This window comes from Bacteroidetes bacterium endosymbiont of Geopemphigus sp. (assembly GCF_002904345.1).
Lineage (GTDB): Bacteria > Bacteroidota > Bacteroidia > Flavobacteriales > Blattabacteriaceae > GSPS2-BC2016.
On sequence record NZ_PEIH01000005.1, the window covers coordinates 251439 to 366781 of the forward strand.

Consider the following 115343-nt stretch of genomic DNA (forward strand, 5'->3'; position numbering starts at 1 on the left):
GCTCATTTAATCTGGGCATTGCTCCCACGAGCAGTTCATCTGCTACCTTTATTTATTGAAAAATTTCTCAAAAAAATACCCTAAGACTACGCTCAAAATAAAGGAAACCTCTACAGAATATATGATTGGGGAACTATAGGAAAGGAAACCCTGGACTTTTATATCACTCCTGCTTATACTTAAATAGATGTCTTTATGAACCCGCGCTTCATGGGGCTTTTATCCCTCGACAACATCCACTTTTAAACAGAAATTCATCACATCAACTAATATATTAAATATAGCGGAAACCTTGAAACTTTGTTAGAACCCTCTAAGAGGGAGGGGCTTTGGAATTATCTTATTACCTCTACTACACACGAAGAATTTGTCTGAAGATGATAAAAAATTCTCAAAGCCTTTTAAAAAAGCTATGAATTACATTTTAAAATTTTCTTTTATGAAATAGCTGTATGTTTTTATTGGAGGCGGATTGGGAAGTATGCTACACTATTATTTGTCTTTAAAATACGAATTCAATCACAACCGTTTTCCATTAGCAACCTTTTTTATAAATATTTCCGGAGTTATGGTCGGAGGAATTTTTCAAACTAATAGGAAGATAAAAGAATCATTTTAGTGCTTTGCTATGCAGCTTCAAGTATACTGCTTGAAGTACTTGCGGTAAGCATGAGGTTGAAAATAGCAAGCAAACTACTTAGAGTAAGTATTCTCAACTATTCTTAACAGAGAAAATCGAGTTTTTGCTATAAATAATCAAGCCTCCCCTTGAGAAGGCCCGAAATTTAATGGAAGAGAGGAATCTACTTCATAAATCTTCCCATAAGATTTCTCGTAATCGCGAAGACTTTTTATAAGCAATTGTGAAAAACGCTTAGACTCGCGTGGAGAAAGTATCATTCTTGAGCGCACGCGAGGCTTGGGCACACCAGGCATTAAACTAACAAAATCGATGACAAATTCCATAGAAGAATGATTAACTATAGTCATATTTGCATATAAACCATCACTGATATTCTCAGGCAATTCTATACCTACATTTTCCTCTTCAGGTGCAATGGCTCTATCCATTCTTTAAGTGTTTTTACCCATAAATTGAAGAAAATCTTTTTTAGAGCCAACTATGAAATTTTCGTATTCTCTAAGACCAGTACCTGCTGGAATCTTATGACCTATGATAACATTTTCTTTTAGTCCAAGTAAATAGTCAGATTTTCCACTTACAGCAGCTTCATTTAAGACTTTAGTGGTTTCCTGAAAGGAAGCGGCAGATATGAATGATTTTGTCTGTAAAGCAGCACGAGTAATTCCTTGAAGTATTGGCTTAGCTGTAGCTGGAATGGCTTCACGAGTACGCATTGGCTTTTTGCCCTTGTTCTTGATAATATCACTTTCATTACGCCATTCGGTTAGATTGATTATCTGTCCGGCTTTGAATTGTTCGGAATCACCAGGATCTTCGATTACTTTCATGCCAAAAATTCTGTCGTTCTCTTCGATAAAATCGCTCTTGTGCTCTATACTATCTTCGAGGAAACGAGTATCTCCTGCATCTATTATCTGTACTTTGCGCATCATCTGACGCACGATAATTTCAAAATGTTTATCATTGATCTTCACTCCTTGCAGACGATAAACCTCTTGAATTTCATTAACCAGATATTCCTGAACTGCGTTTGGTCCTTTAATATTGAGAATATCTTCCGGCGTTGTGGGGCCTTCAGAAAGAGCTGTACCTGCTTTTACATAGTCATTCTCTTGCACTAAAATCTGATTAGATAATTTAGCAAGATATTTCCTGAGGTCACCGGTCTTGGATTCGATAATGATCTCACGATTACCTCTTTTAATCTTTCCAAAGCTTACTACGCCATCTATTTCCGATACGATGCCTGGATTAGATGGATTACGCGCTTCACATAATTCAGTAACACGCGGCAAACCTCCAGTAATATCGGTAGTTTTCCCAGATTTTCTCGGAATCTTTACCAAAATTTTTCCTGTACTAATTTTTTCTCCATCCTCCACAATTAGGTGAGCCCCTACAGGTAAATTATATATTTTTAAGTCTTCTCCCTTAACATTGACTATTTTCAAAGAAGGAATTAATTTTTTATCTCTGGATTCGAAAATTACCTTTTCCTGAAAGCCCGCTTGCTCATCGATCTCTATCTGATAAGTAATCCCTTGTTCAATATGTTCATAAGCTATTGTACCAGAAGATTCAGCGATAATTACAGCATTATAAGGATCCCAGCGACAGATTTCCATACCCCGCTGAACAGCGGTTCCCTGGCGGGAAAATAAGGTAGCTCCATAAGGGATATTACTAACCATAAGGACAGAGCCATCTTTTCCTAAAAGCTTCATCTCTGTAGAGCGTGATACGACCAGCTCTACATTCTGACCATTTTCATCCTGAGCCTTTACAGTTCTGAGATCCTCAAATTCTATGATACCATCAAAACGGGCGCGTATTTGAGAAGATTCCGAAATATTTCCAGCTGTACCTCCCACGTGAAATGTACGAAGGGTAAGCTGCGTACCTGGCTCTCCAATAGATTGTGCAGCTATGACACCTACTGCTTCCCCTTTTTGAACAAGCCCTCCTGTAGAGAGATTTCGTCCATAACATCTGGCGCAAATGCCTCTTTTGGCCTCACAGGTAAGAGGAGATCGTACCTCTATCATCTCAATACCTACTTGCTCTATCAGGGTTGCACGTTCTTCATCTATTATTTCATTAAAGGCAATAATGACTTCATCGCTCTCGGGATGATATATATCATAAAGAGATATACGTCCCAAAATACGATCATATAAAGGTTCTACTATTTCTTCATTTTTCTTCAAAGCAGTGACTTCAAGACCTCTAAGCGTGCCACAATCTTCTTCTCTTACGATGACATCCTGAGCTACATCCACTAAACGACGCGTCAAATAACCTGCATCGGCTGTTTTTAGAGCAGTATCGGCCAATCCTTTACGAGCACCGTGTGTGGATATGAAGTATTCCAAAATGGAAAGACCTTCACGGAAATTGGAAATAATAGGATTTTCAATAATTTCTCCACTTCCAACGCTGGCACGTTGCGGCTTAGCCATCAACCCACGCATACCTGAGAGCTGTCGGATTTGTTCTTTCGAGCCTCGGGCGCCTGAGTCAAGCATCATGTAAACCGAATTTAAACCTTGCTGATCCTCTTGCATTTGCTTCATCACTTTTTCAGTAAGCATTGCATTGGTATTGGTCCATATATCGATCACCTGATTATAGCGTTCATTATTAGTAATCAACCCCATATTATAATTACCCTTAACCGTATCTATTTGTCCAATAGCGCTTTGTACCATAGTTTGCTTATCTTCAGGTATGATAATATCACCTAAACTGAAAGAAAGACCTCCCTTAAAAGCGTTGTAAAATCCAAGCTCTTTGATGTCATCGAGGAATTTTACGGTAGTGGGAGTGTTGGTAATTATTAAAATTCTTCCGATGATATCGCGCAAAGATTTTTTAGTAAGTAACTCATTAATATAGCCTGCTTCTTTAGGTACTACTTGATTAAAAAGAACCCTACCCACAGTGGTATCTATAATCTTATGTAGGATCTGATCTTCTTCATGTACACGGACCTTTACTTTGATACGCGCATTTATCTCAGCTATACCCTCATTATAAGCAATTTGCACCTCTTCAGGTGAATAAAATATCAGACCCTCACCTTTGATTTTACGCTCAAAGGTTGATTCTACAGCTTTAGTCATATAATAAAGCCCGAGTACCATATCTTGTGAGGGCACAGTAATAGGCGAGCCATTGGCAGGATTCAAAATATTTTGTGAAGCAAGCATCAATAACTGAGCTTCAAGCACCGCTTCTGGCCCCAGCGGAAGGTGTACAGCCATCTGATCTCCATCAAAATCGGCGTTAAAAGCTGTACATACCAATGGATGCAACTGTATAGCCTTTCCCTCAATAAGTTTAGGCTGGAAAGCCTGAATCCCCAATCGGTGCAAGGTAGGTGCACGGTTCAATAATACCGGATGACCTTTAAGGACGTTTTCAAGAATGTCCCAAACTACAGACTCTCGACTATCTATAATTTTTTTGGCAGATTTTACTGTTTTAACAATACCACGTTCTATAAGCTTTCGAATAATAAAAGGCTTATATAATTCCGCTGCCATATCTTTAGGAAGTCCACACTCGTGTAGCTTTAATTGAGGTCCTACTACGATGACCGAGCGAGCTGAATAGTCCACGCGTTTTCCCAAAAGATTTTGACGGAAACGCCCTTGTTTTCCCTTCAGCGAATCAGACAAGGATTTTAAGGGGCGGTTACCGTCTGATTTTATAGCTGATGCTTTTTTGGTATTGTCATATAAAGAATCTACCGCTTCTTGTAGCATACGTTTCTCATTGCGCAAGATTACCTCAGGGGCCTTGATTTGTAAAAGACGTTTTAAACGATTGTTACGTATAATAATACGCCTGTACAAATCATTAAGATCGGAAGTAGCAAAACGACCTCCATCGAGAGGAACTAATGGGCGCAACTCAGGAGGAATTACAGGAAGTGCATGAATAATCATCCACTCTCTTCGGTTCTGGATCTTCTTATCCGATTCCCGGAAAGCTTCCACCACTTGTAAACGCTTAAGCGCTTCCATACGACGTTGCTTGGAAGTTTCATTATTGGCCTGATGACGAAGGCTAAAGGAGAGCTCATCGAGATCAATGCGTTTTAATAGTTCTTCTATACATTCGGCGCCCATTTTAGCAATAAACTTAGCAGGATCAGTATCATCAAGGTACTGATTTTCTTGCGGAAGCGTTTCAAGTATATTCAGATATTCTTCCTCGGTCAGAAATTCGAGCTTTTCAATAGGAGTGCCATCCGAATGCTTAGCATTACCTGCTTGTATGACCACATATCGCTCGTAATAGATAATCATATCAAGTTTTTTGGAAGGCATACCCAGGAGGTAGCCAATTTTATTAGGCAAGGAACGGAAGTACCAAATATGGGCTATAGGAACTACTAAGCTGATATGACCAATACGTTCACGACGTACTTTTTTTTCAGTAACTTCCACACCGCATCGATCGCAGACAATACCTTTATAGCGAATACGCTTGTATTTACCACAAGCACACTCATAATCCTTTACTGGGCCAAATATGCGTTCACAAAAGAGTCCGTCTCGTTCAGGCTTATGTGTGCGATAATTAATCGTTTCAGGTTTTAGTACTTCCCCATAAGATTCTTGAAGGATAGATTCTGGAGATGCCAGACTTATGGTAATCTTGTTAAATCTGCTGTTTTTTTTATTTGTTTTGATAGCCATTTTATGGATAATCGAAAATTTGTATTAAATATTTCCAAAGGAACAATGCGTTTAATCTTCAAACTTTATTTGCAATCCCAGCCCTTTAAGCTCATGAAGCAAGACATTAAAAGACTCGGGAATACCCGGCTCTGGCATGGTATCTCCTTTAACGATAGCTTCATAAGTTTTGGCACGGCCCACCACATCGTCGGATTTTACTGTAAGAATTTCTCTTAAAATGTTCGAAGCACCAAACGATTCTAAAGCCCATACTTCCATCTCTCCAAAACGCTGACCTCCGAATTGGGCTTTTCCTCCCAAAGGTTGTTGAGTAATCAGGGAATAAGGACCTATGGAACGAGCGTGCATCTTATCATCTACCATATGTCCTAGCTTAAGCATATAAATCATACCTACGGTTGTTGGCTGATCAAAGCGCTCTCCGGTGCCTCCGTCATACAGGTAAGTGCTTCCAAATCGGGGTAAACCTGCTTTGTCGGTATACTCAGTGATTTGTTCCACCGACGCGCCATCGAAAATAGGGGTAGCGAATTTAACACCGAGCTTGTGCCCAGCCCAGCCCAGTACGGTTTCATAAATCTGACCTATGTTCATCCTCGAGGGAACTCCTAATGGGTTAAGCACGATATCCACGGGTGTGCCATCTTCTAAAAAAGGCATATCTTCATCACGAACGATACGCGCTACGATACCTTTATTACCATGTCGTCCAGCCATCTTATCGCCGACTTTCAACTTACGTTTTTTAGCAATATATACTTTAGCAAGTTTTACTATACCTACAGGCAATTCATCTCCTATTGTAACAGTGAATTTCTTACGCTTAAGCTCTCCTTGTAAATCTCTTACTTTGATTTTATAGTTGTGCAATAGCGTTGAAACCAGCTGATTCGTATGCTCATCTGAAGTCCATCCTGAAGAAGAAATATTCATATAGTCCAAAATGCTGTTAATAAGCTTTTGGGTAAACTTACTCCCCTTAGGGATCACTTCTTCTTTTAAATCATTTGTAACCCCATGTGAAGTTTTGGACTGTAAAAGCATATGAAGTTTCTCGCAGAGAAGATCATGAAGTTCAGAAAAACGATTTTGAAATTCAGCCTCAAAGCACTCAATATCAATCTTATCTTGTGCACGTGTCTTTTTATCTTTGATACTTCGCGAAAATAACTTTCTATCAATAACTACTCCTGAAAGTGAAGGCTCAGCCTTTAATGAGGCATCTTTTACATTTCCAGCTTTTTCTCCGAATATAGCCCTTAGAAGTTTTTCCTCAGGTGTAGGATCGGACTCTCCCTTAGGAGTGATCTTACCGATAAGGATATCTCCGGGCTTCACCTCGGCTCCAATACGGATAATTCCGTTTTCATCGAGATCTTTTGTTGCCTCTTCACTGAGGTTGGGGATATCGCTGGTAAGCTCTTCCATTCCCAATTTAGTGTCTCGCACCTCAAGAGAATATTCATCAATATGTAGGGAAGTAAAAAGATCTTCACGTACCACACGTTCGGAAAGAACAAACGCATCCTCAAAGTTATAACCCTTCCAGGGCATAAATGCTACCAAAAGGTTTCTCCCGAGTGCCAGTTCCCCTTTTTCAGTAGCGTAGCCCTCACAAAGCACTTGTCCTTTAGTTACGCTCATGCCTTTTTTTACAATTGGCTTAAGCGTGATAGAAGTATTTTGATTGGTCTTACGAAATTTAATCAAATCATAGATTTTAAGCTCAGGCTCAAAACTGATCAGCGCTTCCTCTTGAGTTCTTTCATAGCGCATACCTATACGATCAGCTTCTACAAATTCCACGACACCCTCTGCTTCCGAATTAATAAGTATACGTGAATCAATGGCGAGTTTTTTCTCAAGTCCGGTCCCCACAATAGGAGCTTCGGGACGAAGTAACGGGACAGCTTGACGCATCATGTTCGAGCCCATCAAAGCGCGGTTGGCATCATCATGTTCAAGAAAAGGAATAAGAGAAGCGGAAATCGAAGCGATTTGATTAGGTGCCACATCAATATAATCCAACTGAGCAGGCTCAGCCACTGGAAAATCGCCATCTCTTCGTGAGATGACCCTGTCGGTGATGAAATATCCACTATCATCAACTTGCGCGTTGGCTTGCGCAATGGTTTTTTCTTCTTCCTCCTCAGCAGTTAGATAAACGGAAGAAGAAAAATCAATCTTCCCTTCTTTTACTGATCTATAAGGTGTTTCAATAAACCCCATTCCGTTAACCTTAGCAAAGACGCAAAGGGAAGAAATCAAACCTATATTGGGACCCTCAGGGGTTTCTATCGGACAAAGTCTTCCATAATGTGTGTAGTGCACATCACGTACCTCAAAACCAGCGCGTTCCCTGGAAAGTCCTCCAGGACCAAGCGCAGAAAGCCTTCGCTTATGTGTAACCTCAGAAAGCGGATTGGTTTGGTCCATAAATTGAGAAAGCTGACTAGTCCCGAAGAAGGAGTTAATTACCGAGGAAAGGGTTTTAGCGTTGATCAAATCAACAGGCGTAAAGACTTCGTTATCCCGAACGTTCATGCGTTCACGAATAGTACGTGCCATACGCGCCAGACCCACGCTGAATTGAGCCGATAACTGTTCACCCACTGTTCTTACGCGACGGTTGGAAAGATTATCGATATCATCAACTTCTATCTTAGAATTAACCAATTCGATAAGGTGTCTTACGATAGATGTAATATCCTCTTTGGTAAGCACTTGAACATCTACAGAAATATTTATACCCAAACGCTTGTTCAGACGATATCTTCCTACCTGGCCAAGGCTATAGCGCGTTTCAGAAAAAAAGAGCTTTTCAATCACTCCACGAGCGGTTTCCTCATCAGGCGGTTCAGCGCTGCGAAGCTGCCTGTAAATATGCTCGAGAGCTTCTTTGCCAGAGTTGGTAGGGTCTTTCTGAAGCGTATTTTGAATAATAGCATAATCAGCCGCGGTATTACCGCTTTTATGCAAAAGGATACTTTCTATGCCTGCTTCCACAATTTGATCGATATGCTCTTTTTCAAGAAGGATATCACGATCCAGAATTACTTCATTTCGCTGAATGGAAACGACCTCGCCGGTATCCTCATCCACAAAGTCTTCTATCCATTTTTTTAATACACGAGCGGCAATTTTAGAGCCAATGAGCTTTTTAGTATTAGATTTATTGACTTTCACTTCCTCAGCTAAATCGAATATTCCAAGAATATCTTTATCTTGTTCATATCCGATGGCACGGAAGAGCGTGGTAACTGGAAATTTCTTCTTCCGATCCACATAGGCGTACATCACATTGTTGATATCAGTAGCAAACTCAATCCAGGATCCTTTAAAAGGAATAACCCTGGCTGAGTACAAACGAGTGCCGTTAGCATGAAGCGATTGACCAAAAAATACGCCTGGGGAACGATGCAGTTGCGAAACCACCACACGTTCAGCGCCATTGATTACAAAAGAACCTGCCGGGGTCATATAAGGAATAGCTCCCAGATAGACATCCTGTACCACTGTCTCAAAGTCTTCATGCTCAGGATCTGTGCAGTAAAGACGCATTCTGGCTTTTAGGGGTACACTGAAGGTAAGACCTCTTTCAATACATTCCTCGATAGAATACCTCGGAGAGTCTACAAAATAATCCAAAAACTCCAGCACGAACTGATTCCGAGTATCAGAAATGGGAAAGTTTTCCATGAAGGTCTTAAAGAGCCCTTCGTTTTTGCGATTCTCAGATTTGGTCTCGAGCTGGAAAAATTCCTGGAAAGATTTGATTTGAATATCAAGAAAATCTGGGTATTCCACTTGCCTTTTTACTGAAGCAAAGCTTATTCTTTCTGAAGTTTGTTCTATAGCAGCCAACGTTGGTTTGATTTTTTAATAACAATTTAGATAGGTACAAAACAGGACAGGCCCTTCAAAACTGAAGGACCAAACCTTTATTAACTTAGATATGTATTTCTCTCAAAGCCTTATATTTCTCAATTCTACCTCAGCTCCAGCTTCTTCTAATTGCTTTTTAAGTGACTCTGCTTCGTCTTTACTTATCCCTTCCTTAAGACTTTTAGGTGCTCCATCGACCAATTCTTTGGATTCTTTAAGACCCAGACCAGTGAGTTCCTTAACGAGTTTTACAACAGCTAATTTGGTAGATCCCGCTGATCTAAGCACCACATCAAAAGAAATTTTTTCTTCAACCTGTTCGGCACCTTCGGCATCCGAAGCAGCAATGGTAACAGCTGCCGCAGCCGGCTCAATGCCATACTCTTCTTTAAGGATTTTTGCCAAATCATTCACCTCTTTCACCTTGAGATTCACTAAAGTTTCTGCTAATTGTTTTATATCTGACATTTCTAAATTATTTTTTGATTGATAGTTTTACAAATGATATTTACTTTTTTGATAAGCTTTGAAGAAGACCTGAAATTTTATATCCTCCAGATTGCAAGGCAGATACGATATTTTTCAAAGGAAACTGAAGTAAACTAATAACATCGCCGATAAGTTCTTCTTTTGATTTAATATTTACCAATATATCGAGCTGATGGCTTCCTATATAAAAAGATTTTTCAACATAAGCCGCCTTAAAAAAAGGCTTTTCGCTGTTATTTTTTTTTCTAAAACCCTTGATAATTTTCGCAGGAACGTTATTCACCTCGGCAGTGATTACAGAGATGTTCCCCTTGAGTGAATCAAAAAGCGGAAACCATTTCTCTCCTTGCTTTTCCATAGCTTTACAAAGTAGGGTGTTTTTCACCACCTGAATGCGTGCCTGAGAATTATGACAATACCTCCTGAACTCAGAGGTTTGTCGTGCGTTCATTCCAGAGGTATCGGCTAAGTAAATGTTGTTATTTGAAGACAATACAGAAGCGAGTGCTTCTATCGATTGTGATTTTTGTTCCTTTGTCATAGAGCTTTTTCTCTTTGATTATACGCTTTTGATATCTACTTGAACTCCAGGGCTCATAGTGCCCGAAAGAGAGATGCTTTTCATGTAGGTTCCTTTAGCGGCAGAGGGCTTTAGGCGATTGAGTGTTTGAATTAACTCAAGAGAATTGTCCGCGAGTTTCTCTGGCGCAAAAGAAGCTTTACCAACCGAAGCATGCACAATGCCGTAGCGGTCCACCTTAAAGTCTATTTTTCCGGATTTTACTTCTTGAACCGCTTTGCCGATTTCCATGGTAACCGTACCGCTTTTAGGATTAGGCATCAAACCTCTAGGGCCCAAAATTTTCCCCAGACGTCCAAGTTTAGACATCATCATAGGAGTGGTAATAATGACATCCACATCTGTCCAGCCCTCACTTATCTTAGCGAGATATTCATCCGATCCGATATAATCAGCATCTGCCTCCTTAGCTTCGGCTTCTTTATCAGGGCCTACAAGGGCTAAAACACGGATATCTTTGCCCGTACCATGAGGTAATTTAACCACACCACGAACCATTTGATTGGCTTTACGAGGATCTACCCCAAGACGAACAGCAATATCGATCGAGACGTCAAAATGACTATGAGCAGAAATTTCTTTCACAAGTTTTGATGCCCGATCTAGTGTATACGACTTAGTACGATCATATTTTTGAAAAATTTCTTTTTGTTTTTTACTAGACTTTGCCATACATAAAATTTTTAAGAGTGAAGAGGCGATTCACCCAAAATCTCTATCCCCATGGATCGGGCCGTACCAGCTACCATAGACATAGCAGAGATCAAGGTAAAACAATTTAAATCAGGCATTTTATTTTCTGCAATGCTTTTAATCTGGTCCCAGTTAATCTTCGCCACTTTAGTACGATTAGGTTCTTTTGATCCTTTTTTTAATGAGGTCGCTTCCATTAGTTGTACGGACACCGCAGGATTTTTGACAACAAAATCAAAAGACTTATCGTCATACACACTCACTAGTACGGGTAATAATTGCCCGGTCTTATCTTGTGTACACGCATTAAATTGTTTACAAAAATCCATAATGTTGATGCCAGCCGCTCCGCAAGCAGGCCCTACAGGAGGTGAAGGATTAGCTCCGCCTCCTTTTATTTGGAGCCTCAATATTTTCTTGATTTTTTTTGCCATCGAATCAGTTTAAAATTATAAAATGTCTGTGGAATCAGCTATGCGATTCTCTCTATTTGAACAAAATTCAGATCCAAAGGAGTTTTTCTTCCAAAGATTAAAACCGTTAGAGAGATTTTTCTTTTTTCTTCATTAATTTTCTCTACCGTACCGTCAAAGCCGCTAAATGGTCCATCGGTAACTTTTACTTTCTCGCCTACAGTAAAAGGAATGCTTAAACCAGCATCGGTTTCGGAGAGCTCATCGACCTTCCCGAGCATCTTGCTAATTTCTGATTTCCTCATAGGTACAGGCCGACCGCCTTTTTGTTCTCTCAAAAAATTGATCACACCAGGAATATTCTTTACTACATGGATAATTTCACCTTCTAAAAAGGCCTCCAACATTACATAACCTGGATAGTATACTTTCTCTCTATGTATTTTCTTCCCGTTACGTATTTGTATCACTTTTTCTAGAGGAACGAGAATCTGACCTATATTCTGCTCAAAACCCAAATGTCGAATTTCTTTTTCTATATAAGCTTTGACTTTATTCTCATTACCACTGACAGTTTTAATGACATACCATTTCTTTTCCAATACGTTCATCGTTTATTTAAAAATAGAAGAATCAAAAGCGAATGGAAAAAATTTTTTGAAGAAACCATATAAAAATCTCATCTATGCCATATAAAATAACAGCCAGTATAAGAGTAGATAGAGCGACTACCATAGTAGAGGACTGTAAATCACTCCATTTTGGCCAGGTGATATTTCGAGCAAATTCATTATACAACCCTGATAAAAAATTAGTTTTATCCATTAATACCTAGCTTTTTGCACGGGCGGTAAGACTCGAACTCACGACCCTCGGTTTTGGAGACCGATGCTCTACCAACTGAGCTACGCCCGTTTTTTTTCATTATTAAAACATACTTTTTTTATGGAACAGGCCCTTGATTTGCATATATTTTTTCACGAAAAAAACCTAAACTTAATCCAGGATTTCTGTAACCTGTCCAGCTCCGACAGTTCTCCCTCCCTCACGGATAGCAAAACGCAATCCTTTATCCATAGCTACAGGCTGGATTAAATCCACCGTCACTGAGATATTATCACCAGGCATCACCATCTCTACCCCATCGGCAAGATAAATCTCCCCGGTAACATCTGTAGTTCGGAGATAGAATTGAGGACGATATTTGTTGTGAAAAGGCGTATGACGTCCACCCTCTTCTTTAGAGAGAATATATACCTCGGCTTTAAATTTTTTATGCGGCTTCACAAAACCAGGCTTACCAATAACCATTCCGCGACGGATATCTGTTTTCTCAATACCACGTAATAGTAAACCAACATTATCGCCAGCTTGCCCCCTGTCGAGAATTTTCCTGAACATCTCCACACCAGTAACGGTAGAGGTAAGTTTCTTCTCGCCCATACCAACGATCTCCACAGCATCTCCTGAGTTAATAACACCGGTTTCAATACGGCCAGTAGCTACAGTACCACGACCTGTAATGGTAAATACATCCTCCACGGGCATCAAGAAAGGCTTATCTATAGCCCGGTCAGGCTCAGGGATATAATTATCTACAGCAGCCATCAATTCATTAACTTTTTCCACCGATTTAGTTTCTCCGTTAAGAGCCCCCAAAGCAGAACCCTGAATAATGGGTGTGTTATCGCCGTCAAAATCATATTTTGAAAGCAACTCGCGAAGCTCGAGCTCTACCAGCTCAAGAAGTTCCGGATCATCTACAGCATCTACCTTATTCATAAAAACCACAAGCTGTGGTACACCTACTTGTCTGGCTAAAAGTATATGCTCTCGAGTTTGTGGCATAGGACCGTCTGTGGCGGCTACCACAAGAATGGCGCCATCCATCTGAGCAGCGCCGGTTACCATATTTTTTACATAATCAGCGTGACCCGGACAGTCTACATGCGCATAGTGGCGATTGGTCGTCTGGTACTCTACATGAGAAGTGTTAATGGTAATACCACGCTCTTTTTCCTCAGGGGCATTGTCAATGGCGGAAAAGTCCTTTTTCTCGGCCAAACCCTGACCAGCCAGTACTGAAGTAATAGCGGCTGTTAAAGTAGTTTTACCATGGTCTACGTGGCCAATAGTACCGATATTCAAATGGGGCTTATCGCGTTTAAATGTCTCTTTTGCCATGATCGATAATTGATTTCTATTAAATTTAGTTACCCTTTAGTTACGCCTCTTTGAGCCAATGACGGGAATTGAACCCGTGACCTCTTCCTTACCAAGGAAGCGCTCTACCCCTGAGCTACATCGGCGAGACTCTATGCTTGTGAGAGCGGGAGACGGGGCTCGAACCCGCGACATTCAGCTTGGAAGGCTGATGCTCTACCAACTGAGCTACTCCCGCAAAACTAGATTCCTTTTTATTTTTTATACTTTAGAGTAAAAAACGTGGGGAGAGCAGGATTCGAACCTGCGAAGGTGATACCAACAGATTTACAGTCTGCCCTCGTTGGCCGCTTGAGTATCTCCCCATAATTTAAGCATAATGAGCCGGTGAAGGGATTCGAACCCCCGACCCCGAGATTACAAATCACGTGCTCTAAGCCAACTGAGCTACACCGGCACTATACATCAATTTCCGTAATAAAAAATATAGAGAATCCGAACTAGCGATAATGGTGTGCAAATGTATAAATATTTTGATAATTTTCAAAAAATTATGTAGAATCCATGCAAGGGATGGATTGCCTTATTTCTTACAAATGGCATCGATTATTTTGATCGCGAATAGAAGATTCGATTTTAAGGGCTACTTCTAAGGCTCGTTTTCCATCACTTAAGGAAACTTCAATAGGTTTTTTATTTTCAATGGCCTCGGCAAAAGCCTCCAATTCTGATAAAATAGCATTACTGTCTTGAATATAAGGAAATTCAAAGGATATTTGCTTTTCCTCTCCTTCAGAATTTTTAAGGACAATAGCCCTGGATTGCTCGGGCGCATTACTAATACGAATAATTTCAGCGGACTTTTTTAAGAAATCTATAGATATATAAGTATCTTTTTGAAAAAATCGAGATTTGCGCATATTCTTCATCGAAATACGACTAGTCGTTAAATTAGCCACACAATCGTTTTGAAAATTAATACGCACGCTAGCAATATCAGGTGTATTGCTGATCACCGCCACGCCACTTGCGCTGATATGAGAGATTTCAGAGGAAACCAGGCTTAAAATGATGTCAAGATCATGGATCATTAAATCCGAAATCACAGGCACATCCAGGCCCCTTGGGTTAAACTCCGCCAGACGATGCGATTCGATAAACATAGGCGCTGTAATAGCTTCCTTAACGGCAAGAAAAGCAGGGTTAAAACGCTCCACATGTCCTACTTGGGCCAGAATTCCTTTACTCTCAGAAAGACTCAAAAGCTCCTGAGCTTGCTCAAGAGCGCTAACCAGGGGTTTCTCGATGAAAAAATGCTTGCCATTGGAAAGGGCCTGCAGAGCGGAATTGTAATGAAATTCCGTTGGCGTGACAATATCTACCACATCCACCGCATCTATGAGCTCCTGGGGAGATTCATAAATTTTGCATTGAAACTCCTCAGCAAGTGGGGCCATTTCATCAGAGAGCGGATCATAAAACCCCATAAGTTCATATCGGGAAGAAGAGTGAAGAAGTTTCAGGTGAATTTTACCCAAATGACCTGCACCCAATACTCCTATTTTTAGCATTTGGAATGATTATATTCGCAGGGTCAAATATCCGAAAATATCTAAAAATCCCATCAGAGGTGCTTGATTCTTTTAAATACCTGGGAAAGAGAATGCAAATGGTTAAGTTTTTGCGTACCCAGGGCATTCATAATGAAAAAGTGCTCGGAGCTATATCACGAGTTCCTAGACATCTCTTTATAGATTCAGCACTGGAAAACCATGCCTATGTTTTAAAGGCAGTTCCTATCGCAGCTGAGCAAACTTTATCCAATCCCTACACAGTAGCGCTTCAGACACAGCTGATTTACCCGAAAGAAGAAGAAAAGATTCTGGAAATCGGCACGGGTTCAGGCTATCAAACCGCGGTCTTGCTGGAATTGGGCTCTAAAGTATATACTATAGAGCGACAAAAAGAGCTTTTTGACCGATCAAAACAATTGCTCAAAAAACTTTCTTATTACCCTAAATATCAGAGTTTTGGAGATGGCTTTAAAGGACTTCCCGCTTTTGCTCCTTTCGATAAGATCATCGTCACAGCAGCGGCCCCTTTCATACCCAGAGATTTGAAAGAGCAACTTAAAATAGGAGGCCTTATGATCATTCCTGTCGGAAAAAGGGATAAAGAGCAACAAATGAAAATGATCCTGCGAGAAGATGAAGAATGCTCAAAGGTAATTTCACTGGGAAAAGCAAATTTTGTACCTATGCTTGAAAAAAGACAATCATAATATTTATTTAAATGTTTAGTTTATTTATAAATTTGATTGTAAGAAATTTATTTACCTATAGTAACATATTTAATTTCTCTTACTGAAAATTTTTCTGTTAACATTTGAATGTTTTGATTAGAAACTTACTGGCATATTTTTTACCACGGCTTCCTTCTTAAATTCCCATAGCCAAGAAATGTCTTATGATTTAAATCCTGTATTACTTATGCGCCGAAGCATCATAGCTAGATCCGCAATGGAAAACTCAGTGAGAATATGGAAAAAAAACGCCTTAAAGAATTGTGCAGCCTGCGTTCTCCTCAAATATCGGGCAGCGCGTTAACTATCAATAAAATTTTGAAATTTCCATTTGCTGTCATCGGAAACGAAATCATCCGCATGGGCACAGGCCTAGGGCACTAAACATTAGCTTACACCCTAACTAGAGGAGGCCTAAATGGTATATAATGCCGCTTATCAAGAAAACGTGTTTCTTTCCGAGCTTCACCAAGAACTCTCTCGACACAATACCAGAGGCTTTGAAATTGATGTCGTGACTTCCGTCACAAAAGGTTATTACGGTATACTTTTATAACTCAAAAATAACTTGAGCTCTTAGATATCAATATCAAACGACTTAGAAAGTCATTAAGCGATACTCAGTTACAATATAGGTCTAGCTCAAAAAGTAGACGTAAGTCGGATGGCAGGTACTGCTCAACAACGCGCTTACAGAAAAAAAACAACACCCTGAGAACTGTCAAAACCCAAGAGCATCTTTTGGAATTTCAAAAGGGTATGCCTCTAAAAAATCCCTGAAAACCTCGGGTGTTTTCTTTTACAGAAGAAACATTTAAAGAGACGCTTTTATCTGCTCTCCGGCTGATGATTTTTATAAAGACCGGGTTACCCTATCTGTTTTAGCAGTTACAGAGCCCCTTTACAAGGGGAAAATTGACAGGCTATTTTTTATAGGTTATCATCCTAGTTCTTTAGTAGGAGTAAAAATTACTATCCCTGTTTTTTCAGGTTTTAAAAAAAACACATCAACTCTGGCAAGAAAAAATTCAGGAAGAAATCGCGAAAAATATTATGGATCATCTTCAAAATAGTATGCACTATGAGTTGAATCAAACACAACAAGCCTTTCAAAATGCCCTTGATAACCTAAAACGTAGAAAAACGACCGGAAACTGGTGCAGATTAATTACGAAAATTTAAAATACCAGTATAAAAACGGCATTCGCCCGAGCATAGAGGTGCTGAGCGCGCAAACATCTCTGAAAGAAGCAGAAACCGCCTATATCAACGCGCTTTATGAAATTTTAATCAAAAAGGTAAACCTTTTTTTTATTTTCTTAATCTTTTTACTGACCTCTTGTCAAAAAGGTCCCGAAAATACTGTCCACACTCCGTGGCAGTGGAGGTACTACCGTGGCTTACTCTCAATTGCCTTTAGAATACACTTTTCTCCCCTGTATAGTATCAGGAAAGCAAATCGATTTGCGTACCGATATCAACGGAGTTTTAGAGGGAATTCTTTTTAAAGAAGAAAGTTATGTCAGTAAAGGACAAGTCCTGTATGATATTGACAAAAACCGATATAAAGCTTCTTATGAACAGGTTATGGTTCAATGGTAAGTTTCAAAAGATCATCTTGAGCAATCCCAGATGGACGCATAACGCTATAAAAACCTCAGGTCAAATTATTTTAACTACCATGGCGAGCAAACATGAGATGTTAGCTGATTTTTATCCTGAGAGCTTATAAACGAATTCGTTTTAGAGGAATGACCGTAGCTACGGTTTTGGATACCTTCTTTGTACCTATGTTGTATGTCTGGATTGTCAAACTCAGCAAGAAAAAAAAGAGATCAATAAGAAAAATCGATAGTTTTGCCACTTATAGACCCTATTTATGATTGAACTTATAAAAGATTATATGAGTCAAAACGGATTTAACGTGTGCACAAGAGTGGCGGAAAAATTTGGAATTAGAGTAAGCAGAATACGTTTATTTTTTATTTACACTTTATTTGTAAGCTTTGGACTCAGCTTCTTTCTATATCTTTTACTCGCTTTATTTATAAAACTTAAAGATCAGTTTTTTATCAAAAGAAAATCGGTATTTGATTTGTGATGCAATCGATTTATCTTTTAAATCCTCCAACAACATTCGAATTACCCCGGAATGAGCATTTTCAAGTGAACTTCTTAATCAGCGCTTTGTTTTGTTCATACTTTAGCTTCTTAAAGTCATGGAGTATTTCTTCGAGAAGTAAAATTTATATTACCCCATCTTACACTTCTTCGTTAGTTAACATTATTAAAATAAGTGTAATAACAAATTATCTTGTATTATAACATAACGTGTAATTATATGCCTATTTTCTGTTCAAATGCTAACACAATATGGCGGACATCTATTTTCTTGCGCTTGGCAAACAAAACCTCTCTCCCATTTATTTTAAGATTTTTCAAACGCTATTGTCAATAGTAGTTCTTATAGTTAATCCCAGAGATAAGAAGAAGCAATGTGTAAGAAATCTAGCCCAAGCTACTCAGAAGGATTTGATCAACACTTCTATTGAAAAGCTTTCCTGATTTAGCGTTGACCTATCTTTTTCAATGAAGTATCAATTCTATTTCTTTCCCTAGTGTGTTCATTGTGTTTGTCAATGGGTTTTATATATACCACCGATACGTAAAGAAAACAGGAGGATGTATTTTGTCATTGCAAGCTTCCATATGAAACGAACTTCTCTGGTCCTTGGCCTTGGAGCTGCGCGCCCACAGTTATAAGAAGCTCTATAAACTCTTTCCTTTATAAAAATATTTACCGTTTGTTCTTTTCCGTTTGTTCTTTTCCGATGGAAGCTGCCCAGTGCAGAGGATTATGGCCATAGTTATTTTTAGCATTCACATCCGCATCCTTTTTGATAAGATGAAGCAGATTAAATCCATTTGATGCTTTAGCTTTGATACCTCCTTTAGCCTTAAGTATCAGATCTACTTGTTTTCTTAGGTGTAAAGACAAGCTCTCAGCGCTTATAAGGTTTGTTAAGAAAGGGACTTTTATTTAAACTTAAATAAGAGCCTATTTAATTGAATTTGCTTTGATACTTTTGAGTTTCCCAATGGATCTCTTGTTTGTTTTCCATCTTTTCACAAAGAGTGCGCTCATTCTCAAAAACTCGCCTCTCAAAGAGCTTATCTCTTCTATTTCCACGGGGCTCTAAGGCGATATAATCCGACAAAGCACGAACGTACTCTTTAAGCCGAGTATAGGTGCTGCTCATCTTCTGAAGCTCTTTCCCTTAAATATAATACATTAAATATCTCAAATAACCTATCGTACACTCTCGATCCGTAGCGGGATCCAAACTACTCAAGGGCCGCTTGCAGATCCCCTTGGCTTTTTTCTGAGTAGAGTTGCATCTGACATAATGGTTTTTTCTTATCACTTGGCGTATCTCTCCTCTAGGATGCCCTTAAAGAGGTTAGTCTTGCTGTAGTTGTCAGTCTCTCTTTCACTTTTAACATCGTCAAAGTGCCTGAAGTCCCCTGTCATGTTAGAGAAAAACTTCTTATCTTCAGGGGTTTGTATGGCCTTGTAGCACTCGACTACTTCATTCGCCGAGTAAAAAATCGAAGCTATGGGAAGGAGGAAGAAGTTGGCTAAAAACACGCATCACGGTGCTCTTTCCTATCCCGTACCCTCCCCCCCCCAACCACTATAAGCAGATTCTCCATAGCTTCTCGACCCTTTACGAAGGGCTTTTTATGAGCTAACTACAAAGCTCTTGATAAAGAGTTTATAAAGATCCTCAGCGGCTGAGGTTGTAATTTACCTTACGGACCGGGGACATTCATCTTATTTCTTGTACGTTGAGTTTCTTTCCATAGGATCAGAAGAGGCTCTTTGCGTCTTTACATATCCATTGAGCTCTTCTTGATTATAGGAGCTAAGATTCTTGTGGTTTTTAATCCGGTGAGCTTTAGCTGTAGTGATGATGAGCTTGCCTATCCTCTCAAGTCTTAGCGAAACGCTCCGAGCAAAACGCAATGCTCAACGATTTCTTTTTCTTCTTCCACTGAGCATAGAAACCGAGCGGGTCGCTCTGAAAAAACTTCAATTTTTTTTGAAAAAAAGGAGGAAAGGGGATTTTATTATTTAAGTTATAATTATTATTTATATTATTTAATATTTCCTCGCGAATGCCTCGTTGCGTGCTTCGCTCGCTGACTTAAATGAAGAATCTTATCACTCTATTTTTATCCCAGAGCCGTTCTCGCGCTAAATATCTTTCCAAGGCGATCAATTCACTGGATTGAAGAGAGATATACTTACCCTTGTATAGCTCAGCCTTCGCTTCAAATCCCGCTTTCTACCTGCTTTCTTCTTAGAAGCTCGGTATGGGTCCAGAACTCGCAAGTGGGGTGTAAATAGTCGATAAAGATCTCTTTTGATGTCCTTATCGATAGCTGACGAAAGGCTTCATAGGATGAGTTATTCGCCTCGTTGATGAACAATAAATCTCGTTGCCTCTCTGAGCTTTGTTGGGCTGTCGGCTGAGAAGAACTCAAAAGTCCACTTTTTAAGATAGTAAGTCTAGTTAGAGCTATAAACGAGGCTTCTTTGAATAAGTCCTCGGCCCCTTGCAGTATCTTAAGAAAAAAGTCCCTTAGGGTGCTTCTCTTTAAGTGCGGCAGGTTATCTGACACTATAAGCGCACTCTGACTTGAGAGTACCTTAAGATCCAGTAAAGATAAGACACGTTCCATGTCTTGTGTGTCGAGCTTCCGACCTGAATGACTTTAATAACATTTGTTAAGACGTATTATCTTCTCTGGTCGACTCGGATAAGATCATGTCTCTTTATGATTATCGCAAAGCAAGCCCTTTAAAAGAACTTTGCCTTCTTTATCGGTGTCGGTTTTTTTAAATAAAAGACGGCCATGAACGGTGATCAGAATCTTTAAAAAACTTTATTTCCCATGGTTATTATTGGCAATAATTGCATATCCTTCCGGTTATTTTAGAGAGTCAATTTACCGATGGATCGCTCAAAAGATTTTTTAGTAATTTCCATGATATCGGCCAGCATCACTCCATCAGAGCTTAATTTTTTTAAACGAACCTCTTGCACACTATTAGATTTTATCCCTTCCCAGGGGGCCTTTACCTTAATGTAATTTTCAGTATAGCCATATAGAAAACCCCCTTTATTTTCTTGTTCAAAAAGTACCTTGCGCATGCTTCCTATTTGATTTTCATAAAACTGACGTCGCTTTCTAACCGATAACCCGCGAAGCGCTTTATTACGCTTGTATCTGATGGCTTTCAGTACTTCTCCTTCCATGCGAATTGCTTCGGTATCTGCGCGATCGGAATAAGTAAATACATGCAAATAAGAAATTTCAAGCTCACTTAAAAAGTGAAAAGTTTCCATGAAATGTTCATCACTCTCACCGGGAAAACCTACGATAACATCTACTCCAATACAGGCCTGCGGCATAAAAGCCTTGATTTTATTCACTTTTTCAGCATACAACTCACGCATATAGCGACGACGCATTTTTCGAAGGATATCATTACTTCCCGATTGTAAGGGAATATGAAAATGGGGTACAAATCTTTTGCTAGAGGTCACAAATTCTATGATCTGATCGCTGAGCAGGTTGGGTTCTATAGAAGAAATGCGAAAGCGCTCGATTTCTTCTATGACATCCAAAGCTTTAATAAGTTCTAAAAAAGTATGCTCATGCTTTTTATTGCCAAATTCTCCTTTGCCATAATCTCCTACATTAATTCCGGTGAGAACGATTTCTTTAACTCCGGTACGGGCAATTTCACGAGCATTTTCGAGAACCTTTTCTAAGGTAGACGAACGCGAAACACCACGCGCCAGAGGTATAGTACAGTAACTACATTTATAATCACAGCCATCCTGAACCTTAAGAAAGGAACGCGTACGATCTCCTATTGAATACGAACCTACATAAAAATCAACTGCCTTTATCTCACAAGAGTGAACCTCTCCTACGGTCTTTTTAGAAAGATCCGAGAGATAATCGGTGATTTTGAATTTTTCAGCTGCGCCTAATACTAGATCCACACCCTCAGTAAGGGCAATCTCTTCAGGCTTGAGCTGGGCGTAACAGCCGGTAGCGATAATAAAAGCCTTCGGGTTATTTTTTAAAGCCGATCGTACAACGCGTCTGAACTCTTTATCAGCACTTTCTGTTACCGAGCAGGTATTAATCACATAAATATCTGCTTTTTCTTTAAAGTCGACACAAGAATAATGTTGATCTGAAAATTGCCTTGAGATCGTTGAGGTCTCAGAAAAATTAAGCTTACAGCCCAGCGTATAAAAAGCGACCCGACTTACAGAGGTAATGAATTGTTGCATAGGGCAAATTTAACGCATTTTCTATAAACCAATAAATGCGTAAAAGACGCCCTTATTAAGGGTGTCTTTACAAGCAAAATAACTTATATAATTAGTGATTAGCCAGATAATCAGCTACACCGCTATGGTCAGCTTTCATTCCCTTTTTTCCTTTTTGCCAGTTGGCCGGACATACTTCTCCGTGGGTTTCAAAATACTGCAAGGCATCCACCACACGAAGAGCTTCCTCTACGCTTCTACCCAAAGGTAAATCATTAATCAACTGATGGCGTACCACACCTCCTTTATCGATTAAAAATAAACCTCTGTAAGCTATAAGTTCCCCATGGGCCTCGAGCTGATCAGATTCGTTGTAAAACCACTCCCCGGCCAGCACACCGTAGTCATGAGAGATAGTCTTATTTGTATCGGCTATGAGAGGATAAGTAACACCTTTAATCCCTCCTTTATCTTTAGGAACCTGAAGCCATCCCCAGTGTGATTGTTCTGTATCGGTAGAGGCAGCGATGAGTTGTACATTTCTAGATTCAAAATCTTTTAGCCCTTCCTGAAAAGCATGTAATTCTGTAGGACAGACAAAAGTAAAATCTTTCGGATAGAAAAACAGCAGCACATATTTTTTGCCTTTAAATTGCTCCAGAGCAAAGTCGCGGACGACTTTATGACCTTCTATTACGGCACTTGCTTTAAAGTCAGGCGCTTTTCTTCCAACTAGTGAAACCATAGACATAGATATTGTATTGAAGTAAACGTTAACACTCTCGAAGTTAAGTTTTTTTTTGAAGAAATTAAAAACGCTAAGATTAACATTTATGAAAATATATACGATAAAGCTATGCCAAGAAAAAAAAGCAGCAATTTAGCTGAGTTTATTTTATGACCACTGGAGCTTTCAAACCAAATGACCGTGGCGATATGGATGAAAATACCTGCAACAAAAGCATTAACATAGGTTTCGTATCGGCTAAGCAACGGAAGCTCACCTATCCATATTCCCAAAGGAGCAGAAAGCGCAAAAATCCCCATCCAAAACAGGACTCTTTTTTTGCTTTCGAGGGCATCTGTCAGAAAAAAATACAGAATAGCTGCCACAGGAATTTTGTGAATCAGAATAGCGTAAAGTAAACCGTGGTGATCTTGATGAATAGCCATGGCTTCAAGCAATGAATGTGCGAAAAGCCCCAGAAATATGCCATAAGGAAAAGGACTTCTTCCTTTAGAATGGATATGACCATGCTCTATACCTTTGGTAATGGTTTCGAGCAATACTTGAACCAGGATACCGCTAAGGACAAAAAATCCTACGCCTCCCTGATCTTCTTTGCCGTATACCTCGGGAAAGAGATGATTAAAAACCGTACCGAGTAGATAAACGCTGCTAAAACTCAGTAAACCATCAGCACTAAAGCGACGAGCTTTGATCTGATACGCGAGTATCAGACCGATAATAATTGAGAGTAAGAGCAATAAAGAAACCATGAGATTTTATGAAATAAATTTTATTTCTAAATCGGTCCATGTTTTAGAGCCTCCCATTCTTTTTTTAAGAATCGCCCTGTAGCGCTTTTTGAATCTTCCATGAGTTGTCGAGGACTGCCTTTCGAAAGAATTTTTCCACCTTTTTCCCCGCCCTCAGGTCCTAAATCTATGATATGATCCGAAGTTTTGATCATATCTAAATTGTGTTCTATAATAAGTACCGTGTTGCCAAAATCTACTAGGCGATTGAGCAACTCTGATAAAATGCGTATATCATCAAAATGCAAACCCGTGGTAGGTTCATCAAGAATATAGAGGGTATTTCCGGTTTGTTTGCGGCTGAGCTCGCTGGCTATTTTTAGACGTTGGGCTTCGCCACCAGATAATGTAGTAGAGGTCTGCCCCAGGCCTATATAACCTAGATCTACGTCCTGCAAGGTTTTCAGCTTGGAGTAAACCCTATGAATGGATTTAAAGAAAACTGAAGCCTCATCTACGGTCATATTTAATACATCGCTGATAGATTTTCCCTTATAATGCACCTCCAGGGTTTCTTTATTAAAGCGTTTTCCTTGACATTTTTCACAATGTATATAAATATCGGGAATAAAATTCATCTCTATCGTACGCAAACCTGCTCCCATATAATGCTCACAACGACCACCTTGAACATTGAAGGAAAAACGTCGTGATTTATAACCTCTTATCTTTTCTTCGGAAAGTTGTGAAAACACTTTCCTGATATCCGAAAACATTCCTGTATAAGTTGCTGGATTGGAACGAGGGATACGTCCTATAAGTGATTGATCGATATCGATCACTTTATCTATATATTCAATACCCTCTAATCGTTCATAAGGTAAAGGATCCTGAATTGATCTATAAAAATGACGACGAAGCGCTTTAAAAAGCGTTTCATTAATCATAGAAGATTTGCTACTCCTTGAAACCCGTGTTACACAAATCATAAGTCCTAAAGGCAAGGATATATATCGACTTTTTTTAAATTATGCCCGCTAGCCCCTTTTAGAAGAACACAATGACCATTTCCTTTCCTGGGTTTAGTAGTAAAAACAAGATCCTTTTCTCTTCGAAGGTAATAAAATGTAAGTGTATCTGCTTGCAAAAGCTCATCGGGCGTACCACTAAAACAGACGTTCCCTCCTTTTTTTCCGGCCCCTGGTCCCATATCGATAACATAATGAGCTTCCTCTATCATCTCACGATCATGTTCTACCACAATAGTAGAATTACCTACAACCGTAGGTTCCTTCAGGGAGCGAATCAAACGCCGATTATCTTGCTGATGCAATCCTATGATGGGTTCATCCAAAATATAAAGAACATTTACCAGCTGAGAACCTATTTGTGTAGCTAAACGAACAGGTTGACCCTCGCCCGCCGGAGAGTGTTTTTGAGCTCCGATTGAGACTTAAATAGCCCAGACCTATATCGCACAAAAATCTGATGCGCGCTTGTATCTCTTTTACAATATCATGAGCAATGAGACATTTTCGATCGGATAGGTATTCAGGAAGTTGAGCTATCCAGCGTTTTAGTTCATCGATTTGTAGTTGGGTTAGATCTGCGATATTCTTTCCGGCTATTTTGAATAATAACGATTCTTCTTTCAGGCGAGCTCCTTTACATACAGGACAGGTTTTTTGTTCTACATAATTTTTAAAAGCTGCCGAGGTCACAGATGATTCCTCTTGACTGAGTCTCTCCACATAAGACACTACTCCCTCAAAACAAATGTGATAAGAGCGTTTTACACGGGCAAATTCTAACTCAAGGGAAAAATTTTCATCAAATCCATAGAGAATGGCTTGCAAAGCTTTTTCAAGAATATTTTTAATAGGAGCTTCTAAGCTAAAATTGAATTTTCCGGCAATACCTTCGAGTTGTTGAAAAACAAATTTTTTTGAATAAGGTCCTATAGGCACTAAACCTCCTTCTTGTAGCGATACTCCCTCATCGGGAATAATTTTTATTAAACTAGCTTGTTGTATTGCCACTAAACCTTTACAACGCGCGGGCAAGCGCCTTTAGGAGAATTGAACGAAAAATTATTAGGCTCAGGCAAAGGGTAAGAAATTCCTGTACTCGGACAACACATCAGTTGCTTGCTGAAATGACGGATCTCTTTATTTTCACCATGTTCGAGTACCATCAGCGCACCCTGTCCATGGTGCATTGCTGTGGAAATACTCTTTGTAAGGCGACTATTCTGCCGGCTGGAATTAGAGATTTCAAGTCGGTCGATGACGAGCTCCACATCATGAAGCTTGTGTCTATCGAGCTGCACGCCTTGGCTTAGCTCACTTATAATACCATCGATGCGTACTTTTAAAAAACCTTTTTTTCTGACATTTTCAAAAAGCTCGCGATAATGCCCTCTTCGGGCACTTACCAGTGGAGCCAGAAGGCTTATTTTACAAGACTTATAATCTTTTAGTGATAATTTTTGAATCTGTTCTTCAGTATATGCGACCATTTTTTCTCCCGTAGTGTAAGAATAGGCATCGGCTGTGCGCGCGTAAAGAAGTCTTAAAAAATCGTAAACTTCGGTAATAGTCCCTAAAGTGGAACGCGGATTTTTTGAAACGGTTTTTTTGCTCTATAGCTATCACAGGGGAAAGACCTTCAATTTTATCAACGTTTGGACGCTCAAGCCCTCCAAGAAATTTCCGGGCGTAAGCTAATAAGGTTTCTAAATAATGAGGCTGCCCATCAGCGTAAATCGTATCGAAAGTTAAAGAAGATTTGCTGCTTCCACTTAATCCTGTGATCACTACCAGTTGATTACGCGGAATGTAAAGCTCAATATTTTTTAGATTGTGCTCTCCTCTCGCTCCATAGATACAGATATACTCGCTCATCAAAAGCATAGATTACGTTCGCTGGTTGATCACAGCGTGATAAAAAAAAGCACGGAAACCTTGGCTAAGGTAAGACTTTTGCTAAAGTCATTCCGATTTCAGCTGGAGAAGCTACCACGTATAAACCGCAATCTTGCATGATTTTCATTTTGGCCTCAGCCGTGTCATCTTTTCCACCTACTATAGCGCCGGCATGTCCCATAGTGCGCCCTTTAGGCGCGGTTTTCCCGGCGATAAAACCAATCACAGGTTTTTTATTACCTGTTTCATAAATCCAACGTGCCGCCTGCGTTTCGAGCATTCCTCCTATTTCACCTATCATTATAATAGCTTCTGTTTCAGGATCTTTCATAAAAAGAGCAACTGCCTTCTGGGTGCTGGTACCGATAACGGGGTCTCCTCCTATGCCGATGGCCGTAGAGATGCCATAACCGGCTTTGACTACCTGATCAGCCGCCTCATAAGTAAGCGTTCCTGACTTGGATACGATACCTATCCGACCTTTTTTAAATATAAAACCTGGCATGATTCCTATTTTAGCTTCTTCTGGGGTAATAATTCCAGGACAATTAGGCCCAATAAGCCGAGAATTGCGATTTTTAAGATATTGCTTTACCCTAATCATATCGGCCAGAGGTATGCCTTCTGTGATACACACAATCAAAGCTATTTGCGCGTCAGCGGCTTCCATGATAGCATCAGCAGCAAAGGCAGGAGGGACGAAAATGATGCTCACATTAGCATCGGTAGCTTCTACAGCCTGAACAACCGTATCAAAAACAGGTCTCTCGAGATAATCTTGACCTCCTTTAGCTGGAGTGACTCCCCCTACAATCGGAGTACCATACTCAATCATCTGCCGGGCATGAAAAGTACCTTCCTTTCCAGTAATCCCCTGGATAAGGACACGTGAATTTTTGTCGACAAGTATACTCATAGTTCATTATTTTGATGCAATTTTTTAGCAGGAAATCCAAGAAAGCTATTTTTAGAAAGCTCTCTTAAAGTGGCCAATGATCTGTAAGCAACTTTAACCTCTTGTGCGGGGTAGCCAAAATAGGTTTTATTACCCTCAAGATTTTTACTCACGCCGGACTGAGCTAAAACTACCGCTCCTTTACCGATAAAAAGGCCACTGGAGATACCCACTTGTCCCCAAAGAATTACCTGATCTTCAAGTGTACAACAACCTGCTATTCCGGTATGGGATGCGATTAAGCAATTTTTTCCAATTCGTGTGTCATGTCCAATTTGTATCAAATTATCAAGTTTACTACCTTCATCTATAAGGGTTTCATCCGTTATACCACGATCTATGGTACAACATGAACCAATCTCCACTCTATCTTTAATGTGCAAAACTCCTCCTGAATGGAGTTTAATAAATGATCCCTCATGTTTTTGATAATAGAAAGCATCGCTTCCAAGGACAGTTCCAGACTGTATGATAACCTCATCACCGATCACCGTATGCGGATGAATCGTCACGTTCGGATGTATATGGCAATCTTGTCCAATGATTACATGATTTCCTAAAAAAACTCCAGGACCTATATAGGTATTCTTTCCAATAGTAGCTTTTTTCGAAACGTATTCAGTGGCTTTTTGGAAAGGAAAAAAATGACGGATAAGGCGATCAAAATCACGAAAAGGATTTTCTGAGAGAATCATTCCTTTTTCTGGGGGAAATTCTATTTCTTTATCAATAATTAAAGCACTTGCCTCAGATTGTAAAGCTTTATCATAATATTTAGGATGATCCACAAATAAAAGCTGTCCTTTTTTTATTCTGTGAATTTCATTAATACCGCTTATGCGTAGATTTTCAGGACCTTTCCAACTTCTGGCTTTTATAAGTTTTGCTAATTGTTGTAAGCTGTAATCTCGGGGAAAATTCATATTATTTCGCCCTTTCAATGTAGGAGCCATCTTCAGTATTTACTTTAATGCGCTCACCTGCGTTGATAAAAAGCGGCACTTGTATCACAGCTCCAGTTTCCAAAGTAGCTGGCTTAGTAGTGTTAGTAGCAGTGTCGCCCTTAATTCCAGGCTCGGTATAAGTCACCTCTAGGATGACGCTGGCTGGCATTCCAAGGTTCAAGGGAGTTTCATCTTCTTGCTGAAAGCTGATAGTCACTTCCAGGCCTTCTTTTAAGAATCGATCTCCGGAAAGGAATTCCTTAGGAAGTTGGACCTGATGATAATCTTGTGTGTTCATAAAATGAAAGCCGCTTTCATCCTTATAAAGATACTGATAATTATGCGATTCCACACGAACTTCCTCTATTTTATGCCCAGCGGAAAAAGTATTATCCAATACCCTTCCATTGGTTAAACTCTTGAGCTTAGTCCTTACAAAAGCCGGTCCTTTTCCTGGCTTTACATGAAGAAATTCTACAATTTTATAGACATCATTGTTAAAACGAATGCACAAGCCTTTTCTGATATCTGCAGTAGATGCCATAAATTTTTAAATGGAATTAGAATTCACCGGAAAGATCTTTTTTAGAATACCCCCTCATAATTCCTCTTTCGGAATTTTGAATAAAACGAAGAATCTCATCGTAGCCATAATTCCTAGGAAACTTCTTTTTTATGACTTTAAGCGCTTGGGATACATTGAGTTTTTTTTGATATAGAGTCCTATAGATATCTCGTATTTCCTGGATATTTTGCGTAGTAAACCCGCGTCGCTGTAAACCTATGGAGTTAATTCCTATATAGGATATGGGCATATGACCGGCTTTTACAAAAGGAGGAACATCTTTACGAACCAATGTCCCTCCAGCGATAAGTGAATGTACACCGATTTTAGTAAACTGATGTATTGCAGACATTCCTCCTATGATGGCCCATTCTCCTACTTCTATATGACCAGCCAAGGCTACGCCATTGACTAATATTACATTATCACCCAATACACAATCGTGGGCCACATGTGAGCTGGCCATGATAAGACAATTCTTTCCCACACGGGTGTAGCCAAGCGCATGCGTTCCCCTGTTAATGGTAACACACTCACGAACAACCGTTTCGTCTCCTATATAGGTAAATGTATGTTCTCCACGATATTTTAAATCCTGAGGAGGTGCAGAAATAACGGCGCCAGGATAAATTCTGACGTTCTTTCCAATACGTGCACCCTCCATTATAGTAACATTAGGCCCTATATGGCTTCCCTGATCTATTTGGACATCTTTGGCGATGACCGAGAAGGGCTCTATAACAACGTCAGGAGCAATTTTCGCTTGCGGATCAACCTGAATTAACGATAAGCTCATACTTAACTTCGTGAAACTTTAGTTCTTACCACTTGGGCTGTTACTTCGGCTTCTACAACTATTTTTTCATTCACATAGCCATGTCCTTGCATGCGCACAATACCCATTCTTATATTTTGTAGCAATTCCATTTTAAGGATCATAAGATCTCCCGGAATCACTTTTTGCTTAAAACGGACATTATCTATTTTCATAAAATAAGTAGAATAATTCTTGGGATCTTCCTTTTGGCTGAGCACGAAGATACCACCTGCTTGAGCCATGGCCTCTACCTGAAGCACTCCAGGAAAAACAGGCTCTTCAGGAAAATGACCGACGAAAAAGGGCTCGTTCATCGTGATATTTTTTATACCCACAACATATCTCTCCGTGAGATCTATAATTCTATCAATTAATAAAAATGGAGGTCTATGAGGTAAAAGCTTCATAATTTTATTAATATCATAGACAGTCTTGTTAAGATCAAATCGAGGGGTATTTTTCTTTTGGATATTTTTAAAGAGTTTTTTAGCAAATTGTGTGTTGATCTGATGGCCAGGTTTATAAGCGATAATCTTAGCTTTCAGATATTTTCCAATTAAAGCCAAATCGCCTACCACATCCAATAGCTTATGTCTCGCCGCTTCATTAGCAGAGTGCAATTGTACATTATTTAACGTACCGTTGGGAAGCACCTGTAAATCATTTCTTTGAAATATTTTTTGAAGTCCTTGAATCTGTTCTTCTTTCAGGTTTTTATCTACATATACAATAGCATTATTCAGATCTCCTCCTTTGATCAAACCAGATGTAATAAGGCTTTCCAGTTCATGAAAGAAACAAAAAGTACGCGCCGAGGCGATCTCCTTTTTAAAATTGCGAAGGTCTGTAAGAATAGCATTCTGACTACCTAATACCTCTGTATCAAAATCAACCATTACTGATAGATCATAGCCTTTTGAGGGAAGCGCCGTGATTTCACTTCCAGTTTTAGTGTCGGTATATGAAATAATATCGGAAAGTTCATAATATTCCCGTTCTGTTTGCTGATCCAGACTACCTGCTTGCTCAAGCACATTTATAAAAGGCAGGGCTGAGCCGTCCATAATAGGGAGCTCCTCACTATCCACTTCAATAATAACGTTGTCTAGATCAGCCCCTGTCAATGCCGCCAATACATGCTCGACAGTAAGTATTTTCACGCCATCTTTTTCAATAGCTGTGCTTCTATCGGTATGTTTAACTAAGTCTATATGAGCTGGGACCTGAGGACTTCCCGGAAGATCGATACGCACAAAGACAAAACCCGTGTTTTCCGGTGCAGGCTTGAAGCTAATATGAACTTCCTTAGCTGTATGAAGTCCGAATCCTGTGAGATAAACTTTTTTAAGCAGCGTTTTTTGTTTTTGAAGCATTTTTATTTAAGATTCAACTTTTTTTCAAGTATCGCTATACGATTAGCCAATTCAGCGAGCCTTCGAAAGTATATATAAGATTTTTTATACTCTGCAAGCGAGAACGCTGGAGACCCTTGAACCACAGCTCCTTTAGTTAGATTTTTCCCTATACCGCTCTGAGCGGCTATTTTTACTTCATCCGCAATTTCCAAATGTCCTGTAATACCGACCTGACCGCCGATCATCACATTTCTACCAATTTTCGCAGATCCTGCAATACCGCTTTGGGCTGCTATAGCTGTGTGCGGACCGATCTCTACATTGTGAGCAATCTGTATCTGATTGTCAAGTTTCACCCCTGAGCAAATGCGCGTATTTTTAAAAGTAGCGCGATCTATAGTACAACAAGCGCCGACTTCTACGTTATCTTCAATCACGACATTTCCCATATGAGGAATTTTATGATAGCCATCAGCTGCCGGAACAAAACCAAATCCATCCGAGCCTATTACACTTCCTGCATGAATTAAGCAGTTCTTTCCTATAAAAGTATCGCGATAAATCTTCACGCCAGGATAAATAAACGTACCTACACCGATGTGTACATTATCTCCTATAAAACATTGAGGATAAATCTTTACCTTCCTCTCCAAGGTAACTTGTTCCCCTATGTGTGAAAAAGCGCCTACATAGACCTCTTCACCCAGATTCGCTGTGGAAGAAATAAAACTGGGTTGCTCAATGCCCACTTTGGACTCTTTGTTATGTTTTTGATACCACTCAATTAAAGCTTTAAATGCATTGTAAGGTTCTTTTACTTTGATAAAGGTAGTAGCGGTTCCTTTATCAGGAATGAAATTTTTATCAGTCACGATGACAGATGCTTTAGAAGAATAAACACAAGAAGCATATTTAAGATTATATAAGAAAGCTATGCATCCTTTTTCAGCTTTTTCTATCTCAGCAATTTTATCTATTTCAACATGTGCATCTCCTATTACTTCTCCTTCTAAAAAGCTCGCAATCTGCTCAGCATTAAATTTCATGGCCCTAAAAATATTAATTTTATTTGGAAGAGGCCTTTTATCCCTTCAAATAGCAAAGGTAATACTTGCTCATCGGATTACAGATGTTTTTGTTTTTTAGAAATGATGACTTGTCCAAAATATCGCGAATATCTCCATTTTTCATCAAAAGTTTTATAGGATTTTTTTTAGGATGATAGACCAGATTTTCTATTTTTTCTTGATATACAAAATATTTACCCTGAGGAACTTGCAGAATTTTTTCAACTTGATATATCTTTTCTTCAACAAATATTTTTGAAAAAGATCTTTCTGAAATTTTTACTTTCAGGAGTTTTCGATTTATCAGCATTTGAGACATCAATGAAAGAGTGCGATCCGAGGCATATTGCCATTGTTTAATCGCCTGCCATACATCCGTATCATCTAACATCACAAAATATCTCAAATCATCTTCATCAAAACTTGTTATGCGAGTAGGTTGTTCTTTTTTTAAAAAATGCATCAAACATATCGATGCCTCGATTAAATCTCCTGAGATAATCCGCTCTTTAGCACGTCTGAAGATATGGATGAGCAATCTTTCAGCTCCTAAACTAGTTTTATGAAGATACACCTGCCAGTACATGAACATGCGTGAAATGAGAAAATTTTCTATTGAAGGCAGTCCATTGATCTCAAAAACTAATTCATTATCTGAAACATTTAGCATGCTGATAAGGCGATCAGCACTAACGGCTCCCTCAGCTACGCCTGTATAGAAACTATCACGCTGAAGATAGTCCATACGATCCATGTCCAACTGACTGGAAATCAGCTGACAAAGGAATTTTTTTGGATATCTTCCTTCGAACATTTCTTGCGCTAAATCCAGTGCACTGCTAAACGTCTTATTAAGATGGCGGATAAAAATTCTTGACAAATCTTCATGATGAGTACCCACGACAATAGATTTTTCCAGTACATGAGAAAAAGGCCCATGACCAATATCGTGAAGTAATATAGCTATATATACTCCTTGTTCTTCTTCATGGGTTATAGAGATTTTTTTCATGCGAAGCGTCTCTACAGCTCTTTGCATTAAATTAAGCGCACCTAAAGCATGGTGAAAGCGGGTATGTTGCGCGCCAGGATATACCAAATGCGCTAGACCAGTTTGTGATATATATCTCAGGCGCTGAAAATAAGGATGATCTATCAATTTCTGTACCATCAGGTTGCGGATAGAAATCAAACCATACATCGGGTCGTTAATTTTTTTCAATTTTTTTATACTTTTACTGATAAACGATTAATAATTGTTAAATTTACCATGAAAAAATTAAGTTGTCAGTAAATGCAAACAAAAATTCTATGGGTGGATGATGAGATCAACTTACTGAAACCTAATGTTTTATTTTTAAAAAAAAAAGGATATGAAGTTGATACGATCAACAATGGAATAGATGCTTTAAAAAAAATCCAGAAAGAAAGTTATGCAGCGATTCTTTTAGATGAAAATATGCCCGGAATAGATGGTCTTGAAACCCTTGAAAGAATACATCAGCTCAGTCCAATGCTTCCGGTAGTTATGATCACCAAAAGTGAAGAGGAAAATATTATGAACGAAGCTATAGGCAGTCAGATTACCGATTACCTGATTAAGCCTGTAAATCCGAATCAGATTGTCCTGAGCTTGAAAAAAATCTTAGAGTCCTCTAAAATTATATCCGAAAAAACTGTAAGTCACTATCAAAAAGAATTTAGGAATATCTCCATAGAAATCATGCAAGCGCACTGTATGGATGAATGGAAGAATATTTACAAAAAACTAATATACTGGGAGTTAAAATTAGAAGAAATTAAAGAACCTCAACTACAGGAGATTCTGTTTCAACAGAAAGGAGAGGCTAATCATTTGTTTTTCAAGTATATAAAGGAAAATTACGTTGATTTTCTGAAGGCTAACGAACATCAGGTGATGTCGCATAATGTTTTTCAAACATATGCCCGTTCTCATTTGAGCAAGAACCAACGAACGCTTTTAATCCTCATAGATAATTTGCGCTATGATCAATGGAAGGTCATTCAGCCACTTTTTAAAGAATATTACAACATACAACAAGAGTATCTTTATTGCAGTATTTTACCCTCCGCTACACAGTATGCACGGAATTCCTTTTTCGCCGGTATGATGCCTTTGGAGATAGAAAAACGTTTTCCAAAATATTGGCTTAACGACACTGAAGAAGGAAAAAAGAATGAATATGAAGATTTTTTTCTTCAAGAGCAGCTCAAAAGACTTGGTTTAGGAGATTTGAAAGCGGAATATTTCAAGTTGCTCTCTTCAGATCAGGAGAAAAAATTGCTCGATGATTTTTCACATTTATCAGATAATAACCTTACTACTATCGTATATAATTTTGTAGATATTTTATCACATGCTAAGACTGATAATCGACTAATTGCTGAAATCATACGTGATGATATCACTTATCGTGCACTTACGAAGAATTGGTTCGAGCATTGTTATCTTCTTCAGCTGATAAAAAAAGCTGCCGCTTCTGGAATGAATCTTTTGTTAACTACAGATCACGGAACGATTTTCGTTAACGATCCTTCAAAAGTCATCGGTGATAAAGAAACTAGTACGAATCTTCGCTATAAACTTGGAAAAAATCTCAATTACAACGATAAAGAAGTTCTAGTAGCTCAAAAACCTGAAGACTATCAATTACCTAAAGTAAATGTCAGTTCAAAGTATATCTTTGCAAAGGGAGACCTTTTTTTCGCCTATCCCAATAATTATAATCACTTTGTTAAGTATTATAAAAACACCTATCAGCATGGGGGCGTATCTTTAGAAGAGATGATTATTCCATTTATCATTATGAAACCATAATAAACATAAATGTCTCTCCTATTTAAAGCTCGTTCATTGGAAGATTTAGGACATATTTCGAAGAAGAAGCTATTATAAAGAACTTAGATCAGCCCATTGTAGCCTTTTATGGCGCCATGGGCGTAGGAAAAACCACTCTGATCAAGTACATATGTTTACATTTAGGTGTAGAGAAATCTCAAACGAATAATCCGAGTTTTTCGGTACTAAATGAGTATTTGGGCAAAAAGAGACGCATCTGTCATTTTTATTTTTACTGGATCAAAAATTTACAAGAAGTATATGATATGAACTATGAGGATTTTTTTACTCAAAAAACATTTGTTTAATAGCCTGAAAAGCTATTAAGTCTTTTACCTGAGCAACACCATAGTTTTCAACTGATTGAAAAGGAAAAGCAGCGTAGTACAAGTTTTATTTAAATGTCTGAATTTTATAGATCTTTTTTAGAAAGTAATAAAAATAATTAAAAAAATCCTACAAAACAAGCACAGGATTAGTCTAACATATTGATAACTGGTTGTGATCTTCTCAGTGTAAGAAAAAAAGAACAGGTTAAAAATACAGTTTACCCTTTCATTCTATTTATTTTTTAATCATGAGTTTTATAAGACGATTAAGATTTTTTCTTTTGGGATCAGGTATAGGAATACTGATCATCACAGGGCTTTTTGGCAGACGTATATTCTCTTGCGCTTATTTTCCCAATCAGAGAATTCTGAACAATCTTTCAAAGAAAAACATCATTATTGACAAGAGTTGCTATATTTCATTATCAGATGAATTGAAATCCTATGCTGATACCGCTTTTATCAAAGAAAAGCTCTTTACACAAGGGGACATTCATTTTGCAAAAAGCTTACCGAGAAAAAAACCTTTTCCAAGGTATCAAATTCATTATAATAATGAAAGTAATAAAAAGATTTATATCTTCGAGATTGAGAATCAACCCAAAAAAGCTATTGTAGAAAGCATACGAATACTACTGATAGACTGATTTTTAATTTAAAAATTAATCCATAAAATTTAAGATTTTTTAGTAGTTGTACTGTAATTTTCTATCAATGTTGTAAGTTCGCAACTTAGAGAGAAGATTCAGAAAAAATGAAAAGAACTTATCAACCTTCAGTGAGAAAAAAGAGAAACACTCATGGATTTATGGAACGAATGGAAAGCAAAGCCGGCTGTAGAGTATTGTCTAGACGCCGTGCAAAAGGTCGAAAGGAATTATCAGTAAGTCATGTAAGACATAAGCGTTAGAAACGCTAATATCTTATTCTAAGAGTAATAAGAAAGCTATTTCTTTAGATGAGGTTTCTGTATATCAAATCACAGTTGCCTATACTACATGGAATCAACTTTAGCCTTGATACTGATTTAAGAAACCTTATAAATGCGCATATTCCTTTACTTAGAAGGAAGTTAGGGATTGTTTTACAAGATTTTAACTTCTTCAAACCGAAATATAAGCGATAATTTACGATTCGTGCTCAGAGTAATTTTCTATAAGGATATAAAAAATAGATTTACCTATCAAGGTATAAGAACATTTATGAACTCACCCGAAGAGACTTCTTTAGAAAATACTTTAAACTCATCATATTAAATATCAGTCAACATGCCCATTATGCCGTTCTCGTTGGCACTCAAAATTATACTTTAATAAAAATTTTCCTGCACACACCCTAAAATGTGAAGATGGAAAATTCACATTTTAATTTATTAACTACCCTTTTTGTTCCCCTGGTAAAGTTCATATTTCATGAGCTGACAAGGAATTTTCCCGTTGAATAAAGAGATTTTACGTGAAGGTTGAGAGCTTAATATGCTTAAGATCTGTCTTCTCAGGACAAAAAATCTATGCTTTTGTACCCAAGGTAATTTTTCTTCAAAACATCTCCTATGGCTTTATAAAAAACCGGTAAATCTGCAGGTAATCTTTTATTATAAGGCCGGTTAAACACTATAAATTTCATATAATCAGTTTTGTTTTCTTTAGAAAGGAATCCACTACCTCTAGGTGAACAGTCTTTTTCAAATTCAGCAATTCCAAACTTTTAGCAGTTATTTTTAAAGCGTTGGTGTCTATATATCATATTGATATACAATAAATTACTTCCTTTATCTTTGATCTTTCTTGCCAAACGATTTTTTGAAATAAAACTTCATCGTAGTCCGGCTATTGCACAGCAATAGTCTTATCCAAAGGGATATAATTCAACCAATTTAACTGGTAAATTTTATGGTAAAGATCTTCAGAGTAATAAACACAAAAATCTCCTAGGGGTTTAAGCAAGCAAAGGATTGTTCGAAGAGAATAATTCACCTTATACAAAAAGTGCTTTATCTCCATAAAAATATGCGCAACGTCTTCCCAACTAGATATTCTGTACCCCTATGGATTTCAATTCATCAGCTAATAAACGCTCAAGGCCGTGAAAGGTTTTAGCCAAAAGGTGAAAATGCGCGTTAGGAATATGAAATACCATAAATTCTATAAATTGTAAAATCGATTCAGGATTGCCCTTGCCTTCTCTCAATACAATATTTCATTTTCATTGAAATCAATTATAATAGAAACCTTGTTACTACCATAACCTCCATCTATGACTATATCTACTAAACGATCGTATTTTTCAGCGATTAATTCCGGATCTACGTTATATTCCACCAAATCATCTTTATCATAAATCGAAGTGGAAGCTATGGGATGGCCAAGTTTAGCGACGATCTCTCGCGGAATACAATGATCAGGAATACGAATGCCTACAGTTTTTCTATTTCTAAAAGCATGCGGCAAATGATAAGCTGCCGGTAATACAAAAAGTAAAAGGCCCTGGCGTAGAACGCTTAAGCAGCTTAAATATAGTATTTGGAATAGGCTTGACATAAGAGGAAAGATGACTTAAATCATTACATATAAAAGAGAACTGCGCTTTATCAAGTCTTACATTCTTGATTCTTGCCAAGCGTTCCATAGCTTTTTTATTTGTAATATCGCAACCCAAACCATAAACTGTATCGGTAGGATAAATGATAAGACCTCCATTTTTAAGTACTTCAACAATACAATCTAAAAGATCCTCACGTGGATTCTCAGGATAAAGTTTGATAAGTTGTGACATAAAAGATGAAATATATATAATTTGATATGCAAAATCAAGATATCATCTTATCAAATAAGCTTAAAATCTGTTTTTTCTCCAAGTTCAGGGTAAGTTTCTCCATTTTTTCCCAGATAGCGTCCTTTCCGATCAGAAATTTCCTCACGAGCAAAAAAATGACTCAGATCACCGATTTCTACAATACGTTCTTCAAAACATAGCTTATCGACAGAGCTATTATAAATCTCCTGCATCCTACTACCGATATCGGCCTGAATCACCAAGCCATTTTTTTTTAGTTGAACGTTTCTATAAATTTTATCCAGTAGTTTATTGTCATTTCCGGGAATGGAAAAATAATCACTATAAAAGGAAGTAAAATCGTCAAATTGAGTAAGGGAATATAGACCTGATAAAATCGCCAGTGCATTGTATTTACGCGCCTTTTGTTTCTCTCTATCCTGATAATGATAACCTGCCTCAAAGAGCACACAAGGATAACCCATCTGCTGGAGGCGATCTCCACTGGCAGTTGGATAAAATTCATCACTATAACGACCTATCATTCCCGGCAAGATACTTTTAACAAAATGAACTATACGAGCGATAAACCCCATGGTATTCTTTCGACCTTGAGTAAGAGTACGATGAAAATCTTCAGAAGGCGCTAAAAAAGAAATCACTGCCGGTTTGGGAGTAGATCCTACATGGAAAAGGCTCCGCTGGTCATGTAAATTGAACAATACTTCTGGAGTACAAGTAGAGATTTCCTGGAAAAGAACTCTTGTTTCCGGACACTGCAATGCTATGGCATCCCGATTTAAATCAATATTCATTGCATTTCTCCGTTTAAACCTCTCGGCGCCGTCAGGATTAAGCATAGGAATGAAAGAGATTTCCAGTTTGTTTTTAATAAGCGATGATAAAAAACTCTCCTGGGATAAAAAACGCCATATATCAAACATAGCTAATGAACCGGTAGATTCATCACCATGCATCTGAGACCATATCAGAATTTTTTTTTGACCTCTCCCGAGCTTAAGCTTGAATATTTCTCGTCCTTCTACTGAATGTCCTATAGAGGTGACTGTAGAAATCTTTTGACAAAAATCTAAGTGATCCATTAAATGATCATATTGAAAGATTCGAGAATGGAAAGTAACCTCTTTAAAGGAAGGGTAATTGTTATCCAACAGATGAATGTCAAAGCTCATAAGGATTTTTTACAAAGGTATAAATATAGAGTCATAAGCTTAATTTATATATGTTAACACATATACGTAAGGTTTGTATAAAATTTTACATTTTAATTATTAATTATAATAAAAATTTGATTTTGAGATACTTATGTTTTAAAAAGTAAACTTTTACTTCATGTTTACTTTAACTGAATTTGATTTATTTTTTTATTTTAAATTTGTATTGTACAATACAATTTTTACTAATTAATTACATTTGTATATGGTTTCTCGGATAGAAAAAATAATGAATGAGCAAGGAATGACGCCTTCCCTTTTTGCTGATAGAATTGATATAAGCCGATCAAGTCTCTCACATATCTTCTCAGGAAGAAACAAACCCAGTCTGGAGATCGTTTTAAAAATCTGTCGGGCTTTGCCCTTCGTTGACCTTTATTGGCTCTTATTAGGAATAAAAAAAGACGAAAAAGTAAAAAGTAAAATTTTAAATGAAGGAAGATATATTGAAAAGAAAAAGGAATTAAAAAAAAAATCGGAGCAAGAGAGTATAATAGTCTTCTTTAAAGACGGAACTTTTAAAAACTACGATCCCATAGAGGATAAAAAAATTTAAAATATAGTGGTATATAAATGATACAAATCTTTGCAAAAAGTTTGATGCTCCACTTCTCAGGCCATATCACCTGATGATTATATTGCTCAGTTTTTTTTGCAAAGCGAGCAAGTGCTCTTCATTTTTAATCCTCGATAACAGGCAACCCGGTAATGCCAGAGCAAGCTCATAATTTCATCCACCTTATCGGGTGTGTCATAGGAGTGCGCCATGATTAACGCAGCAGGTAATTTTCCTGAGCATAGGTCTTTTTGAGAGCTTTTTCCAAAACCTTCGGACACATATTCCAGCTTCGCTCTTCGCTATTGTATACACTATAAGGCAAACCAAAGCGATAAAAGAAGAGCTTGAGCAAAATACAGTATCGCCGGCTTGGACATATCCAGAGCTTTTAAGGCCAGGTGCAAAGCCGCCGTTCCGAAAGATAGGGTTACGCAATAAGAAGCACCGGTAATCTCTTTAAGTTTTTCCTCCAGGTGATCCCCACATAAGGACCGAAAGGAACGATCCATCGCGAGCTTAGCATATCATTGACATTGGAGTTGATACCAGGGGGTGAGAGGTATATTTTTTTATCGGCCTTTGCCAAAAAGAACGGTTTTTATGGTAAAAAAAAAGATTTTTATGTCGAGAAACAAGCTCTGATATTTAATATAATATAAATCGTAGCGATGTTTCCACTCGGCATCTTCCAAAGAAGATCCATAGGGATATTTCACTTGCGCCCAGCCGCTGATTCCTGGTTTTACTGCGTGTCTGAACTCATAGTAAGGAATATTATTTTTAAGGGATTTTATAAATATCTTTCTCTCGGGACGCGGACCTATAAGAGACATCTCTCCTTTGAGTACATTCCAGAGTTGCGGAAGCTCATCTATGCGCGTTTTTCGAAGAATAGATCCTATTTTAGTAACCCGATCATCACTTTTTTTCGCCCATATGGCTCCATGTTTTTCCGCATCCGCTCGCATCGATCTGAACTTAAAGAGCTTAAATTCTTTATTAAAAAGCCCCACACGTTTTTGTGAATAGAGAACCGGACCTTTCGAGTCCAGACATATAAAAAACGCCACTACTAAGATAAGCGGACTCAAAACCATTAATAGGCAAAGAGAGAACGAAACATCTATTGCTCTTTTTGAAAGAAAGTTTCTCCTTTTATTAAGCACTGAAAATTGCCTGGTGCGCAAAAAATAAGCGTTGTTTACCAATGGTAAATCGGTATATCCTTTTTTTTTATCCAGATAATCCGCCAAAGGATATACTTTATGGCCTTTTTCTACCTTTTTCAAGAGAAATTTTGCGTGTTCGTCATCTAAAAAAGGCGCGTTATGATAAAGAATTCGTATTCCTTTTGAAGGTTTGGGCTTTAATGAAGAAAGATTAATGAAATATCTTATATCTTTGCGTTGCTTCACCAGATTGCCAATAATTCTTTTGTCCTTTTGGGGACAAAATATGTAAATGATTTCCTTCATTTTCGTTTAAAAATATAACAAAAAAATTTCCTATATTTTTTTAAGCCATTTATGGCCCAGTGAACGGTATAATAAAATGATTCACAAAAAGAAAGCTTCAAATACCTTCGGTAAAGAAGGTACTGAAATTTAGCCATTTCAAGTTTATTCCTCGATAAGGAACCTTTTCGGATTCTGTAAACGAATAAAGGTTCTGGAATTCCATAAGCGTATTCTATATCTTCAAGTATGGAAAGCCAAAGCGCGTGATCTTCTCTTTTTGGAACGTCCGGCTGGTAGTATTTTCCTATACGGCCAATACGGATCAATACAGATGGGATAGAAATGGGATTATGATACAACATATCCTTAAAACTCAATTTCTCAGGAACGATATAATCGCTCAATAAGGGAGCTAAGTTTTCATCGGCTCTCTTATAGGAGGAATAAACGAAATCATAATCACCATGTAATAAAAAATCTATGGTCTTTTCCAGCCTGTTTTTCATCCAAAGATCATCGCTATCCATAAAGGCCAGCAGATCTCCCTTGGACTTTTCTATTCCTATATTGCGCGCCGCGGTAGTTCCGAGATTTTTATCCAACGCGATGAGTTCAATTCTCTCATGCACTTTCTCATACGATCGAATAATTTCAACAGAGTTATCCGTAGAGGCGTCATCCACTATGATCAAATGCCAATAAACATAAGATTGATTTAAAACAGATGCGATAGCCTGTCCTATAAATTTTTGACAATTGTAATTAGGCATGACTATGGTCACTAAATCACTCAAAATTTTGTATTATGACAGCATAAATAAAACACCTCTTCATTAGCAAGACTTAATTGCATAGTTCTCTGCCTTAAGAGAGAGCTTCTTCGAAATAGCAAAGTTTTTATATTATTCTCTGATAAGCAATAAAATAGCAGTCCTTCAAGACTAATTTGATTGATAGATAGCCATTTTATTTTTTCACTCCATGTTAAAAAGTAAAATCTCTATAATCATAATTATCGATCTGTAAATATGTTTTTGTAAACAAGCATACTTTTATTCGAGGCGTTATAAATAAAGAAAACAACTGAATGAGCAAAAAATAAAAATATACTCAATAGTGAGATAAATAGGCTTTTCTTTTGTTTAACCAATACAAAAAATTGTAAAGGAATAAGAAGGCAATCATATATTTTAAAATATGAACTGAGTCTGTTGGCAAAAATCTCATTGCTTTTAAGCAGATAAAACAAAAAGATACCAAATAAAAACAAATTGGAAACTGCTCTGTAATATTTCACATTAACAGATTTGTAATTTTTAAGATCTGTAAATAAAACAAATAAACTTATTGTTAATCGAATGATCTCAGAGGCGGCAAAAATAATTGGCTTGCCATAAACTTTATTATGAAGATAAGATCTCACTTTTTGTTCTATATAATCATTAAATAAAAACATATTCAAATTTTCTAAGAAATATTTTCCAAAGGAGGACACATTAGATAGAATAAAGACTATTAAAAAAATAAATACAAAAAAATATTTACTTAGACCTATAAGGTCTATAGTGACGATAAAATAAGCGATGAAAAAAATGGCGGCGGAAGCATGAAACCAAAAAGCAAAAAAAGTAAGTAGAAAAAATTTAACAAATCTTCTCTCTATAGTATAGGGTAAGGAAAGAATCGTAAATCAGAAAGCAACAGATTGACGAATCTGAGCGAATTCTCCGATAAAATAAGGAGACTGATAATATAAAATCAAAGATACAAAAGGAAATACGCTATATCGAAAGAATATTTTTGCTTTTAAAATGACTCCAAAATAAGCCATAATAAGAAATACTATATCAAATCCATATTTAAAGTCTCTAAAAAAAATAATTTAATATAAAAAAAACCTTTTAATACTAAAATTTGCGAAATAGCCTCTTGCATTTTGTTTTATGGAATAAAAATATTTATGTAAGGATAATAATCTGAGTCCGTTTCATATCTTATGCCGGCTATTACAAATAAGGCAACGCTCAGGGAATAAAAAATGATTTTATATTTTTTTAGCAAAAATCTCAAAGAGACTCGATAAAACAAGCAACAAAAACAGTGTAAGAAATAAAGAATTAACCATATCTGTTTTGTATCATCTTAAACTATTAAAAACATCATAATAAAAGGGAAAAATATTATTTATAGAATATTTTTTCTCTGTTCTTTCTCTCAGATCTTTATACCGTTCTTTTTCTTTCAAAATTTTTAAAATCCTCTGGGAAAATTTTTTATGATCTTCAATAGCTGCATATTCTCCGTTAATACCAGATTCGATGATCTCATCAATACCTCCTTTACAATGGTTAGCAAAAATAGGGGTGCCGCAAGCGTTGGCCTCTAAAAGTACATTTGGAAATCCTTCGTATCGAGAAGAGAGCACAAATAAATCGGCATGTTTCATATAAATAAAAGGATTTTTCTTTAATCCCAAAAAGGAAACGTTATCCAAAGCGAGTTTTCTTTTCAGTTCGAGCAACTTTTTTTTTTCTGGTCCCTCTCCTATAATGAAAAGATGAACAGCTAAACTTTTCAGAAAAGAAAAAACTTTCAATAAATTATCAAAACCTTTGCGATTATTTAAGGACCCTACGGCTAGTATATTCTTTTTATCTTTAAAATATTCTCCAGGTTTTTCAATACTTGAGAGTTTCTTTGTAATTAAATCCATATCGATCGGATTATTGATTTTTACGATTTTTTCCGGTCGAATTCTCATATTTTCAATCAAATCCGCTTTCATATCCTCAGACTGAGCGATGATTTTATGAAAATTATTATAAAAACGATAGAAAAATAAAATTTCCCTTCTCACCACATGCTCGCTTACAATATTGGTCTCACGCGCGATAAATCTGGTTTTCTTAAAAAACGGCAAAAAAGGCGCTATAAAAGCATTGAGCTCTCCATAGCCGCAAAAAGCAATATCAGGCTTTAGCTTTCTAATAGCTTTCAATAGTTTAAAAAGGGAATATCTTATTTTGTAGACATGAATATCAATGACCTCGACATCTTTTTTAAGCATATCAAGATAGAGTCCTGCTTTTTTTAAAAGCAGAAGTTTGGGCAAAAATTGATCTCTATCGACATGATTGACCAAGATCGTAGTGATCCGCTCAGCGCCGCCGGCACATAAATCCGGAAGGATAAACAAAAGGATTTTCTTCATGACCGTTTTTTAAACCATTCCACAAAATTATCGATTCCCTCACGGAAACCAGTTTTAGGAAAATACTTGATCATTTTTTTAGCTTTCGAAATGTCCGCGCAAGTTTTTTCAACATCTCCCGCAGGCAATGGAAACAACTGCAGATTCGCCTTTATACTTAAAGCGGATTCGAGCGTTTTTACCATTTCTTTTAAACTAACGTTCTGATGATTTCCCAGATTAAGAATCTCGTACACCCCTGTTCGTTGCGTTACATAATCCAGAGAATTTAATATACCCTCTGTAATGTCATCTATATAAGTATAATCTCTTGAGGTACTTCCATTTCCAAAAAAGGGAATCTTTTCTCCAAAGCTCATAAGTATGGTAAATTTGTGAATAGCCAAATCAGGACGCTGCCCAGGACCGTATACGGTAAAAAATCGCAGTATGATCATATCAATAGCGTAAAGATGATGATATACATGAGCGATAAGCTCACAGGACTTTTTTGTGGCGGCATAAGGAGAAACAGTCTGATCTACAGAGTCATCTTCCGAGAAAGGAAACTTTTTGTTATTTCCATAAACTGAGGAAGAAGAGGCGCAGATGAATTTTTTTATTCCGTACTTTTTAGAAAACTCCAACAATTTCGTAGTCCCCCTCACATTGACCTTCTCATACTCCAGGGGTCTATCTATAGAAGGACGTACCCCGGCTAAAGCCGCCAGATGGATAATGACCTCTATAGAGCGTACCTTAAAAATCTTTTCTACCGCCTTAGAATCGCAAATATCACAGATATAGAGTGAATAATTTTTGAAACCCTCTATACCGCTAGAAAGTTTTTTTAAAGCGGATGACTTATCGTCTTCTTTATCAAATAAAATTTCCTCAGAGGATAAAGAATATAAGGTGTTTTTTATCTTAATCTGATAATTATAAAAATCATCAAAATTATCGATATTGATTACGTAATGACCTTTTTCTAAAAGTGCTTTACAAAGGTGTGAACCGATGAAACCGGATCCACCGGTAACCAGAATATTTAATTTGACACAAATCATACCATTTTAAACATCTTTTCCACAGGATAAAAATAACACCAGTGCATGGTGTACTAAAAACTGATCATGGACATAAAAACACTTAATTAGAAAATTATACAAACACCCTTTTAATAATATAAGTAAAAAAATAATTTATTTTAAAAACTCTTCAAATTACTCAATGCTTTGGAAAAAGATCTTTTAGAAAAATATCTATAATACATCTTAATAGTATTTTTCATATTATATAGAGTGGTAAGGAGTATGAACTTGTATTATTAAATAATATTTTGTGAATTACAAACATGAATAAATTCACGCGCAATACTTCTGGCATCATGGAAAGACCGAACAAAATTATAAGATTTTTTTTTGAGCTTTACAAGCTCATCTTTAGGCTTTAAAATCAAACTTTCTATTTCGTTAAAAATATGATCTGCATCAGGTTTAATATTAATTATAGGGGCATCCTTTAAAGAAAGCTCTTTAAGATTCTCTTTTTCATTTCCACTCATAACAATACAACCTGCCACCATACCGTATAAAGCACTCATTCCATATCCATAAGACTTGCACTGATCGATAACCACGTCAAAATTTTTGATAAAATCAATAAATTCATATAACGGAATTATTTTGTTCAATGAAACTATCTCAATTTTTTCTTTATATTTTTCTTTAATTCTATTTAAAGCCTCTGAAATGTACACACCTCCTTTGTAAAAATCTGTGTCAGATCTGGAATTAAGTAGTAATAATTTATCTCCTGTATTAAAATTTGGGATTTCATTTTCCTGGGTATATAATGAAAGTGGAATAGTTTTTTTTATTTTATAACGATTCATAACACAACGATAAGCTTGAGCATAGTCATACATAATTGGAATGACTCCATCTATAAATTTCGGCATAATAAAATCAAAAATTTTATAATAAAAATCTAAATGAAATAATCCTTTCTCCCTTAAATCAACACCATCATTGTGCGTAAAGCAACAATACCGCATGCCCTTATGCCCATCAATACAAAACCGAACAAAAGTCCTATCAGTACCTGCAGCGAACAAAAATACTTTCTTATTAAATAGTTTTAGAATAATCCATAGCAATATACCACTATACCCGAAGTACCATTTTTTCAGCGGAATCCAGCTGGGATTAATTACAGTCACTACATCATAGTTTCTTTTTGTAAAGAATATTTTTAATATGCAAATAAGCATATATATTTTCTTTAGCGTACCATTATATTTTGAGTTAATAACTAAATCGCTTTCAATCTTTTTATCCCCATCCCCAGAAGCTATGAGTTTTGCGGTATATCCATGGTATTCTAAACCCTTTTTGAGGTTCAGATGAAGCGCGCTATATTCTCCTAGTAAAAGAATTTTCATAAATATTAAAATCAGATTAAAATATCATCTTTTTAAATACTAAAGTATTAAAGAGAAATCAAAAAAAATATAAAAGTGCATATCATAGCTTTGGAAAGTGTCTGATAAGCCAATGTCCAGAAGAGAATTTTTAAAATATCGACTATCAGTTGAGGAAAGAATAAGATTTTTATCTTATAAAATTCCGAAGAATATAGTAATATCTTTAAATAAAAACTATCACAACACCACAAAGTATCACAGGTATTAAAAATCTATATACCAAAAATCTTCTCTCAGCTCTTGTTTATTTTTAATTTCAGAGAGTCTGAGTAAAGATCTAAAGTAGGAACGATTATATCAAGTTAAAGATTGGATAATTTTTTGATTCCTGTCCATTTGCCTGCCGTTTCTAAGGAGATTTTCTCTCTCAAATAGTTTTTCTTATCAAAATTTGTATAAATGATACTGCCAGTATAGACACTACGGACACCAAAGTAAAATTAAAGAGCTTTTTTAAGGGTAACCAAATCATAATCGTCAAGCCAATCTATAAAGACCATTGATGGATTCATTTGACGGATTCATTTTTTTATGAAATACAAGGGATATATTAAATAAAAGTTATATATTAATATTAATATCTGATTTACAGCCAGATACAGAAGCATGCTATATACTTAATAAAAGTAACACGCTGAGAATTCTCTTGGCGATATTTATTCTTATGATAAGAGGATATTTTTCAGACTGTTTAATATAACCAGTAGACTATTAAGCGAATAAAATAAAGTTCCCAGACAATAAAACAAATATAATTCCCCAGTGATGTTTCCTGGGAAGATCATCATCTTTGTTATTCGGCAATATATTTTATAACACCTACATCCATACCCTTTGAAACCGATCAGTTAGCGCCATTCTAGAGGGTTTTTATCAAAACAGCTACGATTTAACGCTCAGAAAACTTATTAAGAAATTCTAATAAAACACTGATAAAATTCAAAGAGTAGACTTTGATCAACTCTATTTTTCTAAGTGTGTTAAATTTATCCATAATAATTTAATTTCACTGATGATAAGAATTAAGAAGATAGGTTATTTTCTCTACCTGTTTATGTGAATGCGCTCCACTTATCGGCAGGCTTAGCACTTGCTGATGAATTCGTTCGGTAATGGGAAAGGATTGTTGATTATATTCCTTATAAGCTTTTTGTCTGTGTGGAGGAACAGGGTAGTGAATCAAAGTTTTTACCCCTTGTGTTGAGAGATAAGCCTGTAGTCTTTGTCTTGATTTTAAACGAATGACAAACAGATGCCATACGTGCTCTTTTTCATTTTTTGGATCATCAGGAAGGATGATTTGATCATTTTGAATGTGATCAATATAATAACGAGCTATTTGTTGTCTTTTTTGATTTTCGCAATCGAGGTATTTTAATTTCACATCCAATATAGCCGCTTGCAGCTCGTCCAGACGACTGTTTAAGCCTTTATAGATATTAATGTATTTTTTATTTGAGCCATAATTGGCCAAATCCCTGATACATGAAGCTAAATCATCGTCATTGGTTGCAACCGCTCCGGCATTTCCCAAAGCGCCCAAATTTTTTCCCGGATAAAAACTAAATCCAGCCGCATCTCCCAAATTACCCGTTTTTTTATTTTTCCACTCAGCACCAATAGCCTGAGCGTTATCTTCAATAATTTTTAAATCGTATTTCTTTGCTAAGTTTTTAAGTTGATTTGAAAATACTACACGTCCATAAAGGTGGACAATCATTATGGCGCGGGTTTTTTTTGTAATTTTTTCTTCTATATTTTCAATATCGATATTGTACGTGTGAATATCGGGCTCCACTAAAATGGGTTTCAAGCGATTATCGGATATGGCTAATATAGAGGCGATATAGGTATTGGCTGGCGCGATAACCTCATCACCTTCTTTTAGATAATTCAATTCTAAATATGCCTTTAATATCAATCTTAAAGCATCCAGTCCATTAGCTACACCTATAACATGTTTTACTCCGATATATTCAGAGAGATTTTTTTCAAACCTTTTAAGTTGATCTCCCAGCAAATACCAGCCTGAATCAAGCACTTCGCTCATGCATTTTGTAAGTTCTTCGCGGTATTGACAATTAATTTTTTGAAGATCAAGAAAAGGTATCATTTTTTAACAGGTTTGTTATTAATTATTTCATAAAAATTTCCCTCTTTATCTTTCATATTTAGGGAAAGGATCGTTCCTTCTTTAGTAATATAGCCTTTATGAACCGCCGGATTGCCATACCAAATCGTATAAGGAGGAATATCTTTAGTAACCACACTTCCTGCTCCTATCATAGAAAATTCTCCGATAGAACGATCAGTAACTATGGTAGCGTTAGCTCCAATAGAAGCGCCTCGCTCTATACAGGTTTTACTGAAAGAATCAGGATATTTTTTAGAGCGTGGATAAATATCATTAGTGAAAGTGACATTCGGACCAACAAAAACACCCTCGCCTATTCTTAAACCATTCCAAAGTTGCACTCCTGATTTTATTGTCGTGTGATCTCCAATAATCACATTGTTTTCTATGAAAACGTGTGAGTTGATATTGCAATTTTTTCCTATGAATGCATTTTCAAGAACAACTACAAACTGCCATATTTTAGTACCTGGTCCTATACTATAAGATCTTACTTCAGAGAGTGGATGAATCATCATGCTTTACATATTTAAAAATTCTCTGTAATCCCTAATATAGTCATTCTCATTATATTTCATAGAAGCTAGTATCAAACATACCGTATCGAAGGAAAAATTTTTCATCTCGTGCCATATTCCAGGCTCTATAAGCAATCCATAACCCGCATGATCTAAGTGGAATACCTTTTTTTTCTCTCCATTATCTAAAATAACATCAAAACTACCCTTTAGCGCAATCATCAACTGTTGTAATTTTTTATGCGCATGAGCGCCCCTTATCTGACCTGTGGATAATTCATAGAGATAATAAATTCTTTTCATTTCAAAGGGAATATCTTTTTTATTTTCCAAACGGATAACTCCGTCAGAAAAATTTGATAATTCTATAAGCAAGGAATTATCTATATCTCTCATGAGAGAGCATTTTTTTTAAATTCATTAAAATCTTTAATTCTACTCTCCTCAGAAGATGAATTTTCCGAGACGATTAATATTATGGTCCCTTGAGAGCTATTTTCATAATTTATCCAGATATTAGGCGGTATACAGATGCCCATGTCCGGACGATTCAACACAAAACCATTTTCTTTTTTCCCATCATGAGTTTTTAATTCCAAACTTCCAGATAAGACCACTATGAATTGCCAGCTCTTTAAAAGAGCATGGGCCTCCCACAGATTTTTTAAAGAAAATGCATCGAACCAGCTGATTGAACGAATTTTAAATGGGATTTGAGCCTCATTTTCAAAAAAAGAAAGTCTTCCCCGGATATCTGATTTTTTAGGTAGTTCTGTAGTTTTTATACCATTCACATCAATTGTTTTCTACAATGGCTTCTAGGTAAGTTCCATAGCTGCTTTTCTTATGTCTTTGAGCTAATTTAGTTAATTTATCTATCGTAATATAGCCCATTCGATAGGCTACCTCTTCTATACATCCAATTTTGAAACCCTGTCTTTTTTCAATAACCTCTATAAATTGCCCAGCACCCAGAAGAGAATCGAAAGTCCCTATATCGAGCCATGCAATACCTCTGTCCATTATACCCACTTGCAAAGTTCTCTTTTTTAAATAAACAGAATTTACAGAGGTAATCTCAAGCTCACCACGCGCAGAAGGCTGAATGTTTTTTGCAATTTCTATCACTGAATTATCGTAGAAATAAAGACCAGGCACGGCATAATTTGAGCGGGGATTTTGAGGTTTCTCTTGCAGAGAAATCGCATTTCCTAAAGAATTGAACTCAACCACGCCATATTGACGAGGATCTTTTACTCTATAGGCAAAAATCGTTCCTCCTTCAGGGTTGATTTTACTGCGAAGCAATTTTCCTATGCCTGAGCCGTAAAATATATTATCTCCCAAAATGAGCGCTACTGAGTCTTTTCCGATAAAGTCTTCTCCTAAAATAAAAGCGTCAGCCAATCCATTGGGTTTTCTCTGAATCTTATAAGAAAAATGACAACCTATTGCGCTTCCGTCCCCTAATAATTTCTGAAAGCTCTCCTGATCCTTAGGGGTAGTAATGATCAGTATTTCACACACACCGGCGAGCATCAAGGTGGAGAGCGGATAATAAATCATTGGCTTATCATATACGGGCATCAGCTGCTTGCTTACCGCTACGGTCAACGGATAAAGGCGGGTGCCGCTACCTCCAGCCAGTACAATCCCTCTCATAAGTGTCCGTAATATTTTTGATAATAGTCCTGATAGGCTCCTGAAACTATATTTTCCAGGCCAGCATTCATTTTCTAGGTACCAGTCTTAGGTACCAGTCTATGGTAAGCTTTAGGCCTTCATCAAAGGAAACAGAAGAACTCCAGTTGAGTGCTTTGTTCATCTTTGAGGCGTCTATGACGTATCTGAGGTCATGTCTCAAACGGTTTTTTGCAAAACATATCAATTTTTACTATTGCCTTCTTCTTTTTTCATCCTTAAAAAATCAATTACACTCATCAGTAAGTAATAAAAATTAGAATAGATTATAACGATATTATAAAATTTTATAGATAGGGTTCCAGCCCTAATTTACAGTGAAGAATAGCAATTTTTTAGCTATCTTATTCACTATGTATGTACATTTTTAATGTATGAATGAAAATCCCTTATAAACTTTTCGTGAGAATATTTAGTTTTATTCTTAAAATCAGTAATGATGTGTTCTCTATTGAAAGAAGATTTATTATTCTTATAATAAATAAGTTTTTTATAGATCTCTTGAGCATCGCCAGGAGACACTATAAAACCATTTTTACCCTCATCAATCACATCCTTGCCTCCGCACTTATCTGTAGCGAGTACAGGAACTCCTCTTTCTAAAGATTCATAAAGGACCATAGGAATTCCTTCTATTATGCTGGGAACGACTGTAATATCTATTTGATTAAAAAAATCCTCTTTACTTTGAATGTGACCTAACATTTTGATATGCTTTCCTAATAAAGCAATTCTTTTTTCTATTTCTTCCTTATAAGGGCTATTCTCTATTTTTCCTCCTATGATTAATATGTATTCTCGCTGACTGAGCTTTGAAAGAGCATCTAATAAATAATGTAGCCCTTTCAATAGCACAATATGTGCCAAAAAACCGATTCGAATATGTTCGGATCTATATTGAACATTTGTAGGTATTTGTTTTTCTATTACAACATTTATGTTGGAAGGAATAAAAGGCAATAAATGTACATTTTTATATCCTCTTGAAACATATGTGTCATAGTAAATAGTATTTATAGCTATTATATGGTCAAAATATTGTATAGTTTTCTTATATGTGTTTAAACGAGAGATATAATCATAAGGGTCTATGTAGTTTAAACTTAATTTTTTCTTTTCGCTTGCCACAATTTCATAAATCATCTGATCATTAGGATTCCCAGGTATAAATAAAGTTTTAATACCATATTTTTGAACCTTTTTCATTGTCCTGGGTATCCAAGCATTAGGAGTGATTAGAATATCTATTTTTTTGTGTAATTTCCTGGATAATTTAAAATCATAGTAAATCTCTTGCAGATGTCTGATGAAATGGTATTTAATCCCCAACTTGGAAAAAAATAGAATACATAAATAAACAAAATCATACCAGCTTATCAAAGGTTTGATTAGTCTATCTTCTGTATATTGTTTTTTTTTTCTAAAAACATAAAACCGAACCTTTCTGTAAATATTTAATGAATTAGATAAAAGGGTTTGCAAAGTAATACCCATAGCAGAACTTACACGGGTATTTTGGTAATCTTGGAAAGTTGCATATACTATCTTCTGTTTCATATTAAACTATCAAATGTTACATATTCAATATGGTTAAAATTCCTTGTATAATTTAAAAACTTAATAAATATATCATTCAAGGTTTTGGAGCTATCATACGATAATGGTAAACCATAGCCATTGTAATGAGTAGATAAAACATATATTCCGTCTTTTTCTCTTACAAAATTGAATGTCTCTTTTAACTGATCAAAGGTAGTATAAGGTGTTTGGCTAACATAACTATCTAGCTCAAATCTGTTTGAATAGTTATATAAGTATGGATATGATCTACCCTTATTCAAAAAGCGATTGTTTAATAATTTATGTGATAGATAACGAAAGGTATGGGCGTGAAAAATTTTTTTTTTATACTGAGGTATTCCTCCCGATACAAAGCTCAAATTATTATCTAAAAGTGCTTTATAAGCACTTTTAGATAATCTATTGTTTGGGGGTGTAAAAACTTTTATTTTAATCTTAAAAACATCCTCTAAATAAAGAATTGCCTTTCTTAGAGAGGCAGTCAGGTCAACATCTGTATCAAATTCAGGGGTTATAATGAATGGTCTACTACTGAGATATGGTTTTTTCAAATTTCTGTGATGAATTCCATGAATGCATAAGGAGATTTTTTTTTTTATTTTATCTGTTAGATAAGATACCAAGTATTTATTATCTCCTATAGGATAAATAGTTGTGTCTTTTTCCCATTTGTCCACATCTTTAATATTTCCTGTGTTATACAGTTCCTTAATCCATTTGTCCCAACGTCCCATCATAAAAGGAACTACACACAGGGAAACAGGATATTTATTCCATATTTTACCATAAATAGCTTCTATTTCAATCGGTTGAGTGAAATAGTTTACATCATCATCTCTTAAAACAAACTTCATGACAAAAATATTCATTTTATTCCCATAATAAAATATTTTTTATAGATAATAAAATCTATTGCGTTATAGAAGGCTATATATAAAAAAATCCAACGCTCTTGAAGGAAGAAAGTTATTGATAAAAATGAAAGCAAATATAAAAGACCTCGTTGTATATCTAATTTTAATAAAAGGGTTGAAGAAATAAACATTCCTGCAAAAGATTGATATAGCTTATAGTTTACGATTATAAAACTTCCTATACAAACAAATATAAATGAGAAATAAAAATAGGGATATTTGATATTCAAAATCAAAAAACCTGATTTATTGATAAAAATAATAAATACTATTACTAATACAAGAGAAATTACTGCTGTTAAAGATAAAAGTTTTTGAAAATCAACTAATTGATGAATACCTTTTATTAAACTCAACCGATTATTTTTATACTTTACCAGTTTTTGAACTTTATAATCAATTAAGTTAGACATGGTAGTGTCTGCTATAGCTAATACATTTCTACTCAGAGAATAAGTGGATAGAATGCTAGGTGAGAGCACTATAGAAACAATCAACTGATCTAGAGTAGAATTTATAAAACGCAAATAACCTGAATATGTAAATGTTTTTAATTCTTTTAGTTCTCCCCGTAAAGCACGAAATGAAAAACAAAATGGGTTAATAATCCACTCTTTATTAACTATTATATAGCATATTAGAGAAAAAACAGAAAAAATAATAATGGATAAGATATAAACTTTTATTCCATAAGAAACCATAAGAAAAATACCTACACATTTTGCTAGTGTACTTGATATCGTGTCAATAAATGAAGCGATAGCATATTTATTAAATGCTAAAGTCAATAACCTAAAGCTCTCGTTTAATCCTGACAATAAGGAAGAAATGCAGAATAAAATAAATAAATAAATATATTTACCATCGTATTTCTCTTCAGAAATATAATATGAATAAATTAGTAAAAATGGAAATACAACGGAAAAAGTTAAAAATCTAGAATATAAGGACAACCCAAAATAATATTTTATCCTCTTTTTATTTCCCTTTTTTAAAAAAAACAGAAAATTCCTTATACAGAAAGTTTCAATATTTAAAGAAGTGAAGACGGATGTTATGGATGCGATAATAGCATATATCGCGATTAAAGAATATTCTATTGGATTTACCTTATACAGAAAATAAATATTTACAAAAACAGACAACCCGAGGTTAATGGATTGTAAAAAGATTAAATAAATCCATTGACTCATTTTACAAGCTTGCGTAAAATCTGTTCAGAATAGGTATTAAATCTTTTCTTTTTTTCATGCATTCCGCCTACAACTATATTATTTATGTAAATAAATGTATATATAAATCAATTTTTATACATGCTTCTCCATCAAATGGAGTGTAAATGATCTTGTTCTTTTGAAGAAATTAAAAACAAATGCCAAATATATTCTTTTTTAATTTCTATATACCGATAATATAATTTCCCCATTTTAAATACGATTTATATAACATCGGTTCATTCGACGGGAAAAAACATCGCATAAATAGAATAAAATTGTATTTACTATTGTTTTATTCTTATAATTTTCTCTTCTCTTTTCATTTTTTTAATATTAATAACGAAAGTTTATTGCACTGACATCACCTAATAGTTTCTGAAAACTCTCCTGATTCTTAGGAGTGGTAATGATCAGTATTTCACGTATGCCGGCGAGCATGAACTGTTTGCTCACCGCTATGGTCAATAGATAAAGGTGTGTACCGCTGTCTCCTACCAAAATAATCTTTTTCATAAATATCCGTAATATTTTCGATAATAGTCCTGATAGGCTCCTGAAACTATATTTTTAAGCCAATCCACATTTTCTAAATACCAGTCTATGGTAAGATCTAACCCTTCCTCAAAGGAAACAGAAGGTTTCCAACCGAACGATTTGTTCATTTTTGAGGCGTCTATGGCGTATCTGCGGTCATGCCCTAAGCGGTCTTTTACAAAACATATAAGTTTTTCACTACTACCTTCTTCTTTTTTTAATTTTCGGTCCATTTTTTTGCAAAGTAAACGTGCTAGATCAATATTGGACCATTCATTATGCCCACCTACATTATAGGATTCTCCCGTTTTCCCATGATGAAAAATCAAATCAATGGCCTGAGCGTGATCTCCCACGTACAACCAGTCGCGCGTGTAGTTTCCATCTCCATACACGGGAAGTGACTTGTGTTGATTTATATTATGAATAAGTAAAGGGATTAGCTTTTCAGGAAATTGATTGGGTCCATAGTTATTGGAACAGTTCGAAATGATAAAGGGTAATTTATGTGTATTGCCAAAGGCGCGCACCATATGATCTGAGGCAGCTTTAGAAGCGGAATAGGGAGACTGCGGACTATAAGAGGTTTGCTCAGTAAAAAAGCCTTCCGATCCCAGAGCACCAAAAACTTCGTCAGTAGAGATGTGATAAAATAGTTTTCCCGTAAAATCTTTCTGCCAAATCGATAAGGCCTCCTGAAGCAAATTGAGCGTTCCGGCTATGTTGGTTTGAACAAAATCCCCGGGGGAGTTTATTGAGCGATCTACATGAGTTTCAGCTGCTAAGTGGAGCACCGCCTGAGGTCTGTATCTTTGAAAGATGCCAGAGAGTAGCTTACGCTCTCTGATGTCGGCTTTTACAAAAGTATAATTGGGATTGCGCTCGATATCTCTTAAATTCTCCAAATTACCCGCGTAACTTAGCACATCGAGGTTAATAATACGATAACGAGGGTATTTCTCAAGAAAATGACGCACTATATGTGATCCTATAAAACCGGCTCCTCCGGTGATCAGAATATTTTTATTGACAAACACTGCTATAATTACAACTATTTCTTTAAAAAAAGAAATCCTTTCGAGTAAAAAATTTTTAAAAACCAGAGACTAAAAATGGCTAAAATATAACATAATTTAGACTTTAAAGGTATAGTTAAAAAATAATTTTTACCATCGATTCTTTTATAAAAAAAGTATTGAAACATAGGTAATTTGTACTTTTTTCGAAACTTTTTCGATTGTTCAAAACACTCCTTTAAGAAAATTAAATCTTTAATTTGAATCTACGAGAGAAGAGGCGCTCCACCATTTCTTATCAGATAAAAATCTAAACGATCTTTATGGTTTTTATATTGACTTTGATTAAAAGCTTTTATCAAAAGATCTTGACAGAAATAAAAATCGATAAAATACTTACTGCTGTAAAAAACATTGGTAGTAGCGGCGGATCTTTGTATATAATGGTAATAGGATTTATCTGTTTTCACCAGTTTATTTATCTTAAGATAAGTAATAAGAACTACAGTATCCTCATGATACCTTCCCAAAGGAAATTCGATTCCATTAAAAAGCTCTCTTTTAAAAATTTTGCTACAGGCATAGCCCAAAATCTTATTAAAAACTGAAAAATCTTTTTTTAAATCAATACATCCCATCGGGATGGAAAACGAATTCCATCTTTTTCAGAACATTTTCCTTTTCATCTTCCCAAATAAAATCAAATACGCCTATCTGTGCATCATATTGTGTGATCAAATCATACATCTCCTTACACAGCTCAGGTTCCACCCAATCATCCGAGTTCACAAACATCAGATAATCTCCTTTCGCATAACGCAAACCATAGCTTTGCGCATCTGATACTCTTTTTTTAGTCTTGACAAAAGATTTTATCAAATGGGGATACAAAGCAGAATATTTGTCGATAATCACCTAAGAGTTATCAGTAGATCCGTTTTTTTAAAAATTTTGGCAATCAGTACTTTTTCTAAAATCCAAGGGCTAAAAATAGACAGAGTATAGTATAAATTATGGGAAATACTTTATCGGTAAAGGCATACTTAGAAAGTAATTTTTACCATCACTTCTTTTATAAAAAAAGAAATCAAACATAGGTAATTTGTGTTCTTTTCGAAATTCTTTGGATTTCTTAAAACATTCTTTTAAGCAAAACCAGATAGTATCCCATTAAGTGTGTAAGAGGAAAAGTTACTCTGAAAATGTAGAACCGTTAAAAGCTCAAAAATTTTCAGAAATAACTTTTTACTAATTTTAAATATTAGATGGTTCGTGACTCACGAAGAATTATTAAACAACAAGGATTTTTTACAAATCATCACAAAACAACCACAGGAAATTACCGTAATGGGCATGCAAGTAATAAAATAAAATCATCATTTGGAGAAAATCAAATACAAGTTCCTCGAGATAGATAGGGTAGCATTGAGCCTGTACTTGTTCTCAAAAGACATAAATCATAGAAGACTTGGAAAACATTATTATCTCGTTTTACGTTAAAGGGACGAGTGTAACCGATATAGAAGAGCAAATCAAGGAATTTTGATATATATATCTCTGCCATATCGCGAATTACCAATTCTCTGGCCATTGAAGTGATGACCTGTCAGAACAGGCCCTTGGAGAGTAAATATCTAATTGTTTGCTTCGACGGAATAGTCTTTAAAGTACATGAGGGTTCAAAGATGATTAATAAAACGATTTATTTATCCGTTTACCTTTGGCTTTTAATCTTTCATAAAATTCTTTGCAAGCCTTATTAAAGCGAATAAATAATACAAAAATCCATGTAGTAGTAACGAGTGCAACTCGGAGTTCCCATGTTGGTTGATTGTGTCCATTTTTCCTTATGGAAGAGTCTAATTGTTCATAACAGGAAGTTATGTCGAGGTACTTGGAGAATTACTTGGCTCTTTGGAAGTGTTTGCCACCTCCGTTGGCAATACAGGGCTATGACTGTGTTTCAGCCCAAGCCTTTGATGGATTTGATTTTTTCAAACTCCCTATCGAATTTCTTTTCAGCCGTAAAGTGCATTTGCTGCTCTAAATCTAATAATTTGTTTATTAGTAAACTTTATATAGTCTTCTATGGCTTGCAAGACTTTAGTGTTTACCCCAGGTACTTGAGATAGGTCTCTTTAAAATTTATTACTCATGATACGACGCTACTTTTGCAAGAGATCAAGGACTGCATTGATCTGTTTGAGTTCTTCTATGGTCTTAGAAGGTATCTTAATAGAGAACAGGATGGGATCTTCTTTCCATACATCGAGAGTAGCTTAGCATATATTGTGTAGGTCTTAACGGTGGAGAGCATCATGCGAACATGATACTTTACCTGTTTAGGGTTCACCACTGAAAGCTGTATATCTGCTTCAGAGAGTTCCATGCTCAGACATACAGAATCTATTTCTTCTCCCGTGAGATCGCAAAAATTAGCCATCTCATTAATAAAGGTAATTTTCGTGGCGAGAAAAGTATTGGCGGCATATTTAGTTAACCCGGCCGGGCACTCTTGCATTACCTAGCAAGGGAATGCTTCGGTCCGCCTAAGGTTTATAGAGCTTTAGCATGAGCTCCACGGGACGATCGCTGCCCGATCCAAATAATGTGCGACTGGGTTTTTGAAAATCTTCCACGGCAAAACCATAGGAGATAGATCTATAACGGTATAGTGTACTTTATACCTGTTTCTTTAAGAAAAAGAATCCTGGCAAGTAATAAATTTTTTAACAACCAAGGACTAAAAATAGCTAAAATATAGTATAACTTATATTTTAATAACCAATTCAAAAAATGATTTTTACCGTCACTTCTTTTATAAAAAAAGTATTGAAACATAGGTAGTTTGTTCTCTCTTCGAAACTCTTTCGATTTTTCAAAACACTCCTTTAAGAAAATTGGATCTCTGATTTGATTCCATGGGGGAAGAGGTGCTCCGCCATGCCTTATCAGGTAAAAATGTAAACGATCTTTATAGTTTTTATATTGACTTTGATTAAAAGCTTTTATCAAGAGATCGTGACAGAAATAAAAGTCAATGAAATGCTTTCTGGTATAAGAAACATTGGTGATCGAGCCGGGTCTTTGTACATAATGGTAGTAGGCTTTATCTGTTTTCACCAGTTTATTTACCTCAAGAAAGACTATAAGTATAACAGTATCTTCATAATATCTGCCTATAGGGAATTCGATTCCCTTAAAAAGCTTTCTTTTAAAAATTTTATTCCAGGCATAGCCACAGATCTCGTTAAAAACTGAAAAATCTTTTTTTAAATCAATACATTCATCGGGATGGTAAGTGAATTTCATCTTTTTCAAAACACTTCCACTCTCATCTTCCCAAATGGCATTAAATACGCCCATCTGTGCATTATACCGTGTGATCAGATCATACATCTCCTTACACAGCCCAGGCTCCACCCAATCATCCGAATCCACAAACATCAGATAATCTCCTTTCGCATGGCGCAATCCATAATTGCGCGCATCCGCCAAACCTCCGTTAGCCTTGACAATGGATTTTATCAAATGGGGATACAAAGCGGCATATTTATCAATAATCACATGAGAGTTATCAGTAGATCCATCATTAATTACCAAGATTTCTATATCCTGAAAGCTTTGATTCACAAGAGATCGCAGACATTTATCTAAGTATTTTTCTACATTATATACCGGAACTATGATACTGATTTTAGGCATATTTTAACGGTTTATCTTCCTGCCTATTCCTTCATAATAAAAGCCCAGATCTTTCATCTCTTTGGGGTCCAGAAGATTTCTGCCGTCAAATATGACTTTTTGATCTATTTTATCTAATATCCGCTTAAAATCAGGTTGTGAAAATTCAGACCATTCGGTAAGGATCAACAAGGCATGCGCTCCAGAGAGCGCCTCATACATATCCTCAGTATAATGAATCCTCTTTCCGATATGTTTTTTAACATTATTCATCGCTACCGGATCAAAAGCGGAAATCTTAGCCCCTGATAAGAGTAATTTCTCAATGATATCGAGTGAAGAAGCCTCGCGAATATCATCGGTATTGGCTTTAAAAGAAAGCCCCCACAAGGCGATTTTTTTATCTTTTAAACTTCCTTTAAAATATTTAAGGAGTTTATCGGCGAGTAAAACTTTTTGCTTTTTATTAACAGCTTCCACCGTCTGTAAAATCTGAAAATCATACCCAAGCTCCTTGCCTGAGGATATAAGAGCTTTGACATCTTTAGGGAAACAACTCCCTCCGTAGCCTATGCCCGGAAATAAAAAACGATGCCCTATACGCCCGTCATAGCCCATGCCCAGACGGACAGAATCAATATCCGCTCCTGTAAGATCGCAAAAATTGGCCATCTCATTGATAAAGGTAATTTTTGTGGCGAGAAAAGCGTTGGCGGCATATTTGGTCAATTCCGCCGAACGCTCTTTCATCACCAATAAGGGAATACCACGGTCCGTATAAGGTTTGTAAAGCTTTCGCATCAGCTCAACGGCGCACTCGCTGCCCGAGCCGATGATAATACGGCTTGGTTTTTGAAAATCTTCCACGGCAAAACCCTCCCTTAGAAACTCGGGATTCGATACCACATCAAAAGGAGCTCCCCTGCTCTGCTGAGAAATACTATCGCGCACCTTCTCGGAAGTTCCTACCGGCACAGTGCTTTTATTAACGATGACCTTATATTCTTTAAGACTCTTTCCTATGGCTTGCGCCACATCGAGCACATGAGACAAATCCGCCGAGCCGTCTTGCCCGGAAGGGGTGGGAAGAGCGAGAAAAATCAGATGAGACTCTTTAAACGCTTCTTCTAAAGAGGTGGTAAAAAAAAGGCGCTTGTCCTGGATATTTTCTTTAAATATCTCCTCGAGCCCGGGCTCATAAATCGGGATCTTACCCCCTTTCATAGCGAACACCTTTTGCTCATCGACATCCACGCAGATAACATGGTTTCCACGATCCGCCAGGCAAACCCCCGTCACCAGGCCTACGTATCCTGTTCCTATAATGGCTATATTCATGTAAGAAATGTATACGACAAATCTACCAACAAAAACAATACTTTTGTAAGGGTTTTAAAAACTCTTATAATGAGCATTCCTATGAAAAAAAGATGAAAAAATTCATGTAAAAAATCTACAGGATAGAAAGATAAAAAAGGAAAAATCACCATGCTTACCGTCTATGATTACTCCATGGCGAGATTGCTTGATCAAGCTGGCGTGGACATCATTTGGATCAGATGATCTACCACGACACCTGTGTGAAACGTGGCGTATCGTGCGCTTTAGTGGTGGCTGATTTGTCCTTTGGAAGTTACCATACTCCGGATAAATCGCTTGCATCGGTCATACGCATGATGAAAGAGGACAATGTAGAAGCGGTAATTGAGTCTGCGTACCGGAGAATATCGGTAAGAGATAAAAGAATTATTTTTAGCTTAAAGTATTTGCGAAGAATTTTTTTCCAAAAAATCCTTAATGATCTGTTACTTGATAATGTCTAAAGTTTTTTTTATCGTATTTATAACTTGCTTTACATTGGGATACCATGCTTCTATGAGATTCGGTGCGTAGGGCGCGGGTACATCTGGAAGATTGATCTTTCTAATCGGGGCATCCAGATAATCAAAGGCTCTTTGTTGGACGACATGGGAAATTTCAGAGGCAATGGAAGCGAACGGCCAGGCTTCTTCGAGGATGACCATATGGTTGTTTTTTTTAACCGAGTCTATAATCGTATCATAATCCAGCGGACGTAACGTCTTTAAGTCTATAACCTCTATTTCAATGCCTTCTTTTGAAAGATTCTCCGCAGCGTCCATCGCTACTTTCATGATCTTTCCAAATGATACCAGTGTCAGATCTTTTCCTTTTTTTTTAATATCCGCTCTGCCTATGGGCAGGGTGTATTCCTCTTGTGGAATCATCATTTTATCGCCATACATCTGCTCAGATTCCATAAAAATTACAGGATCTTCATCGCGAATAGCCGATTTGAGAAGCCCTTTGGCGTCATAAGGATTGGAAGGGATGACTACCTTCAGACCTGGGCAGTTGGCGTACCAATTTTCAAAGGCTTGTGAGTGCGTGGCGCCCAACTGGCCAGCAGATCCGGTAGGTCCTCTAAAAACAATCGGAATATTCCATTGACCTCCGCTCATCTGACGCATTTTTGCTGCGTTATTGATGATTTGATCTATACATACAAGAGAGAAATTGAACGTCATATATTCGATGATCGGACGACAGCCATTCATTGCTGAGCCTACGCCGATACCTGAAAAACCGAGCTCTGAAATCGGTGTGTCGATAACTCGTTTGTCGCCGAATTCCGCTAACATTCCTTTGGAAGCTTTATAAGCGCCATTGTATTCCGCTACTTCTTCGCCCATTAGATAGATGCTGGGGTCTTTTCTCATCTCTTCGCTCATAGCTTCGGCAATTACTTCTCTGAAAGTCATCTCTTTCACAACAGGGCTACTCATTTTCGATAAAAATAATAAATAATGCTGAGCAAAGTTAACCAAAATAGAATACACTTTATAAGTGTTGTACTTTTTGAAATTGTGTGGATTTATCTCTCTTTAAAGGTTCAGGGAATAGGAAGAGAAATTAAAGATTTTATTGACAACTCTTTCAATACTGAGCTCTGTGATTAAAGATATCGTATGAATTGTATAAATTTGCTGAACCAGAATAGTTCTATAATCACATATTTTGAATAAAGGCAGGTTTATGCTTTTTTATGAAATTAATTCCGCTGAAGATACATGGTATGTCCTATAGCCAGACGCAGACCGGTTCTTATGCGCTTTTGCTTAAGGAAAACTCTACACAACGCCAGGTGCCTATTATCATAGGGGGCAATGAAGCACGTTCCATTGCCGTAGCGCTTGATAAAAATATTCATGTACCCAAACCCTTTACACATGATTTATTTGTAAACTTTTCAAGGGCTTTTCATATCGATGTGAAGTCTGTAGTAATTTACAAGCTTATAGATGGCCTGTTTTTTTCTCACATCCTTTTTGAGAGGGAAAAAATTCAAGAAAGGATAGATTCCAGAACTTCAGATGCTATTGCATTGGCCATTCGTTTTCATGCACCTATTTATACCACCAAAGAGATCTTTGAAAAAGCTAGTATACATTTAGAGAAGGATAAAAATTTTGATAAATCTGAATTTTCTTTTCAGTCTTTAAAATTTCCTTCGGAAAAAAAAGTGACAGAAAACTCTGTCGATCTAAAAAAGATGACCAAACCCGAGCTCGTCAAATTTCTTAATCGGGCTATTGAACGCGAGGATTATAAACTAGCGGCTCTTGTAAAAGTTGAGCTAGATAAACGAGTATAATTATATATTTGACGCATGCAAAGGTTTACTGGTCTTCTGGGGATTATTTTTATTCTTGGTCTCAGCTATTTATTTTCCAACAATCGAAAAGCTATTAATTATCGTCTTGTACTAAAAGGTTTACTCCTTCAGACCGCTATTGCTCTTTTTATCCTTAAAACAGATATTGGTTCAAGAATTTTCCAAAAAATAGGCGTTCTCATTACCCGTGTTATTGAAGAGAGCTCACGTACGGGAGCTGATTTTGTCTTTGGTGTTTTAGTCCGTGAGGAAGTCCTCTCAGATAAACTAGGCCCCGGGCATGCATTTATTTTCTTTTTCAATGTTACCGCCACAGTGATCTTAATATGCGTTTTGGTAGGAATTTCCTATCATCTGGGAATTATGCAGCGACTCGTTTCCTGGGTAGCGCGTATTGTGCATCGTTTAATGGGCATCAGCGGTGTTGAAGCGATCTCTAATGTAGCGAGCGCTTTTGTAGGGCAGGTGGAAGCCCAGATTATGATCAGGCCTTATCTTAAAGGCATGACCGTTTCAGAGCTCTTAGCTTCTATGTCAGGAAGCATGGCATGTATAGCCGGTGGTGTAATGGTTATTTATATGGGCTTTGGAATTCCCGCAGAGTATCTTCTGGCGGCCAGTCTTATGGCAGCTCCTGCCGCCTTAGTGATTTCTAAAATCGTTTATCCTGAAACTCATGAGTCTGAGACTAGAAAAAATGTAAAGCTCGCTGTAGAAAAAGAATCATCTGGTCTACTCGATGCCATATCTCGCGGCTGTAGCGATGGTCTTAAGATATCGCTTAATATATCAGCTATGCTTATCGGTTTCATGGCTCTTGTAGCTATGATCAATCTTTTTTTGAGCTGGTTAGGGCCTTACCTAGCAATTCCTGATTTAAGCATGAGCTATATTTTAGGAAAACTATTTTTTCCCCTAGCTTGGCTCATGGGAGTACCCTCGAAAGATGTGGATATAGCAGGTTCGCTTATGGGAACAAAATTAGTCATCAATGAATTCGTGGCCTATTTGCAATTAAAAGATCTTATAGCTCTTCGTACACTCGACGCCAAGACCATCACCATATTGAGCATCGCACTCTGCGGTTTTGCCAATATCGGATCCATAGGCATTCAAATCGGAGGAATTGGCGAGCTAATTCCAGAGCGTCGAAAAGATCTCGCATATCTCGCCTGGCGTGCGCTTTTATGTGGTACTTTGGCTTCTTATCTTTCAGCTACCATTGCCGGTTTATTGATGTATTAAATTTTTTTCGGTAGTTAATGTAACTAAAAGCCTGAGGGTGTTGTTTATTGCAAGGATGATATTCTTCGCTTATCTTTTCCCAATACCGTTCGTTGATCTCAGGAAATAAGGCATCTCCTACAAAATCGGCATGTACTCTTGTGATGTTTAACTCATCACATAGGTTTAAAGACAAGGCGTATATTTGCGCGCCTCCTATGATAAAAGCTTTTTCTACATCAAAAGATAACGCTTTTTCAAAAGCTTTTTGTAAAGAAGAAACTATTCTGGCATTTTCAGTGCTATACTCAGGGTTTTTACTGATAATAATATTTTCTCTGCCAGCTAAGGCTTTCCCTAAGGATTCAAAGGTTTTTCGGCCCATGATCACCGCTTGCGAAAAGGTAAGCTTTTTAAAACGTTTGAGATCATCGGGTAAATGCCAGATCAAGCGATTTTTATCACCGATGATCCCATTTTCGGCAACCGCTGCGATGAGAATACGCTTCATTAAATGAAAACTACGCCTGAATTTCCTGATATTTTTTATAGCCGTATAGTCCGTAAAAGGCTAGGTAAGCATAGCAGATAATGGGTATAAGAAAAGATAAGCGTATGCCGGCATAGTCAGCCAGAATCCCTTGTAGCGGAGGCAAAAGTGCGCCGCCTACCGCAGCCATAATCATCAAAGAAGAGCCCTGAGAGGTGTCTTTTTCAATATCCCGAACGCCCAGGCTGAAAATTATCGGAAACATAATCGAATTAAAAAGACCTATCCCTAATATAGACCACATCGCACAATGAGATCTTCCAAAGATTCCCACTAACAGAGCTATAATAATCATGAACGAAAAAATGTAAAGGGTTCTTTGAGGAGCTTTGGAACCTACAATGAAAGCCAAAAGGTTGATGAAAATCAAGCCCCAGTAATACTCAATGCCTATTATATCAAAGCTTTTAACCATCTGAGAGAGGTAAAAGTATACAGCTGTAAATATAACCGCGCTATAGAGTACTTTCTTTTTTTTGGAAATACCGCTGAGAAATACCGCTCCAAAAAATCTGCCGATCATAGCGCCTCCCCAGAAAAAAGAGAGATAATGCGCTGCTTTATCCTCAGGAAATCCAGCAATATCTTTCGAGCCAAGGAAATTTACTATGAAGCTTCCTATACCTACTTCTCCGCCTACATACATAAAAATACCGATCATCCCGTAAATAAGTTGTCTGTATTTAAAAAATATGTTACTTCCTGCATTTTTCCTCCCTTCTTCTTTGTATTTTATTTCAGGCAGCCTGGAAATTTTCACGATGAGCGCCAATGACAAAAGTATAAGAGTGATGATTAAATAAGGGGCTTTAAGTGTTTCTATGCCTGAAGAGCTCATTTCATCGCTTATCGTCTTTAATATGAGCAGTCCCCCTGCTAAAGGGGCAATAGTAGTCCCCACAGAATTAAAAGCTTGGACAAGATTGAGTCGCCCTGAAGCGGTCTCGGGCTTTCCCAGCAGCGTTATGTAAGGATTAGCACCGATTTGAAGAATCGTAATTCCTGAGGCCAATATAAATAGCGCTAGCAAAAATAAAGCATAAGAGCTTGCGTTGGCTGCCAGATAAAATAAGAAACTCCCTACGGAGGAGATCAACAAACCGATGATAAGCGCATTTTTATATCCCATCTTTAAAATGGGATCTCCTTTTTTCAGGGAAAGAAAATAGTAAACGCCTGAGATAATAAAATAAGCTAGAAAAAAACAAAACTGAATTAGCATTGACTGAAAATAACTCAACTGAAAAACGCCCCTAAATTTAGGAATTAATACATCGTTCATACTTGTAATAAATCCAAATATGAAGAACAATGAACTAATTACGGTCAGAGGCATCGTATAATTCCCAGATAATTTTACGCGAGCTGAGGGAACAGGGTCAGTTGAGGTCATATGTTTTTAAATTTTTAGATAATGAAACGCGTGGGTTAAAATGATTAAAATTCTAAAAAAAGAGTTTTTTCAGTACAGATCTATTTTTCTTCTTATCTTCTTAAATCTTGCATAAGAGATTCTTTCTATTTTGAACCGGATAAAGCCTCAAGAGAGGCTTTTTGCACAACTCTCGAAGAACTTTTACTACCTTTTTTAAAAATATTTGTAAAATCTTTTCTGTTGTTTAATTCAGATAATTTTATGATAGCAAAAGCTTGTACAAGATTCTTAGTATCGTTTTGCGCCATATCCAGTATTATGGGAAGCGCTTTTTTTCTCGTTTTATTATCCTTGAGATTCAGATAATTTAAGGATAAGATCCGCAAGCCATAGTAGTTATCTTTCAATGCTTTGATAAGCATTTCTTGTCCTTTTCCAAGGTGCTCCTCTGAAGCGCTTATATATTTTAAGGCCTCATATCGATCAAAAAATCCAGAGGCATATTTATACTGAAATATCCAATCTTTTAGACTTTTATGACTTTCAACGTTTGCAAGCAAGACATGGTCGGGATCGGGATTTACCAAAGCGGGCTCTTGAGGAAAATCTAAATAAAATATGTTTTCTTTCTTCTTTCTTACCCAAAACTCACGATGTTCTTTACTTCCGTCTTTTCGATAAATATCTACACTATAGGGGAACTCAAAAATCGGCTCGTCTTGTGTTTGTGCAATAGCAAGTACTATTTTCCCGCTCCCTTTATCATAAGTTTGACGAATATCAAGCTTTGGATGTCCGTATCCACAATACCATTGATTGAAAAACCAATTAAGATCTTTTCCGCTAATCTCTTCCAAAGCGATGCGCCACTGATGGGCCTCGGCAGTATCAAAGCAGTGATTGACAAGGTATTTTTTCATAGCGGCGAAAAAAACATCATCGCCCAGATACTTGTGTAACATATGAAGAATTTCACTTCCCTTGTTATAAGAAACCGTATCAAATATATCTTCTCTTTTGTCGTAGTAAAAGCGTACCAGATTGTTTTTAAAACCTTTTTTGGAAAAATAGCCCATTAAGTTTTTTAAACGTTCGCTCTCGGCATAATCTTTTCCGTATTTATATTCATACCAAAGATATGTGCCGTAGGTGGCGAAAGATTCATTGAGTGTAAGATTGCTCCAGCTCTCGGCTGTCACTAGATCTCCAAACCAATGATGGAAGGTCTCGTGTGCGATGGTTCCTTCCCAGGAATTTTCTCCCGCTTCTTCCTCAATTACCTCATAAGCCATTTCCGAATGCGAGACGGCTGTTGTATTTTCCATGGCGCCACTTACAAAATCGCGAACAATCATCTGATCATATTTTGGCCAAGGGTATTTTATCTGGGTGATTCTCGAAAAGAAATCTAACATTTCCGGAGTGTTTCCAAAGATTTTTTTAGCATAAGGCGCATACCTTTTTTCAAGGTAATAATTCACGGGAACCTCATTCCATTGGTCCTTTACTATGGCAAATTCTCCTATCCCTATAAAAAATAGATAGGGGGCATGGGGCAAATCCATTTTCCAGTAATCCGTTCGTGTGCCGTCATTGTTTTTCACTTGCTCTTTAAGTAGACCGTTGGAAAGTGTTATAAAACGATCGGGTACGGTTAAATATATTTCTTGTGTGCTTTTTTGATTGGGTTTATCAATAGTTGGAAACCATGCGCTGTTGGATTCGGTTTCTCCTTGTGTCCATATTTGAGTGGGCTTATTGGGATCTTTTCCGTCGGCATTGATAAAATAAATTCCTTTAGCGTATTTGATCGCTTCACTGCCTTCTTCTTTTACGTCTTCCGGTCGGGCTGTATAGTTTATATAGATTGTGTAATTGTTTTGACGGTTGTAGATTTTATCAAGTTGAATTTTCAGGATTTTTCTATCATATTGGTATTTTAATGAATTACCATTAATCGTTACCTCATGAATCAACATAGCTTTAGCATCAAGCGAGAGCTCTTGCACGGGATAAAAATGAGGTTGTACAGTTAACCATTCTTCCCCATAGACTTGTTTCTTGGTGAAATCAAAGTGCAATCGAAGTTTTGTGTGTACCAGATCATTCACTTTTTCAGGTGTAGACCGATATTCTCGTCCGGCGCCATCGGTGCTACTTGTAGCGACTTGCTGAGCTGTTAAAAATTGAAAAATTAACAGTAAAAGAATAAATAAATAAATATTTTTTTTCATGATGACAAGTTTTATATCGCTACTTTTCCTTTAATATGCGAATAGGGAGCATAACCTTCTAAGCTAAAATCTTCAAATCGAAAATCGGATAAATTCGTTATTTTAGGGTTGAGACGCATTTTAGGCAATGAGCGTGGGCTTCGTTTAAGCTGTAGATGGATCTGTTCTACATGGTTATTGTAAATATGCGCATCGCCTAAGGTATAGATCAATTCTCCCACTTTAAGGCTGGTTATTTGCGTAATCATCATCAAGAGCAGTGCATACGAGGCGATGTTAAAAGGTACCCCAAGAAACACATCAGCGCTTCTTTGATAAAGATGCAATGAGAGTTTTCCATGAGCAACGTAAAATTGAAAGAGCAAGTGGCAGGGCGGTAACACCATAGCGGGCAACATACCTACATTCCATGCCGATACCACTAAACGCCTGGAATCGGGATTATCGCGTATTTGTTTTATTACTTCGTCGATCTGATCGACATTTCCTCCCCGGGCGTCAGGCCAGGAACGCCACTGAAAACCATACACCGGTCCCAGTTCTCCTTTTTTATCAGCCCAGTGATCCCATATAGAAACTTTATTTTCTTGCAAGTAGCGAATATTGGTTTCTCCTCTGAGGAACCAGAGCAATTCATATATGATGGATTTTAAGTGAAGTTTTTTCGTGGTGAGCAGTGGAAAGCCCTCCGAGAGATCAAAGCGCATCTGATATCCGAAAATGCTCTTGGTCCCTGTTTGCGTACGGTCATTTTTTTCAATTCCTTTTTCAAGAATCGTATGCAAGAGTTTAAAGTATTGTTGCATATCAGAGATTTGTCAGGGACTAATATAGGGGATTTTTTTTACAGAGGATTTTTTGCATTGAATCAATACCTCTGAGTATTGTTTATGTAAGGTCATGGAGAAATTCTTATTTATTTAATTTACAAGATAAGATTTATATAAATTTGTATCCTAAGTCGATACATTTAGTGAAATATCAGAAATAACTTGTATAAAATTTTATAATTTATGACGGTGGAGATTTGCATGCGTGTGGCTTTTTTAATAGGAATTACTCTTTTGGGATTTGCAGCGGGAAGAAAGTTGAAGATAGATCCCAAAGGCATAGCTAGTTTACTCATCTACGTTATTTCTCCTTTTGTGATTTTTTTACTCATCATGAATTCCTCCGCGCAACTGAGTTACCTGTATTTTACCCTAGTTACCTTTCTTTTCGGCTGTGTGATGGCTTTTTTGGCGCTTCATCTCGGGAAGATTTTTTTTAAGGATACGCGCGCACATCTATTGAGCTTTGCTTCTGGAACAGGGAATGTAAGTTATTTCGGGATTCCTTTGATCATGGGTCTTTTTGATAATAATAGTCTAGCGGTAGTGGTTTTCATCGTTATAGGGATCAATTTGTATGAATTTTCTTATGGTTTTTACATCACTTGTTGTGGAAAACACAGTATAAAAAAGAGTATGAAAAAAATTTCTCGTCTTCCTATTATCTATGCAGCTATGGCGGGCATGCTGCTGAAATTTCTCGGGGTGGAAATTCATGAGATACTCGCTTCGGGTCTGGAATATTTTAAGGGGGCGTATAGCGTATTGGGGATGATGGTCATAGGAATGACTTTGGGCAAATTTCGGAAATTTGAAATCGACTGGAAATTTACGGGGATGGCTATATTATGGAAGCATTTGATATTTCCTCTGTGTGCGATGGGGCTGATCTGGTTCTTCCTTGGCTCTAACTGGGAATATTTTTTCCTCTTGGTACTTGTTACTTCCATGCCTATGGCTGTTAACACAGTTGTGGTAGCCAATGAGTTGGCTGTACATCCGGAAAAAGCGGCCTTTTCGGTGGTTTTAAGCACGCTATTTTCTATAGTAACCATGCCTTGCGTGGTTTATTTTGTACATCTGGCCTCCGGAGTGCATTCCTGAAATAAGGTAGAATTCAATCGGAAACCCTCTCATTTTCACGAAAGAGAGGGCATAGCGCGTAAGAATTATACAGCAAGCCTATTTGGAAAGCACTAAAATCGCGCCGGATGTTTTATTTTCTTATCCACAGCGCAAGAGAAGAAAATGATATTTTCCATTAGAGATAAGAGAGTTTTTCGATTGAAAAAACTTTATTTACACGAGATTTGATTTTTTTTAATAAAAAGTCTCCGCCAAGATCGAGGGGCGTGATGAAACTAATCGTAAAATTTTTATGATTGCTCTCGGTAGGTTTTACGGGAGTTTTTCCTGTGCCTGTTTCTGATAGCAGATTTTTAAAAAAAATCCCCAGGGGGCTATATGGAATTTCACTAAACTTATGTATGGCATTTTAGTAATATTCTGAAAGCTTATTTTGAATCGATGTTTTTTTTTGCTGCTGGCAAATATCACAATTTCCGCATTTTGCAGCGGATTTTTCTCCAAAAAAGCTTAGTAAGCTGATATTTCTCCAGACCTTTTACTGATATACATAAGAGAAAAGGGCTTTGAATTTCTTCATCTTCTGCTCGTTAATGAGTTGATACCCTTTCCAGTGCAGTGTTTGATTATTTTTACCCGGGCGCACTGATAAATAAGAAATGAATACCGGCTGATAAATATATTCAATGTATTGATGGTCTTGAAGCTTATTCAAAATCTCCAAAAGTTGGGATTGCGATAAACCTGTGTCTTTTAAAATTTTTTCCATCAATAATTCTATAGTCTCATGTTCAGCCTTTGGATACCTTCTTAAGAAATACGCAAGAAATTTCCCGTGGGCATCGTTTTTTAGGGTCTGTGGTTTTATAGGATGTTTTCTTTTGCCTCGAATTTGCAGGTTTGTTTTTTGGATTAGTCGTCCTCTGTCTGTTTGCTCGAAGTGTTTAAGAAATTGCAGCGTTTTTTTCTTTTTCTGATGATAACGTTTTTCAAAAGTCGATAAATCAAAAACCACAGGTTTTTCCGAACGCTCACCAGGGTCGATATTATGATAATCATACAAGCACTCCTGGGGATTTTGTGATATTCTTCTTTAGAGAGGAGTTCTTGTGACATATAACCTTGAATCCTTATCGCTTCGTGAGGATGGTACAAAAGTACTCTCCCAAAGCCGCTTTACCATTACGTCCGGCACGTGTCCGATTTCCTGGAAATAGCTCTCTATGAATGTCGGTAGTTCCCAATGTACTGCTAATTCAACGTTGGTTTTATCGATGCCCATGCTAAAGGCGCTGGTGGCTAGCAGAATGTTTATGAAATTGTTATACCAATTTTCTTCTTTTTTTTTCCTGCAAGGAAAGTCCGGCATGATAATAAGCCGCCGCAAAACCTTCATCCGAGAGCCTACCGGCTAATTCTTGACTTTTAGCGCGGCTTCGAACATAAATCAGGGCGCTTTTTGGAGATGGATCCAGGTAATAAAGCAAGTCCCGCGATTTATTTTCAGAACGGATTAGCTTACAGATGATATTTTCTCTTTGAAAAGAACTCTGTATAAGTCGACCTTTTCTGAAATGTAGCTTTTCCATGATATCATTCGCCGTTTTGTGAGTAACACTTGCGCTAAGGGCCAGCAAGGAGGCTTTCGGTAAGCGCTCTCTTAAACGATGAATTAAGAGATAAGAAGGTCTAAAGTCGTATATCCATTGTGAAACGCAGTGGACCTCATCTACTGCTATAAAACTTATATTAAGTGTGCTGATTTTCTCCGAGAAAGCGTTTATTTTGAAGCCGCTCAGGAGATAAATACAAAAGCTTTACAGCTCCATAATGCAAGTTATCCATGAGAATTTCTTGCTCTCTCTGAGTTTGTCCGCTGTGTAAATATTCAGCAAGAACATTTTTCTTCCCAAGCCCGGCGGTTTGCTCGCGCATAAGAGCAAGCAGTGGCGAGATCACCAGTGTTAGACCTTCTCGCGTGATCGCCGGCAGCTGATAGCAAAGAGATTTGCCACCTCCGGTGGGCATCAGGGCTAAAACATCTTCATTGTTCAATACGCTTTTAATGATTTTTTCCTGGCAGAATCTGAAACTTTCATATCCCCAGTATTTTTTAAAAGTTTTGGCGCATCCATAATTAGTCAAATATAAAAATAGATGTTCGATTTTATGGCCTTATTCCTGAAGAGAAATAATTTTTTTCTTCGTTCCGATGTATTAGATCTCTTTTACAATCGATTATTAACTTTTAGATCCTTTTAAAATGTTTTTCTTCAATAAAAAACATCAGCTTAATTTATCGAATAACAAGCCTGTGAGTTTAAGTACAAAAAAGATGTATAAAATTTTATGTCAGGGTTACTAGCATGAAAGTAAAGTCTTTAGATACAAATCTTAAATGCCTGCAAAGTATAATGTGAAGCTTTTGCCGAAAGTGAAATATAAGTCAAAGGCATTTAAGATTTGTAATATAATTTTGTATGTTTAAAAAGTAAACTATATTATTTTAATATACTGTATTTTAATTATTTAATTATAAATAAAAGTTATTAAAAAATATGAAGAAAATAAACAGGCAGTTAAGGTTTCAAAGAGATACCATCAAAACCCCTACCACTCTCAGAATAAAAAGATGAGCTACTCCATGGAGTATTATAAACAAAAAGAACTGCTTCTTACATCTAAAGAGCAGGGTCGTGAAAGAAATCTGCTCTTTTAGCTTAGCCTTAGCCTATGTCTTTAGGACCCCGAAGGGGATTAATGATGTCCGTGTAGTTTCTTTCTTTAGCTAAATCTAGCGGAGTTTTCCCATCATTATCTTTAGCGTTTACTATTTTCAGCTTCTGCATCTATAAGATCCCTTACAATCTCTGTATAGCCTCTTATAAGAACCTCATGAAGCGGATCCTAAATTATTATTTAGTAATTTACATCGACCTTTATACAGAAACGCACTGACAATATTTGTTAGGTTATTTATAACAGTTAAATGAAACGGAGTATAGCCATTTTTATCTTTAGCTTTATTATCAGCCCTTACATCTATAAGAGCGTTGATAGATTCTTTTTTGCCATTTAGCGTCCATATAGCAATTTTTTATTTTCATCTTCATAGCCTAGATTTATTTTATTACAAATTTCTTGCTTACGATCTCATTATAAGGCACCTTAAATGCCAAAGAAGAGTCTTCTTCCGAGTTAGGAGTTCCTGTAAGTTGTAAAAGATCCTCTTTTTCAAATATCTTCTCGATGTTATCTTCAAGTTTAGTGCTTTGTTCTCATTTACCGCAATCAAATCGGAGGGTATTATTTTTTTTCCGCCCCATCTTTGCATTTAATCTTTACATTAAATGACAGGTTTAAAGAGATATTATTTATAATATTCTCCGTAAAGTGTGTTTCTTTTGGTATATTATCCTCTAACCAATTAAATTTTACCTCATCTTCTCTTACTAGCTACTACCAGATAAAAAACAGTTTTTCCCTCATCAACAGGAATACCATTTAAGGCATATTTGATTTCTGTATTTGTTCCCTTTTTTAGGTTTATAAAGGAGTCTCCCTTGAGTTTGTCTGAAAGACCGCTGTTTTGATCTGTGCTTTAAATAGATGAGGAAAGGCTTATATTTAAAGAATCCTGACTTTCATCGGCTAATGAAAGAGAAAAAAACATATTTTATTTGGCGATTAGATCTCTTTACTTACTCTATAAGCTCTTCTCCTGTATGATAGGCCTTTTTGATCTCTATAAAAGAAAAGAAGAGCTTATAGTTAAAATATAGTTACTCTCCACAGGTAACGTTTAGTATTATCCGATTTCTCCTCTGCAGGAGCTTTGCCATTAAGGATGTAACATAAGGTATTCTAACTTGGCGCAAGACTGATCTTTCCGATCCATTGAACTGCTTAGACACCAGGTTAACGCCCAAATCCTCTGGATGAGTAAATTCAGGAGCTGTTATTCCTATAACCTCAGAGGTGTTGTTTCTTACCACAAGAACGGTTTCTTCATCTTTTATATCCGCTCTTGCAGTAAAAATAGCAATAATATTTTATAAAAAAAATTATAATAGACTTTCATAAAAGTGAAAAAAATATCTAATAACATAAATGTATTTAAAAAAATTTTTAGGCTAACTCAGGGCCAATTGGGTGATAAAATCGGTATAACAAGGCAGCAAATAGGTAATTATGAAATAGGAATAGGTACAATACCACTAGAAAGAATCATAATTTTTCATTAATACTTAACATAAGTATTAATGATCTGAGTAAATAATATAAAGACTTTTCAAAAAAATTCTGTGACGCATGACGAGTTTCCGGAGTTGAATGAACCGCGATCGTTTTTATTTTATTCCAATAAAAGTCTTGCCAGTTGTAAAGTTCGCGGTAAAAGAGAGGAAATCATAAAAAATTTATTCAAACAACAAGATCATTTAAAATCAAAAAACAAGCAAATAGAGTGTTTTAAGCATCATATACAAGATTTTACATCGAATATGGAACGTGTCGTTTCAGGAAAATTTGAAATAATCAAAATAAAAGGCCAGATACTCGTCATGAAGGACAAGTTGCTCAAAGCAATAGAGTAGGATTTAAAAAGTAAAGAAGAAACCCTAAAAAGCAAAGATCAGGTGCTATTGATGAAAGAAAAGATGGTAAAAAATAAAGAGGAGATGCTAAAGCGTTCCAAAGAACGTATTGAAAACTTGTAGGGTTGCAGGTTATCATAAGCTATTTATAGCTGTAAATTTTTATAAATTTATCTTACTAGAGTCTTTTATAATAACAATCTGCAGGGAATTCTAGCTCCTCTAAAAACATTTTGCATCTGCATATAACTTACGTTTCTATTATTTACGGTAGTCCAGACGGTAAATGTCCTGACGATTCCGTTTTGTAAAGACAACCATATTAATCTACCGTGATGATTCCGCTTTGAGGATCATAAAAGCTTGTTTTTGTACCTCCTTTGATATTCAACTTTACCATATTTCTCGTTCTGGTATGTAAGTTATCATTACTTAACCAACCTTGATCGTTATTATATCTTAAAAGTCCCACCCCCCCTCCATTAAGAAGTAACAAAAGTTTTCCAAAGATTTTGATTATTTTATTATTTCAGGCAATTCCATTTCTATCTGTCATGGGATTCCAGGTAGGTATTAGCGTGATTCCATTTGATCATTCCTTTTTTTTCTTTCTCATCGCTCTTTTGATCACTACCTATTCTAATATCTCCCTTGACATCGAGCTTGCTTTTGGAACTTTAGTACCTATGCCCACTTGCGCCTGCAAAGATCCCGCGGCAATGAGAATAGCTAATAAAAATTCTTTTAATTTCATGTTATTGTTATTTATAATATATAATATAGACACAATACTTATATATTATAATAAATAATAATTTTAATAAAATTTTATTAATAAATATTTATCTGTAATACCTATTATTGTTTAACATATATCCATATTTTATTAATGCCATGTATCACAAGTTTAGATGGATTACAAATTGGAAAGGAAAAATACCATGTTCGTTGGGGTGGAAGTTCAAGAGATTTTTAAGCTTTTAAAGAGACTTCTGTGTCCTTTTTGTATACCCATAAAGTTTCTTGTGAGAAAAAAAAACGAAGAATGTGTCCCTAACTAGTTCTTTTTTGAACACAAAGTCATTTTTAAATTGTGAAAACGAAAAATATGTAGCGCAAACCAAGCATACGCCGCACGAGTTATAAGCAGAACTTCATAGAAAGGTCTATGACCAAACTTTATATCTAACTTATTTGAGTAGGAAAAAAAGAAACACTAAATCATTGATCATTCTTTTATTGATTGAACGAACACACTTTTTCAAATATAGGTTTTTGATAGATAGTTTATAGGCTCGCGACAAATAATATTAGACGTAAGTTTTCGTTGATTTATCGGAATAAACAACTTCATAAAATCATCTAAACAATTGAAAATAAATATATTAATTTTTATATAATTACTTGATATTAAAAGTAAATTAATCATGCAAGCAAGTGCCTTTGAAAAAGGGCTATGGCATGTAAAGCAAAGAATATGAATAAGGATGATAGTGTGCCTTAACCGCCAAATTAAAAAAAGACTCTGCAGTTAAAAAACGAAAGTTTTAAGAATAGAAAGTCACTGAAATTTTTCTAAAAAAATAAAGAATTCCTAGCTGGGTATATACCATTAAAAACATATAAGATATCAATCCAAGGTCGGATTGACTAACGATTGCCAGCTTTAAATTAGAAATAAAAATTTGAGTGCTCAAGTGATTGAATTTTTGTTTAAAATGAAAAGTTTTTTAAAAAAAACTATATTATTCACAATATCGTTTTAAACGTTTAATTTTGGACGTTTGGATTCAATAGGTTTTGAATTTCATTACTCATATAAAGAGAAATACTCGTCTGGCGCTTCCTGTAGCCTTGGGTCAGGTAGGGCAGGTATGCATGAACCTTGTCGATAATATTATGGTCGGCTCGCTTGGGGGTGTAGCTTTAGGCACTGTAGCTCTGGCTAATGCGGTATTTCTTATAGTGATGGTCTTTGGCATGGGTATGGCTTCATCCGTTTCTCCTTTGGTAGCTCAAGCGGATGCTTGCGACAATAAAAAAGAAGGCATCACCAGTTTGCAGCATGGTTTGGTCATAGGTTTTTTTCTCTCTTTGTTGATGTATTTAATTATCTGGCTTTTTATTCCCATGCTTTCTTATTTGAATCAGCCCAAGGAGGTTATCGCTGAAGCCGGTCCTTTTCTAAATGTCATCGGTATTTCGCTTATACCTTGGATGCTCGCTGAATTTCTTCGTAAATTTTGCGAGGGACTTTCCTTAACTACTCCCGGCATGCTGGTCACCTGGATAGCTGTTATTTACAATGTTATTTTTAATTACTTGCTTATTTATGGCCACTGCGGCTTTCCGAAGCTCGGTGTAGTGGGTGCAGCCTATGCCACTTTAATTGCCCGTATCGTGCTGCTTTTTGGCATGATTATTTTGCTCAAACAATACAGAAAAATACGTGAATATTACAAAGAATTGCGTCCTCGTATCTTTCAAAGAGAATATTTTAGGAAAATACTTTCCCTAGGAACGCCAGCTGGCCTGCAGATGCTTTTTGAAATAGGCGCTTTTGCTGTAGCTTCTTTTATCGCCGGTCTTTCCGGAACTAACGAGCTGGCGGCACATCAAATCAGTATGAATTTGGCTTCAGCCACTTATATGCTCTCGGTAGGTTTTGCTGTGGCGGCTACCATACGCATAGGAAATCAAAAGGCTTTAAAAAATTATATTGAACTCAGGCGAGCTGGCTGGTCAGCCTTTTTGATGAGCGGTACTTTTATGATTATTTGCGCCATCACTTTTATATGTTCACGTGAATACCTTCCTTATATTTTTGTCAAAAAAGAAGATATTGAAATAGCACGTATAGCTTCGAATTTACTTATCATAGCTGCCTTATTCCAGCTTTCCGATAGCATACAAAGTGTAGCCCTAGGCGCGCTTAGGGGCATGCAAGATGTAAAAATACCTATGTGGTTAACTTTCTTTGCTTATTGGGTGGTAGCTATTCCCTTGGCCTGGTATTGCTCGGTGCAAAGGCATATGGGCGCCTTTGGCGTTTGGATCGGTCTGGGTGTGGGACTCACCGTATCTTCCCTTTTGTTAATTACGCGTTACAATAAAAAGACCAACAGACTTATAAAGAATTCCGCGTAATATTTTGAGAGTTTTCTCTGATAGAGTAGATTGATCTGCGAACCAAATATTTTTCATTAAATTCGCAGATAAATTTTCTTCTGAAGGCTGTCACGCTCCCTTATGTATTGTACTTTTTTTGTTTGCAATTTCAGTCCTAATTAGAAATCAATTACTATTTATGAACAAATTCACTGAAACAGGCTTGAACCCTCAAATCATCAACGCACTCGATGAGTTAGGCTTCCAGTTGCCCACTCCCGTACAGCGAAAATCGATTCCTTATCTACTGAGCTCTGAAGGCGATCTTATTGCTTTAGCGCAGACAGGAACTGGAAAGACTGCCGCTTTTGGACTACCGCTTATACAAAAAATATCGTCCGATCAGAAGGGGCCTCAAGCCCTTATACTTTGTCCTACCAGAGAGCTGTGCTTACAAATCACTCAGGATTTTCAGCGATTTGCCAAATATCTTCCCCATATAAAAATCACCCCGGTTTATGGAGGTGCCAATATAGAAACGCAGATTAAAGCCTTGCAGAGAGGCTCGCAAATCATTATCAGCACCCCCGGAAGGCTCGTAGATTTAATTCGTCGCAAAAAAATAAATCTCTTAGATATTTGTTATTTGGTACTTGATGAAGCTGATGAAATGCTTAATATGGGATTTAAAGATGAACTGGACGCTATTATCCATGAACTTCCTTCTAAACGCCAAACCTTATTATTTTCTGCCACCATGTCCGGAGACATGAATAAGATTGCAAACGACTATCTCACGGATCCGTTTGAAATCAGCACTGGAAAGCGTAATGTAGGCTCAGATGATGTAAGACATATCTATTATATGGTAAATAGCCAAAACAGATATCTGGCACTTAAACGTGTTGCTGATATAAATCCTGATATATATGGCATAGTTTTTTGTCGTACTCGCAGAGAAACCAAAGAAGTAGCCGATCATTTGATTCGGGACGGTTATAATGCTGACGCTCTTTACGGAGATCTCTCACAAGCACAGCGTGAATCAGTTATGGGACGCTTCAGGGAAAAACGTTTGCAATTGCTCGTAGCTACTGATGTGGCTGCGCGTGGATTGGATGTAAATAATATAACACATGTAATTAATTATAACCTTCCTGATGATAATGAAACATATGTACATCGTAGCGGACGTACCGGGCGTGCCGGGAATCAAGGGATTTCCATCTGTATCATTCATTCCAGAGAGCGCAGACGCCTGAAAGAAGTAGAGCAAAAAATAGGAAAGAAATTTGAATATGCCCCCGTGCCTACAGGTCGGGAAATATGCGAAAAACAACTTTTTCATCTCGTTAACAAAACTACTGAAGTGGTAGTGGACGATCGTTCTATAGAGATTTACTTGCCGATGATTTATGAAAAACTGGTAGGCTTTGATCGTGAAGAACTCATCAAGCGTTTTGCTTCAGTAGAATTTAACCGTTTTCTTTCTTATTATAAGAATGCGCAAGATATTAACCTGGCGTCTGGCTCAGACCTCGCAGAACGCCCCTCGTACCGACGAAGTTCGTCATCAGGTTTTTCAAACCTATTAATAAATATAGGCGCTAAAGACGGCCTTACGAAGCTCGATCTTATAGGACTTATCAACAAAGCTACCCGCACGCGAAACATTGATATTGGAAACATAGAAATTGCAGGTAAAAGTTCATTTTTTGAGGTCGATAGCGCTTATCAAGAAAAGGTAATATCCGGACTTAATCAAATGATATATCAAGGAAAAGGTCTCTCTGTGGAGTTCAAAAGCGCCAGTGAATCTGCATTTTCCAGAGGAAAGAGAACCTATAGTGGCGGCAGCTCGGCAGCTTCCGGACGAAAAAGGTCACGTATAAGCAGCTTTTCAAAGCGTTGATATTTAACGATGAGCTATAATTTTCAATTTTTATCACATGGCGGGAAATACCTTTGGAAAGCTTTTCAAACTCACTAGTTTTGGAGAAAGTCATGGAGCGGCGATAGGAGGCATCATAGAAGGTTGTCCCGCTGGGATCGCACTGGACTTCCAAGAAATTCAGTGTGAGCTCGATCGTCGTCGTCCCGGACAATCGAATATCGTTACCCAGCGTCGAGAATTGGATCAGGTATATTTTTTATCAGGAATTTTTAAAGGCATCACTACAGGTACGCCTATAGGTTTTGCTATTTATAATGAAGATCAGAAATCTCAGGATTATCAACATATCAACAATTCTTATCGCCCTTCACATGCGGATTTTACTTATGAGAAAAAATATGGCATAAGAGATCACAGGGGTGGAGGGCGCTCATCGGCGCGTGAAACAGCTGCCCGGGTAGTAGGGGGTGCCATTGCCAGGCAGATACTCAGTGAGATACGCATTAACGCTTTTGTTTCTTCTGTAGGACCTATTAAGTTAAGCAAGTCGTATGAAGAGCTAGATCTTTGCCATATTGAAGATACACCGGTGCGTTGTCCCGATGTAAAAACTGCCGCAGAGATGATTGATCTTATCAGAAAAGTCCGAAAAGAGGGTGACACTCTAGGAGGCACGGTAAGCTGTATAGTTCAAAACGTTCCCATAGGCTTGGGTGAGCCTGTTTTTGATAAACTTCATGCTGACTTAGGCAAGGCTATGCTTTCGATCAATGCTGTAAAAGGCTTTGAATATGGCAGCGGTTTTTCCGGAACACAAATGCGTGGCTCTACTCATAATGATCTTTTTCAGAAAGGTGGAAATACCACGACTAACTTTTCAGGCGGTATACAAGGAGGCATTTCCAATGGAATGGATATCTATTTTCGCGTAGCTTTTAAGCCCGTAGCCACCATTATGCGAGAGCAAAATACTATTGACCATCATAACAGGTCGGTTTCGATTAGGGGAAAAGGTAGGCATGATCCTTGTGTAGTTCCCAGGGCTGTACCTATTGTAGAAGCTATGGCAGCCCTTGTTTTGGCGGATCATTGGCTTTTTCAAAAAATTTCTCGAAATTAGAACAACGAAAATCGTTTCCATATGAAAAAGAATCATTGATAAAGGATTTTTCCTCTGTAGCTTCCCAAAGCGGTCAGCTTTTGGATCAAGCTATAAAAGGTAGTTTCACTTCTGAAAACTACAGCTGGAAATTAAAAACCATGAACGCAACTATTATGGATGTTTCTCAGCTAAAAGAAAAAATACTTCTGTTATCATTCTAGAAATTTCCCTGTAAAGAATGTATAGATCGTTTTAAGCTTTTGCAAAATTTAAAGGGTAACTTTTTTGATGATTTTTAATTTCATGCAAACAAGGGTTATACCTTGTCTGTATATATTATCCTTCAGGAGCTGATAAAGGATTCCAATTAAAAACAAAGAGAACGTTCCGTTTATTACAATAGATCAAAAAAAACCAATGAATTCCACACAACTGGGATGGAAAAGCTTCTGAGAAAGAACGAAAAGAAATCACTCAAAGATTCGATGAGCTGATCAATTCCTGAATGTAAGAATGCGCCCAATCCTTATCACGATTATAGGTCCCACGGCTGTCGGAAAAACTTCCCTTTCTTTAGATTTGGCTAAAAAGTTATCCTGTGAGATTGTATCTTATGATGCGCGTCAATTCTACAGGGAACTTAAAATAGGTACATCCCCTCCGGATGAAAAGGCTCTTAAGAGTGTCAGGCATCATTTTATCGGGCACTTAAGTATTTATCAAACCTATACATCAGGGGATTTTGAAAAAGAGGCTCTAAGGAAATTAGATGAGCTCTTTGCTAAGTATTCAACTGTTCTTATGGTGGGCGGCTCCGGGCTTTATGAAAAAGCGCTTATTCAAGGTTTGGATATCTTCCCGGAGGTTCCTTTAGAAATTCATAAGGCGTTGCATGAGATTTTTAAGAAAAAAGGACTTGCACCTTTACAAAAAGAGCTTAAGCATTTTGATCCGTTTTATTATCACCAGGCAGACCTTTATAATCCTCAGCGGCTTATCCGCGCGCTCGGAGTGATCCGAGCCAGCGGTCAGCCCTTTTCCTCTTTCAGAACGGGTCTGAGGACCCGACGCCCTTTTCGTGTGATTAAAATCGGTTTGCATCTTTCTCGCCAGGCGCTTTATTTACGCATTAACAAACGCGTAGATCAAATGATCCAGGAAGGACTTTTGCAGGAAGCAAAAACCTATCATCCTTATAAGTATTTAAATCCCCTGCAAACGGTGGGCTATAGAGAACTCTTTTCTTATTTCGAGGGGCTTAGCACTCTGGAAAACGCTATTGAGGAGATTAAAAAAAATACCCGACGCTATGCTAAGCGTCAACTCACCTGGTACCGTAAAGATCAAGAAGTGAATTGGTTTTTTCCTGATCAAAAAGATGAAATTTTAAACTGTATCACAAGGTTTATTGAGAGTGAGAATTTTTGATATCACTGACAAAGTGTCTTGGAGTATTTATATGGTACGGCCTTTGTCGGCATCTTAAAGGGATAGAATCTATAAATTTATCAAACTATGACCAACGGAACCATTAACGTTACGGCGGAGAATATATTTCCGATCATTAAAAAATTTCTTTATTCAGATCACGAGATTTTCTTGCGAGAGATTGTTTCCAACGCTACCGACGCCACTCTTAAACTCAAAGCTCTTGCTGAATTTGGGGAAGCGGATAAAGAAGAGAGCGAGTTAAGAATTGAAGTTAAAATCGACAAGGAAAAAAAAACCTTGCATGTCCTTGATCAGGGCATCGGGATGACAGCTGAGGAAATAGAAAAGTATATCAATCAAATCGCTTTTTCCGGCGCGGAGGAATTTGTTGAAAAATACAAGGACAAAAGCGATAAAGCGCAAAGTATTATCGGACATTTCGGCCTGGGTTTTTACTCAGCCTTCATGGTGGCTGACAGGGTAGAAATCTTTAGTAAATCTTACAAGGAAGCTCCGGGAGTATATTGGAGCTGTGATGGTTCTCCAAAGTTCACCCTTAGAGAAACTACCGATAAAAAAGAACATGGAACTGAGGTGATCCTGCATATCAATCAGGCGGAGAGCAAGGAATTTATTGAAGAACAGCGTATTCGCGAATTGCTCGACAAATACTGTAAATTTATGCCTGTGCCCATTAAATTTGGCGAGCGCGAGGAAACAAAAAAGACAAAAGATGATAAGGAAGAAAAAATAAAGGTAGATGATATTATTAACGACCCCACGCCTGCTTGGACTAAAAAACCGGATAAACTTAAAGAAAAAGACTATAAAAACTTCTATCGCACCCTTTATCCTATGCAGTTTGAGGAGCCCCTATTTTGGATTCACCTCAATATAGATCATCCTTTTCATCTGACGGGAATTCTCTATTTCCCTAGGTTGAAAAATCAAGTTGAAGTTCAAAAAGATAAAATTCAACTTTATCAAAATCAGGTTTTTGTCACCGATAATGTCGAAGGTATCGTGCCGGAATTTCTGCATTTGCTTCGCGGTGTTATCGATTCTCCGGATATTCCCCTGAACGTATCGCGCTCTTATTTGCAGGCCGATGCCGCGGTGAAGAAAATTTCAGGTTATATCACTCGTAAGGTGGCCGATAAACTAGAGAGCCTTTTTAAAAATGACCGTGAGGATTTTGAAAAGAAATGGGAAGATAGCAAGATCATTATCGAATATGGGATGCTAAGTGAGGATAAATTTCTTGAAAAAGCTCAAAAATTTGCCTTGTACCCCAATACAGATGGCTCTTATTTCACTTTTGGTGAATTTACTGAAAAAATTAAATCTTATCAAGAAGATAAGGAGGGTAAGCTTGTATATCTATACACCTCACACAAAGAGGAGCAATATAGTTATATTCAAAGCGCCAAAGCTAAAGGATATGAGGTTTTACTCCTGAATAGCCCATTAGCTCCACACTTAATTCAAAAACTAGAAGGAGTGCATAAGAATATTTCTTTTGTGCGCGTAGATTCCGACTCTATAGATAAATTGATTAAAAAAGAAGAGAATACCTTGTCAAGGTTGGCTGAAAATGAGAAAGAAGATATTAAAAAGCTCCTTGAAGAAAATATCGATCAGCAAAAATTCACCCTGGTGTTGGAAAATTTAGACAGCCATGAGGCGCCTTTTATCATTACCATTCCAGAGTTTATGCGTCGAATGAAGGAGATAAGTCAGACAGGTGGAAGTATGTTTGGCATGAGTCAATTACCTGAGGTATATCATTTGATCGTCAATACCAATCACGAGCTCATCAGGAAAATACTAGATCAAGAAAATCGAGAGTATAAAAAGCAAATGATCAACAATGCTTTAGAATTGGCTATGCTTTCTAAAAATTTACTTCACGGAGAAACTTTGAGTCGGTTTGTTTCCCGCTCTTTTGAACAAATGATTTCCTAAAAAGACCCTTTTCTAAAAGGGCCTTTCGATTATTTTATATTATACTATATAATATACTTCTTACTGTGCTTTTTAAGCTCTAATGGATACTTTCAGGTCAATATCGTCCTTGATGATTACATCGGCATATTGAGCTTCATATATCAGTTTGAAATCTCTGCGGTTTATAGTAATTTTGTCCGAAAAAAATGACAATTGACCATTTTCAAGCAAATAGTTCCCTTTAAAAATACCAGGTTTGGTAATGGCTTTGATAGTAATATCTCCCGTAACTTGTAATGGATGATTTTGATCATTGCTTGCTTTTATTTTCCTTATTTGCAAACTAGCAATGGGAAAATTTTTTACGTCGAAAAAATCTTCGCCTTTTAAATGATTTTCAAGGTTCTTTTTCTCCTTGGGATCTTTCTTTAGATCATCTGACTCTATAGTCTTGAGATTTACGTTAAACGAACCACTTATTAACTGATGATTTTTATTTAACATAAAATAACCATCTCTAAGCTTCGCGGTTCCATAATGTGAAGTAGATTCAGTTTTAAATAATTTATATCCCCGCCAATTAGTGTTAGAAGCTTTTTTAAGCACTTCATAGCGATCCTGGGCAAAAGTTATAGAGGAAATTACAAGTCCTAAAGTAGGAAAGCAATTTTTTTCATAAGTTCTTATTTTGATAAATCGCAGCAAAATTAGCAATATTTATTTTCACTATAAAATAAAATAATTGATTTATAGTCAATTCCTTCGATATTGGCTTAATATTCAAATAAACGGCACATTTGTAAAAACTTAAAGGACGTTCATGCTTTTTATATAATGAATTCATTATGCTTGTGTCGAGTAATCCGCTTTTTTTCTAGGAAAAATCGATTTAAAAACTGGATAACTCGTTGGGACATTAAGCCCGCGTAAGTGACGATAGTTTAGAAGATGATTAGAAACTAAAAATATGAAATTCATAGGAATTAACCTAGATAAAAGTTCATTTGTGGCAGCTTTTCCTTAGATTCACAGAGAGTCAAATAACCTTATCTATGCTCAACCACAAGCAAAACAATCGCTTCGCTCATATATAATATACAGTGACCAAAACCGATCAAGAAGACGTGCGGCTTATAGCGCTCTCTATGGAGAAAAGATGCGTCCTGCCCCCTACAATAGATAAGTGTTAATGTTTTTTTTCTGTAACTAATTCCAAATTTCGTTGCCCTACTTCCGTATCATTTTTGTACTCTATTTCTCTTCAAAACGTTTCTGATCTGAGAAAATGCTTTTGTCCACTAGCAATGTCATTAGGGATAAAAATACCGTCACCTTTTCGCTTGGGAAGGAAGAATTGATAATGATTTTTAATGTTTTCTGATTTTAATCCATATACCATCGGAAATAGATTAATTCTATAATTATCGTAATTATTTATTTTTTTATACGATCTCCATTTCCTACAATCCTTTCAATATCTTCCCCTGATTTTTCTCCTCGAATCTATTTTTTATTAATAGTATCTGCAGATACTCCCGTCTTATCTTGGACTCTTTTCCTAAGACCTTCTCTTTTTCTCATTTTAACAGCTTAAGAGAAAAGCAACTTTAACAGATTCTTTTTTAAAAAGTCGCAGAAATTTTACTTGCATAAAACCCTTAACTCCTTTAAAAATTTTTACAGGTTTTTTGCAAGAAAAGCTACACCTATGCTTATGCCAAGGCTGATAAATATTCCTGCATAAGAGGCTTAGATTGGAATAAATAATGGCAAGAGAAAAGAAAATGCAATCCCTGTAGCTATCGTGATTCCGATGGTTTTTAAACTAGGAAGAGGGAATGGTATATACTTTAGATTTTATAAATTCCCAGCCCTTATTAATTTTACTTTAGCTTTTTTCAATCCTTTCTTTTTTTATTTATCCTGATGTTCTATTTCTAGCTTAAATCTGTTTGGATGGGGGAGTTTAATGACGTTATTTTTTCATTTAAACGAGCATTTATACCTTCAATATCATCTTTATTTTCTGCAATGGAGTAAATATTTTTTTTCATTATCAATTGTTTGTTGCTGTACTTTTTAAGCAATATAACTTTACGGTTAGGTTTGTGTAAACCTAATTAATTTTTCATTTAATAAATAAATTTTTAATATTAACTATTTATTAATATTATTATTACAATAAATATTTTATCTCCCCTGAAATGGAAAGGCCCCTTAATAAAAGGGTTTATTTTTGGAAAGAGAATTTTTTATAAAATATCGTGGAAAAAATTATTTGGGCAGAAGAATTAGGTCTTTCGGATTATCTGGAGACCTGGAAGTATCAAAAGCAATTGTTTCAGAAGCTTATCGATAAAAAACGTAATCCTTCCCAAGTTCGCTTTTCTCCTTTTAAGGAGCCTTTGGGTTATCTTTTATTAACCGAACATCTGCATGTTTATACTTTGGGAAAGAGCGGTAAAGATAGCCATCTTTTGCTTTCTCCTGATCTTTTAAAGAGAATAGGGGCCAATTTTTATCGAATTGACAGGGGAGGGGATATTACTTATCATGGTCTAGGACAGTTGGTAGTTTATCCCATTTTGGATCTGGAGCATTTTTTCATAGATATCCATAAATACTTACGTTCTCTGGAAGAGGTTGTCATCCGTCTTTTAGCCGCCTACGGATTACAGGGCGAACGATCACCGGGAGAAACAGGCGTGTGGCTTGATGTAGGTAAGCCTTCAGCACGCAAGCTCTGCGCCATAGGAATTCGCGTAAGCCGCTGGGTAAGCATGCATGGACTAGCGCTTAACGTAAATACCGATATGAGTTATTTTAAGTACATTATCCCTTGCGGCATTCAGGGAAAAGGCGTAAGTTCAATGCAATGGGAACTTGATTATGTCCCTTATATGCACGAAATCATTCAAAAATTTAAGACTATTTTCCAAGAGGTCTTCCAGGCTTCTTGCCTTCCAAAACCTTCTTCAGATGATTTTATTAAATAAATCCCGGATTCCGGGATAGGTATTTTCAAGAGCCTTTTCCACTTCTTGGGGTGTTTTCCAAAGCGCTTTTAAAATACCTTCTTCTTTTTGAGGCACAGGAATTTGAGCGGAATTTGTGTACATATCAAACCAATATACGGTTTTGAGTATATGATTTTCTGCTTTATAAATGTGATAAGTGCTCTTAAGAGTTTCTGTTATTTGCAGCTTTGCAATACCACATTCTTCGCTTACTTCACGTAAGGCAGCTTCTGCTGGGCTTTCTCCAGTCTCTATTTTTCCTTTGGGTAAGTCCCATTTACCATCCCGGTAGATAAAAAGTATTTTCCCTTCCGCGTTGCGTACGCGCCCTCCTGCCGCTTGTATATGAGGAAAGTGATTTTGTAAAGCTTCTAATACTTCATCTACCGGAAAGTGATAAATATTGAGTCCTTTAAGAGTTCCGTTTTCTAAAACGCTTACAGCTTGTGAAAAAATTTTAGTGGAGAGAAAGGCAATATTATGAAATTCCTCTATAGGATAATTATTTAAAAATATAGGTTTATTATTGATAAAAATCATGTACATTTACTTTACGATTAACTACATATGTATAATATATAACTATAATTAAAAAATCATTAAAATAACAGAAAAAAATGTGCAAGAAAAAAATCACCTCTCGAGGTATATGAACTCTGTTCTTCAGCAAAGAATTTTAAAGGCCTTCTACCCTTCTATGGTCAAATCTTTTGAAAGCGGTGATGACGATGAACTTCGTTTCCCCATTTTTGGTATACTGCAGATCAGCTTAAAAGTGATTGAGCACACTCTATATAAAAAAGTGGTGATGAGATCTTCTAACAAACATCCGGGGTGGTTCTTACGATGAACATCACAGGCCGTGGTGAGAACGAAAACAAAAGCAATATAAATTTCGAAGGAAACTTAAGTATCATGCCTAAATCTATGGCATTTATATCCTTCATTTTGCCGAAACAGTTATCTAATTTACTGAAAAGCCTATTGAAATGTTTATAGATCGTTTGACCAATAAAATAGGGAAGCGCTTTGAGGCTTGACGAATTTTTTACTTTATAAGTTCACGATAATCTTTGGCTAATTGATCCAGGTCGTTATAGGAGGTTTGAATGCCATTTGCAAGATTTTTTATTAAAATAGTTTTTTCGTTGATTTCTCTTTCTCCCATGAGCGCCACCCAATATGTTCCTTTTTTATTGGCATATTGAAGTTGTTTGTTCAATGGGATAGCTTCAGGATACAATTCTGAAGGGATGTTTTTTTTTCGAAGAGCCTTGATCTCCCGCATGGACTGGAGCGCCTCCCGTTGGCCGAAATTGACAAAAAGAATAGGAAGCTTCTCTATTTTTCCTCTCTCAAATAGCTCAAGGGTTTCCATGGCGAGATAAATTCTGTCAAGACCAAAGGATATACCTACGCCGGGAAAATTTTTTACGCCAAAGACTCCCGTGAGCTCATCATAACGTCCACCGCCGCCTATAGAATAGGAAGCTCCGACTTCGGGCAGCACCTCGCATATGGTTCCGGTATAATAATCCAGGCCACGTGCGAGTTTTCCGTTAAAACGCAGTTTTGCGTTTTGCATCCCGAGTTCTCGCGATTTTTTCCAGAGAAAATTCAGCTCACTTAAGGCGTTTGTTCCTTTTTCAGAACTGACAAGGAGTTGAGAGAATTTACTTAAATGGTAATCAAAATCCGCATTTTCTTTAAAAAGCGGCTTAAGTTCATTAAGAACTTTTTCAGGAATTCCTTTCTCGAGCATTTCCTGGTGTGCCTTTTCAGCCCCGATTTTATCCCATTTATCCAGGGCGTTGATAAAGATTGGCCAATGTTGTCCTATGCCTGCCATCTCAGCCAAGGCAACTAAGAGCTCTCTATGGTTGATTTGAATAACCACCGGTAATCTAAGTTCTGTAAATACAGAATCGTAAAGCTGTAATAGCTCTACTTCTTGCCAAAGCGAACGAGAACCTACCACATCAGCATCACATTGGTAGAATTCTCTGAAGCGTCCCTTCTGGGGTCTGTCGGCTCGCCATACAGGCTGTATCTGATACCTCTTAAAAGGAAAATTAATATCGTTTCTATGCATGATGACATAGCGCGCAAAAGGCACTGTTAGATCATACCGTAAGGCTTTTTCAGATATTTCAGGTAACAAAGCGCGTGTGCTGAAATAATCTGAAGTAATATGCTTTTCCTCATCAAAGTGCTCGAGAGAATTTTTCATAAAATCCCCAGATTTTAGGATTTTAAATATCAAACGCTCACCTTCTTGGCCATATTTTCCAGTAAGCACCGAAAGGTTTTCAAAGCAGGGAGTTTCTATAGGGGCAAAGCCAAATATCTCGAAATGTTTTCGGATAATATCCATAAGATAATAACGTCTGCGAAGTTCTTGAGGTGAAAAATCGCGAGTGCCTTTTGGAATACTTGGTCTTTGCATGCAATGGATTTTTGCAAAAATGAAGAAAACTATTTTAGAATGGAAATTTCTCGCGATTTTATTTTTTTAAAGTTTTCTGATATAAAATAAAATTACTGGTTATCAATCTAATAAATAATAAAACTCCTTTAAGTTTTGGCAAGCGACTTTATATCATCGTTGTGACTAATGAGAAATCCTTTGAGGTATATGCCGATCTTCAAAAGTTGCCTGTGGTCTTTTTCTCAGGAGGCGGATAAGCATCGCGGACCTAATAAAAATATTGATTTCCCTATACGTTTTCTTATCTTATAGTTTTTCAGGCAATAAAGGAGGGTTTTGGGTCCGATGCGCCCATTGTGGTGATGAGCGGAAGACACCTAGATCTAGATTGGGATTTTATAAAAAATTTTTCCTGCAGATAGGGTATTTATCACCCCCTGAAAGGGGTGCTTTTGAAGATGTAAAAGACAGGACATGGAAGGTCCTCGGAGGAGAAAACTATCGCATAATGGTAGAGGATCTTCCCAAGATATCGGCTAGCATGATCAGAAAAGCTCTGGATGAGAAAGATTTAAACAAGCTTAAAAGTTTTTTAACGTCCGGAACTTGCCATGCTTGAAAAGTATCAACATATCTAAAATCACTCAAAAGAAAAAAACTGCAAAACCCCGGAGGCCTTTTTTTTGCGAGGAGCGTAGGATGTTTTATCGGCAATAATTGTTCAAAGGTTTCGCTATGACGGCATCTGGTTAATCGGGCTTGGGATTTCTCTCTCGAAAAGGGGCGTGTCCGATGCTAAGTGTAATTACTCTTACGGAGCTTACCAATTGAGGTAAGCCGAAATATAACTACCTGTTCCTATTGCCTTCCGATAGTAGTGGACATGGATTGCGGCTACGGAAATGCGCTCAATGCGTTTTACTACTCCAAGGAGTAGTAGCTCCTGCGTGCCAGCGCTCAGGGAGAGGGAGTATGTATTGAAGGTAATAGTCTTTTTTTGAAGAAAACGGCATGGCTAAATGTGCCATAGAAAAAGCTTATGAGAAGGGAGAAATTTCTTTTAAAAACCTATTTCCTGTGATCTTTATCCGGTACGTATAGAAAAAATACACTGATTTTGTAGCGGTTAATTATGATCGCTAGCACATTTGTAATCCTGCTTGTACTCTGTGGGCACTTCTTTACAACTTCCACTTTATCGATTTCTTAAAGAGGCTCTTATGCGGAATTTTGGCTCGGATTGGTATGAACAATTAGCAGCCTATGCTCAGCAAGAGAATACATATCTAAGCTAAAATATGTAACTCATCCTCTTTGATTTATTTTACCCAGAGAAGGTAGGTCCAGATGGATATCAAATATGGGGGTATGAGTAAAAAATGGAATATAAGAGTAATAATAACTACTCTAATGAGGTTAAGCTACAAGCCGTATCTCGCCATTTCAGAAATCTTTACGCGATGGCTTGCAAAGATAATAGCATTAGTTCCTGAACCTGAGGATGAAGGAATAATAGAAAACAAAAATAGCAGGCTATATTAATAAAAGAGGATTGATCTTAGTTGTCAAAGTTATAGTGGTCCCACTATCGGAAAAAATATTAACAGTACCGGCAATAGAGTGATTAAAATTGTAAGAAAAAGAGCGAGATTTTGGATAAAACTTAATTCATTTTCAATCCAATCAGAAAGACCTGTTGTTTTGAAAGTTGAAACCAGTGCAATAGCCTCCTGCTAAAATGATTATAACGTTCCATGGCAACACTAGAGGCTGTTCCAGTAAATTAATCGACTTCCTTTGCACTCGAGAGGCAAAAAAACAATACGCTGATCATCGCTATACTATTAATCATGAATCATCTCAGGGTTTCTGAAAAGATTACTCCAGCCCGGTATGGTGAATTCATGGATATTTAATGTCTTTTCGAAAAATTCATCCTAGGGTTGTAAATATAAATATGATCAATACCCTTACTTCCGCCTTTGTTATAGGACCAAGGGATTTATACTCTTTTGTTGTGATTTATCGACCTCTGGAATTTTCCATTAATTTTAAAATATTTAATTAGATATCACCAGTTAACAGGCAAAAGAACTATAATCATGGGAAATCCTATTTTAAGTCAGTATAAAAAAGAATTTTCCGGTCTTTCAGGAAAAAATTTACGAGGTACTCCGAAAAAATCATATTAGCAGGAGTACCTACGATATTCGAATAACCTCCTATGCTTGAGGAATAAGCGATTTCAAATTGGTAACCAATACTTTGATGATGTTCAAAGCGATACGCTTATGAAGATTATATTTTTCAAGAGCTTTTTGGCAATGATCAGTCCGACCAATAATAACGATACAAAATTATGTCCGTAGTTTTCAGCCATCTCTGAGGTTGATAATATTCCAAAGATTGGAAAGAGTGCCAGCGGAATAAAAGCGGTTGCGTAGATAGAAATGGCTTTAGTAACCCACCAGATGGACATAAGAAGAGTAGTAGCTAAAGCAATTTAACTTGTACTTACATTCCCTTAGGTTCAGGTAAAACGATAGTGAAAATAAATAAAAGTATATCGATGTATAGTCGAATATCCTTGATATTTCTCATAAAGTTCATTCAGATTATAAAAATTTACTAAATATTACTCAATATATTAAAAGTATACTAGCTAAAAAATACCAACTTACATATTCCAAAATCTCCAAAGAAGTTGGAAACTGGCTGGTATATTCAGGTGATTATACGCTTTACCACTGTTTCATTGCTATCGCTTAGAACAGCGATTTTTTAGTAATTAGGGTGGCTTTTAGTTTTAGATATAAAAACTATATCCGAAAAGTCCCCTTTATATCAAAGAAAAACTTCTGCAAGCTCGCTATACGGTGCCTTTTATGAGGAAATCCGTATACAAAATTCAAATCCTTTCTTTCAGTTCAATCGCCTGTATGTAGGCATTGGCTATAAAATGAATTCAAATATATGTTTAGAGGGAGGGCTCTATGACACAACTTAACCCACGCTCTTCTGGCATCCATCAGACCATTGTAATAATTAAACATAGTCTTTAACATCTCTTTTGGTGTGACCGGTGTAAACCTGCCTGGGTCTTCCTATAGGTTCACCGTCAATTCGCATTTCTTTCCAGTGGGCCATCCAGCCAGGTAAGCGTCCTATAGCGAACATTACGGTAAACATTTCATTGGGAATACCTATAGCGCGGTAGATAATTCCTGAATAAAAATCTACGTTCGGATAAAGCCTGCGTTCGATGAAATAAGAATCTTTTAAAGCGGTATCTTCAAGTTTCATAGCCAAATCCAGCAGCGGGTCATGAATACCCAATTGATTGAGAACTTCCTCAGTAGTTTTTTTGATAATCCTGGCACGTGGATCAAAATTTCTGTAGATCCTGTGTCCAAAGCCCATCATTCGGAAAGGATCATTTTTATCCTTAGCTTTTTCAATCCATTTTTTCAAATTTCCCCCATCTTTTAGTATGTTTTCAAGCATTTCTATAACTGCCTCATTCGCTCCGCCGTGTAGGCGACCCCATAAGGCACTTACCCCGGAAGAAACCGAGGCAAACAGGCCTGCATGGGCTGAGCCTACCAGATGTACGGTAGAGGTAGAGCAATTCTGTTCGTGATCGGCATGAAGAATCAAGAGCTTATCGAGCGCTCTGCTAATGACAGGGTTTATTTCATAGCTTTCCGTAGGCAATGAGAAAAGCATCTTTAGTATATTGGAAGGATAATCGAGTTGGTTATCCGGATAGGTATGGATCAGACCCTGACGTTTTCTGTGGGTCCAGGCGGCCAGTACCGGGAATTTTGCTAACAATTTTAACAAAGACTCTTGCAGTTCCTCCCCAGAGTGTACGCCTATCGCATCTGGATTAAAAGCGGTTAAAGCGCAAGTGAGCGAACATAGTATCCCCATGGGATGGGCAGAGCGCGGAAATCCATCTAAAATTTTAAAAAGCTCTTCGTTAACTAATTGAAATTTTTTAATGTCCGTTTGAAATTTTTTCGATTGCTCTACAGTAGGAAGTTCCCCATTGATCAATAGATAAGAAACATCCAGAAAAGTGCTTTTTTCTGCTAGTTGTTCTATAGGATAGCCTCGATAGAGCAACTCTCCTTTTTCTCCGTCAAGAAAAGTAATAGTGCTTCTTATAGCGCCGGTATTTTTAAAACCCGAGTCTAAAGTGATATAGCCTGTATCCGTACGGAGATGAGTAATGTCAAGGGCTTTGTCTCCTAAGCTTCCTTTAATAATGGGCAAGCTATAGGTCTTTCCTTCAATGCTAATGGTAGCTATCTGGTCCATGAGTGATGTTTATTTTTTCTAAATTTAGAAAATTAGGCTTGAAAAATCGAATTTCACTATCTCTTCGCGCTAGTTTCCATGGTTTTTTTATAAGTGCTATTTTGTTCTTTTAATAGTTCTTGAAGTTCAAAGAATTTTTATCTTCAAGTAATTGAACAACGGGAAGTCGATCTCCCATAGATTTTATAGAATCTTTGATATTCTCATGCGCGATCTTAAGTTTTTTGATAAAAAAATCCTCACCATAGAATTCTTTTATTTGATCAACCAAAATTTCCTCTCTGATGTAAGGCTCAGGGTGTTCATTGCGCTCTTTTTTTTCCATTGATGAGATTTTAACAAACCAACTATGCCCACCCCCCCTACTTGAGAAGGACATACGATATTAAATTTTTTAATACCTGGTTCTTTTGCGTTGGGACGAGCCCTGGAGAGGACATGTTCGACGTCTTTTTTCAACTGTCTGCTAATACGATAAGAATATATAATAACTGTGTCGATTTTGTCGGAGTTTGAATTTTTTGGATTTAGATGTATCCTAAGCGCTTTGTTTTTTAAAAATCTTTCCCGAAAAATTCCAAGAAGCCTCCAACAGAAAACTGCCCTTAGGTGTCTGAATAGGTGCTTTGAGCGCTGTTAATATTTTTAACCTGAATTATTTACCCTTGGAAGTACCTGCGCGTCTGTAATTATGTATCCTGAAATGAGCTTTCTTTGCTGTGAGTAAATGAAATATATTTTTGTAAGGTGGTAAAAAATAAAGGATAATTTATTCAAAATAAGATTTATAAGTAAAATTAATGAAATTCTTTTTTAAGTATTGCAAAACCTCTGTTATTTCTTCTTCAGAGGATTTTCATATGCGCAATGATTTAGATTATCTTAGCTGAAAATTTTTACCATGTCTTATCATCTCTTGAAAGGGAAAAAGGGTATCGTTTTTGGTGCTTTGGATGAAAATTCTATCGCCTGGAAGTTAGCTGAGCGGGCTCAGCAAGAGGGAGCTTCTTTTGTCTTGAGCAATACACCTGTAGCTATGCGTATGGGAAAAATTCAGCAACTTGCTGAAAAAACTAATGCTTTTATTGTGCCGGCTGATGCCACTTCTATGGGGGATCTTGGCTCGCTTTTTGAGCAAACTATGGAACACTTCGGAGGAAAGATAGATTTTATTCTGCACTCTATCGGTATGTCGGTAAATGTCCGTAAAAATCGCTCTTATATTGATTCTCACTACGATTGGTTGCAAAAAGGCTGGGATGTTTCAGCTGTTTCTTTTCATAAGGTGATGAAAGCAGCCTGGGATAAAGAAGCCATGAATGACTGGGGCTCTATTGTGGCGCTTACTTATATAGCAGCTCAGCGTGTTTTTCCTGATTATAATGATATGGCTGATCATAAAGCTTATTTAGAGAGTATCGCCCGAAGTTTTGGATATCATTGGGCGAAAAAATATAAGGTACGCGTTAATACTATTTCACAATCGCCTACACCCACTACAGCTGGTCAGGGAATTAAAGGATTTAGCGCTTTTATGGAATATGCTCACAGCGTTTCTCCTTTAGGGAACGCTAGCGCGCATCAGTGCGCTGATTATATAATTACCCTTTTTTCCGATTTAACCCGAGGAGTTACTATGCAAAATCTGTACCATGATGGGGGCTTCTCAGCTACCGGGGTGAGTCAGGCGGTTTTGGAGAAATTCATGCCGGAATCATAAAAAAAACTTCTTATCGCTTCCAAAGCGTTTTTTATGAAAAAACGAATTGCCCCTTCGATTTTATCGGCGGATTTCTCCCAACTCTTAAGTAGTATAGAGCTTATTAATCAAAGCCGGGCAGATTGGTTTCACTTGGATGTGATGGACGGCTGTTTTGTGCCAAATATTTCTTTCGGAATGCCTGTGGTCAACACGGTTAAAAAGCATGCTCAAAAGCCTTTGGATGTTCATTTGATGATTGTACAGCCCGAGCGATATATTAACGATTTTAAAGTTTCGGGCGCCGATATTTTATCGGTGCATTATGAGGCTTGTACCCATCTGCATCGAACACTTTTTCACATTAAAGAAGCTGGTATGAAAGCGGGCGTAGCGCTCAATCCACACACTCCGGTTTGTTTGCTTAAAGATATTATTACGGAAATAGATCTTTTGGCGCTCATGAGCGTGAATCCGGGCTTCGGAGGTCAAGCGTTTATCACACAAACCCTGGAGAAAATTCACGAGGCTCGCTTGCTTATCTCTGAAAAAAAAGCCACTACTCTCATAGAAGTCGATGGGGGAGTGGACGTACTAAACGCCTCGAAGCTTTTTAATGCCGGAGCAGATGTTCTTGTAGCCGGAACAGCTATCTTCGGCGCTCACGACCCGTTAGAGAGCATTTGTAAAATGAAAAACCGAACATAATACTATGTGCTTTATGCAATTGTTCATTACTTAAAAGAAAGGGTTTTATATAATTGTTTTCTTCTCATAGGCCCGAAGGTATTTATTATTCTTTTGAATATTCAGCAACTCAGAATGTAATGCGCATAATTTCTTTAGGATTGTTTACAAGCTAGATCTTCCAGAGTCTTTTTTCATAAGTTTTTTTTTCATATATCACTTCTTTTACTGAAGACTAGTCAGGTCGAACTTTTGGAAGCCTGTGTTTGAGCATTTCCTTTGTGTTAGTTCACAAAATCAATTTATAACATCACACAAAATCATTTGTACGCTATAAAACATAAAATCTCTCACGTAAGCTTAACGAGTTCTTTATAAATGGACTACAACGAAAATATTAATCAGAGATTATAGGTAAATTTTACGTTTAACTTGGCAAACCAAGCAGAAGCGAGTAAATTATTGATCTTTCATTGTTCAGATTTATAGATTTTATAAATCATTACATTTGATAAACTTCGATAAAAGAGCAAATGATTCTCTCTTAAGTAAGAGAGCCTGATAAATCACTATATTTTTATACTTTTATTTTTCTTATCTCACCATATGAGATTAACCAGCAGTTTGTTCTTAGAGAGAGATATCAAACTTTGACGAGTCTCAAATATATTATAAAGAATTTTCCTACTCAAAGCCCAAGAGGATACTCTTATATTCTCTGCTATATTCTTACCATAAGAAAATTATCTTTAAGAAGATTATGTATAAACAACCATAAATGACATAGCTAAAAGGGTTTTTGCCATGTCATTTATAGGTAATTTTATCAAAAAAATGATATGTATGAGTTATATCTTTTTTATTTAGATAAATAGCACCAAGTGGTATTTTTAGTCTTCTACTAGATAAGCGTGGTTATTTTGTTATTAGAATTTTGTAATATCTATGAAAAGAAAGAAGGGCTTGTAAATATCAATTAAAAAAGTTATATAACTTAAGGTAATTCGCCTTATAAAATAGCTGATTATATTAATTATTAAAAAAATAATTTATTTTTTATAGCGTTCCAGACATTCTTTGTAAATCCTGTAGGCATCTTTTTTATCACCCCATCTCTCGATATTTACTTTTTTATCTTCGAGATCTTTATATACCTTAAAGAAGTGTTCTATCTCTTTTAGTTTATGAAGGGGGAGATCCTTCAGATCATTATAAATATTATAATTTGGATCGGCTACAGGCACACAGATAATTTTTTCGTCTTTTCCTTTGTCATCGCTCATAAAAAGAATGCCTACGGATTTCACCTCTATCAGACAACCAGGTACGGTAGGTGAGGTAGTAAATACGAGTACATCTAAAGGATCCTTATCTTCAGCTAGCGTTTCTGGAATATAGCCATATTCGCTGGGATAATACATCGAAGAGTGCAGTACACGATCTAAGCGCATACATCCTTTTTCTTTATCAAATTCGTATTTGTTGCGACTGCCTCTAGGGATTTCTATCAGCACATCAAAGCTGATTATTTCATTATTCATTTTTTTAATTTTTACCATTAGAAAGAGAGATTTATGCTAAGTTTTATACCGAATCTTCTCGCATTCGAATAGTCAAGATAGTTATTGCGCCAGTTAAAGTCAACACGAAAAAGTCGATGATTCTCATACCCAATATTTTCTATGCCGAAACCATATTCGTAATAAGGTGTTCGATCAGGCACTATATAGGGATTGACAGTGGAAGCATTCATATCTCTGTTTTTTTTCAGAAATCTCGCCTCAGGTGCCTTTTACAAAGATAATTTCCCGCAAACCCAACTTGCCTAGCAAAGGAATGTATTTAAAGATACGACCTTTAAATGTGCATAGGATTGATTTCAAGGCACGAGAGTAAGTGATGAAATTGGCTCTTAGTGCGCTAAAATTTTACCACTTCAAAATTGACATTTATCGTTTCTGCATAGGGAATTATTATAGGGTGGTCATAATGAATTCGCAATTCACCGTAGTTTAAATTGCCCGCCTCCTGTTTTCATTCCCCTACTGTATTGTATAATAACTATTATATGATAAATCACCTTGTTAAGTCTTCTCTCTAAACCATAAGAATTGTATTTAGTTCCGCGCTTGAGCACAAGGGAGGCGGCAATTTTAAAATTTTTGGTTATGGAATGTGTTTTTCTCTTATAAGTACAGTCCATACCAAAAGTCATTGGATGGGCTGTGCGTATATTCTCGAGTGAAACTCCTAAGTCAAACTGTATATTTTCCAGAGTTCTATGCTGGTGAAAGCACCTATAGCTTCTACCTTGTGCTGAGCTTATTGTTTACCCCTTGATTAAAGAGATATAAGAATCCCCAAAGGTATTGTTAAGCCAGTTTGCCACATCCAAATTACTTTACAGGTCTAATTGCTTCATAGTCGTAAGTGCCAAAATTTTCTCTTGAGAGCGGACTTATAAAAGCGATATTGAAAAAATTTAAAGTATTTTCATACACATCGAATTTTCGATAGGCGTTTTTAATGACTTCGGATAGTAATGTCCTAAAATCCAGATTTTTGTTCGCTATGATTTCCTCTTTGTATTGATGATCAGGTACGTTTTAGACGTACACTATGTATATCGATTCATTTAAATATATCAAAAGCACTGGGTTTTCGGTTTTACTGGTATTTAAATCTTTGAAAACGAACTCTAGGTTTTTAAAAATTTTCGCTTGCTGAGTTTTTCATCAATATTGGTCAGATCGAGTTGAATTTTCTCATAACAATCGAATTCATAGTTTTTATAGAGATATAAACCATTTTTCTTCTTGCGTTCCCATAATTTCCTATTCATTTGCGTTATTCTCAGCAATAGGTTCAAGGAGAATCGATAACGGTTCATCTTTTGTGCTGGAAAGTCAATGGGCAGATACTTTTCGTGCCTTACTTTGAGTTTTTGATTGGATTGTTCTTTAAGATTTATAGAAAAAGTGCCGTTCTCGCTTGACTGAGCAGTTGCTGAGCCAGAAGTAAGCTTAATCAGGGCATGCTCAATGGAAGCTTAGCTTTTAGTATCTCTTACTCACGCCTGATATTTAAATAAGGAGGCGTTGAAATTCAAGAGGAAGTAAAAATATTCTCGCCGCGGGCATTCCTGTGATGGGTCACCTCGTGACTTACTCCTCAACTATCCACCGCTTCGAAATCTATGGCATGCGCGCTACAGAGCAAAAAGAAGAGCAAAAACTTCTTGAGGATGCGAAACTTTCCCTTACAGGCTGTTTCGATCTGGTTCTAGAAAAAATTTCGACTGCTTTAGCTGAGCAAATAAGCCATGATTTGAGTATACCCACCCTGGTGGGGATAGGCGTGTTCAGGTGATCCATGATCTCTTGGGATAAAGACCTTCAACCCAAATTCATGCGAACTTATATCGATCTGCATAGACAAATCATCAAAGCAGTAAAAAGTTTCATAAAGGATGTTCAAAGGGAGGATATTCCAAATAGTAATGAACAATATCAATAAAAAATATATTTTTATGAACTAATAAAATTATATAAATTATCAATCGTTGCTTACGCTTAAGCAGCAGTTGGATGCTTCGTATTTTTGCGCATGCGTTCTTCTTTTTATGGGTCTGTGGTTGATCGGATACCTAAGTCGATGGGTTAAAATACTCGATAAAAATAAGGTGGAGCCTACGCTTACACCTTTTTCCGCCACGGCGGCAAATCTCTCATTAAAGATTCTCTTGTTTATAAGCGTGGCCGGGCATGGTAGGCATACAAACCACTTCTTTTCGCTCATTATTATTGGTGTCTCTATTGCGGTGACCTGGGATTTTAATGGCTCGCTAGGGAACCTGACCTCGGGGATCATGCTGCTTATTTTCAGATTTTTTAAGCTCGGAGATAACATAAAGATCAACAACGTGTAAAGAACGATTAAGGAAATTCGATCTTTGTCACTGTTTTTCTCGACGCACAGAACCGAAACCTTATCATTCCCAACGCTAAAATTATGAGCGATAAGATCAAGAATTTTTCAGTGGAGCGTTTTTCCAGGTTGGATATCGATTTTGCCATTAACTACGCGGGGTGAACATTGAAAAAATCAAAAGACTGGTAAGTCGTGCATCTTAGAGAAGGATTCTTATGTGATGAAACACTTCACTCCCACGGTAGGGGTAGAAAAATTAGCCGAGAGCTCCATAGAAATGATCGCCACGCCTTATGCTGAGCAGAGCAATTACTGTAAAGTATACCGCGAGAGAGACCCAAAAAATTTCGGAAACGCTCTACAAAGAAGGTCTTGAGCCGCCTTATCCTAAACATATGGTCAAGCTGATCGATCCAAATGGGTGAAAAATATTTTAGGTCTGTAATTTATTCAAGAGTAATTTTGCGTGAAGAATTTCTCTTATATATGTTTAGACAACTCAAATGCTCACAATAGGCGTAGGAGGCGGCACAGGTTCGGGAAAGACCACTGTGGTGAATGAAATTTTAAGCCATTTGCCTTCGCAAGAGATCATGGTGATTTCTCATGATCATTATTATCATGACAATGCTGATTTATCTTTTGAAGATCGCGCAAAAATTAATTTTGACCATCCGCGCTCGATAGATTTTGACCTGTTAATCAGCCATATAAAAGCGCTTAAAGCGGGAAAAACTATTGAAAGACCGGTGTACTGCTTTATCGCCCACACGCGTACATCGGAGCATTTGGCGCTCAAACCACGCAAGGTGATCATCGTAGAGGGAATACTGGCGCTCACGCATTCCCGGCTCAGGGCGCTTTTTGATATGAAAATCTATATTCATGCTGATGCCGATGAGCGTTTGATAAGGCGTATAAAAAGAGATATTTTAGAGCGCGGACGCGACTTAGAAGAGGTATTATCTCGCTATCAAGAAACGCTAAAGCCGATGCATGAACAATTTATTGAACCTAGTAAATCGTACGCAGATATTATTATACCAAATATGTATCATAATGAAGCGGCCATAAATCTTGTGAAATCAGCCATTCAGAATCGAATAAGAAAATAAGTCTGGTCTCTAATGATGAATGCTTAAAACCATGTCTTTGCTCAAAAAGCAAAGACAAAAAGTTTAAGATAGATAAATATTTTGCTCTAAGGAATAAATTTTTTCTTTTAAGCACATGTTTTTTGGTGTGGATGCTCTTTTTTGATACCAACTCCTTGCTTGTAAACTATAAGCTATATAAGGAAAGTGATAAAATTCAAAAAAAACTGCGCTATCTGAAATCACAAATCGCTATTGAAAAAAACTGGTTAGAAAAAGCCAAATCTGATCCAGATCATATGGAAAAATTCGCGCGGGAAAAATTTTATATGAAGCATCCACAGGAGGATGTATTCATCGTGTCACAAAAGGAGGAATTCTCCGAAAGTGACTCAAATACATCACCAGATCGATAAAATACAGCATGACTAAAAAATTAATGTTATCTGTTTTTTTGCAGAACTTATGGAGTAGTTTTTTCAAGGATAAAATGATGGTTGAAAATCATACGAAGGAACCAGAAAACAAATTAAATCAGAAAATTCATGAGGGGAAAGACATACTGGCTATAGAATTGGTGAAAGGCTTTTTGGGTATTGTGGCGATCATAATTTTAGGTTATTTTCTTTGGGAAATCAGAAAGATATTTTTCTATCTGCTCTGCGCCATGATCCTTTCTCCTATCGGAAGGCCAATAGTAAAATTTTTCAATAAAAAACTACACCTTCCCATAAGCCTAAGCGCGATGCTCACTATAGGTTTGTTTGTTTTTATTCTCTTGGGAATTTTGGGAACCATTGTTCCTACCATCGCCCATCAAGCCAGGGACCTTTCTCCACTAAATACCGCTGAACTTCGGGAAACTATCAGTAGCCAATATATGCTTTTAAGTCGTTGGCTCGAAAGTTATGGCATCCATACCCTCTCGACTTTGTCAAAAGTCGAGCTGTTCTCCAATATAGATTACAGTGCGCTTCCCGAGTATCTAAACAATTTCATAATGGCTATAGGCGGATTTTTTATCGATATGTTTTCGGTCTTGTTTTTAACATTTTTCTTTATGAGAGATCGAATATTTTTTAATAATTTGTTATTTTCTTTCTTTCCTGCGACAAACAGAGAAAAATATAAAGCTACCGGAGCGAAAATCAAGTCTCTTTTAAGCAGGTATTTTTTCGGTCTGAGCCTTCAGTTAACCATCATGTTGCTTCTTTACATGAGTATATTACTAATCTTTGGCATAAAAAACGCTCTGATTATCGCTTTTTTTTGCGCTCTGCTCAATGTGATTCCTTATCTAGGTCCGCTTATAGGCGCTTTTGTATTTGCGCTTTTGTCCATGAGCAGTCTTATACAAGAAGGCATTCCATTTCAGGAAGATATTGTACCTAGGGTTCTGCGAATTATGTTGTTTTATTTTTTGGTTCAGATCATAGATAACTTTTTCAATCAACCTGTAATTTACTCAAAGAGCATACAATCTCACCCAGTGGAAATTTTCCTGGCTATACTCATCGGAGGAATCTTATTCGGCGTTTTGGGAATGATCTTGGCCGTTCCTGCCTATACAGTGATACGCGTGGCGCTTTGGGAATTTTTTAAAGAACACGAGTGGATTCAACAACTCCTTCAAAGAAAAAGATAATTCTGAATCATAATTCTCTGTAATTTCTTATAATAATTAAGAACTAACAGACTTTTTACTTCGTTTTTTCAAGGGATCGTGCGTTTTAGTTCTTATGTATTTATAGGGATGTCGGAGTCCTTTTTATTAATATCATAAGTGTAATAATCATGAGCTATTACGGCGAAAATCATAAAAGAGATTTTCGATCTGTCATTTTAGCTGTTTTTTACAATCTTATGATCTTCACTGTCCTTGTTAGATTATTGTTTAATTTTTTCCACCTCTCCATACAGGGAGTACCTAGAGTTTTTATAAAATATCTTGGGGATGTCCCGCTACTCCACTAAGCTTGCTTTCGTTAGGTGCTGGACTGCAACTAAGTTTAAAGAGTAAAAAAATAAATGCCATTATCTGTTCTACGCTAATAAAACTCATCCTTGTGCCCATAGTTGTGTATTTTCTTCTGAAAACCATAAAAATAAAGGATTTTCCTTTTCAACTTGCTTTGCTCTACGTCACCTTGCCTTGTGCGGTGAGCTCCTATATACTGGCCCGTCAGGATATGGGGGGGGGAGATAATAAAGCCATGGCAGCTATTGCACCTCACCGAAAATGAAAGCAAATAACCGCTGGTTATAACTAAGAAAAACAAGAAAAAAAGAAGTATTTAACGCTCTTGAGAATTATTTATGTATAAAAAATAATCTTCAGCCTGATCAAGAAAGATCTTCAACCTATTTTTCCCCAGCTTAATTTTTCTCTATATTTCTTTTGAAACATCTCAAGGATTTTATGATGATTCGAAGCTAAAAGCTCTGGGTCTTCTCGTGTTAAAATCATCACCTGCTCGCGCGCTTTGCCCAGAACACAACTGTCTTTAAATATATTGGCAATACGTAAATCCAAAAGACCGCTCTGTTTTGTGCCCATTAAGTCTCCCGGGCCGCGCAAGCGAAGATCCTCCTCGGCAATTTCAAAACCATTGTTGCTGCGACATATCACTTCAATGCGCGCGCGCGCCTCGTTGCTTATTTTTTCATCGCTCATCAACAAGCAATAACTCTGTCGAGCCCCTCTTCCGACACGTCCACGCAACTGATGCAATTGCGAAAGACCGAAAAGCTCGGCATTCTCAATGAGCATAACCGTAGCGTTTTGGACATCCACACCTACTTCGATCACTGTGGTAGAGACCATAATTTGGGTTTCTCCCTTAATAAATCGGTTCATCTCAGCGGATTTTTCAACAGAACTCATCTTGCCATGCAAAATGCCTATACGATATTCAGGTAATGGAAAAGCTCGACTGATACTTTCATAGCCCTCCATTAAATTTTTATAGTCGACTTTTTCAGATTCTTCTATTAATGGATAAACGATATAAACCTGTCTGCCGTGAGCGATCTGATCTCTGATAAACCCAAATACCTCCAGACGAGCGTGTTCATAACGATGAAGAGTTTTTATCGCTTTACGCCCAGGGGGCAATTCATCTATGATAGAAACATCAAGGTCTCCATAAAGGGTCATAGAGAGCGTACGAGGAATAGGCGTGGCAGTCATTAACAATATATGAGGAGGTCGCTCATTCTTTTTCCACAGACGCGCTCGCTGGATGACACCAAAACGGTGCTGTTCATCTATTACAGCCAAACCCAGATTTTTAAACACCACCTCATCTTCAATTAAAGCATGTGTACCCACAAGAATAAGAATCCGACCTTCTCGCAAGCCATAATGAAGCTGACGTCTGTCGGTTCTCGAGGTGCTCCCGGTTAAGAACGCAACGATGATTCCTAAGGGCGAAAGGAGTCCAGAGAGCATCTGATAATGCTGAGCTGCCAGGATTTCCGTGGGAGCCATCAAAGAGGCCTGGAAACCGTTATCTAGGGCTATAAGCATAGCCATAAGCGCCACGAGGGTTTTTCCACTTCCCACATCCCCTTGCAAAAGCCGGTTCATTTGAACGTTTTGCCCAAGATCATGGCGAATCTCTTTTAAAACCCTCTTTTGCGCTTGAGTTAAAGAAAAAGGCAAACACTCTCTGTAGAAACGCTGCAGATACGAACCTACATTTGTAAAGGGATAACCCGAATGGATTTTTTTATGATGGTACCTGCGCATAAGAAGCGCCAATTGAAGAAAAAAAAGCTCTTCAAATTTTAAACGATACTGAGCTTTCGAAAGCTTGCCTAAAGACTCTGGAAAATAGATTTGATAAAAAGCTTCTTCCCTACTGATTAAACCGCAATTAATCATTATATTCTCAGGGAATATTTCGTGAATACGACCTTTGAACAAGCGCAAGAGCTCCCGGAAAGTTTTGATAAAAAAACTCTGGTGAATTCCTTTTTTTTGCAATAATTCAGAAATAGTCCATACAGGTTGCAAAGGCATGGGGGTACAGCTATGATAGTGCTCGAGAGGTTCAATTTCGGGATGCGTCATCTGAGGATGTCCCTGAAAAAAACTTAAACGTCCAAAAACCACCACAGGAAGATCCCGGGGAAGCCAACGCTCGATGATATCCGCCTTTTGAAACCATATGAGATCGATCTTACCGCTTTGATCTTCAAGCTGCGCTACAAGACGTTTGCGTTTGTTTCTATGGACCATCTCAGCAAAAGTAATACGACCTGTCACCTGCACCTCAGCCTGGGCAGCGCTGAGTTCAGAAATTCTGTAAAAACGAGATCGATCGATATAGCGCCGGGGATAAAAACTCAGAAGATCTTCGTAATTTTTAATGCCGTATTCGGCACGAAGCCAAAGGGCGCGCTGCGGACCAATACCTTTAAGGTATTCCGCGGGAGTTTCCAGTAGGGTTTTCAACATGAAAATTTTGCCATGCTCTAAGACTCAAAAATACGATTTGTTCCTTTGCTTTCAGAAATTTTTTACAACTCGCAATGGGCAGATTTCCATCTCGTCTCTTCCCACTGAAAGGGATACATCAATTAAAAAAAAAACATGAAAAAATTTGAATTTTCCATAACTTGAAAAAGTTCAAATAAACATAGAAGAAAATTTTATTAGGCATCTAATCTTCTCATGATAGAAGTACATGGTCTTGCACCTCTATAGACTTCGGAGCGATAAATCCAAACAAAAGAATAGCCTGTGCCACTCCAGATAGAGACATATCTACAAGTGAAGGTTGTCTAGGAATCTGAGTAAGGATCCTTCAGCAAATGGAAAACACGGTGTTTACTATTTCACAGATGACACGCAGAACACTTTTTCCAATTATTGCTATATGTCCTACGGAACATGGACATTGGTCTGATCTTTTAGCGCAAATACCAATTATCACGAATACAATCCTACAAGAAAAATAAACATTGGATCTCCAGAAATATGCTTTCATTGCAGACAATCCTATGGGTGATGCTGGCAGGGCATTTAACAGTGCCTATGAAATCCTTAATTTCAGTGGCTCTCTAGGAAAGAATTATTCCTGAAGCATCCACTTTTTAATGAGCGGTTTTAATCAAAAAGTAGGCATCAACGAAGGAAATAGAGACTAGCAGGGAAGGTTCAAGTTCGTAATTAAAAACTAGGACATTATACCCTGCAGCTCAGGCAAGATATCGGTATAAAAGATCATAAACTACAGGCTAAAATTGCCTATCAGCACAACAACCAACGCGAAATTCCGGATAGTGATCAGATAAATCAGCTGATTTTACAATCGTACAATAAAGCGATGAAATTCTCATTCTTAATTATAAGCTCTTTGATAGGGGTTCTGCGCTATGACTGGAGAAATATTCACACTAAATTTATCAAAAACTCAATCCCTAAATCGCTTGAAGACTCTAATCTTCCTTTGGATTTTGAAGAGACCCAACGTACATTTAAAGACCTGAGCGTCGTCTCTCCCTAGGTTTTTCTTATGCCGTCAACCCAAAAATCAACTTAAGAGCCAATTATGTAAAGGGATTCCACTCAACCTAATGCCCTGGAACTTCTGGCGTGCGGAGAACACTCGAGAACAAACAGTTATGAAACTGGAAATTCAGATTTAAAAACTGAACACAACTAGCAAGTAGAGTGGCTCCATATATCGGAAAAGACGTTCATCTGGAAATATCTGCTTTCTACAATAGCGTAGAAGGCTTTATCTATCCGCAGAAATTAAGTATTAAAGAAAGTGAAGATACCTTTCAGTTTAAGCAAAACAATTCCTTTTTATATGATGGAGGGGTAGTTTTGAATGTTAATCCACAGCCCGTTCAATGGCTGGAGAGGAAAAACAGCCTGAGACTGGTCAAAGGTATTTTTACCCATCAAAAAGATAAGAGCATGCGTTATATACCTGCCATACCGGCAGTGAAAAAGCTTCCTTTTTACCTCTGAGCTTTTTGAAAAAGACTTTTATTAATTTGGGTTATACCAATTATTTCGCGCAAAATGAAGTATTCAACGCTTATAAAGCGGAACCCCCTACTACTACGGCTTACGGGATTTGTATGCAGGTATCGGAGAAAATATAGCAAATAAAAAAAGAAGAAACTATTTTAAAATGGTTTCCCTTAGGAGATATCTTAATCGATGTAGCTTATCAGGATCACTTAAGCCGCTATAAATCTATGGATAAGAATGAAGTCGGGGCCGTAAAGGGGTTTTCAATATGGGGCGAAATATCCCTTTAAACTTAACGGAATCCTTAAGCTAGATCAGTAATTGAAACAAATCAGGATTTTCGTTGATATATTGAAAAGGCATGTTCGATTGCCGCATCCTTTTCATAAGTTCTGAAAAATCTTTCTTATCAGCCAGTTCTATACCGATAATAGCAGGTCCTTCTTGACGTGAGGTCTTCTTGGAATATTGAAAATAAGCAATATCGTCGCAGGTCCCCAAGATATTATTGACGAATTCCTTAAGGGCCCCGGCACGTTGAGGGAAGCGCACGATAAAGTAATGTTTAAAGCCTTCATATAACAAAGAACGCTCACGGATCTCCTCGGTACGGATAATATCGTTATTCCCGCCGCTTAGAATACAAACCACGTTTTTTCCACGGATTTCTTCCGAACAATCATCCAGCGCCGCGATAGATAAAGCCCCGGCGGGCTCGGCTACGATAGCTTCCATATTGTAAAGTTCTAGCATGGCGGTACATACCTTCCCTTCAGGAATATCCTTTAGCTGGGAAAGTACTTTACGGCAAATATCGAAATTGTAACTACCTACCTTTTTAACGGCGGCGCCATCTACAAATTTATCGATTTCATCAAGCTCTATTATTCTTCCGGCCTCCAGAGAACGTTTCATGGCAGGCGCACCCTGGGGTTCTACTCCTATGATCCTAGTATAGGGCATTTTATGATGAAAAAAACCTCCAAGTCCGGCGGCAAGTCCACCCCCTCCTATAGGCAAAATCAGATAATCTATCACCCCTTTGCAATCTTCAAGAATTTCCACTCCAACAGTGGCCTGCCCTTCAATGATCTTGGGATCATCAAAAGGATGGATAAAATTTTTTTGATATTTCTGACAATCTATCAGAGCTTCTTGATAGGCGGCATCGAAGTTATCCCCTATGATGAGGACCTCTACATATTCTTTCCCAAACATTTTTACACGCTGAATCTTTTGTCGGGGAGTTGTGGTAGGCATATAAATTTTTCCAGGAATCTGCAACTTAAAACATGAATACGCTACCCCTTGTGCGTGATTTCCGGCGCTGGCGCACACAATACCCCTTTTTAATTGCTCAAGTGGGATGCTTTTCATTTTATTGTAGGCTCCTCTGATCTTATAAGACCGCACAGTCTGCAGATCTTCACGCTTGAGGTAAATCTGCGCCTGATATTTCTCGGATAAATAATGATTCTTCTGCAAAGGTGTGTGTGTGATGATATCCTTTAATCGCTCTCGGGCTTTCAAAACATCTTCCACAGCGGGAAAATAACTACACATAGTTTTTATTTATATTTTACAATAATTCAATAAAAAAATCACAAGACTCATAAAAAATTGACGCCTGATTCCATAAGAAACAGGCGTCAAAAATGATGAGGCTATAAATCAAATCAGCATATTTTATTTAGGCATACAGCAAGCTCCCTGAGCTTTTTCGTGAGATTTTTCATCTTCTATGGGTCTGAGCTTTCGAACGGTAGCTCCAACTTTCCATAACTCGCTTTGACTTAATTCCTTAAGCTCTTCTTTGAGCTTTTCCCTATAGTTCTCCTGGCTGTTGGCGTCTATAGTGCGCTGCGCCTCATTACCTGAGGCTACTTCATTATATAATTCTTTAAAAACAGGCATCGTAGCGTCCCTGAATTTTTTCCACCAGTCCAAAGCTCCTCTTTGCGCAGTGGTAGAGCAGTTGGAATACATCCATTGCATTCCGTTTTCTCCGATAAGAGGCATTAAGCTTTCAGTAAATTCCTCAACGGTTTCGTTAAAAGCCTCTGAAGGGGAATGTCCATTATCTCGCAACACCTGATATTGAGCGGCGAATATACCCTGTATAGCGCCCATTAAAGATCCGCGTTCTCCGGCAAGATCCGATAAAACCTCATTTTTAAAATTGGTTTCAAAAAGATAACCGGAGCCTATCGCCATGCCTATGGCAAAGGTCTTTTCCTGGGCACGTCCACTGTAGTCCTTATAGATAGCATAGCTCGAGTTGATGCCTTTTCCTTTTAAAAACAATCTTCTTACACTGGTTCCGGATCCTTTGGGAGCTACCAAAAACACATCGATATCTTTAGGGGGATATATGCCGGTTTTCTCATGAAAGAAAAGCCCAAACCCATGGGAAAAATACAACGACTTTCCGGGAGTAAGGTATTTCTTTAAAACAGGCCATACCGTGATTTGCCCTGCGTCAGAAAGCAAATTCATAATAATGGTGCCGCGATTCGCGGCTTCTTCCACTTCAAAAAGGTTTTCTCCTTCTACCCAGCCATCTTTTAAGGCTTTATCCCAGGAGGGTGAATTTTTTCTTTGACCCACGATCACCGAAAGATTATTGTCTCTGAGATTTAAAGCCTGCCCGGGACCTTGAATACCATACCCTATGACGGCTATTACCTCATCTTTTAATACTTGTTTTGCTTTTTCTAAGGAAAATTCATCTCTTGTAATGACATTTTCTTCAACGGGACCGAATTTTATTTTCATTTCTATTTGGTTTTTTAGCGTTTAATTTTGAATATATCCTGAGGGCATAGAGCTCTTTTCTTGTTTTATGACTGGAATGAACTTTTCTTTATCACTCTCTTGGTAAAGAGTTGAAATCACGCCGATTTGTTTCTCTATTTGCTTAATTACTTTATGCATACTCTCTTCAGAATTTTCCACCTCAAGAGTACAGCGCATTGTTTGAGAGTCCTCGAGAGGAACAACATTAAGATAAAGAATATTAATATTTCTTCGATTCAATATAATAAGAATACGAATGATAATCCTTGCAAAATTACTTGCCAGAATAACGATTTTGAATTTATTTTTCATGGTACAACTATTTTTTAAGCCAAACGAACTTCATCTACAGCCGCTCCGGAAGGAATCATCGGGAAAACATTGTATTGTTTTTTCACCACTACCTCCAAAAGACAAGCCTTTTTAAGTTCAAACATTTCCTTTAGAGCTTTTTGTAAATCCTCTCTTCGGGTTATTTTTCTACCCTGCATATCATAGGCCTTTGCCAGTTGCATAAAGTCCGGATTAAGGAGCTCTGTCGAGGAATATCGCTTTTCAAAAAACAAGTCCTGCCACTGGTGCACCATTCCAAGAATATTATTGTTAAGCAAAACGATCTTTATCGGAAGTTGATCCTGAAGAATTGTTCCAAATTCTTGAAGAGTCATTTGCAGTCCCCCATCACCCACTAAACAGATGATCTGACGATCTCTTGCGCCGAATTGTGCGCCGATAGCTGCCGGCAATGAAAAGCCCATGGTGCCAAGACCACCCGAAGTAATCTGGCTTTTTCGAGAGGAAAAATTAAAATAACGCGAGGCAATCATCTGGTGCTGCCCTACATCGGTAACCAAAACAGCATCTTTATCTTTATATTGGTTGATCCATTTAATTACCTCGCCCATAGTTAAATCATCTTTTTCAGGATTTAAATCTTCTTGTATAATCTTTTCTTCTTTCCGTTGCATAATCCTGAAATGAGCCAGCCATCCCTTATGAGCAGCCTTACGAATTTTTTCAGTTAATAAAGGCAAGCTCTCCTTACAATCCCCAAGCACAGGTACATGAGAGAAAATATTTTTTCCGATTTCACAAGCTTCGATCTCTAAATGAATCACCTTAGCCTGGCGCGCGTATCGGTTGACATCTCCCGTTACTCTATCATCAAAGCGCATGCCCACAGCGATAAGTACATCACACTGATTGGTCAGAATATTTGGAGCGTAACTTCCATGCATGCCAAGCATGCCCACAAAAAGAGGATGAACGCTATCCATGACATCCAATCCCAAAAGAGTGCTTGCTACGGGAATGTCTGCTTTTTCCACAAAGGCTTTAAATTCTTCTTCAGCATTAGCTAAAGTTACGCCCTGACCGACAAGTGCCAAAGGTTTTTTTGCAGAGTTAATCAGTGCGGCGGCGGTTTTTATATTATTTTCATGCACCTGAGGATAAGGGTGAAAGTTTGATACCTCTTGGCATATGGTTTTCTGAAATATATCTTTTTGCAACTGAGCGTCCTTAGTGATATCTATAAGGACCGGACCGGGTCGACCACTACGAGCGATATAAAAAGCTTTGCGAATTATATAAGTAATATCGCAAACGCGAGTGATTTGCGCGTTCCACTTAGTTACGGGCAATGAAATATCTATGACATCAATTTCCTGAAAAGCATCTGTGCCTAACAAATTGGAAGGCACCTGTCCGGTAATGCAAACTATGGGCGTGCTATCTATAAGAGCATCAGCTAAGCCGGTAATAAGATTGGTTGCACCAGGCCCTGAGGTGGAAACACATACGCCGACTTTTCCACTTACACGGGCATAGCCCTGCGCAGCATGAATAGCCCCTTGCTCATGACGTGTAAGTATATGATGAATATGATCTGAATAACGGTACAGCGCGTCATAAACAGGCATGATCGCTCCGCCGGGATAACCGAAAATATATTCCACCTTTTCAGCCAAAAGCTCTTTTACTAGAATATCTGATCCGATATATGTTTTTTCTTGCATAACTTTTAGAATTGATCGGTTAAGCATCCCTGCGATGCAGAAGAGACAGTTTTCGCGTATTTATAAAGAAAGCCTTCGGTGACTTTTAAAGGGGGAGCCTGCCATTTTTCCTTACGTCTGCTCCACTCATTTCCATTTACTTCAACAGTAAGGAGATTATTTTTAGCATCGATTGTGATGATATCTCCGTCATTTATAAAGGCAATAGCCCCCCCTTGCTGGGCTTCCGGGGTGATATGTCCCACGACAAAGCCGTGGGATCCCCCGGAAAATCTTCCATCGGTGATCAGGGCCACTTCCTTTCCCAAACCGGCGCCCATGATATAAGCTGTAGGCTTAAGCATTTCAGGCATACCCGGACCGCCTTTAGGTCCGACATAGCGGATCACGATGACATCTCCTTTACAAATCTCACGCGCCAAAATGGCGCAATTGACCGCTTCTTCCGAATCAAAAACCCGGGCAGGACCGGAAAACTTAAAACCTTCTTTTCCGGTAATTTTAGCCACAGCCCCTTGCGGAGCAAGATTACCATAAAGAATACGAAGATGCCCGTCTTTCTTTATAGGTTGATGCAAAGGATAGATCACCTTTTGGTCAAAAGAAAGGATAGGCGTTGATTTTAAGTTTTCTTCCAGCGTCTCACCGGTAACCGTCAAGCAGTCTCCTTGTAGGATACCTTTTTCTAATAAATATTTCATAATAGAGGGAGTTCCGCCAATGGCGTGTAGATCTTCCATTAAGAATTCCCCACTGGGTTTTAAATTTCCTATAAAAGGGACTCTGTCGTTAATTTTCTGGAAATCTTTAAGCGTAAGATCTATGCCTGCAGTTTTTGCAATGGCTAACAAATGCAAAACCAGATTGGTTGATCCACCTAAGGCCACAGCTAAACTTACAGCATTTTCAAGAGATTTTTTAGTGAGAATATCTTTAGGTTTGATATTTCTTTGCAAGAGTTTTTTAATAGCCTCCCCTGTTTGCAAGCATTCCCATTCTTTATCTGCTCCTAGAGCCGGCCTGGAAGAAGAATAAGGTAAAGTCATTCCCATAGCTTCAAGAGCTGACGCCATGGTATTGGCTGTATACATTCCTCCACAAGCTCCAGCACCGGGACAGGAATTTTTAATGATCTCTTTATATTCTTTCTCTGATATTTGTTCCTGGTTTCTTTTACCTAAAGCTTCAAAAGCGGATACTACATCAAGTTTCTTACCTTTGTAGCGACCTGAAGCAATGCTCCCACCATATACGATAATAGATGGGCGGTTGATTCTTAAAAGCGCCATTAAAACGCCAGGCATATTTTTATCGCAACCGGGTATAGCAATCACCCCGTCATAATGCTGGGCGTTCACAACGGTTTCTATGCTATCGGCAATCAACTCACGAGAAGGCAAAGAATACCTCATCCCTAAAGTTCCCATAGAAATTCCATCGCTCACTCCTATGGTATTGAATTGAAACCCTACCAACTCTTTCGCCTGCACAGAACGTTTAATTTGTTGACCCAAAAAGTTCAAATGCATATTACAAGGATTCCCTTCATACCAATTGCTTACAATTCCTATCTGAGCTTTTTTTAAATCTTCTTCCTTTAAGCCTGTGGCATAGAGCATGGCCTGAGCCGCCGGAAGACTGGAGTCCTGTGTTAGCTGAGCGCTAAAGTGATTGATTTGCCTTTTCATTTTTTGATTTACAAAACTTTATCTGTCCAATAAAAAACCCTGCCTATTTCAGGGCAGGGTCCGTATGTAA

The 115343-nt window shown here is 37.2% G+C and carries 111 protein-coding genes, 5 tRNA genes and 6 pseudogenes; 37 read left to right on the top strand and 85 right to left on the bottom strand.

Annotation, left to right across the window (positions count from 1 at the left end):
- Nucleotides 1-756: 756 nt before the first annotated feature.
- From CS842_RS02385 to CS842_RS02460, 16 genes are all read right to left on the bottom strand, one after another.
- Nucleotides 757-1071 (bottom strand): DUF3467 domain-containing protein, encoded by a 315-nt coding sequence (locus CS842_RS02385; protein ID WP_103327306.1) that lies wholly within the window; start codon nucleotides 1069-1071, stop codon nucleotides 757-759.
- 3 nt (nucleotides 1072-1074) lie between these two features.
- A complete protein-coding gene (gene rpoC / locus CS842_RS02390; protein WP_103327307.1) occupies nucleotides 1075-5352 on the bottom strand; it encodes a DNA-directed RNA polymerase subunit beta' in 4278 nt (1425 codons plus the stop codon).
- Between the two features lie 51 nt (nucleotides 5353-5403).
- Nucleotides 5404-9210 (bottom strand): DNA-directed RNA polymerase subunit beta, encoded by a 3807-nt coding sequence (gene rpoB, locus CS842_RS02395; RefSeq protein WP_410468526.1) that lies wholly within the window; start codon nucleotides 9208-9210, stop codon nucleotides 5404-5406.
- 111 nt (nucleotides 9211-9321) lie between these two features.
- Complete coding sequence (rplL, locus tag CS842_RS02400) at nucleotides 9322-9708, bottom strand: 50S ribosomal protein L7/L12 (RefSeq protein WP_103327309.1); 387 nt, start codon at nucleotides 9706-9708, stop codon at nucleotides 9322-9324.
- Nucleotides 9709-9748: 40 nt separating this feature from the next.
- Nucleotides 9749-10270 carry a 50S ribosomal protein L10 gene (rplJ, locus tag CS842_RS02405; RefSeq protein ID WP_103327310.1) on the bottom strand — a complete coding sequence of 174 codons (522 nt, stop codon included), beginning with the start codon at nucleotides 10268-10270 and terminating at the stop codon, nucleotides 9749-9751.
- A gap of 18 nt (nucleotides 10271-10288) precedes the next feature.
- On the bottom strand, nucleotides 10289-10981 hold the full coding sequence (gene rplA / locus CS842_RS02410; RefSeq protein WP_103327311.1) for a 50S ribosomal protein L1: 693 nt from the start codon (nucleotides 10979-10981) through the stop codon (nucleotides 10289-10291).
- A gap of 11 nt (nucleotides 10982-10992) precedes the next feature.
- Complete coding sequence (gene rplK, locus CS842_RS02415; RefSeq protein ID WP_103327312.1) at nucleotides 10993-11436, bottom strand: 50S ribosomal protein L11; 444 nt, start codon at nucleotides 11434-11436, stop codon at nucleotides 10993-10995.
- Between the two features lie 38 nt (nucleotides 11437-11474).
- Nucleotides 11475-12026: a transcription termination/antitermination protein NusG gene (nusG, locus tag CS842_RS02420; protein ID WP_103327313.1), complete on the bottom strand. Its 552-nt coding sequence runs from the start codon at nucleotides 12024-12026 to the stop codon at nucleotides 11475-11477.
- 22 nt (nucleotides 12027-12048) lie between these two features.
- Nucleotides 12049-12240 carry a preprotein translocase subunit SecE gene (secE, locus tag CS842_RS02425; protein ID WP_103327314.1) on the bottom strand — a complete coding sequence of 64 codons (192 nt, stop codon included), beginning with the start codon at nucleotides 12238-12240 and terminating at the stop codon, nucleotides 12049-12051.
- Between the two features lie 17 nt (nucleotides 12241-12257).
- Nucleotides 12258-12330 (bottom strand) — tRNA-Trp (locus CS842_RS02430).
- Nucleotides 12331-12411: 81 nt separating this feature from the next.
- Nucleotides 12412-13599 (bottom strand): elongation factor Tu, encoded by a 1188-nt coding sequence (tuf, locus tag CS842_RS02435; RefSeq protein ID WP_103327315.1) that lies wholly within the window; start codon nucleotides 13597-13599, stop codon nucleotides 12412-12414.
- Between the two features lie 53 nt (nucleotides 13600-13652).
- Nucleotides 13653-13724 (bottom strand) — tRNA-Thr (locus CS842_RS02440).
- A gap of 19 nt (nucleotides 13725-13743) precedes the next feature.
- Nucleotides 13744-13816 (bottom strand) — tRNA-Gly (locus CS842_RS02445).
- A gap of 45 nt (nucleotides 13817-13861) precedes the next feature.
- Nucleotides 13862-13943, bottom strand: a tRNA-Tyr gene (locus CS842_RS02450).
- Between the two features lie 17 nt (nucleotides 13944-13960).
- Nucleotides 13961-14035 (bottom strand) — tRNA-Thr (locus tag CS842_RS02455).
- Between the two features lie 133 nt (nucleotides 14036-14168).
- On the bottom strand, nucleotides 14169-15149 hold the full coding sequence (locus CS842_RS02460; RefSeq protein WP_103327316.1) for a Gfo/Idh/MocA family protein: 981 nt from the start codon (nucleotides 15147-15149) through the stop codon (nucleotides 14169-14171).
- A 59-nt stretch (nucleotides 15150-15208) separates the two neighbouring features.
- On the opposite strand from CS842_RS02460, the gene CS842_RS02465 reads away from it, so the two are divergent.
- The 5 genes from CS842_RS02465 to CS842_RS02490 all read left to right on the top strand — a co-directional run bounded on the left by CS842_RS02465 (nucleotide 15209) and on the right by CS842_RS02490 (nucleotide 18445).
- A complete protein-coding gene (locus tag CS842_RS02465) occupies nucleotides 15209-15859 on the top strand; it encodes a protein-L-isoaspartate(D-aspartate) O-methyltransferase (protein ID WP_103327317.1) in 651 nt (216 codons plus the stop codon).
- A 258-nt stretch (nucleotides 15860-16117) separates the two neighbouring features.
- A complete protein-coding gene (locus tag CS842_RS06820) occupies nucleotides 16118-16264 on the top strand; it encodes a hypothetical protein (protein ID WP_195909837.1) in 147 nt (48 codons plus the stop codon).
- 1011 nt (nucleotides 16265-17275) lie between these two features.
- Nucleotides 17276-17482 carry a biotin/lipoyl-binding protein gene (locus CS842_RS06825; protein ID WP_241518420.1) on the top strand — a complete coding sequence of 69 codons (207 nt, stop codon included), beginning with the start codon at nucleotides 17276-17278 and terminating at the stop codon, nucleotides 17480-17482.
- 301 nt (nucleotides 17483-17783) lie between these two features.
- Nucleotides 17784-17981 carry a PspC domain-containing protein gene (locus CS842_RS07810; RefSeq protein WP_430537313.1) on the top strand — a complete coding sequence of 66 codons (198 nt, stop codon included), beginning with the start codon at nucleotides 17784-17786 and terminating at the stop codon, nucleotides 17979-17981.
- 272 nt (nucleotides 17982-18253) lie between these two features.
- Nucleotides 18254-18445, top strand: coding sequence for a hypothetical protein (locus tag CS842_RS02490; protein ID WP_103327321.1), 192 nt, complete (start codon nucleotides 18254-18256; stop codon nucleotides 18443-18445).
- A 232-nt stretch (nucleotides 18446-18677) separates the two neighbouring features.
- On the opposite strand, the gene CS842_RS02495 is transcribed toward CS842_RS02490, so the two are convergent.
- The 14 genes and pseudogenes from CS842_RS02495 to CS842_RS02570 all read right to left on the bottom strand — a co-directional run bounded on the left by CS842_RS02495 (nucleotide 18678) and on the right by CS842_RS02570 (nucleotide 33564).
- On the bottom strand, nucleotides 18678-18878 hold the full coding sequence (locus tag CS842_RS02495) for a hypothetical protein (RefSeq protein WP_103327322.1): 201 nt from the start codon (nucleotides 18876-18878) through the stop codon (nucleotides 18678-18680).
- 64 nt (nucleotides 18879-18942) lie between these two features.
- On the bottom strand, nucleotides 18943-19140 hold the full coding sequence (locus CS842_RS02500) for a hypothetical protein (RefSeq protein ID WP_103327323.1): 198 nt from the start codon (nucleotides 19138-19140) through the stop codon (nucleotides 18943-18945).
- A 1075-nt stretch (nucleotides 19141-20215) separates the two neighbouring features.
- A complete protein-coding gene (locus tag CS842_RS02515; protein ID WP_103327326.1) occupies nucleotides 20216-20626 on the bottom strand; it encodes a hypothetical protein in 411 nt (136 codons plus the stop codon).
- A 254-nt stretch (nucleotides 20627-20880) separates the two neighbouring features.
- On the bottom strand, nucleotides 20881-22257 hold the full coding sequence (gene mtaB / locus CS842_RS02520) for a tRNA (N(6)-L-threonylcarbamoyladenosine(37)-C(2))-methylthiotransferase MtaB (RefSeq protein WP_410468506.1): 1377 nt from the start codon (nucleotides 22255-22257) through the stop codon (nucleotides 20881-20883).
- Between the two features lie 91 nt (nucleotides 22258-22348).
- Nucleotides 22349-22981, bottom strand: coding sequence for a peroxiredoxin (locus CS842_RS02525; RefSeq protein WP_103328014.1), 633 nt, complete (start codon nucleotides 22979-22981; stop codon nucleotides 22349-22351).
- A gap of 86 nt (nucleotides 22982-23067) precedes the next feature.
- Complete coding sequence (locus tag CS842_RS02530; RefSeq protein ID WP_103327327.1) at nucleotides 23068-23736, bottom strand: ZIP family metal transporter; 669 nt, start codon at nucleotides 23734-23736, stop codon at nucleotides 23068-23070.
- Nucleotides 23737-23762: 26 nt separating this feature from the next.
- Nucleotides 23763-26627 (bottom strand): annotated as a pseudogene (gene uvrA, locus CS842_RS02535) (excinuclease ABC subunit UvrA).
- A 55-nt stretch (nucleotides 26628-26682) separates the two neighbouring features.
- A complete protein-coding gene (sucD, locus tag CS842_RS02540) occupies nucleotides 26683-27555 on the bottom strand; it encodes a succinate--CoA ligase subunit alpha (RefSeq protein WP_103327328.1) in 873 nt (290 codons plus the stop codon).
- Entirely contained in the window at nucleotides 27552-28517 is a 966-nt protein-coding gene (locus CS842_RS02545) for a UDP-3-O-(3-hydroxymyristoyl)glucosamine N-acyltransferase (RefSeq protein ID WP_103327329.1), read from the bottom strand. Before CS842_RS02545 ends, sucD begins: the two co-directional genes overlap by 4 nt.
- 1 nt (nucleotide 28518) lies before the next feature.
- On the bottom strand, nucleotides 28519-29082 hold the full coding sequence (efp, locus tag CS842_RS02550) for an elongation factor P (protein WP_103327330.1): 564 nt from the start codon (nucleotides 29080-29082) through the stop codon (nucleotides 28519-28521).
- Nucleotides 29083-29098: 16 nt separating this feature from the next.
- Complete coding sequence (gene lpxA / locus CS842_RS02555; protein WP_103327331.1) at nucleotides 29099-29899, bottom strand: acyl-ACP--UDP-N-acetylglucosamine O-acyltransferase; 801 nt, start codon at nucleotides 29897-29899, stop codon at nucleotides 29099-29101.
- A gap of 2 nt (nucleotides 29900-29901) precedes the next feature.
- On the bottom strand, nucleotides 29902-31293 hold the full coding sequence (locus tag CS842_RS02560; protein WP_103327332.1) for a bifunctional UDP-3-O-[3-hydroxymyristoyl] N-acetylglucosamine deacetylase/3-hydroxyacyl-ACP dehydratase: 1392 nt from the start codon (nucleotides 31291-31293) through the stop codon (nucleotides 29902-29904).
- A 2-nt stretch (nucleotides 31294-31295) separates the two neighbouring features.
- The gene (gene lpxD / locus CS842_RS02565; RefSeq protein WP_103327333.1) at nucleotides 31296-32321 is read right to left on the bottom strand and encodes a UDP-3-O-(3-hydroxymyristoyl)glucosamine N-acyltransferase; all 1026 of its coding nucleotides are present in this window, start codon (nucleotides 32319-32321) and stop codon (nucleotides 31296-31298) included.
- 37 nt (nucleotides 32322-32358) lie between these two features.
- Entirely contained in the window at nucleotides 32359-33564 is a 1206-nt protein-coding gene (locus CS842_RS02570) for an HD domain-containing protein (protein WP_322746651.1), read from the bottom strand.
- A gap of 72 nt (nucleotides 33565-33636) precedes the next feature.
- Here CS842_RS02570 and porX point away from each other — a divergent pair, with 72 nt between their 5' ends.
- From porX to rpmH, 4 genes are all read left to right on the top strand, one after another.
- Complete coding sequence (porX, locus tag CS842_RS02575) at nucleotides 33637-35181, top strand: T9SS response regulator signal transducer PorX (protein ID WP_103327335.1); 1545 nt, start codon at nucleotides 33637-33639, stop codon at nucleotides 35179-35181.
- A gap of 35 nt (nucleotides 35182-35216) precedes the next feature.
- Nucleotides 35217-35510 carry a tRNA (adenosine(37)-N6)-threonylcarbamoyltransferase complex ATPase subunit type 1 TsaE gene (locus CS842_RS07815; protein WP_146037487.1) on the top strand — a complete coding sequence of 98 codons (294 nt, stop codon included), beginning with the start codon at nucleotides 35217-35219 and terminating at the stop codon, nucleotides 35508-35510.
- Nucleotides 35511-35779: 269 nt separating this feature from the next.
- Complete coding sequence (locus CS842_RS02585) at nucleotides 35780-36178, top strand: hypothetical protein (RefSeq protein ID WP_103327337.1); 399 nt, start codon at nucleotides 35780-35782, stop codon at nucleotides 36176-36178.
- A gap of 107 nt (nucleotides 36179-36285) precedes the next feature.
- Complete coding sequence (rpmH, locus tag CS842_RS02590; RefSeq protein WP_103327338.1) at nucleotides 36286-36441, top strand: 50S ribosomal protein L34; 156 nt, start codon at nucleotides 36286-36288, stop codon at nucleotides 36439-36441.
- A gap of 1118 nt (nucleotides 36442-37559) precedes the next feature.
- On the opposite strand, the gene CS842_RS06830 is transcribed toward rpmH, so the two are convergent.
- From CS842_RS06830 to CS842_RS02600, 3 genes and pseudogenes are all read right to left on the bottom strand, one after another.
- Nucleotides 37560-37721 carry a hypothetical protein gene (locus CS842_RS06830; protein ID WP_195909840.1) on the bottom strand — a complete coding sequence of 54 codons (162 nt, stop codon included), beginning with the start codon at nucleotides 37719-37721 and terminating at the stop codon, nucleotides 37560-37562.
- Nucleotides 37701-38306: pseudogene (locus tag CS842_RS02595) on the bottom strand (L-threonylcarbamoyladenylate synthase); the annotation flags it as partial. The gene CS842_RS06830 and the pseudogene CS842_RS02595, both read right to left, overlap by 21 nt.
- A 50-nt stretch (nucleotides 38307-38356) precedes the next feature.
- Entirely contained in the window at nucleotides 38357-39499 is a 1143-nt protein-coding gene (locus tag CS842_RS02600; protein WP_103327339.1) for a M14 family zinc carboxypeptidase, read from the bottom strand.
- Nucleotides 39500-39746: 247 nt separating this feature from the next.
- On the opposite strand from CS842_RS02600, the gene CS842_RS02605 reads away from it, so the two are divergent.
- Nucleotides 39747-40097 carry a helix-turn-helix domain-containing protein gene (locus tag CS842_RS02605; protein WP_103327340.1) on the top strand — a complete coding sequence of 117 codons (351 nt, stop codon included), beginning with the start codon at nucleotides 39747-39749 and terminating at the stop codon, nucleotides 40095-40097.
- Nucleotides 40098-40183: 86 nt separating this feature from the next.
- Here the strand turns inward: CS842_RS02605 and CS842_RS02610 are convergent, their stop codons facing one another.
- From CS842_RS02610 to CS842_RS02705, 21 genes and pseudogenes are all read right to left on the bottom strand, one after another.
- The gene (locus tag CS842_RS02610) at nucleotides 40184-40378 is read right to left on the bottom strand and encodes a hypothetical protein (protein ID WP_103327341.1); all 195 of its coding nucleotides are present in this window, start codon (nucleotides 40376-40378) and stop codon (nucleotides 40184-40186) included.
- A 33-nt stretch (nucleotides 40379-40411) separates the two neighbouring features.
- Complete coding sequence (locus CS842_RS02615; protein WP_103327342.1) at nucleotides 40412-40609, bottom strand: DegT/DnrJ/EryC1/StrS family aminotransferase; 198 nt, start codon at nucleotides 40607-40609, stop codon at nucleotides 40412-40414.
- 60 nt (nucleotides 40610-40669) lie between these two features.
- Entirely contained in the window at nucleotides 40670-41575 is a 906-nt protein-coding gene (locus tag CS842_RS02620) for an exopolysaccharide biosynthesis polyprenyl glycosylphosphotransferase (RefSeq protein WP_103327343.1), read from the bottom strand.
- On the bottom strand, nucleotides 41572-42351 hold the full coding sequence (locus CS842_RS02625; RefSeq protein ID WP_146037434.1) for a glycosyltransferase family 2 protein: 780 nt from the start codon (nucleotides 42349-42351) through the stop codon (nucleotides 41572-41574). Before CS842_RS02625 ends, CS842_RS02620 begins: the two co-directional genes overlap by 4 nt.
- Before the next feature lie 218 nt (nucleotides 42352-42569).
- Complete coding sequence (locus CS842_RS07820) at nucleotides 42570-43241, bottom strand: EpsG family protein (RefSeq protein ID WP_103327345.1); 672 nt, start codon at nucleotides 43239-43241, stop codon at nucleotides 42570-42572.
- Nucleotides 43242-43694: 453 nt separating this feature from the next.
- On the bottom strand, nucleotides 43695-44768 hold the full coding sequence (locus CS842_RS02635) for a glycosyltransferase (protein WP_103327346.1): 1074 nt from the start codon (nucleotides 44766-44768) through the stop codon (nucleotides 43695-43697).
- Entirely contained in the window at nucleotides 44765-45814 is a 1050-nt protein-coding gene (locus tag CS842_RS02640; protein ID WP_103327347.1) for a GDP-mannose 4,6-dehydratase, read from the bottom strand. The genes CS842_RS02635 and CS842_RS02640 overlap by 4 nt, the downstream gene beginning before the upstream one ends.
- A 260-nt stretch (nucleotides 45815-46074) precedes the next feature.
- Nucleotides 46075-47190: a hypothetical protein gene (locus CS842_RS02645; protein WP_103327348.1), complete on the bottom strand. Its 1116-nt coding sequence runs from the start codon at nucleotides 47188-47190 to the stop codon at nucleotides 46075-46077.
- A gap of 1048 nt (nucleotides 47191-48238) precedes the next feature.
- Complete coding sequence (locus CS842_RS02650) at nucleotides 48239-49345, bottom strand: DegT/DnrJ/EryC1/StrS family aminotransferase (RefSeq protein WP_103327349.1); 1107 nt, start codon at nucleotides 49343-49345, stop codon at nucleotides 48239-48241.
- Nucleotides 49342-49881 carry an acyltransferase gene (locus tag CS842_RS02655; RefSeq protein WP_103327350.1) on the bottom strand — a complete coding sequence of 180 codons (540 nt, stop codon included), beginning with the start codon at nucleotides 49879-49881 and terminating at the stop codon, nucleotides 49342-49344. The genes CS842_RS02650 and CS842_RS02655 overlap by 4 nt, the downstream gene beginning before the upstream one ends.
- Before the next feature lie 6 nt (nucleotides 49882-49887).
- The gene (locus CS842_RS02660) at nucleotides 49888-50280 is read right to left on the bottom strand and encodes a sugar 3,4-ketoisomerase (RefSeq protein WP_103327351.1); all 393 of its coding nucleotides are present in this window, start codon (nucleotides 50278-50280) and stop codon (nucleotides 49888-49890) included.
- The gene (locus tag CS842_RS02665) at nucleotides 50277-50678 is read right to left on the bottom strand and encodes a sugar 3,4-ketoisomerase (protein ID WP_195909841.1); all 402 of its coding nucleotides are present in this window, start codon (nucleotides 50676-50678) and stop codon (nucleotides 50277-50279) included. The genes CS842_RS02660 and CS842_RS02665 overlap by 4 nt, the downstream gene beginning before the upstream one ends.
- Nucleotide 50679: 1 nt before the next feature.
- Nucleotides 50680-51546 carry a glucose-1-phosphate thymidylyltransferase RfbA gene (rfbA, locus tag CS842_RS02670; RefSeq protein ID WP_103327353.1) on the bottom strand — a complete coding sequence of 289 codons (867 nt, stop codon included), beginning with the start codon at nucleotides 51544-51546 and terminating at the stop codon, nucleotides 50680-50682.
- A gap of 67 nt (nucleotides 51547-51613) precedes the next feature.
- Entirely contained in the window at nucleotides 51614-51748 is a 135-nt protein-coding gene (locus tag CS842_RS07425; RefSeq protein ID WP_265614186.1) for a hypothetical protein, read from the bottom strand.
- 188 nt (nucleotides 51749-51936) lie between these two features.
- Nucleotides 51937-52791 carry a glycosyltransferase family 4 protein gene (locus CS842_RS02675; RefSeq protein ID WP_195909842.1) on the bottom strand — a complete coding sequence of 285 codons (855 nt, stop codon included), beginning with the start codon at nucleotides 52789-52791 and terminating at the stop codon, nucleotides 51937-51939.
- Nucleotides 52792-53138: 347 nt separating this feature from the next.
- Nucleotides 53139-54020: a DUF2334 domain-containing protein gene (locus CS842_RS02680; RefSeq protein ID WP_195909843.1), complete on the bottom strand. Its 882-nt coding sequence runs from the start codon at nucleotides 54018-54020 to the stop codon at nucleotides 53139-53141.
- Nucleotides 54021-54031: 11 nt separating this feature from the next.
- The gene (locus CS842_RS02685; protein WP_146037435.1) at nucleotides 54032-55033 is read right to left on the bottom strand and encodes an MATE family efflux transporter; all 1002 of its coding nucleotides are present in this window, start codon (nucleotides 55031-55033) and stop codon (nucleotides 54032-54034) included.
- A 603-nt stretch (nucleotides 55034-55636) separates the two neighbouring features.
- Nucleotides 55637-55810: pseudogene (locus CS842_RS02690) on the bottom strand (glucose-1-phosphate thymidylyltransferase); the annotation flags it as partial.
- Complete coding sequence (gene rfbB, locus CS842_RS02695) at nucleotides 55807-56868, bottom strand: dTDP-glucose 4,6-dehydratase (RefSeq protein ID WP_103327357.1); 1062 nt, start codon at nucleotides 56866-56868, stop codon at nucleotides 55807-55809. The gene rfbB and the pseudogene CS842_RS02690, both read right to left, overlap by 4 nt.
- A 245-nt stretch (nucleotides 56869-57113) precedes the next feature.
- Nucleotides 57114-57485, bottom strand: a complete 372-nt coding sequence (locus CS842_RS02700) for a hypothetical protein (RefSeq protein WP_103327358.1) — start codon at nucleotides 57483-57485, stop codon at nucleotides 57114-57116.
- The gene (locus CS842_RS02705; protein WP_103327359.1) at nucleotides 57472-57762 is read right to left on the bottom strand and encodes a glycosyltransferase; all 291 of its coding nucleotides are present in this window, start codon (nucleotides 57760-57762) and stop codon (nucleotides 57472-57474) included. Before CS842_RS02705 ends, CS842_RS02700 begins: the two co-directional genes overlap by 14 nt.
- 401 nt (nucleotides 57763-58163) lie before the next feature.
- Between CS842_RS02705 and CS842_RS07825 the strand changes: the two are divergent.
- A pseudogene (locus tag CS842_RS07825) lies at nucleotides 58164-58568 on the top strand (transposase); the annotation flags it as partial.
- 491 nt (nucleotides 58569-59059) lie between these two features.
- Here CS842_RS07825 and CS842_RS02715 read toward each other — a convergent pair.
- The 3 genes from CS842_RS02715 to CS842_RS02725 form a co-directional block, all read right to left on the bottom strand.
- Entirely contained in the window at nucleotides 59060-59368 is a 309-nt protein-coding gene (locus CS842_RS02715) for a hypothetical protein (RefSeq protein ID WP_103327360.1), read from the bottom strand.
- 140 nt (nucleotides 59369-59508) lie between these two features.
- Nucleotides 59509-60552 (bottom strand): glycosyltransferase family 2 protein, encoded by a 1044-nt coding sequence (locus CS842_RS02720; RefSeq protein WP_103327361.1) that lies wholly within the window; start codon nucleotides 60550-60552, stop codon nucleotides 59509-59511.
- A 3-nt stretch (nucleotides 60553-60555) separates the two neighbouring features.
- Entirely contained in the window at nucleotides 60556-61869 is a 1314-nt protein-coding gene (locus tag CS842_RS02725) for a UDP-glucose dehydrogenase family protein (RefSeq protein WP_103327362.1), read from the bottom strand.
- A 174-nt stretch (nucleotides 61870-62043) separates the two neighbouring features.
- Here CS842_RS02725 and CS842_RS07830 point away from each other — a divergent pair.
- Nucleotides 62044-62354, top strand: a pseudogene (locus tag CS842_RS07830) (3-methyl-2-oxobutanoate hydroxymethyltransferase).
- On the opposite strand, the gene CS842_RS02735 reads toward CS842_RS07830, so the two are convergent.
- Nucleotides 62337-63320: a pyruvate dehydrogenase complex E1 component subunit beta gene (locus CS842_RS02735; protein WP_103327363.1), complete on the bottom strand. Its 984-nt coding sequence runs from the start codon at nucleotides 63318-63320 to the stop codon at nucleotides 62337-62339. The pseudogene CS842_RS07830 and the gene CS842_RS02735 overlap by 18 nt on opposite strands.
- A gap of 275 nt (nucleotides 63321-63595) precedes the next feature.
- Between CS842_RS02735 and CS842_RS02740 the strand changes: the two genes are divergently transcribed.
- Nucleotides 63596-64204, top strand: coding sequence for a bifunctional nuclease family protein (locus CS842_RS02740; RefSeq protein ID WP_103327364.1), 609 nt, complete (start codon nucleotides 63596-63598; stop codon nucleotides 64202-64204).
- A gap of 15 nt (nucleotides 64205-64219) precedes the next feature.
- Complete coding sequence (locus CS842_RS02745) at nucleotides 64220-65470, top strand: NupC/NupG family nucleoside CNT transporter (protein ID WP_103327365.1); 1251 nt, start codon at nucleotides 64220-64222, stop codon at nucleotides 65468-65470.
- On the opposite strand, the gene CS842_RS02750 is transcribed toward CS842_RS02745, so the two are convergent.
- The 4 genes from CS842_RS02750 to CS842_RS02765 form a co-directional block, all read right to left on the bottom strand.
- Complete coding sequence (locus tag CS842_RS02750) at nucleotides 65442-65960, bottom strand: dihydrofolate reductase (RefSeq protein WP_103327366.1); 519 nt, start codon at nucleotides 65958-65960, stop codon at nucleotides 65442-65444. The genes CS842_RS02745 and CS842_RS02750 overlap by 29 nt on opposite strands.
- 10 nt (nucleotides 65961-65970) lie before the next feature.
- Entirely contained in the window at nucleotides 65971-67392 is a 1422-nt protein-coding gene (locus tag CS842_RS02755; RefSeq protein ID WP_103327367.1) for a sugar MFS transporter, read from the bottom strand.
- 125 nt (nucleotides 67393-67517) lie between these two features.
- The gene (locus tag CS842_RS02760) at nucleotides 67518-69608 is read right to left on the bottom strand and encodes a M1 family metallopeptidase (protein WP_103327368.1); all 2091 of its coding nucleotides are present in this window, start codon (nucleotides 69606-69608) and stop codon (nucleotides 67518-67520) included.
- An 11-nt stretch (nucleotides 69609-69619) separates the two neighbouring features.
- Nucleotides 69620-70414 (bottom strand): thymidylate synthase, encoded by a 795-nt coding sequence (locus CS842_RS02765; protein WP_103327369.1) that lies wholly within the window; start codon nucleotides 70412-70414, stop codon nucleotides 69620-69622.
- A 207-nt stretch (nucleotides 70415-70621) separates the two neighbouring features.
- On the opposite strand from CS842_RS02765, the gene CS842_RS02770 reads away from it, so the two are divergent.
- A complete protein-coding gene (locus CS842_RS02770; protein WP_103327370.1) occupies nucleotides 70622-71542 on the top strand; it encodes an AEC family transporter in 921 nt (306 codons plus the stop codon).
- Between the two features lie 391 nt (nucleotides 71543-71933).
- On the opposite strand, the gene CS842_RS07835 is transcribed toward CS842_RS02770, so the two are convergent.
- The 6 genes from CS842_RS07835 to CS842_RS07430 all read right to left on the bottom strand — a co-directional run bounded on the left by CS842_RS07835 (nucleotide 71934) and on the right by CS842_RS07430 (nucleotide 74373).
- Entirely contained in the window at nucleotides 71934-72047 is a 114-nt protein-coding gene (locus CS842_RS07835; RefSeq protein WP_410468525.1) for a RecQ family zinc-binding domain-containing protein, read from the bottom strand.
- 15 nt (nucleotides 72048-72062) lie between these two features.
- Nucleotides 72063-72587: a hypothetical protein gene (locus tag CS842_RS02780; protein WP_103327372.1), complete on the bottom strand. Its 525-nt coding sequence runs from the start codon at nucleotides 72585-72587 to the stop codon at nucleotides 72063-72065.
- A 30-nt stretch (nucleotides 72588-72617) separates the two neighbouring features.
- Entirely contained in the window at nucleotides 72618-72920 is a 303-nt protein-coding gene (locus CS842_RS07840; protein WP_103327373.1) for a helicase-related protein, read from the bottom strand.
- Nucleotides 72847-73113 carry a hypothetical protein gene (locus CS842_RS06500; RefSeq protein WP_195909846.1) on the bottom strand — a complete coding sequence of 89 codons (267 nt, stop codon included), beginning with the start codon at nucleotides 73111-73113 and terminating at the stop codon, nucleotides 72847-72849. The genes CS842_RS07840 and CS842_RS06500 overlap by 74 nt, the downstream gene beginning before the upstream one ends.
- Nucleotides 73114-73273: 160 nt before the next feature.
- Nucleotides 73274-73669 (bottom strand): DEAD/DEAH box helicase, encoded by a 396-nt coding sequence (locus tag CS842_RS02790; RefSeq protein ID WP_265614182.1) that lies wholly within the window; start codon nucleotides 73667-73669, stop codon nucleotides 73274-73276.
- 581 nt (nucleotides 73670-74250) lie between these two features.
- A complete protein-coding gene (locus CS842_RS07430) occupies nucleotides 74251-74373 on the bottom strand; it encodes a hypothetical protein (protein WP_265614181.1) in 123 nt (40 codons plus the stop codon).
- Nucleotides 74374-75609: 1236 nt separating this feature from the next.
- On the opposite strand from CS842_RS07430, the gene CS842_RS07845 reads away from it, so the two are divergent.
- From CS842_RS07845 to htpG, 7 genes are all read left to right on the top strand, one after another.
- Nucleotides 75610-75768 (top strand): helix-turn-helix domain-containing protein, encoded by a 159-nt coding sequence (locus tag CS842_RS07845; protein WP_195909848.1) that lies wholly within the window; start codon nucleotides 75610-75612, stop codon nucleotides 75766-75768.
- A gap of 2151 nt (nucleotides 75769-77919) precedes the next feature.
- Nucleotides 77920-79266, top strand: a complete 1347-nt coding sequence (locus tag CS842_RS02805; protein WP_241518422.1) for an MATE family efflux transporter — start codon at nucleotides 77920-77922, stop codon at nucleotides 79264-79266.
- Nucleotides 79267-79426: 160 nt separating this feature from the next.
- A complete protein-coding gene (locus CS842_RS02810; RefSeq protein WP_103327377.1) occupies nucleotides 79427-81139 on the top strand; it encodes a DEAD/DEAH box helicase in 1713 nt (570 codons plus the stop codon).
- A gap of 37 nt (nucleotides 81140-81176) precedes the next feature.
- Entirely contained in the window at nucleotides 81177-82241 is a 1065-nt protein-coding gene (aroC, locus tag CS842_RS02815) for a chorismate synthase (RefSeq protein WP_103327378.1), read from the top strand.
- A gap of 35 nt (nucleotides 82242-82276) precedes the next feature.
- On the top strand, nucleotides 82277-82444 hold the full coding sequence (locus tag CS842_RS06835) for a hypothetical protein (protein ID WP_195909849.1): 168 nt from the start codon (nucleotides 82277-82279) through the stop codon (nucleotides 82442-82444).
- A gap of 292 nt (nucleotides 82445-82736) precedes the next feature.
- Nucleotides 82737-83651 (top strand): tRNA (adenosine(37)-N6)-dimethylallyltransferase MiaA, encoded by a 915-nt coding sequence (miaA, locus tag CS842_RS02825; protein ID WP_103327380.1) that lies wholly within the window; start codon nucleotides 82737-82739, stop codon nucleotides 83649-83651.
- An 87-nt stretch (nucleotides 83652-83738) separates the two neighbouring features.
- Entirely contained in the window at nucleotides 83739-85619 is a 1881-nt protein-coding gene (gene htpG, locus CS842_RS02830; protein WP_103327381.1) for a molecular chaperone HtpG, read from the top strand.
- 72 nt (nucleotides 85620-85691) lie between these two features.
- Here htpG and CS842_RS02835 read toward each other — a convergent pair whose 3' ends face one another.
- Entirely contained in the window at nucleotides 85692-86306 is a 615-nt protein-coding gene (locus tag CS842_RS02835; protein WP_195909850.1) for a YceI family protein, read from the bottom strand.
- Between the two features lie 1559 nt (nucleotides 86307-87865).
- Here CS842_RS02835 and lipB point away from each other — a divergent pair.
- Nucleotides 87866-88597 carry a lipoyl(octanoyl) transferase LipB gene (lipB, locus tag CS842_RS02840; RefSeq protein WP_103327383.1) on the top strand — a complete coding sequence of 244 codons (732 nt, stop codon included), beginning with the start codon at nucleotides 87866-87868 and terminating at the stop codon, nucleotides 88595-88597.
- Here the strand turns inward: lipB and CS842_RS02845 are convergent.
- Nucleotides 88577-89158 (bottom strand): NUDIX hydrolase, encoded by a 582-nt coding sequence (locus tag CS842_RS02845; protein WP_195909851.1) that lies wholly within the window; start codon nucleotides 89156-89158, stop codon nucleotides 88577-88579. The two genes, lipB and CS842_RS02845, sit on opposite strands and share 21 nt — an antisense overlap.
- A gap of 109 nt (nucleotides 89159-89267) precedes the next feature.
- Between CS842_RS02845 and CS842_RS02850 the strand changes: the two genes are divergently transcribed.
- On the top strand, nucleotides 89268-89468 hold the full coding sequence (locus CS842_RS02850) for a hypothetical protein (protein WP_103327385.1): 201 nt from the start codon (nucleotides 89268-89270) through the stop codon (nucleotides 89466-89468).
- Between the two features lie 198 nt (nucleotides 89469-89666).
- Here CS842_RS02850 and hisS read toward each other — a convergent pair whose 3' ends face one another.
- On the bottom strand, nucleotides 89667-91064 hold the full coding sequence (gene hisS / locus CS842_RS02855; protein WP_103327386.1) for a histidine--tRNA ligase: 1398 nt from the start codon (nucleotides 91062-91064) through the stop codon (nucleotides 89667-89669).
- A 370-nt stretch (nucleotides 91065-91434) separates the two neighbouring features.
- Between hisS and CS842_RS02860 the strand changes: the two genes are divergently transcribed.
- Together CS842_RS02860 and CS842_RS07140 are read left to right on the top strand one after the other, a co-directional pair.
- Complete coding sequence (locus CS842_RS02860; protein WP_103327387.1) at nucleotides 91435-91665, top strand: hypothetical protein; 231 nt, start codon at nucleotides 91435-91437, stop codon at nucleotides 91663-91665.
- Between the two features lie 541 nt (nucleotides 91666-92206).
- Entirely contained in the window at nucleotides 92207-92341 is a 135-nt protein-coding gene (locus CS842_RS07140; RefSeq protein ID WP_241518423.1) for a DUF3109 family protein, read from the top strand.
- A 980-nt stretch (nucleotides 92342-93321) separates the two neighbouring features.
- Here the strand turns inward: CS842_RS07140 and CS842_RS02875 are convergent.
- The 3 genes from CS842_RS02875 to CS842_RS02885 form a co-directional block, all read right to left on the bottom strand.
- A complete protein-coding gene (locus tag CS842_RS02875; protein ID WP_103327389.1) occupies nucleotides 93322-93525 on the bottom strand; it encodes an anion permease in 204 nt (67 codons plus the stop codon).
- A 566-nt stretch (nucleotides 93526-94091) separates the two neighbouring features.
- A complete protein-coding gene (locus tag CS842_RS02880; protein ID WP_103327390.1) occupies nucleotides 94092-95369 on the bottom strand; it encodes a citrate synthase in 1278 nt (425 codons plus the stop codon).
- 109 nt (nucleotides 95370-95478) lie between these two features.
- Complete coding sequence (locus CS842_RS02885) at nucleotides 95479-95748, bottom strand: hypothetical protein (protein ID WP_146037437.1); 270 nt, start codon at nucleotides 95746-95748, stop codon at nucleotides 95479-95481.
- 522 nt (nucleotides 95749-96270) lie between these two features.
- On the opposite strand from CS842_RS02885, the gene CS842_RS02890 reads away from it, so the two are divergent.
- Together CS842_RS02890 and rpe are read left to right on the top strand one after the other, a co-directional pair.
- Nucleotides 96271-97089, top strand: a complete 819-nt coding sequence (locus CS842_RS02890; protein WP_103327392.1) for an enoyl-ACP reductase FabI — start codon at nucleotides 96271-96273, stop codon at nucleotides 97087-97089.
- A 33-nt stretch (nucleotides 97090-97122) separates the two neighbouring features.
- Nucleotides 97123-97776 carry a ribulose-phosphate 3-epimerase gene (gene rpe / locus CS842_RS02895; protein WP_103327393.1) on the top strand — a complete coding sequence of 218 codons (654 nt, stop codon included), beginning with the start codon at nucleotides 97123-97125 and terminating at the stop codon, nucleotides 97774-97776.
- A gap of 1028 nt (nucleotides 97777-98804) precedes the next feature.
- Here the strand turns inward: rpe and CS842_RS02900 are convergent.
- The 5 genes and pseudogenes from CS842_RS02900 to CS842_RS06840 form a co-directional block, all read right to left on the bottom strand.
- Complete coding sequence (locus CS842_RS02900; protein WP_103328016.1) at nucleotides 98805-99296, bottom strand: inorganic diphosphatase; 492 nt, start codon at nucleotides 99294-99296, stop codon at nucleotides 98805-98807.
- A gap of 17 nt (nucleotides 99297-99313) precedes the next feature.
- Nucleotides 99314-99508, bottom strand: coding sequence for a hypothetical protein (locus tag CS842_RS02905; RefSeq protein WP_103327394.1), 195 nt, complete (start codon nucleotides 99506-99508; stop codon nucleotides 99314-99316).
- A gap of 249 nt (nucleotides 99509-99757) precedes the next feature.
- Nucleotides 99758-99958 carry a hypothetical protein gene (locus tag CS842_RS02910; protein WP_146037438.1) on the bottom strand — a complete coding sequence of 67 codons (201 nt, stop codon included), beginning with the start codon at nucleotides 99956-99958 and terminating at the stop codon, nucleotides 99758-99760.
- Between the two features lie 193 nt (nucleotides 99959-100151).
- Nucleotides 100152-100337, bottom strand: a pseudogene (locus CS842_RS08130) (hypothetical protein); the annotation flags it as partial.
- A gap of 116 nt (nucleotides 100338-100453) precedes the next feature.
- A complete protein-coding gene (locus tag CS842_RS06840; protein WP_195909852.1) occupies nucleotides 100454-100597 on the bottom strand; it encodes a hypothetical protein in 144 nt (47 codons plus the stop codon).
- A gap of 281 nt (nucleotides 100598-100878) precedes the next feature.
- Here CS842_RS06840 and CS842_RS02915 point away from each other — a divergent pair, with 281 nt between their 5' ends.
- The 8 genes from CS842_RS02915 (at nucleotide 100879) to CS842_RS02945 (ending at nucleotide 105022) form a co-directional block, all read left to right on the top strand.
- Nucleotides 100879-101124 (top strand): 3-methyl-2-oxobutanoate hydroxymethyltransferase, encoded by a 246-nt coding sequence (locus CS842_RS02915; protein ID WP_265614227.1) that lies wholly within the window; start codon nucleotides 100879-100881, stop codon nucleotides 101122-101124.
- A gap of 193 nt (nucleotides 101125-101317) precedes the next feature.
- Nucleotides 101318-101683, top strand: coding sequence for a mechanosensitive ion channel family protein (locus tag CS842_RS02920; protein ID WP_103327397.1), 366 nt, complete (start codon nucleotides 101318-101320; stop codon nucleotides 101681-101683).
- Between the two features lie 20 nt (nucleotides 101684-101703).
- Nucleotides 101704-101847, top strand: a complete 144-nt coding sequence (locus CS842_RS07850) for a mechanosensitive ion channel domain-containing protein (protein ID WP_103327398.1) — start codon at nucleotides 101704-101706, stop codon at nucleotides 101845-101847.
- Nucleotides 101848-101905: 58 nt separating this feature from the next.
- Entirely contained in the window at nucleotides 101906-102061 is a 156-nt protein-coding gene (locus tag CS842_RS06845; RefSeq protein WP_195909853.1) for a hypothetical protein, read from the top strand.
- Nucleotides 102062-102188: 127 nt separating this feature from the next.
- Nucleotides 102189-102800, top strand: coding sequence for a uridine kinase (udk, locus tag CS842_RS02930; RefSeq protein ID WP_103327399.1), 612 nt, complete (start codon nucleotides 102189-102191; stop codon nucleotides 102798-102800).
- Nucleotides 102801-102931: 131 nt separating this feature from the next.
- A complete protein-coding gene (locus CS842_RS02935) occupies nucleotides 102932-103195 on the top strand; it encodes an FtsB family cell division protein (protein ID WP_103327400.1) in 264 nt (87 codons plus the stop codon).
- A gap of 23 nt (nucleotides 103196-103218) precedes the next feature.
- Nucleotides 103219-104424: an AI-2E family transporter gene (locus CS842_RS02940; RefSeq protein ID WP_195909854.1), complete on the top strand. Its 1206-nt coding sequence runs from the start codon at nucleotides 103219-103221 to the stop codon at nucleotides 104422-104424.
- 298 nt (nucleotides 104425-104722) lie between these two features.
- A complete protein-coding gene (locus CS842_RS02945) occupies nucleotides 104723-105022 on the top strand; it encodes an AEC family transporter (RefSeq protein ID WP_146037439.1) in 300 nt (99 codons plus the stop codon).
- A 113-nt stretch (nucleotides 105023-105135) separates the two neighbouring features.
- Here CS842_RS02945 and recG read toward each other — a convergent pair whose 3' ends face one another.
- Complete coding sequence (gene recG / locus CS842_RS02950; protein ID WP_103327403.1) at nucleotides 105136-107241, bottom strand: ATP-dependent DNA helicase RecG; 2106 nt, start codon at nucleotides 107239-107241, stop codon at nucleotides 105136-105138.
- 1218 nt (nucleotides 107242-108459) lie between these two features.
- On the opposite strand from recG, the gene CS842_RS02960 reads away from it, so the two are divergent.
- Entirely contained in the window at nucleotides 108460-108765 is a 306-nt protein-coding gene (locus tag CS842_RS02960; RefSeq protein WP_103327405.1) for a hypothetical protein, read from the top strand.
- Between the two features lie 315 nt (nucleotides 108766-109080).
- Here the strand turns inward: CS842_RS02960 and ilvA are convergent, their stop codons facing one another.
- The 5 genes from ilvA to ilvD form a co-directional block, all read right to left on the bottom strand.
- Nucleotides 109081-110334 (bottom strand): threonine ammonia-lyase, encoded by a 1254-nt coding sequence (ilvA, locus tag CS842_RS02965; protein ID WP_103327406.1) that lies wholly within the window; start codon nucleotides 110332-110334, stop codon nucleotides 109081-109083.
- Between the two features lie 123 nt (nucleotides 110335-110457).
- Nucleotides 110458-111546: a ketol-acid reductoisomerase gene (gene ilvC / locus CS842_RS02970; protein WP_103327407.1), complete on the bottom strand. Its 1089-nt coding sequence runs from the start codon at nucleotides 111544-111546 to the stop codon at nucleotides 110458-110460.
- Between the two features lie 21 nt (nucleotides 111547-111567).
- A complete protein-coding gene (locus CS842_RS02975; RefSeq protein WP_103327408.1) occupies nucleotides 111568-111879 on the bottom strand; it encodes an ACT domain-containing protein in 312 nt (103 codons plus the stop codon).
- 14 nt (nucleotides 111880-111893) lie between these two features.
- On the bottom strand, nucleotides 111894-113585 hold the full coding sequence (gene ilvB, locus CS842_RS02980; RefSeq protein WP_103328017.1) for a biosynthetic-type acetolactate synthase large subunit: 1692 nt from the start codon (nucleotides 113583-113585) through the stop codon (nucleotides 111894-111896).
- 5 nt (nucleotides 113586-113590) lie between these two features.
- On the bottom strand, nucleotides 113591-115273 hold the full coding sequence (gene ilvD, locus CS842_RS02985; protein WP_103327409.1) for a dihydroxy-acid dehydratase: 1683 nt from the start codon (nucleotides 115271-115273) through the stop codon (nucleotides 113591-113593).
- Between the last annotated feature and the right edge of the window lie 70 nt (nucleotides 115274-115343).

Excerpts from the sequence above, each read along its gene's own strand:
- CS842_RS02560 (WP_103327332.1), bottom strand. The coding sequence starts at position 31,293 with ATGCTTCAAAAACAAAAAACGCTGCTTAAAAAAGTTTATCTCACAGGA.
- CS842_RS02760 (WP_103327368.1), bottom strand. The coding sequence starts at position 69,608 with ATGAAAAAAAATATTTATTTATTTATTCTTTTACTGTTAATTTTTCAA.
- CS842_RS02850 (WP_103327385.1), top strand. The coding sequence starts at position 89,268 with ATGAACTCTGTTCTTCAGCAAAGAATTTTAAAGGCCTTCTACCCTTCT.
- CS842_RS02720 (WP_103327361.1), bottom strand. The coding sequence starts at position 60,552 with ATGCCTAAAATCAGTATCATAGTTCCGGTATATAATGTAGAAAAATAC.
- CS842_RS02725 (WP_103327362.1), bottom strand. The coding sequence starts at position 61,869 with ATGAATATAGCCATTATAGGAACAGGATACGTAGGCCTGGTGACGGGG.
- CS842_RS02715 (WP_103327360.1), bottom strand. The coding sequence starts at position 59,368 with ATGCAAGAGTGCCCGGCCGGGTTAACTAAATATGCCGCCAATACTTTT.
- miaA (WP_103327380.1), top strand. The coding sequence starts at position 82,737 with ATGCGCCCAATCCTTATCACGATTATAGGTCCCACGGCTGTCGGAAAA.
- rfbA (WP_103327353.1), bottom strand. The coding sequence starts at position 51,546 with ATGAGAGGGATTGTACTGGCTGGAGGTAGCGGCACCCGCCTTTATCCG.
- rplA (WP_103327311.1), bottom strand. The coding sequence starts at position 10,981 with ATGGCAAAGTCTAGTAAAAAACAAAAAGAAATTTTTCAAAAATATGAT.
- CS842_RS02460 (WP_103327316.1), bottom strand. The coding sequence starts at position 15,149 with ATGCTAAAAATAGGAGTATTGGGTGCAGGTCATTTGGGTAAAATTCAC.
- rpe (WP_103327393.1), top strand. The coding sequence starts at position 97,123 with ATGAAAAAACGAATTGCCCCTTCGATTTTATCGGCGGATTTCTCCCAA.
- CS842_RS02515 (WP_103327326.1), bottom strand. The coding sequence starts at position 20,626 with ATGGAACGTGTCTTATCTTTACTGGATCTTAAGGTACTCTCAAGTCAG.
- rpmH (WP_103327338.1), top strand. The coding sequence starts at position 36,286 with ATGAAAAGAACTTATCAACCTTCAGTGAGAAAAAAGAGAAACACTCAT.
- udk (WP_103327399.1), top strand. The coding sequence starts at position 102,189 with ATGCTCACAATAGGCGTAGGAGGCGGCACAGGTTCGGGAAAGACCACT.
- CS842_RS02635 (WP_103327346.1), bottom strand. The coding sequence starts at position 44,768 with ATGAAGAAAATCCTTTTGTTTATCCTTCCGGATTTATGTGCCGGCGGC.
- CS842_RS02845 (WP_195909851.1), bottom strand. The coding sequence starts at position 89,158 with ATGATTTTTATCAATAATAAACCTATATTTTTAAATAATTATCCTATA.
- rplK (WP_103327312.1), bottom strand. The coding sequence starts at position 11,436 with ATGGCAAAAAAAATCAAGAAAATATTGAGGCTCCAAATAAAAGGAGGC.
- CS842_RS02600 (WP_103327339.1), bottom strand. The coding sequence starts at position 39,499 with ATGAGCTTTGACATTCATCTGTTGGATAACAATTACCCTTCCTTTAAA.
- secE (WP_103327314.1), bottom strand. The coding sequence starts at position 12,240 with ATGGATAAAACTAATTTTTTATCAGGGTTGTATAATGAATTTGCTCGA.
- CS842_RS02900 (WP_103328016.1), bottom strand. The coding sequence starts at position 99,296 with ATGAATAATGAAATAATCAGCTTTGATGTGCTGATAGAAATCCCTAGA.
- CS842_RS06840 (WP_195909852.1), bottom strand. The coding sequence starts at position 100,597 with ATGAATAGGAAATTATGGGAACGCAAGAAGAAAAATGGTTTATATCTC.
- CS842_RS07430 (WP_265614181.1), bottom strand. The coding sequence starts at position 74,373 with ATGCAGAAGCTGAAAATAGTAAACGCTAAAGATAATGATGGGAAAACT.
- sucD (WP_103327328.1), bottom strand. The coding sequence starts at position 27,555 with ATGAGTATACTTGTCGACAAAAATTCACGTGTCCTTATCCAGGGGATT.
- CS842_RS02910 (WP_146037438.1), bottom strand. The coding sequence starts at position 99,958 with ATGGACTGTACTTATAAGAGAAAAACACATTCCATAACCAAAAATTTT.
- CS842_RS02750 (WP_103327366.1), bottom strand. The coding sequence starts at position 65,960 with ATGAAGCGTATTCTCATCGCAGCGGTTGCCGAAAATGGGATCATCGGT.
- CS842_RS02660 (WP_103327351.1), bottom strand. The coding sequence starts at position 50,280 with ATGAGAGATATAGATAATTCCTTGCTTATAGAATTATCAAATTTTTCT.
- CS842_RS07810 (WP_430537313.1), top strand. The coding sequence starts at position 17,784 with ATGAGTCAAAACGGATTTAACGTGTGCACAAGAGTGGCGGAAAAATTT.
- CS842_RS02975 (WP_103327408.1), bottom strand. The coding sequence starts at position 111,879 with ATGAAAAATAAATTCAAAATCGTTATTCTGGCAAGTAATTTTGCAAGG.
- ilvB (WP_103328017.1), bottom strand. The coding sequence starts at position 113,585 with ATGCAAGAAAAAACATATATCGGATCAGATATTCTAGTAAAAGAGCTT.
- recG (WP_103327403.1), bottom strand. The coding sequence starts at position 107,241 with ATGTTGAAAACCCTACTGGAAACTCCCGCGGAATACCTTAAAGGTATT.
- aroC (WP_103327378.1), top strand. The coding sequence starts at position 81,177 with ATGGCGGGAAATACCTTTGGAAAGCTTTTCAAACTCACTAGTTTTGGA.
- htpG (WP_103327381.1), top strand. The coding sequence starts at position 83,739 with ATGACCAACGGAACCATTAACGTTACGGCGGAGAATATATTTCCGATC.
- CS842_RS02935 (WP_103327400.1), top strand. The coding sequence starts at position 102,932 with ATGCTCTTTTTTGATACCAACTCCTTGCTTGTAAACTATAAGCTATAT.
- CS842_RS02755 (WP_103327367.1), bottom strand. The coding sequence starts at position 67,392 with ATGACCTCAACTGACCCTGTTCCCTCAGCTCGCGTAAAATTATCTGGG.
- CS842_RS02675 (WP_195909842.1), bottom strand. The coding sequence starts at position 52,791 with ATGAAAAAGGTTCAAAAATATGGTATTAAAACTTTATTTATACCTGGG.
- CS842_RS06845 (WP_195909853.1), top strand. The coding sequence starts at position 101,906 with ATGAAACACTTCACTCCCACGGTAGGGGTAGAAAAATTAGCCGAGAGC.
- CS842_RS02530 (WP_103327327.1), bottom strand. The coding sequence starts at position 23,736 with ATGGTTTCTTTATTGCTCTTACTCTCAATTATTATCGGTCTGATACTC.
- CS842_RS02905 (WP_103327394.1), bottom strand. The coding sequence starts at position 99,508 with ATGAATGCTTCCACTGTCAATCCCTATATAGTGCCTGATCGAACACCT.
- CS842_RS02885 (WP_146037437.1), bottom strand. The coding sequence starts at position 95,748 with ATGTCCTTCTCAAGTAGGGGGGGTGGGCATAGTTGGTTTGTTAAAATC.
- tuf (WP_103327315.1), bottom strand. The coding sequence starts at position 13,599 with ATGGCAAAAGAGACATTTAAACGCGATAAGCCCCATTTGAATATCGGT.
- rplL (WP_103327309.1), bottom strand. The coding sequence starts at position 9,708 with ATGTCAGATATAAAACAATTAGCAGAAACTTTAGTGAATCTCAAGGTG.
- CS842_RS02740 (WP_103327364.1), top strand. The coding sequence starts at position 63,596 with ATGAAATTAATTCCGCTGAAGATACATGGTATGTCCTATAGCCAGACG.
- porX (WP_103327335.1), top strand. The coding sequence starts at position 33,637 with ATGCAAACAAAAATTCTATGGGTGGATGATGAGATCAACTTACTGAAA.
- CS842_RS02890 (WP_103327392.1), top strand. The coding sequence starts at position 96,271 with ATGTCTTATCATCTCTTGAAAGGGAAAAAGGGTATCGTTTTTGGTGCT.
- CS842_RS02500 (WP_103327323.1), bottom strand. The coding sequence starts at position 19,140 with ATGAGCAGCACCTATACTCGGCTTAAAGAGTACGTTCGTGCTTTGTCG.
- CS842_RS02875 (WP_103327389.1), bottom strand. The coding sequence starts at position 93,525 with ATGTCCATCTGGTGGGTTACTAAAGCCATTTCTATCTACGCAACCGCT.
- CS842_RS02880 (WP_103327390.1), bottom strand. The coding sequence starts at position 95,369 with ATGGACCAGATAGCTACCATTAGCATTGAAGGAAAGACCTATAGCTTG.
- ilvD (WP_103327409.1), bottom strand. The coding sequence starts at position 115,273 with ATGAAAAGGCAAATCAATCACTTTAGCGCTCAGCTAACACAGGACTCC.
- CS842_RS02615 (WP_103327342.1), bottom strand. The coding sequence starts at position 40,609 with ATGGATCGTTCCTTTCGGTCCTTATGTGGGGATCACCTGGAGGAAAAA.
- mtaB (WP_410468506.1), bottom strand. The coding sequence starts at position 22,257 with ATGCAACAATTCATTACCTCTGTAAGTCGGGTCGCTTTTTATACGCTG.
- ilvA (WP_103327406.1), bottom strand. The coding sequence starts at position 110,334 with ATGTGTAGTTATTTTCCCGCTGTGGAAGATGTTTTGAAAGCCCGAGAG.
- CS842_RS02770 (WP_103327370.1), top strand. The coding sequence starts at position 70,622 with ATGACGGTGGAGATTTGCATGCGTGTGGCTTTTTTAATAGGAATTACT.
- rpoC (WP_103327307.1), bottom strand. The coding sequence starts at position 5,352 with ATGGCTATCAAAACAAATAAAAAAAACAGCAGATTTAACAAGATTACC.
- rplJ (WP_103327310.1), bottom strand. The coding sequence starts at position 10,270 with ATGACAAAGGAACAAAAATCACAATCGATAGAAGCACTCGCTTCTGTA.
- CS842_RS06500 (WP_195909846.1), bottom strand. The coding sequence starts at position 73,113 with ATGGAAAAGCTACATTTCAGAAAAGGTCGACTTATACAGAGTTCTTTT.
- CS842_RS02680 (WP_195909843.1), bottom strand. The coding sequence starts at position 54,020 with ATGAAGTTTGTTTTAAGAGATGATGATGTAAACTATTTCACTCAACCG.
- CS842_RS02490 (WP_103327321.1), top strand. The coding sequence starts at position 18,254 with ATGGCGGACATCTATTTTCTTGCGCTTGGCAAACAAAACCTCTCTCCC.
- CS842_RS02645 (WP_103327348.1), bottom strand. The coding sequence starts at position 47,190 with ATGAAAATTCTTTTACTAGGAGAATATAGCGCGCTTCATCTGAACCTC.
- CS842_RS02620 (WP_103327343.1), bottom strand. The coding sequence starts at position 41,575 with ATGAAGGAAATCATTTACATATTTTGTCCCCAAAAGGACAAAAGAATT.
- CS842_RS02765 (WP_103327369.1), bottom strand. The coding sequence starts at position 70,414 with ATGCAACAATACTTTAAACTCTTGCATACGATTCTTGAAAAAGGAATT.
- CS842_RS07840 (WP_103327373.1), bottom strand. The coding sequence starts at position 72,920 with ATGAAGGTTTTGCGGCGGCTTATTATCATGCCGGACTTTCCTTGCAGG.
- CS842_RS02545 (WP_103327329.1), bottom strand. The coding sequence starts at position 28,517 with ATGAATTTTCCCCGAGATTACAGCTTACAACAATTAGCAAAACTTATA.
- ilvC (WP_103327407.1), bottom strand. The coding sequence starts at position 111,546 with ATGAAAATAAAATTCGGTCCCGTTGAAGAAAATGTCATTACAAGAGAT.
- CS842_RS02605 (WP_103327340.1), top strand. The coding sequence starts at position 39,747 with ATGGTTTCTCGGATAGAAAAAATAATGAATGAGCAAGGAATGACGCCT.
- CS842_RS02940 (WP_195909854.1), top strand. The coding sequence starts at position 103,219 with ATGTTATCTGTTTTTTTGCAGAACTTATGGAGTAGTTTTTTCAAGGAT.
- lpxA (WP_103327331.1), bottom strand. The coding sequence starts at position 29,899 with ATGAGCTTATCGTTAATTCAGGTTGATCCGCAAGCGAAAATTGCTCCT.
- CS842_RS02655 (WP_103327350.1), bottom strand. The coding sequence starts at position 49,881 with ATGATTCATCCACTCTCTGAAGTAAGATCTTATAGTATAGGACCAGGT.
- CS842_RS02525 (WP_103328014.1), bottom strand. The coding sequence starts at position 22,981 with ATGGTTTCACTAGTTGGAAGAAAAGCGCCTGACTTTAAAGCAAGTGCC.
- CS842_RS02745 (WP_103327365.1), top strand. The coding sequence starts at position 64,220 with ATGCAAAGGTTTACTGGTCTTCTGGGGATTATTTTTATTCTTGGTCTC.
- CS842_RS02810 (WP_103327377.1), top strand. The coding sequence starts at position 79,427 with ATGAACAAATTCACTGAAACAGGCTTGAACCCTCAAATCATCAACGCA.
- efp (WP_103327330.1), bottom strand. The coding sequence starts at position 29,082 with ATGGCATCTACTGCAGATATCAGAAAAGGCTTGTGCATTCGTTTTAAC.
- CS842_RS02700 (WP_103327358.1), bottom strand. The coding sequence starts at position 57,485 with ATGGGATGTATTGATTTAAAAAAAGATTTTTCAGTTTTTAATAAGATT.
- CS842_RS06820 (WP_195909837.1), top strand. The coding sequence starts at position 16,118 with ATGGAAAAAAAACGCCTTAAAGAATTGTGCAGCCTGCGTTCTCCTCAA.
- lpxD (WP_103327333.1), bottom strand. The coding sequence starts at position 32,321 with ATGAAATTTAATGCTGAGCAGATTGCGAGCTTTTTAGAAGGAGAAGTA.
- CS842_RS02385 (WP_103327306.1), bottom strand. The coding sequence starts at position 1,071 with ATGGATAGAGCCATTGCACCTGAAGAGGAAAATGTAGGTATAGAATTG.
- hisS (WP_103327386.1), bottom strand. The coding sequence starts at position 91,064 with ATGCAAAGACCAAGTATTCCAAAAGGCACTCGCGATTTTTCACCTCAA.
- nusG (WP_103327313.1), bottom strand. The coding sequence starts at position 12,026 with ATGAACGTATTGGAAAAGAAATGGTATGTCATTAAAACTGTCAGTGGT.
- CS842_RS02650 (WP_103327349.1), bottom strand. The coding sequence starts at position 49,345 with ATGATACCTTTTCTTGATCTTCAAAAAATTAATTGTCAATACCGCGAA.
- CS842_RS02585 (WP_103327337.1), top strand. The coding sequence starts at position 35,780 with ATGAGTTTTATAAGACGATTAAGATTTTTTCTTTTGGGATCAGGTATA.
- CS842_RS02640 (WP_103327347.1), bottom strand. The coding sequence starts at position 45,814 with ATGATTTGTGTCAAATTAAATATTCTGGTTACCGGTGGATCCGGTTTC.